Annotated in this window: 107 protein-coding genes, 1 tRNA gene, 1 pseudogene and 1 riboswitch (2 of these 110 cut by a window edge); of the genes and pseudogenes, 67 read left to right on the top strand and 42 right to left on the bottom strand. The window is 67.8% G+C overall.

The window, feature by feature from the left end; all coding sequences use genetic code 11:
- The 6 genes from ACJ4V0_RS12950 to ACJ4V0_RS12925 all read left to right on the top strand — a co-directional run.
- Positions 1 to 1,336, top strand: the 3' portion of a protein-coding gene (locus ACJ4V0_RS12950; protein ID WP_448299987.1) for a sensor histidine kinase. 458 nt of this gene lie to the left of the window's left edge; the window shows 1,336 of its 1,794 coding nt (coding positions 459-1,794); the start codon falls outside the window, past its left edge; its stop codon occupies positions 1,334 to 1,336.
- A gap of 11 nt (positions 1,337 to 1,347) precedes the next feature.
- Complete coding sequence (locus ACJ4V0_RS12945; protein ID WP_448299986.1) at positions 1,348 to 1,782, top strand: HPr kinase/phosphorylase; 435 nt, start codon at positions 1,348 to 1,350, stop codon at positions 1,780 to 1,782.
- A gap of 203 nt (positions 1,783 to 1,985) precedes the next feature.
- On the top strand, positions 1,986 to 2,387 hold the full coding sequence (locus tag ACJ4V0_RS12940) for a PTS sugar transporter subunit IIA (RefSeq protein WP_448299985.1): 402 nt from the start codon (positions 1,986 to 1,988) through the stop codon (positions 2,385 to 2,387).
- Between the two features lie 100 nt (positions 2,388 to 2,487).
- On the top strand, positions 2,488 to 2,808 hold the full coding sequence (locus ACJ4V0_RS12935; protein WP_448299984.1) for an HPr family phosphocarrier protein: 321 nt from the start codon (positions 2,488 to 2,490) through the stop codon (positions 2,806 to 2,808).
- A 112-nt stretch (positions 2,809 to 2,920) separates the two neighbouring features.
- A complete protein-coding gene (locus tag ACJ4V0_RS12930) occupies positions 2,921 to 3,631 on the top strand; it encodes a class I SAM-dependent methyltransferase (RefSeq protein ID WP_448299983.1) in 711 nt (236 codons plus the stop codon).
- Positions 3,632 to 3,701: 70 nt separating this feature from the next.
- A complete protein-coding gene (locus tag ACJ4V0_RS12925; protein ID WP_448299982.1) occupies positions 3,702 to 4,856 on the top strand; it encodes an aminotransferase in 1,155 nt (384 codons plus the stop codon).
- Between the two features lie 7 nt (positions 4,857 to 4,863).
- On the opposite strand, the gene ACJ4V0_RS12920 is transcribed toward ACJ4V0_RS12925, so the two are convergent.
- From ACJ4V0_RS12920 to pobA, 9 genes are all read right to left on the bottom strand, one after another.
- A complete protein-coding gene (locus ACJ4V0_RS12920) occupies positions 4,864 to 5,295 on the bottom strand; it encodes an RrF2 family transcriptional regulator (RefSeq protein ID WP_448299981.1) in 432 nt (143 codons plus the stop codon).
- A 122-nt stretch (positions 5,296 to 5,417) separates the two neighbouring features.
- Entirely contained in the window at positions 5,418 to 5,876 is a 459-nt protein-coding gene (dut, locus tag ACJ4V0_RS12915) for a dUTP diphosphatase (protein WP_448299980.1), read from the bottom strand.
- Entirely contained in the window at positions 5,873 to 7,084 is a 1,212-nt protein-coding gene (gene coaBC / locus ACJ4V0_RS12910) for a bifunctional phosphopantothenoylcysteine decarboxylase/phosphopantothenate--cysteine ligase CoaBC (RefSeq protein WP_448299979.1), read from the bottom strand. Before coaBC ends, dut begins: the two co-directional genes overlap by 4 nt.
- A 101-nt stretch (positions 7,085 to 7,185) precedes the next feature.
- Positions 7,186 to 8,262, bottom strand: a complete 1,077-nt coding sequence (locus ACJ4V0_RS12905; RefSeq protein WP_448299978.1) for an AI-2E family transporter — start codon at positions 8,260 to 8,262, stop codon at positions 7,186 to 7,188.
- Positions 8,263 to 8,356: 94 nt separating this feature from the next.
- Entirely contained in the window at positions 8,357 to 9,802 is a 1,446-nt protein-coding gene (locus tag ACJ4V0_RS12900; RefSeq protein WP_448299977.1) for an AMP nucleosidase, read from the bottom strand.
- Positions 9,803 to 9,844: 42 nt separating this feature from the next.
- On the bottom strand, positions 9,845 to 10,627 hold the full coding sequence (truA, locus tag ACJ4V0_RS12895) for a tRNA pseudouridine(38-40) synthase TruA (protein ID WP_448299976.1): 783 nt from the start codon (positions 10,625 to 10,627) through the stop codon (positions 9,845 to 9,847).
- On the bottom strand, positions 10,627 to 11,559 hold the full coding sequence (gene fmt, locus ACJ4V0_RS12890; RefSeq protein ID WP_448299975.1) for a methionyl-tRNA formyltransferase: 933 nt from the start codon (positions 11,557 to 11,559) through the stop codon (positions 10,627 to 10,629). The genes truA and fmt overlap by 1 nt, the downstream gene beginning before the upstream one ends.
- On the bottom strand, positions 11,556 to 12,074 hold the full coding sequence (gene def, locus ACJ4V0_RS12885; protein WP_448299974.1) for a peptide deformylase: 519 nt from the start codon (positions 12,072 to 12,074) through the stop codon (positions 11,556 to 11,558). Before def ends, fmt begins: the two co-directional genes overlap by 4 nt.
- A 93-nt stretch (positions 12,075 to 12,167) precedes the next feature.
- On the bottom strand, positions 12,168 to 13,343 hold the full coding sequence (gene pobA, locus ACJ4V0_RS12880) for a 4-hydroxybenzoate 3-monooxygenase (RefSeq protein WP_448299973.1): 1,176 nt from the start codon (positions 13,341 to 13,343) through the stop codon (positions 12,168 to 12,170).
- A gap of 212 nt (positions 13,344 to 13,555) precedes the next feature.
- Here pobA and ACJ4V0_RS12875 point away from each other — a divergent pair, with 212 nt between their 5' ends.
- The 3 genes from ACJ4V0_RS12875 (at position 13,556) to ACJ4V0_RS12865 (ending at position 17,361) form a co-directional block, all read left to right on the top strand.
- A complete protein-coding gene (locus ACJ4V0_RS12875) occupies positions 13,556 to 14,527 on the top strand; it encodes a TAXI family TRAP transporter solute-binding subunit (RefSeq protein ID WP_448300034.1) in 972 nt (323 codons plus the stop codon).
- A 99-nt stretch (positions 14,528 to 14,626) separates the two neighbouring features.
- Complete coding sequence (locus ACJ4V0_RS12870) at positions 14,627 to 16,801, top strand: TRAP transporter permease (RefSeq protein ID WP_448299972.1); 2,175 nt, start codon at positions 14,627 to 14,629, stop codon at positions 16,799 to 16,801.
- A gap of 65 nt (positions 16,802 to 16,866) precedes the next feature.
- Positions 16,867 to 17,361, top strand: coding sequence for an MgtC/SapB family protein (locus tag ACJ4V0_RS12865; protein ID WP_448299971.1), 495 nt, complete (start codon positions 16,867 to 16,869; stop codon positions 17,359 to 17,361).
- A 9-nt stretch (positions 17,362 to 17,370) separates the two neighbouring features.
- Here the strand turns inward: ACJ4V0_RS12865 and ACJ4V0_RS12860 are convergent.
- A tRNA-Gly gene (locus tag ACJ4V0_RS12860) sits at positions 17,371 to 17,444 on the bottom strand.
- Positions 17,445 to 17,812: 368 nt separating this feature from the next.
- Between ACJ4V0_RS12860 and hrpB the strand changes: the two genes are divergently transcribed.
- A complete protein-coding gene (hrpB, locus tag ACJ4V0_RS12855; protein ID WP_448299970.1) occupies positions 17,813 to 20,272 on the top strand; it encodes an ATP-dependent helicase HrpB in 2,460 nt (819 codons plus the stop codon).
- A gap of 252 nt (positions 20,273 to 20,524) precedes the next feature.
- Here hrpB and ACJ4V0_RS12850 read toward each other — a convergent pair whose 3' ends face one another.
- A complete protein-coding gene (locus tag ACJ4V0_RS12850) occupies positions 20,525 to 21,505 on the bottom strand; it encodes a quinone oxidoreductase family protein (RefSeq protein ID WP_448299969.1) in 981 nt (326 codons plus the stop codon).
- 62 nt (positions 21,506 to 21,567) lie between these two features.
- Between ACJ4V0_RS12850 and ACJ4V0_RS12845 the strand changes: the two genes are divergently transcribed.
- The 4 genes from ACJ4V0_RS12845 (at position 21,568) to secB (ending at position 24,783) form a co-directional block, all read left to right on the top strand.
- The gene (locus tag ACJ4V0_RS12845) at positions 21,568 to 22,563 is read left to right on the top strand and encodes a hydroxymethylglutaryl-CoA lyase (protein ID WP_448299968.1); all 996 of its coding nucleotides are present in this window, start codon (positions 21,568 to 21,570) and stop codon (positions 22,561 to 22,563) included.
- A 3-nt stretch (positions 22,564 to 22,566) separates the two neighbouring features.
- A complete protein-coding gene (locus ACJ4V0_RS12840; protein WP_448299967.1) occupies positions 22,567 to 23,544 on the top strand; it encodes a threonine dehydratase in 978 nt (325 codons plus the stop codon).
- Between the two features lie 180 nt (positions 23,545 to 23,724).
- The gene (locus ACJ4V0_RS12835; protein ID WP_448299966.1) at positions 23,725 to 24,189 is read left to right on the top strand and encodes an FxsA family protein; all 465 of its coding nucleotides are present in this window, start codon (positions 23,725 to 23,727) and stop codon (positions 24,187 to 24,189) included.
- Positions 24,190 to 24,297: 108 nt separating this feature from the next.
- A complete protein-coding gene (gene secB / locus ACJ4V0_RS12830; RefSeq protein WP_448299965.1) occupies positions 24,298 to 24,783 on the top strand; it encodes a protein-export chaperone SecB in 486 nt (161 codons plus the stop codon).
- A gap of 102 nt (positions 24,784 to 24,885) precedes the next feature.
- Here secB and dnaJ read toward each other — a convergent pair whose 3' ends face one another.
- Both dnaJ and dnaK read right to left on the bottom strand, forming a co-directional pair.
- Positions 24,886 to 26,019, bottom strand: a complete 1,134-nt coding sequence (gene dnaJ, locus ACJ4V0_RS12825) for a molecular chaperone DnaJ (RefSeq protein ID WP_448299964.1) — start codon at positions 26,017 to 26,019, stop codon at positions 24,886 to 24,888.
- Positions 26,020 to 26,098: 79 nt separating this feature from the next.
- Positions 26,099 to 27,997 (bottom strand): molecular chaperone DnaK, encoded by a 1,899-nt coding sequence (gene dnaK, locus ACJ4V0_RS12820; protein ID WP_448299963.1) that lies wholly within the window; start codon positions 27,995 to 27,997, stop codon positions 26,099 to 26,101.
- Positions 27,998 to 28,381: 384 nt separating this feature from the next.
- Here dnaK and ACJ4V0_RS12815 point away from each other — a divergent pair, with 384 nt between their 5' ends.
- Both ACJ4V0_RS12815 and ACJ4V0_RS12810 read left to right on the top strand, forming a co-directional pair.
- Entirely contained in the window at positions 28,382 to 29,278 is an 897-nt protein-coding gene (locus ACJ4V0_RS12815; RefSeq protein WP_448299962.1) for a hypothetical protein, read from the top strand.
- Positions 29,275 to 29,895 (top strand): alpha-ketoglutarate-dependent dioxygenase AlkB family protein, encoded by a 621-nt coding sequence (locus ACJ4V0_RS12810; protein ID WP_448299961.1) that lies wholly within the window; start codon positions 29,275 to 29,277, stop codon positions 29,893 to 29,895. Before ACJ4V0_RS12815 ends, ACJ4V0_RS12810 begins: the two co-directional genes overlap by 4 nt.
- A gap of 66 nt (positions 29,896 to 29,961) precedes the next feature.
- On the opposite strand, the gene ACJ4V0_RS12805 is transcribed toward ACJ4V0_RS12810, so the two are convergent.
- Entirely contained in the window at positions 29,962 to 30,342 is a 381-nt protein-coding gene (locus tag ACJ4V0_RS12805; RefSeq protein ID WP_448299960.1) for a VOC family protein, read from the bottom strand.
- 101 nt (positions 30,343 to 30,443) lie between these two features.
- Complete coding sequence (gene hrcA / locus ACJ4V0_RS12800; RefSeq protein WP_448299959.1) at positions 30,444 to 31,541, bottom strand: heat-inducible transcriptional repressor HrcA; 1,098 nt, start codon at positions 31,539 to 31,541, stop codon at positions 30,444 to 30,446.
- A gap of 163 nt (positions 31,542 to 31,704) precedes the next feature.
- Here hrcA and rph point away from each other — a divergent pair, with 163 nt between their 5' ends.
- From rph to ACJ4V0_RS12760, 8 genes are all read left to right on the top strand, one after another.
- A complete protein-coding gene (gene rph, locus ACJ4V0_RS12795; RefSeq protein WP_448299958.1) occupies positions 31,705 to 32,418 on the top strand; it encodes a ribonuclease PH in 714 nt (237 codons plus the stop codon).
- Positions 32,415 to 33,050 carry a non-canonical purine NTP pyrophosphatase gene (locus tag ACJ4V0_RS12790; RefSeq protein ID WP_448299957.1) on the top strand — a complete coding sequence of 212 codons (636 nt, stop codon included), beginning with the start codon at positions 32,415 to 32,417 and terminating at the stop codon, positions 33,048 to 33,050. The genes rph and ACJ4V0_RS12790 overlap by 4 nt, the downstream gene beginning before the upstream one ends.
- Positions 33,051 to 33,107: 57 nt before the next feature.
- Positions 33,108 to 33,232, top strand: a riboswitch (TPP riboswitch).
- Positions 33,224 to 33,625, top strand: a complete 402-nt coding sequence (locus ACJ4V0_RS12785; protein ID WP_448299956.1) for a hypothetical protein — start codon at positions 33,224 to 33,226, stop codon at positions 33,623 to 33,625. It overlaps the preceding riboswitch by 9 nt.
- A 19-nt stretch (positions 33,626 to 33,644) precedes the next feature.
- The gene (gene thiC / locus ACJ4V0_RS12780; protein WP_448299955.1) at positions 33,645 to 35,543 is read left to right on the top strand and encodes a phosphomethylpyrimidine synthase ThiC; all 1,899 of its coding nucleotides are present in this window, start codon (positions 33,645 to 33,647) and stop codon (positions 35,541 to 35,543) included.
- A gap of 10 nt (positions 35,544 to 35,553) precedes the next feature.
- Positions 35,554 to 36,171 carry a class I SAM-dependent methyltransferase gene (locus ACJ4V0_RS12775; RefSeq protein WP_448299954.1) on the top strand — a complete coding sequence of 206 codons (618 nt, stop codon included), beginning with the start codon at positions 35,554 to 35,556 and terminating at the stop codon, positions 36,169 to 36,171.
- Between the two features lie 251 nt (positions 36,172 to 36,422).
- Positions 36,423 to 37,274 carry a DUF2971 domain-containing protein gene (locus ACJ4V0_RS12770; protein WP_448299953.1) on the top strand — a complete coding sequence of 284 codons (852 nt, stop codon included), beginning with the start codon at positions 36,423 to 36,425 and terminating at the stop codon, positions 37,272 to 37,274.
- Between the two features lie 46 nt (positions 37,275 to 37,320).
- The gene (locus ACJ4V0_RS12765; protein WP_448299952.1) at positions 37,321 to 38,331 is read left to right on the top strand and encodes an NADP-dependent oxidoreductase; all 1,011 of its coding nucleotides are present in this window, start codon (positions 37,321 to 37,323) and stop codon (positions 38,329 to 38,331) included.
- A 9-nt stretch (positions 38,332 to 38,340) separates the two neighbouring features.
- Positions 38,341 to 39,513, top strand: coding sequence for a mannosyltransferase family protein (locus tag ACJ4V0_RS12760; protein ID WP_448299951.1), 1,173 nt, complete (start codon positions 38,341 to 38,343; stop codon positions 39,511 to 39,513).
- A gap of 7 nt (positions 39,514 to 39,520) precedes the next feature.
- Here ACJ4V0_RS12760 and ACJ4V0_RS12755 read toward each other — a convergent pair whose 3' ends face one another.
- Positions 39,521 to 40,066 carry a VOC family protein gene (locus ACJ4V0_RS12755; protein WP_448299950.1) on the bottom strand — a complete coding sequence of 182 codons (546 nt, stop codon included), beginning with the start codon at positions 40,064 to 40,066 and terminating at the stop codon, positions 39,521 to 39,523.
- A 122-nt stretch (positions 40,067 to 40,188) separates the two neighbouring features.
- Positions 40,189 to 41,466 carry a hemolysin family protein gene (locus tag ACJ4V0_RS12750; RefSeq protein WP_448299949.1) on the bottom strand — a complete coding sequence of 426 codons (1,278 nt, stop codon included), beginning with the start codon at positions 41,464 to 41,466 and terminating at the stop codon, positions 40,189 to 40,191.
- Between the two features lie 193 nt (positions 41,467 to 41,659).
- On the opposite strand from ACJ4V0_RS12750, the gene dapD reads away from it, so the two are divergent.
- From dapD to dapE, 4 genes are all read left to right on the top strand, one after another.
- Positions 41,660 to 42,502, top strand: coding sequence for a 2,3,4,5-tetrahydropyridine-2,6-dicarboxylate N-succinyltransferase (gene dapD, locus ACJ4V0_RS12745; RefSeq protein ID WP_448299948.1), 843 nt, complete (start codon positions 41,660 to 41,662; stop codon positions 42,500 to 42,502).
- Positions 42,503 to 42,523: 21 nt separating this feature from the next.
- Entirely contained in the window at positions 42,524 to 42,991 is a 468-nt protein-coding gene (locus ACJ4V0_RS12740; RefSeq protein ID WP_448299947.1) for a DUF805 domain-containing protein, read from the top strand.
- Between the two features lie 85 nt (positions 42,992 to 43,076).
- A complete protein-coding gene (locus tag ACJ4V0_RS12735) occupies positions 43,077 to 43,532 on the top strand; it encodes a DUF805 domain-containing protein (protein ID WP_448299946.1) in 456 nt (151 codons plus the stop codon).
- A 13-nt stretch (positions 43,533 to 43,545) separates the two neighbouring features.
- Positions 43,546 to 44,706, top strand: coding sequence for a succinyl-diaminopimelate desuccinylase (gene dapE / locus ACJ4V0_RS12730; RefSeq protein ID WP_448299945.1), 1,161 nt, complete (start codon positions 43,546 to 43,548; stop codon positions 44,704 to 44,706).
- Positions 44,707 to 44,948: 242 nt separating this feature from the next.
- Here dapE and ubiB read toward each other — a convergent pair whose 3' ends face one another.
- Positions 44,949 to 46,517 (bottom strand): 2-polyprenylphenol 6-hydroxylase, encoded by a 1,569-nt coding sequence (ubiB, locus tag ACJ4V0_RS12725; RefSeq protein WP_448299944.1) that lies wholly within the window; start codon positions 46,515 to 46,517, stop codon positions 44,949 to 44,951.
- 4 nt (positions 46,518 to 46,521) lie between these two features.
- Entirely contained in the window at positions 46,522 to 47,295 is a 774-nt protein-coding gene (ubiE, locus tag ACJ4V0_RS12720) for a bifunctional demethylmenaquinone methyltransferase/2-methoxy-6-polyprenyl-1,4-benzoquinol methylase UbiE (protein ID WP_527248926.1), read from the bottom strand.
- A gap of 76 nt (positions 47,296 to 47,371) precedes the next feature.
- Between ubiE and mutM the strand changes: the two genes are divergently transcribed.
- The 9 genes from mutM (at position 47,372) to ACJ4V0_RS12675 (ending at position 55,354) form a co-directional block, all read left to right on the top strand.
- Positions 47,372 to 48,256, top strand: a complete 885-nt coding sequence (gene mutM / locus ACJ4V0_RS12715; RefSeq protein ID WP_448299942.1) for a bifunctional DNA-formamidopyrimidine glycosylase/DNA-(apurinic or apyrimidinic site) lyase — start codon at positions 47,372 to 47,374, stop codon at positions 48,254 to 48,256.
- 4 nt (positions 48,257 to 48,260) lie between these two features.
- Positions 48,261 to 48,884: a glutathione S-transferase family protein gene (locus ACJ4V0_RS12710; RefSeq protein ID WP_448299941.1), complete on the top strand. Its 624-nt coding sequence runs from the start codon at positions 48,261 to 48,263 to the stop codon at positions 48,882 to 48,884.
- 186 nt (positions 48,885 to 49,070) lie between these two features.
- Positions 49,071 to 49,205: a 50S ribosomal protein L34 gene (gene rpmH, locus ACJ4V0_RS12705; protein ID WP_038305233.1), complete on the top strand. Its 135-nt coding sequence runs from the start codon at positions 49,071 to 49,073 to the stop codon at positions 49,203 to 49,205.
- A 48-nt stretch (positions 49,206 to 49,253) separates the two neighbouring features.
- Positions 49,254 to 49,631 (top strand): ribonuclease P protein component, encoded by a 378-nt coding sequence (gene rnpA / locus ACJ4V0_RS12700; protein ID WP_448299940.1) that lies wholly within the window; start codon positions 49,254 to 49,256, stop codon positions 49,629 to 49,631.
- 14 nt (positions 49,632 to 49,645) lie between these two features.
- The gene (yidC, locus tag ACJ4V0_RS12695; protein ID WP_448299939.1) at positions 49,646 to 51,517 is read left to right on the top strand and encodes a membrane protein insertase YidC; all 1,872 of its coding nucleotides are present in this window, start codon (positions 49,646 to 49,648) and stop codon (positions 51,515 to 51,517) included.
- A gap of 4 nt (positions 51,518 to 51,521) precedes the next feature.
- Complete coding sequence (yihA, locus tag ACJ4V0_RS12690) at positions 51,522 to 52,172, top strand: ribosome biogenesis GTP-binding protein YihA/YsxC (protein WP_448299938.1); 651 nt, start codon at positions 51,522 to 51,524, stop codon at positions 52,170 to 52,172.
- 484 nt (positions 52,173 to 52,656) lie between these two features.
- Positions 52,657 to 53,478 carry an ABC transporter ATP-binding protein gene (locus ACJ4V0_RS12685; RefSeq protein ID WP_448299937.1) on the top strand — a complete coding sequence of 274 codons (822 nt, stop codon included), beginning with the start codon at positions 52,657 to 52,659 and terminating at the stop codon, positions 53,476 to 53,478.
- A gap of 5 nt (positions 53,479 to 53,483) precedes the next feature.
- Positions 53,484 to 54,269 carry an ABC transporter permease gene (locus tag ACJ4V0_RS12680; RefSeq protein ID WP_448300033.1) on the top strand — a complete coding sequence of 262 codons (786 nt, stop codon included), beginning with the start codon at positions 53,484 to 53,486 and terminating at the stop codon, positions 54,267 to 54,269.
- A 53-nt stretch (positions 54,270 to 54,322) separates the two neighbouring features.
- Complete coding sequence (locus ACJ4V0_RS12675; protein ID WP_448300032.1) at positions 54,323 to 55,354, top strand: ABC transporter substrate-binding protein; 1,032 nt, start codon at positions 54,323 to 54,325, stop codon at positions 55,352 to 55,354.
- 64 nt (positions 55,355 to 55,418) lie between these two features.
- Here ACJ4V0_RS12675 and ACJ4V0_RS12670 read toward each other — a convergent pair whose 3' ends face one another.
- The 6 genes from ACJ4V0_RS12670 to ACJ4V0_RS12645 all read right to left on the bottom strand — a co-directional run bounded on the left by ACJ4V0_RS12670 (position 55,419) and on the right by ACJ4V0_RS12645 (position 63,423).
- Positions 55,419 to 55,886, bottom strand: a complete 468-nt coding sequence (locus ACJ4V0_RS12670) for a GIY-YIG nuclease family protein (protein ID WP_448299936.1) — start codon at positions 55,884 to 55,886, stop codon at positions 55,419 to 55,421.
- Position 55,887: 1 nt separating this feature from the next.
- Complete coding sequence (polA, locus tag ACJ4V0_RS12665) at positions 55,888 to 58,917, bottom strand: DNA polymerase I (RefSeq protein ID WP_448299935.1); 3,030 nt, start codon at positions 58,915 to 58,917, stop codon at positions 55,888 to 55,890.
- A 90-nt stretch (positions 58,918 to 59,007) separates the two neighbouring features.
- Complete coding sequence (locus ACJ4V0_RS12660) at positions 59,008 to 59,649, bottom strand: NrsF family protein (protein WP_448299934.1); 642 nt, start codon at positions 59,647 to 59,649, stop codon at positions 59,008 to 59,010.
- Positions 59,646 to 60,194 (bottom strand): sigma-70 family RNA polymerase sigma factor, encoded by a 549-nt coding sequence (locus tag ACJ4V0_RS12655; protein ID WP_448299933.1) that lies wholly within the window; start codon positions 60,192 to 60,194, stop codon positions 59,646 to 59,648. Before ACJ4V0_RS12655 ends, ACJ4V0_RS12660 begins: the two co-directional genes overlap by 4 nt.
- Before the next feature lie 131 nt (positions 60,195 to 60,325).
- A complete protein-coding gene (locus tag ACJ4V0_RS12650) occupies positions 60,326 to 62,254 on the bottom strand; it encodes a TRAP transporter permease (protein WP_448299932.1) in 1,929 nt (642 codons plus the stop codon).
- A 182-nt stretch (positions 62,255 to 62,436) separates the two neighbouring features.
- A complete protein-coding gene (locus tag ACJ4V0_RS12645; RefSeq protein WP_448299931.1) occupies positions 62,437 to 63,423 on the bottom strand; it encodes a TAXI family TRAP transporter solute-binding subunit in 987 nt (328 codons plus the stop codon).
- Positions 63,424 to 63,648: 225 nt separating this feature from the next.
- Here ACJ4V0_RS12645 and ACJ4V0_RS12640 point away from each other — a divergent pair, with 225 nt between their 5' ends.
- From ACJ4V0_RS12640 to ACJ4V0_RS12620, 5 genes are all read left to right on the top strand, one after another.
- Positions 63,649 to 64,128: a MerR family transcriptional regulator gene (locus tag ACJ4V0_RS12640; protein ID WP_448299930.1), complete on the top strand. Its 480-nt coding sequence runs from the start codon at positions 63,649 to 63,651 to the stop codon at positions 64,126 to 64,128.
- A gap of 73 nt (positions 64,129 to 64,201) precedes the next feature.
- Complete coding sequence (locus tag ACJ4V0_RS12635) at positions 64,202 to 65,989, top strand: acyl-CoA dehydrogenase C-terminal domain-containing protein (protein ID WP_448299929.1); 1,788 nt, start codon at positions 64,202 to 64,204, stop codon at positions 65,987 to 65,989.
- A gap of 124 nt (positions 65,990 to 66,113) precedes the next feature.
- Positions 66,114 to 67,271 (top strand): acyl-CoA dehydrogenase family protein, encoded by a 1,158-nt coding sequence (locus tag ACJ4V0_RS12630; protein WP_448299928.1) that lies wholly within the window; start codon positions 66,114 to 66,116, stop codon positions 67,269 to 67,271.
- Between the two features lie 41 nt (positions 67,272 to 67,312).
- A complete protein-coding gene (locus tag ACJ4V0_RS12625; protein ID WP_448299927.1) occupies positions 67,313 to 68,521 on the top strand; it encodes an acetyl-CoA C-acetyltransferase in 1,209 nt (402 codons plus the stop codon).
- 14 nt (positions 68,522 to 68,535) lie between these two features.
- Positions 68,536 to 70,743, top strand: coding sequence for an FAD-dependent oxidoreductase (locus ACJ4V0_RS12620; protein ID WP_448299926.1), 2,208 nt, complete (start codon positions 68,536 to 68,538; stop codon positions 70,741 to 70,743).
- A gap of 66 nt (positions 70,744 to 70,809) precedes the next feature.
- On the opposite strand, the gene ACJ4V0_RS12615 is transcribed toward ACJ4V0_RS12620, so the two are convergent.
- The gene (locus tag ACJ4V0_RS12615) at positions 70,810 to 71,202 is read right to left on the bottom strand and encodes a type II toxin-antitoxin system VapC family toxin (protein ID WP_448299925.1); all 393 of its coding nucleotides are present in this window, start codon (positions 71,200 to 71,202) and stop codon (positions 70,810 to 70,812) included.
- Positions 71,203 to 71,205: 3 nt separating this feature from the next.
- Positions 71,206 to 71,457 carry a type II toxin-antitoxin system VapB family antitoxin gene (locus tag ACJ4V0_RS12610; protein ID WP_448299924.1) on the bottom strand — a complete coding sequence of 84 codons (252 nt, stop codon included), beginning with the start codon at positions 71,455 to 71,457 and terminating at the stop codon, positions 71,206 to 71,208.
- A 422-nt stretch (positions 71,458 to 71,879) separates the two neighbouring features.
- Between ACJ4V0_RS12610 and ACJ4V0_RS12605 the strand changes: the two genes are divergently transcribed.
- The 6 genes and pseudogenes from ACJ4V0_RS12605 to ACJ4V0_RS12580 all read left to right on the top strand — a co-directional run bounded on the left by ACJ4V0_RS12605 (position 71,880) and on the right by ACJ4V0_RS12580 (position 77,222).
- On the top strand, positions 71,880 to 72,440 hold the full coding sequence (locus ACJ4V0_RS12605) for a F0F1 ATP synthase subunit delta (protein ID WP_448299923.1): 561 nt from the start codon (positions 71,880 to 71,882) through the stop codon (positions 72,438 to 72,440).
- On the top strand, positions 72,440 to 73,969 hold the full coding sequence (atpA, locus tag ACJ4V0_RS12600) for a F0F1 ATP synthase subunit alpha (protein WP_448299922.1): 1,530 nt from the start codon (positions 72,440 to 72,442) through the stop codon (positions 73,967 to 73,969). Before ACJ4V0_RS12605 ends, atpA begins: the two co-directional genes overlap by 1 nt.
- 11 nt (positions 73,970 to 73,980) lie before the next feature.
- Positions 73,981 to 74,433, top strand: a complete 453-nt coding sequence (locus ACJ4V0_RS12595; RefSeq protein ID WP_448299921.1) for a PH domain-containing protein — start codon at positions 73,981 to 73,983, stop codon at positions 74,431 to 74,433.
- Complete coding sequence (locus ACJ4V0_RS12590) at positions 74,433 to 75,308, top strand: F0F1 ATP synthase subunit gamma (protein ID WP_448299920.1); 876 nt, start codon at positions 74,433 to 74,435, stop codon at positions 75,306 to 75,308. The genes ACJ4V0_RS12595 and ACJ4V0_RS12590 overlap by 1 nt, the downstream gene beginning before the upstream one ends.
- Positions 75,309 to 75,372: 64 nt before the next feature.
- A pseudogene (atpD, locus tag ACJ4V0_RS12585) lies at positions 75,373 to 76,779 on the top strand (F0F1 ATP synthase subunit beta); the annotation flags it as partial.
- Between the two features lie 29 nt (positions 76,780 to 76,808).
- Positions 76,809 to 77,222, top strand: a complete 414-nt coding sequence (locus ACJ4V0_RS12580; protein ID WP_448299919.1) for a F0F1 ATP synthase subunit epsilon — start codon at positions 76,809 to 76,811, stop codon at positions 77,220 to 77,222.
- Positions 77,223 to 77,428: 206 nt separating this feature from the next.
- On the opposite strand, the gene pncA is transcribed toward ACJ4V0_RS12580, so the two are convergent.
- The 3 genes from pncA to ACJ4V0_RS12565 all read right to left on the bottom strand — a co-directional run bounded on the left by pncA (position 77,429) and on the right by ACJ4V0_RS12565 (position 79,934).
- On the bottom strand, positions 77,429 to 78,151 hold the full coding sequence (gene pncA / locus ACJ4V0_RS12575; RefSeq protein ID WP_448299918.1) for a bifunctional nicotinamidase/pyrazinamidase: 723 nt from the start codon (positions 78,149 to 78,151) through the stop codon (positions 77,429 to 77,431).
- Positions 78,152 to 78,232: 81 nt separating this feature from the next.
- Positions 78,233 to 78,742, bottom strand: a complete 510-nt coding sequence (locus ACJ4V0_RS12570) for an RNA pyrophosphohydrolase (RefSeq protein WP_448299917.1) — start codon at positions 78,740 to 78,742, stop codon at positions 78,233 to 78,235.
- A 25-nt stretch (positions 78,743 to 78,767) separates the two neighbouring features.
- Positions 78,768 to 79,934 (bottom strand): divergent polysaccharide deacetylase family protein, encoded by a 1,167-nt coding sequence (locus ACJ4V0_RS12565; protein WP_448299916.1) that lies wholly within the window; start codon positions 79,932 to 79,934, stop codon positions 78,768 to 78,770.
- A gap of 160 nt (positions 79,935 to 80,094) precedes the next feature.
- Between ACJ4V0_RS12565 and ACJ4V0_RS12560 the strand changes: the two genes are divergently transcribed.
- From ACJ4V0_RS12560 to recF, 5 genes are all read left to right on the top strand, one after another.
- The gene (locus ACJ4V0_RS12560) at positions 80,095 to 81,387 is read left to right on the top strand and encodes a glutamate-5-semialdehyde dehydrogenase (protein ID WP_448299915.1); all 1,293 of its coding nucleotides are present in this window, start codon (positions 80,095 to 80,097) and stop codon (positions 81,385 to 81,387) included.
- 56 nt (positions 81,388 to 81,443) lie between these two features.
- A complete protein-coding gene (locus ACJ4V0_RS12555; RefSeq protein ID WP_448300031.1) occupies positions 81,444 to 82,040 on the top strand; it encodes a nicotinate-nucleotide adenylyltransferase in 597 nt (198 codons plus the stop codon).
- A 75-nt stretch (positions 82,041 to 82,115) separates the two neighbouring features.
- Entirely contained in the window at positions 82,116 to 82,640 is a 525-nt protein-coding gene (locus ACJ4V0_RS12550) for a response regulator (RefSeq protein WP_448299914.1), read from the top strand.
- A 91-nt stretch (positions 82,641 to 82,731) separates the two neighbouring features.
- The gene (locus ACJ4V0_RS12545; RefSeq protein ID WP_448299913.1) at positions 82,732 to 83,241 is read left to right on the top strand and encodes an L-2-amino-thiazoline-4-carboxylic acid hydrolase; all 510 of its coding nucleotides are present in this window, start codon (positions 82,732 to 82,734) and stop codon (positions 83,239 to 83,241) included.
- Between the two features lie 65 nt (positions 83,242 to 83,306).
- Positions 83,307 to 84,494, top strand: a complete 1,188-nt coding sequence (gene recF / locus ACJ4V0_RS12540) for a DNA replication/repair protein RecF (RefSeq protein ID WP_448299912.1) — start codon at positions 83,307 to 83,309, stop codon at positions 84,492 to 84,494.
- A 77-nt stretch (positions 84,495 to 84,571) separates the two neighbouring features.
- On the opposite strand, the gene ACJ4V0_RS12535 is transcribed toward recF, so the two are convergent.
- The 4 genes from ACJ4V0_RS12535 to ACJ4V0_RS12520 form a co-directional block, all read right to left on the bottom strand.
- Positions 84,572 to 85,315: a TerC family protein gene (locus ACJ4V0_RS12535; protein WP_448299911.1), complete on the bottom strand. Its 744-nt coding sequence runs from the start codon at positions 85,313 to 85,315 to the stop codon at positions 84,572 to 84,574.
- Between the two features lie 104 nt (positions 85,316 to 85,419).
- Positions 85,420 to 86,103, bottom strand: a complete 684-nt coding sequence (locus ACJ4V0_RS12530; protein WP_448299910.1) for a TerC family protein — start codon at positions 86,101 to 86,103, stop codon at positions 85,420 to 85,422.
- A 143-nt stretch (positions 86,104 to 86,246) separates the two neighbouring features.
- Entirely contained in the window at positions 86,247 to 87,323 is a 1,077-nt protein-coding gene (locus tag ACJ4V0_RS12525; protein WP_448299909.1) for a tartrate dehydrogenase, read from the bottom strand.
- Positions 87,324 to 87,425: 102 nt separating this feature from the next.
- Positions 87,426 to 88,322 (bottom strand): alpha/beta fold hydrolase, encoded by an 897-nt coding sequence (locus ACJ4V0_RS12520; protein WP_448299908.1) that lies wholly within the window; start codon positions 88,320 to 88,322, stop codon positions 87,426 to 87,428.
- Between the two features lie 147 nt (positions 88,323 to 88,469).
- On the opposite strand from ACJ4V0_RS12520, the gene ACJ4V0_RS12515 reads away from it, so the two are divergent.
- Positions 88,470 to 89,453 carry a tripartite tricarboxylate transporter substrate-binding protein gene (locus tag ACJ4V0_RS12515; protein ID WP_448299907.1) on the top strand — a complete coding sequence of 328 codons (984 nt, stop codon included), beginning with the start codon at positions 88,470 to 88,472 and terminating at the stop codon, positions 89,451 to 89,453.
- Between the two features lie 131 nt (positions 89,454 to 89,584).
- Here ACJ4V0_RS12515 and ACJ4V0_RS12510 read toward each other — a convergent pair whose 3' ends face one another.
- Together ACJ4V0_RS12510 and ACJ4V0_RS12505 are read right to left on the bottom strand one after the other, a co-directional pair.
- Positions 89,585 to 90,628: a putative 2-aminoethylphosphonate ABC transporter substrate-binding protein gene (locus ACJ4V0_RS12510; RefSeq protein WP_448299906.1), complete on the bottom strand. Its 1,044-nt coding sequence runs from the start codon at positions 90,626 to 90,628 to the stop codon at positions 89,585 to 89,587.
- A gap of 63 nt (positions 90,629 to 90,691) precedes the next feature.
- Entirely contained in the window at positions 90,692 to 91,984 is a 1,293-nt protein-coding gene (locus tag ACJ4V0_RS12505; RefSeq protein WP_448299905.1) for a glycerate kinase type-2 family protein, read from the bottom strand.
- Positions 91,985 to 92,124: 140 nt separating this feature from the next.
- On the opposite strand from ACJ4V0_RS12505, the gene ACJ4V0_RS12500 reads away from it, so the two are divergent.
- Both ACJ4V0_RS12500 and ACJ4V0_RS12495 read left to right on the top strand, forming a co-directional pair.
- On the top strand, positions 92,125 to 93,276 hold the full coding sequence (locus ACJ4V0_RS12500) for an acyl-CoA dehydrogenase family protein (protein ID WP_448299904.1): 1,152 nt from the start codon (positions 92,125 to 92,127) through the stop codon (positions 93,274 to 93,276).
- Positions 93,277 to 93,391: 115 nt separating this feature from the next.
- Positions 93,392 to 94,009, top strand: a complete 618-nt coding sequence (locus tag ACJ4V0_RS12495; RefSeq protein ID WP_448299903.1) for a glutathione S-transferase family protein — start codon at positions 93,392 to 93,394, stop codon at positions 94,007 to 94,009.
- A gap of 301 nt (positions 94,010 to 94,310) precedes the next feature.
- On the opposite strand, the gene yghU is transcribed toward ACJ4V0_RS12495, so the two are convergent.
- A complete protein-coding gene (yghU, locus tag ACJ4V0_RS12490; protein ID WP_448299902.1) occupies positions 94,311 to 95,186 on the bottom strand; it encodes a glutathione-dependent disulfide-bond oxidoreductase in 876 nt (291 codons plus the stop codon).
- A 197-nt stretch (positions 95,187 to 95,383) separates the two neighbouring features.
- On the opposite strand from yghU, the gene ACJ4V0_RS12485 reads away from it, so the two are divergent.
- From ACJ4V0_RS12485 to ACJ4V0_RS12465, 5 genes are all read left to right on the top strand, one after another.
- Complete coding sequence (locus ACJ4V0_RS12485; RefSeq protein WP_448299901.1) at positions 95,384 to 96,520, top strand: TIR domain-containing protein; 1,137 nt, start codon at positions 95,384 to 95,386, stop codon at positions 96,518 to 96,520.
- Between the two features lie 154 nt (positions 96,521 to 96,674).
- On the top strand, positions 96,675 to 98,357 hold the full coding sequence (locus ACJ4V0_RS12480; protein ID WP_448299900.1) for a thiamine pyrophosphate-binding protein: 1,683 nt from the start codon (positions 96,675 to 96,677) through the stop codon (positions 98,355 to 98,357).
- Positions 98,358 to 98,360: 3 nt separating this feature from the next.
- The gene (argE, locus tag ACJ4V0_RS12475; protein WP_448299899.1) at positions 98,361 to 99,521 is read left to right on the top strand and encodes an acetylornithine deacetylase; all 1,161 of its coding nucleotides are present in this window, start codon (positions 98,361 to 98,363) and stop codon (positions 99,519 to 99,521) included.
- A gap of 222 nt (positions 99,522 to 99,743) precedes the next feature.
- On the top strand, positions 99,744 to 100,802 hold the full coding sequence (gene obgE, locus ACJ4V0_RS12470) for a GTPase ObgE (protein WP_448299898.1): 1,059 nt from the start codon (positions 99,744 to 99,746) through the stop codon (positions 100,800 to 100,802).
- A gap of 109 nt (positions 100,803 to 100,911) precedes the next feature.
- Entirely contained in the window at positions 100,912 to 101,982 is a 1,071-nt protein-coding gene (locus tag ACJ4V0_RS12465) for an NAD(P)H-dependent flavin oxidoreductase (RefSeq protein WP_448299897.1), read from the top strand.
- A gap of 11 nt (positions 101,983 to 101,993) precedes the next feature.
- On the opposite strand, the gene ACJ4V0_RS12460 is transcribed toward ACJ4V0_RS12465, so the two are convergent.
- The 4 genes from ACJ4V0_RS12460 to ACJ4V0_RS12445 all read right to left on the bottom strand — a co-directional run bounded on the left by ACJ4V0_RS12460 (position 101,994) and on the right by ACJ4V0_RS12445 (position 105,191).
- Positions 101,994 to 102,458, bottom strand: coding sequence for an arsenate-mycothiol transferase ArsC (locus tag ACJ4V0_RS12460; RefSeq protein ID WP_448299896.1), 465 nt, complete (start codon positions 102,456 to 102,458; stop codon positions 101,994 to 101,996).
- A 1-nt stretch (position 102,459) separates the two neighbouring features.
- A complete protein-coding gene (locus ACJ4V0_RS12455) occupies positions 102,460 to 102,999 on the bottom strand; it encodes a UPF0262 family protein (protein WP_448299895.1) in 540 nt (179 codons plus the stop codon).
- A 24-nt stretch (positions 103,000 to 103,023) separates the two neighbouring features.
- The gene (hisD, locus tag ACJ4V0_RS12450; protein WP_448299894.1) at positions 103,024 to 104,328 is read right to left on the bottom strand and encodes a histidinol dehydrogenase; all 1,305 of its coding nucleotides are present in this window, start codon (positions 104,326 to 104,328) and stop codon (positions 103,024 to 103,026) included.
- Positions 104,329 to 104,396: 68 nt separating this feature from the next.
- Entirely contained in the window at positions 104,397 to 105,191 is a 795-nt protein-coding gene (locus ACJ4V0_RS12445; RefSeq protein WP_448299893.1) for a GGDEF domain-containing protein, read from the bottom strand.
- A 148-nt stretch (positions 105,192 to 105,339) separates the two neighbouring features.
- Here ACJ4V0_RS12445 and ACJ4V0_RS12440 point away from each other — a divergent pair, with 148 nt between their 5' ends.
- Entirely contained in the window at positions 105,340 to 106,131 is a 792-nt protein-coding gene (locus ACJ4V0_RS12440; RefSeq protein ID WP_448299892.1) for a HugZ family pyridoxamine 5'-phosphate oxidase, read from the top strand.
- Between the two features lie 9 nt (positions 106,132 to 106,140).
- Here ACJ4V0_RS12440 and ACJ4V0_RS12435 read toward each other — a convergent pair whose 3' ends face one another.
- Entirely contained in the window at positions 106,141 to 106,770 is a 630-nt protein-coding gene (locus ACJ4V0_RS12435; RefSeq protein ID WP_448299891.1) for a TetR/AcrR family transcriptional regulator, read from the bottom strand.
- Between the two features lie 243 nt (positions 106,771 to 107,013).
- On the opposite strand from ACJ4V0_RS12435, the gene ACJ4V0_RS12430 reads away from it, so the two are divergent.
- The 5 genes in view from ACJ4V0_RS12430 to ACJ4V0_RS12410 are tightly spaced (at most 34 nt apart) and all read left to right on the top strand, a layout consistent with a single transcriptional unit that may run on beyond the window.
- The gene (locus ACJ4V0_RS12430) at positions 107,014 to 108,204 is read left to right on the top strand and encodes an acyl-CoA dehydrogenase family protein (RefSeq protein ID WP_448299890.1); all 1,191 of its coding nucleotides are present in this window, start codon (positions 107,014 to 107,016) and stop codon (positions 108,202 to 108,204) included.
- A gap of 7 nt (positions 108,205 to 108,211) precedes the next feature.
- Complete coding sequence (locus ACJ4V0_RS12425) at positions 108,212 to 109,348, top strand: acyl-CoA dehydrogenase family protein (RefSeq protein ID WP_448299889.1); 1,137 nt, start codon at positions 108,212 to 108,214, stop codon at positions 109,346 to 109,348.
- A 34-nt stretch (positions 109,349 to 109,382) separates the two neighbouring features.
- Positions 109,383 to 109,844 carry a MaoC family dehydratase gene (locus tag ACJ4V0_RS12420; RefSeq protein WP_448299888.1) on the top strand — a complete coding sequence of 154 codons (462 nt, stop codon included), beginning with the start codon at positions 109,383 to 109,385 and terminating at the stop codon, positions 109,842 to 109,844.
- A 10-nt stretch (positions 109,845 to 109,854) separates the two neighbouring features.
- Positions 109,855 to 110,784, top strand: coding sequence for an SDR family NAD(P)-dependent oxidoreductase (locus tag ACJ4V0_RS12415; protein ID WP_448299887.1), 930 nt, complete (start codon positions 109,855 to 109,857; stop codon positions 110,782 to 110,784).
- A gap of 34 nt (positions 110,785 to 110,818) precedes the next feature.
- On the top strand, positions 110,819 to 111,493 hold the 5' portion of the coding sequence (locus ACJ4V0_RS12410; protein WP_448299886.1) for an acetyl-CoA C-acyltransferase. Its footprint extends 516 nt past the window's final position; 675 of the gene's 1,191 nt are visible here — the first part of the coding sequence; the start codon lies at positions 110,819 to 110,821; the stop codon falls past the right edge of the window.

Genomic DNA, 111,493 nt, shown 5'->3' with positions numbered 1-111,493 from the left:
GACCGAGACGCAGGCGCGCATCTACGACCGCGAGGGCAACCTGATCCTCGACAGCCGCAACCTCTATGGTCGCGGCGACATCCAGGCGCTCGATCTGCCGCCGATCGGCACCAAGCCGCCCTTCTACGAGAAGTGGTGGAACGAGATCCGCCGGTTCCTGCGCGGCGGCGGCAATTTCCCTATTTACCGGGACTTCGGCATGCGCAACGGACGGAGCTATCCGGAAGTCGCCCAGGCGCTGAACGGGCAAAAGGTCAGCATGGTCCGGGTCAATGACCGTGGCGAGCTGATCGTCTCGGTCGCGATTCCGGTGCAGCGGTTCCGGGGCGTTCTCGGCGTGCTGCTGCTCAACACCCAGGGCGGCGAGATCGACGCCGTGCTCGATGCCGAGCGGTTCCAGGTCCTCAGGGTGTTCCTGGTGGCGGCCCTCGTCATGATCGTGCTGTCGATCCTGATGGCCCGCACCATCGCCGGCCCGGTCCGCAAGCTCGCCGAGGGCGCCGACCAGGTGCGCCGGCGCCATCGGTCCCGCGAGCAGATTCCCGACTTCAGTCAGCGCCGCGACGAGATCGGCCACCTGTCGCGCTCCCTGCGCGACATGACCGACGCGCTCTACGCCCGCATCGAGGCCATCGAGCGGTTCGCGGCCGACGTCGCCCACGAACTGAAGAACCCGCTGACCTCGCTCCGGTCGGCAGTGGAAACGCTGCCGCTCGCCAAGACGGATACCTCGCGGACGCGGCTTCTGGAGGTCATCCAGCATGACGTGAAACGCCTCGACCGCCTGATCACCGATATTTCCGATGCCAGCCGCCTCGATGCCGAACTGCAGCGGCAGGAATCGACCCGGGTCGATCTCTCCCGGCTGCTCGGGACCATCGCCACCATCGCCAATGAGGTCCGCAAGGATGGCGACGTGCCGGTGCGCCTCGCCTTCGAGGGCGGCAAGGCGGCCGACTTCGCCGTGCCGGGCCATGACAGCCGCATCAGCCAGGTGTTCACCAACCTCATCGACAACGCCCGCTCGTTCTCGCCGCCGACGGGCGAGGTGAGGGTGACCGCCCGCAAGCTCAAGGGGGCGATCGAGATCACGGTCGACGACGATGGCCCGGGCATTCGCGAGGACGCGCTGCAGCGGATCTTCGAGCGCTTCTACACCGACCGCCCGCACCAGGACTACGGTCAGAACTCCGGCCTCGGCCTGTCCATTTCCAAGCAGATCATCGAGGCGCATGGCGGCAGCATCTGGGCCGAGAACCGCGCCGGCCCGCCCGGTCCCGACGGCGAGCCGACCGTGCGCGGCGCGCGCTTCGTCGTTCGCCTGCCGGCCGCCTGAGCGGGGCGGCGGTGGCGAGCATCCATGCCTCTGCCGTGCTGGTCGGCCCTCGCGCCGTGCTTGTCCGGGGTCCCTCGGGGTCCGGCAAGAGCGCCCTCGTCCATGCCCTTCTCGACGCCGCCCACTCTGGGCTCATCCCCTTTGCGCGGCTCGTCGCCGACGACCGCGTGATCCTGTCGGTGCATCACGGACGGCTGCTGGCGCGTGCGCCCGATTCCATCGCCGGCCTTGTGGAGCGGCGCGGCGCCGGGGTCGTCAGGCTCCCCCATGAAGCGCAGGCGGTGGTCGGGTGGATCGTCGACCTCGACGCCCCCGACGCCGCCCGGATGCCGGAAGATGATGCCGCGCGGGTCGTCATCGACGGCGTCGTCCTGCCGCGCATTCCCGTCGCCCCGGGCGTGCCGCCGCTGCCCCTGGTTCTCGATGCGATCGGCAGGTCGGCGTGAGCCATATCGCGACGGTCTGAAGGGCCAGCGGGCGCGCGCCACCACTCTGTCGCCCTGCCGCTGGCAGGCTCTGGGCCTCAGGTTGCGCCGCAGCAGAATCGTTGCAGTTGCGTCACTGGGGGCCTTGCGCTCCCCGGTCACATGGTGATCATATCCGCCTCTTTGTCGATCTGGCGCGTCTCGTGGGACGCGCGGAGTGCCTGATGATCGGACTCGTCATCGTGACGCACGGCCAACTGGCCGTCGAATTCCGACACGCCATGGAGCATGTGGTTGGTCCCCAGAATCAGGTGGAGACCATCGCCATTGGTCCAAGCGACGACATGGACCAGCGCCGCCGCGATATCATCGCCGCTGTCGAGAAGGTCGATTCCGGCGATGGTGTCGCCGTGCTCACCGACATGTTCGGCGGCACGCCGTCCAACCTCGCGATCTCGGTGATGAGCGGCCGGCCCGTGGAGGTCATCGCCGGGATCAACCTGCCGATGCTGGTGAAGCTCGCAACCGTCAGGTCGGAAAAGCCGCTGGCCGAAGCCGTGCTGCACGCCCAGGAGGCGGGCCGCAAGTACATCAACATTGCCAGCCGCGTCCTCGCGGGTCATTGAGCTCGGGGAGATCCGGTGTCTAGAATGACGGCAATTCGCCCCCTTTCAGGGCATGTCCATCGCCGGTCGCCGCGGATGGGCAAGGGGAGAACGTTTCGCCATGTTGGATGATGAGGTCGGTTGTCCTCCGCCAGCGCCTGCCCGCGACGGCGAGATCGTCCGGGAACTTGCGATCGTCAACAAGCGCGGCCTGCACGCTAGAGCCTCCGCCAAGTTCGTGGCCTGCGCCGACCGGTTCAACGCCACCATCCAGGTCTCCCGCTGCGGCGAGACGGTCGATGCCAGCTCCATCATGGGCCTGATGATGCTGGCGGCGGGCATCGGGACGTCCATTACCCTCAGGGCCAGCGGCGCCGAGGCGGCGGCGGCGGTCGACGCCCTTTCCGCGCTGGTCGCCGACCAGTTCGGCGAGGGCGAATAGGCGGCACCATGACGGACCGTGAAATGATCTGGCTGGTGGCCATCCATGTCACTCTTGTCGTCTCCGGCGTCATGCTGGCGCTGACCGCCCGGCTGTCGGAGCATTCGCACGGATGAGCGACTGGCGGTCCTTCTGGGATGGCGAGCACGCCATCTATGTCAGCGACCGCCACAAGGCGGTGCATTATCAGGCGATCGCCGAAGGCATCCTGGCCCATGTCGCTGCAGCGGGGCTCGGCCATGAATCGGTCGTGCTCGACTATGCCTGCGGCGAGGCGCTGGAAACGCCTCGCGTCGCCAGCGCGGTGGGGCGGCTGGTGCTGTGCGACGGTGCGCCTTCGGTCGTCGCCAGGCTGCGCGAGCGCTTCGGGCAGCTCGCCAATGTCGGCTTCGCGCTGCCGGAGGACCTCGATACGGTACTGGCGGACGGGTCGACCGACTTGATCGTGGTCTCCTCGCTTATCCAGTATCTCTCCCGGGACGATCTCGGAGATCTGCTGGGCCGCTTCCGCGCCAAGCTGAAGCCGGTGGGCCGGCTGGTCATCGCCGACGTCATTCCACCGGACGCCGGCATGGTCGCCGACGTCACCTCGCTGCTGCGCAATGCCCTGAAGCATGGCTATCTGCCCGCCGCGCTGATGGGTCTCGTGGCGACCGCCGTCTCGCCCTACCGCAAGCTGCGGTCCCAAATCGGCCTTTCCACCTATAGCGAGGCGGAGATGATTGGCCTGATGGCCGATCACGGTTTCGCTGCCGAACGGCATCGCGCCAATCTCGGACTGACGCCGCACCGCATGACTTTCGTCGGCGTTCCGGTGGTTTGACTCAGTCCGTCGATTTCGGCATACCGATCACCTCGTTCTTTGAAGCGAACGCCAGTGTGATGGTGGCCTCATGAATCCGATCTTCGCCAACCTGCCCACCACCGTCTTCGAGGTCATGTCGCAGCTGGCGCGCGAGACCGGCGCGATCAATCTCGGCCAGGGCTTCCCCGACGATCCCGGCCCGCTCGACGTGCGCCAGAAGGCCGCCGAGGCGGTCGTGTCGGGGTGGAACCAGTATCCGCCCATGATGGGCCTGCCCGAACTGCGGCAGGCGGTGGCCGATCACTACCGCCACCATCAGGGGCTCGTGATGGATGCCAACCAGGAGGTGATGATCACCTCCGGCGCCACGGAGGCGCTGGCCGGGGCACTGTTCTCGCTGATCGAGCCGGGCGACGAGGTCGTGCTGTTCCAGCCGATGTACGACGCCTATCTGCCGCTGGTCCGTCGTGCCGGCGGCGTGCCGCGCTTCGTGACGCTGCGTCCGCCGCACTGGCGCTTCACCGAGGAGGATCTCGCGAAGGTCTTCACCGACAAGACTCGCGTCGTGCTTCTCAACAACCCGCTCAATCCTGCCGCCTCCATTTTCCCGACCGAGGACCTCGAACTCCTCGGCCGCTTCTGTGAGCGGTTCGGCGCCACCGTCATCTCCGACGAGGTCTGGGAGCATGTGATCTTCGACGGCCGGCGCCACGTCTCCGTGCTGGCTGTGGACACGCTGCGCGAGCGGTCGGTGAAGATCGGCTCGGCCGGAAAGATCTTCTCGCTGACCGGCTGGAAGGTGGGCTTCGTCGTCGCCGCCCCCGCGATCCTGAAGGTACTGTCCAAGGCGCACCAGTTCCTCACCTTCACCACGCCGCCGAACCTGCAGGCGGCGGTCGCCTATGGGCTCGCCAAGGACAATTCCTACTTCGAGGGCATGCGCGCCGACCTGCAGCGTTCGCGCGACCTGTTCCATGCCGGGCTCGACGGCTCTGGCTTCCAGGTCCTGCCAAGCGCGGCGACCTATTTCATCAATGTCGATCTCGCCGCTGCGGGAATCTCCGACGATGTTGCCTTCTGCAAGGCGCTGGTCAGCGACCACGGCGTCGCGGCCATTCCCGTCTCGGCCTTCTATGCCGAGACGCCAGTGACCTCGGTGGTCAGGTTCTGCTTCGCCAAGAAGGACGAGACGCTCAACGGTGCCCTCGACCGTCTCGTGCGGGTCTTTGCCAAGGCGGCGTGACGCAGCCTCAGGCCGTTTCGAGTTCGCCGGTAAGCGCCGGCTGGGCTGCGGCCCTCTCGCACAGATCGGCGATCGATATCTGCGCCAGCCGGTCGAAATAGTCGCGCTCGGCCTCTGCCATGGCCGGGACGATGACGCCCTCGACCAGGGGCGACAGTGATTCGAACTCGTCGCTCAACGTCCCGACCGCGGTGCGGACGATCTCGGCGCAGTTGATGCGGTGGCGTTCGCGGGCGACGTCGTAGCCCCCCCTGGGGCCACGAAGACCTTTCAGGATGCCGGCCCGGACGAGCGCCTGGAGCAGGGGTTCGAGATGGCGGGGCGGAAGATTGTGGCGCGCGGCCAGCGCCTTCGCCGACACGGGTGCGTCCACCGCGTGAACGGCGATATCGACAACGGCGGCAATCGCCAGCCGGCCACGACGAGACAGGATGGGCATGGGTCCCTCAATGCATGGGAAGACGTCGTTTCTTCCCACCTCAAACAAATCATGGATCAGAGCAAAAACAGAAGACCATTTCGTGCATGCGGCCAATGCCTGCAACGCAGAGAAGAATTTTCCTATGTGCCGGTCGAACCAAAACCCCCGATTCCACGAGTGGTTTCATCCAGCTTTTCGACGGTAATCAGGTCCGCAACCGTGACGGGTGCAATGACGAGCTGGGCAATGCGTTCACCGCGGGCGATTTTCACAGGTTCATCACCGAGATTGATCAGCAGAACCTTCACCTCGCCGCGATAGTCGCTGTCGATCGTGCCCGGCGCGTTGAGCACCGTCAGCCCGTGCCTGATCGCGAGACCGGAGCGCGGCCGGACCTGGCCTTCATATCCCGGCGGAATCGCAAGTTCGAGGCCGGTCGGCACCGCAGCGCGGGCGCGCGGCGCCAGCGTGATGGGCGCATCCTCGGGCGGGGCCGCGACCAGGTCCATGCCGGCTGCGCCGTCGGTCTGGGCGCGCGGCAGCGGCAGTCCCTCGCCATGGGGAAGCCGGCGGACGGCGATCTGCAATCTTCGGCTCATCGTGCGGCGACCCTGTCGGCGAGGCGGGCGACGAGAGCGCGCGCCACCGCATCCTTGGACTGGCGCTCCCAGGTCTCGACCCCGTCGGGCGTGACCAGGTGGACGGTGTTGGCGTCGCCGCCGAATGTGCCGGTGCCCGTGGCGACGTCGTTGGCGACGATCAGGTCGCAGCCCTTGCGGGCGAGCTTGGCCCGGGCGTTGTCGATGACGTTCTCCGTCTCTGCCGCAAAGCCCACGACGAGGCGCGGCCGGTTCGCGGCGAGCTTTGCCACAGTGGCGAGGATGTCGGGGTTCTCCACGAAGGCGAGGGCGGGCGGGCCTCCCTCCCCCTTCTTGATCTTGCCGCCGGCGACCTCCGCCACCCGCCAGTCGGCGACGGCGGCCGCGAAGACGGCGATGGTGGCGGGCAGGGCGGACTCCACGGCCGCCATCATGTCGCGGGCGCTCTCCACATGGACGGTCGTCACGCCGACCGGATCGGGCAGGGCGACCGGCCCGGTCACCAGCGTCACCGTGGCACCGGCCTCCGCCGCGGCGCGGGCGATGGCGTGGCCCTGTTTGCCGGAGGAGTGGTTGGAGATGTAGCGCACCGGGTCGATCGCCTCACGGGTCGGACCGGACGTCACCACCACATGGTGTCCGGTGAGCGGGCGGCCGACCGCGGGATCGGCCATCAGCTGCTCGATCGCGGCGATGATCTCCGGCACTTCCGCCATGCGGCCGGGCCCGAACTCCCCGCAGGCCATGCCACCCTCGTTGGGGCCGACCACCGCGACGCCGTCGCCGCGCAGGGTGGCGAGATTGCGCTGTGTGGCCGGGTGCAGCCACATGCGCACGTTCATGGCGGGGGCGATGAGCACCCTCTTGTCGGTGGCGAGCAGCGCCGTGGAGGCGAGGTCGTTGGCGAGGCCGTTCGCCATCTTGGCCATCAGATCGGCGGTTGCGGGGGCCACCGCGATCAGGTCGGCGTCGCGCGACAGCTCGATATGACCCATCTCGTTCTCGTCGGTGAGCGAGAACAACTCCTGGAAGACCTTGTCGCCGGTTAGCGAGCCGACCGAGAGCGGCGTGACGAACTCGGTTCCCGCCTTCGTCAGGATGGCGCGAACCCTCGCGCCGCGGTCCTGCAGGCGGCGGATCAGGTCGAGCGACTTGTAGGCGGCGATGCCGCCGCCGATGACGAGGAGAATGCGTTTGCCGTGAAGCATGGTTGTGCCTGCACCCGGAGAGGGCCGAGACCCTAACGGGTTGTGTGTTGCGCTGCAAAGTCTCCCGCCTGATCGGGACGGCCGCCTTTCGGCCGTCCCGATCAGGCGGGAGGAGCGGCGGGCTCCGATGCCGGGGGGCGAGGCGGTGTTTCCGCGAGAAGCTGCCAGACCGTCACGAACATGGCGGCAATCAGCGGGCCAACCACAAAGCCGTTGAGCCCGAAGATCTGGATGCCGCCGAGGGTCGAAATCAGGATCATATAGTCCGGGAGCTTGACATCCTTGCTGACCAGTCTCGGACGCAGGACGTTGTCGGCAAGGCCGATGACGATCATGCCGAAAGCTGAGAGCACGATCGCCTGCCACACGGCCCCCGTGGCGAAGAGATAGATCGCGACCGGTCCCCAGACGAGGCTCGCACCAACGGCGGGAACCAGCGAGAGGAAAGCCATCAGGGCGGCCCATAGCAGCGGAGAGGGGATGCCGAGCACCCAGAAGATTAAGCCGCCCAGCGCGCCCTGTAGCAGGGCGATGAGAAAGCCGCCCTTCACGGTTGCCCGCACGACGAGGGTGAACCTGTCGAGGAGGGCGCGGCGGCGGCGCGGCTGGAGCGGCAGCTTGTCGGCGATGCGTCCGATCAGGCCGCCGCCGTCGCGCAGCAGGAAGAACAGCAGATAGAGCATCACCGCGAGGTCGATGACGAAGCCGGCCGTGCCCTGGCCGATGCTCACGGCGCGCGAAGCAATCGACTGGCTGCTCGCGGTAGCCCAGGAGGCGAGACGTTCCTGCACATCGGCCGCGTTGTAGATACCGTAGCGGGCGGCGAAGTCGGTGACCCAGGCGGGCAGGCTGGCGATGATCCGCCGAATCAGGCCACCGAGATCGATTCGTCCATCCTGCATCGCCGCATAGGTTTCGGCGCCCTGCGCGACAAGGCTCGCGCCAATGGCCAGGAACGGCAGGATGACGATCAGGAGAACGGCCGCCAGTGTGATCAGCGCCGCCACGCCCGGCCTTTTCGGCATGGCCCGCGCCACCCGGGCGTTGACGGGGGCGAAGACGATGGCGGTGACGATGGCCCACAGGATGGCGCCGAAGAAGGGCCAGAGAATCCAGGCGAACAAGAGGCTGACGACGATCAGCAGTGCCACGAAACCCACATCGTCGAACTTGCGCATTGTCGCCCCCGGCGGCCGGCTCCCGCGGGAGCCCAGGCACTTGAAAACGCCTGAGAATGGAAAAGGAGCCGCTAAGCTGGCGCTTTTTCCGATCTCAGCGGAATGGCGGCTCGTCGAAGCTCCTGAGCTTGCGCGAGTGGATGGTGCCGCCGGTGCGCTTCAGCCGCTCCACCGCATCGAGCCCGACAAGCAGGTGTTGCGCCACGGCGCTGGCATAGAAGGCGTTGGCGGCGCCGGGCAGCTTGATCTCGCCGTGCAGCGGCTTGTCGGAGACGCAGAGCAACGTTCCGTAGGGCACGCGCAGCCGGTAGCCCTGCGCCGCGATGGTGCCGCTCTCCATGTCCACCGCAATGGCGCGCGACAGGTTGAACAGGCGCGATTCCTGCGTGTAGCGCAGTTCCCAGTTGCGGTCGTTGTTGGTGACGACAGTGCCGGTCCGCAGGCGGTGCTTCAGCGCCTCGCCGGTCATGCCGGTGACGGCGGCGCAGGATTCCTGCAGCGCCGTCTGAATTTCCGCCAGCGCAGGGATGGGGATCTCCGGCGGCACGAGCTGGTCGAGGATGCGGTCGCGCCTCAGATAGGCGTGTGCGAGCACATAGTCGCCGATCTCCTGCGCCTGCCTGAGGCCGCCGCAATGGCCGATCATCAGCCAGCAATGGGGCCTGAGCACCGCCAGGTGATCGGTGATGTTCTTCGCGTTCGACGGACCGACGCCGATATTGACCAGCGTCACGCCGGCCGTGCCGCTCCGCTCGAGATGATAGGCGGGCATCTGGAAGCGGTGCCAGGGTGAGGCGGCGATCCGCACCGCGCCGCCATCCAGCGTCTCGCGGGTGATGCTCTGGCCGCCGGGCGCCACCAGCCGCTCGGCGCGGCCGGCTGCGATCTCCTCCGCCGCCCAGACCACGAACTGGTCGACATAGCGGTGGTAGTTGGTCAGCAGGATCCAAGGCTGGGCCGCGCGCCAGTCGGTGCCGGTGTAGTGGATCAGCCGGCGCAGGGAATAGTCCACGCGCACCGCGTCGAACAGCGACAGGGGCAGGGCGCCATTCGGCAGCCCCTCGAAGATGCCGTCGGCCACCTCGTCGCCGACCAGCGACAGAAGCGGGACGGGGAAGTGGCGGGCAAGCTCGGACGGGGTGCGGCCGCCCGCCGCCAGTTCATCGACGCCGTCGAGCACATAGGGATAGGGGATCTCCTGCGTGGACGGGCGGACATCGAGGGTGGCGCCGTACTCCTCCGTCAGAGGCCGCAACTGGTCGAGCAGGTAGCGGCGGAAGAAGCCGGGCTGCGTTACCGTTGTCGTGTAGAGCCCGGGGCGTGAGAACTTGGCATAGGCGCGGCGGTTGCGCGGCGCTGCGCGCTCGGGCGCATAGGTGACGGCGAGTTCCGGATAGACGAAGCGCGCGCGCTCTTCAGGTGACGGCGGGGCGGCGCCGTCGAGATAGCGGGCGAGGGCGCTGCGCAGGGCAGCGGTCGCATCCTCGTAGAGGGCTTCGAGCCGGTCGATGGCAAGTTCGGGCGTCAGGCGGTCAGTCATGGCGCGACTATAGGCGCGCCGTCACTCCGGCAGAAGGCGGCTTCATGTCTCCGGCGTATCGGCCAGAGGCTGCCAGTGGGCGGGATAGTCGACCTGGGTCAGGTAGAGCGCATGCGCCGGTCCCACCATGCCACAGGCCTTGCGGTCGCGGGCGGCGAGCGCATCGCGCACGTCGTCGGCGGACCACAGCCCCTCGCCGGTGAGCTTCACCGTGCCGACCATGGAGCGCACCTGGTTGTGCAGGAAGGAGCGGGCATCCAGCCGGCATTCGATACCGGACGCCGTGCGGATGATGTCGAAGCGGTCGAGGTTCTTCACCGGCGACTTGGCCTGGCATTCGGTGGAGCGGAATGTGGTGAAGTCGTGCCGACCGATGAGGACGTTCGCCGCCTCCTGCATGAGCGCGACGTCGAGCGGCTTCGGCGACCACCAGGCGCGTTCGCGCTCCAGCGTCAGCGGCGGGCGGCGGTCGATGATGCGGTAGAGGTAGTGGCGGCGGACAGCGGAGAACCGGGCGTCGAACTCGTCCGGCATCTTCTCGGCGGCGACGACGGCGATGGCCTCGTCCTTGAGGTAGCGATTGGTGGCGTCGCGCACGACCCGATTCGGCCAGTCGCGCGCAAGATCCACATGGGCAACCTGCCCCGTCGCATGGACGCCGGCATCGGTGCGGCCGGCGCCCGCCACCGTCACCGTCTCGCCGCAGAACGCGGCGATGGCGCGGACAAGCTCGCCCTGCACCGACTTGCCGTAGCTTGCGGCCTGCATCTGCCATCCAAGATAGGGCCCGCCGTCATATTCGATGGTCAGCTTGTAGCGGGGCACTAGCCGAAAACCGCGCCGGGCCCGACCTTCGCGCCGTTGAGGAAATCGATGGCCTTCATGGCCTTCGCGCCGGCGCGCTGCACCTCGACGAGGCGCACGGCCCCCTCGCCACAGGCCACCGTCATGTCAGTGTCGAGCAGCGTGCCCGGCGCGCCGATGCCGGCGGCGAGCGTCGTGCGCAGCGCCTTCACCCGTTCCGGTCCCTTGCCGAGGTCGGCCTCGAACCAGGCACCGGGAAAGGGCGAGAGGCCGCGCACCTTGTTGTGGACTTCGCGCGCCGGGCGCGACCAGTCGATGCGCGCCTCCGCCTTGTCGATCTTGGCGGCGTAGGTGACGCCCTCAGCCGCCTGGGGCACGAAGGCGAGCGATCCGCGGTCGAGGGCGGCGAGCGCCCGCACCATCAGGTCGGCGCCGAGGGTCGCCATGCGGTCGTGCAGGTCTTGCGCCGTCATGTCGGGGCCGATGACGATCTTCTCGACCATGGCCACGGGGCCGGTATCGAGGCCCTCGTCCATCTGCATCACCATGACCCCGGTCTCGGCATCGCCCGCCATGATGGCGCGCTGGATGGGCGCCGCACCGCGCCAGCGGGGCAGCAGCGAGCCGTGCAGGTTGAGGCAGCCGAGGGCGGGGGCGTCCAGCACCGGCTTCGGCAGGATCAGGCCGTATGCGACGACCACGGCGACATCGGCGCCGAGCGAGGCAAAGTCGCGTTGCGCCTGTTCCTCGCGCAGGGTGCGCGGCGTGAAGACCGGGATGCCGAAGCGATCGGCCAGGCGATGTACCGGCGTCTTCTGCTCATCCATGCCGCGGCCGGCCGGCTTCGGCGCGCGCGTATAGACCGCGACGACCTCGTGGCCCTGGCCGATGATCTCGGAGAGGGTGGGCACGGCGAAATCCGGCGTGCCCATGAAGACGACGCGCAGGCTCACGCCAAGGCCTCGCGCTTCGCCGCCTTGGTGAACTTCTTCATCACGCGCTCGCGCTTCAGGCGCGACAGGTAATCGATGAAGAGAACGCCGTTGAGGTGATCCACCTCGTGCTGGACGCAGGTCGCCATCAGGCCCTCGCAGTCGAGCTCCTGCGGCTTGCCGTCGAGGTCGAGATAGCGGACGCGGCACGTGGCCGGGCGCTCCACCTCCTCGTAGTATTCGGGGATGGACAGGCAGCCTTCCTCATAGACGGAGACCTCGTCCGAGTGCCAGACGATCTCCGGGTTGATGAGGACGACCGGCTTCTTCGGCTCTTCCTTGCGCGCAAGGTCGATGGTGATCACGCGCCGCGGCTCGGCGATCTGGATGGCGGCAAGGCCGATGCCGGGCGCCTCGTACATGGTCTCCAGCATGTCGTCGGCGAGCCTGCGCACCCGGCTGTCGACGGCGGCGACCGGCTCGGAGATGAGCTTCAGCCGCGGATCGGGAATGACGATGATCTCGCGCAGGGCCATGGAATGGGTCTTGGATCGGTGAGCCGGATTTGCGCCTGAGTTAAGCGTCCCCGGCTGCGGGGTCAATGTTCCCGCCTGTCCGCAGGTGGCTGGTCAGTGCGGCAGGCCGACATAGTTCTCCGCCAGCGAGGTCATGGCCGCCTGCGAGGAGACGAGATAGGCGAGGTCCGCCTCCTGGATCCTTTGGTCGAAGGCCGTCGCGTCGGGAAACCGGTGCAGCATGGTGGTCATCCACCAGGAGAAGCGCACCGCCTTCCAGATGCGGGCGAGGGCGCGGGCGGAATAGCCTTCGAGGCCATGGGGCGACTTCTCCCGATAGTGCTCGATCAGCCCCTCGGAGAGATAGCGCACGTCGCTCATCGCGAGGTTGAGGCCCTTGGCGCCGGTCGGCGGCACGATGTGGGCGGCATCGCCGACGAGAAACATCCGGCCGAAGCGCAGCGGCTCGGCGACAAAGCTGCGCAGCGGCGCGACGGACTTCTCGAAGGACGGGCCGGTGACCATGGCTTCTGCGGTCGGCACGTCGACGCGGCGGCGGATCTCGTCCCAGAAGCGGTCGTCGGGCCAGTCTTCGACCCGGTCGTCGATCGGGCACTGGACGTAGTAGCGGCTGCGGGTCGCCGAACGCATGGTGCAGAGGGCGAAGCCGCGGGGGGAGTTGGCGTAGATGAGCTCGTGGTCGACGGGCGGCACCTCGGCGAGGATGCCGAGCCAGCCGAAGGGATAGACGCGCTCGTAGGTCGCGATGGAGCCCGCGGGGACGCTGGCGCGCGAGACGCCGTGATAGCCGTCGCAGCCGGCGATGAAGTCGCAGGCGATCTCGTGGGTGACGCCGTCCTTCGCATAGGTCACGCGCGGGTTCGGCCCGTCGAAATCGTACGGCGTGACGTCCTGCGCCTCATAGACGGTCGTGGCCCCCAGCGTGGCGCGGGCATCCATCAGGTCCTTGGTGACCTCCGTCTGGCCGTAGATGGTGACCAGCTTGCCGCCCGACAGGCCGGAGAGATCGATGCGGTGCCGCTCGCCGTCGAAGGCGAGCGCCATGCCGCGGTGGACGAGGCCCTCGCGGTCGAGCCGGCCCGACAGACCGTTCTCGCGCAGGAGGTCGACCGAGCCCTGCTCGAGAAGGCCGGCGCGGACGCGGGCCAGCACATAGTCCTGGCTGCGGTTTTCCAGGATCACGGCCTCGATGCCGGCGCGGTGGAGGATGTGCCCGAGCATGAGGCCGGACGGCCCCGAGCCGATGATGACGACCTGTACCCGCTTCATGCGTTCCTCCGCTCGCGCTCTCACCGACGCCTTGCGACCATGCCGCCATGGCCCGCGCCGCCGGGCAAGCACTTTTGTCAACGCATGGCCGGCTCGTCCCCAGAACGGGCGCCTGCCGCTGGCTTCCCTGCCGGCAATGTGATCACATGCGCGCTTTCCGGACGGCCCTCGCGCTGGCGGATACGCAGTTCAAGACGAGTGGAGACAACACCATGACCATCGACCGCAGGCAGTTCACGGCACTGGCGGGTGCTACCGGCCTCGCCTCCCTGCTGGCGCCCGGCGCGGCTCTCGCCCAGGCCAAGCAGTTCTTCCGCATCGGCACCGGTGGCACGGCGGGCACCTACTATCCGATCGGCGGCCTCATCGCGAACGCCATCTCGGGCGCGACGGTCGATGCCTCGGCGGTGGCCACCAACGGCTCGGTCGCCAACGTCAACGGCATCGTCGGCGGCGCCATGGAATCGGGCTTCAGCCAGTCAGACGTCGCCAGCTGGGCCTATTCCGGCACCGGCGTCTACCAGGGCCGCCCGAAGGTGGAGATCCTGCGCGCCATCGCCAATCTCTATCCGGAATCCCTGCATGTCGTGGTCAAGAAGGGCCTCAACATCCGCTCGATCGCCGACCTGAAGGGCAAGCGCATCTCGATCGACGAGCCGGGCTCGGGCTCGATCATCAACGCCAAGGCGATCCTCGCCGGCTACGGCATCCGCGACGGCGAGTATCGCGCCGAGAACCTGAAGCCCGGCCCCTCGGCCGAGAAGCTGAAGGACGGCGGTCTCGACGCCTTCTTCATGACGACCGGCTGGCCGACAGCGGCGCTGACGGAACTCGCCACCACGACGGGCATCGAGCTGCTGCCGATCGAGGGTGAGCCGGCGAAGAAGATCATGGCCGAGTTCAAGTTCTTCGCCGAGGACGCGATCCCGGACAACGCCTACAAGGACGTCAAGGGCGTCAAGACGCTCGCCGTCGGCGCCCAGTGGGTGACCTCGACCAAGATGAGCGCCGACCTCGTCTATGAAGTCACCAAGGCGCTGTGGAGCGACAAGACGCGCGCCCTGCTCGATGCCGGCCATGCCAAGGGCAAGGCGATCCGCAAGGAGACCGCGCTCCAGGGCCTCGGCATCCCGCTGCATGACGGCGCCGCCCGCTTCTACAAGGAAGCCGGCCTGCTGCGCTGACACCGATGGCCTCAAGGCCTTGACCACGATGGGCCGCGCGGTTACCGCGCGGCCTTCGCATTCCTGACGGCACGATCCCCCCGAAACCGCGAGACGGCTATGAAGACCGAGGCGATGGACCCGAACGCCCTCCAGAAGCTGGAGGAGGAGTTCGATTCGGAGGTGCGCTTCCGGCCGCTGCTGCCGATGACAGCCTGGATCGTGGCGGGTCTGCTCTTCACCCTCTCCGTCTTCCACTACTACACCGCCGGTTTCGGCCTGCTGCGCGAGGCGACCCATCGCGGCATCCACATGGCCTTCGTGCTGGGGCTTATCTTCCTCGTCTTCCCGCTGCTGAAGCGCGACCACAAGACCCCGCCGCAGGCCGGCGTGCTGGCTCCCGGCGGCATCGCCATCTACGACTGGCTGATGGCGGCCGGCGCGGTGGTGGCCAGCCTCTACATGCCGTGGATCTACGACGATCTCGCCTTCCGGGTCGGCAATCCCGAGCCCCTGGACGTTATTATGGCGTCGATCGCCATCATCGTGCTGCTGGAGGCGACGCGCCGCAGCGTCGGCTGGCCGCTGCCGATCATCGCCGTCACGCTGATGGTCTATGCGATGTACGGGCAGTCGCTCCCCGGCATCCTCGCCCACCCCGGCAACACGTGGAGTTCGGTGGTCAACCACCTTTACCTCACCAGCAACGGCATCTACGGCATCGCGCTCGGCGTCGTGGCGACCTACGTCTTCCACTACGTGCTCTTCGGCGTGCTGGCGACGCGCATCGGCCTCGGCCGGCTGTTCATCGACCTCGCCACCGCGCTCGCCGGCCGTTATGCCGGCGGCCCCGCCAAGGTCTCGATCTTCGGCTCGGCCATGTTCGGCATGATCTCGGGGTCGTCGATCGCCAACACCGTCACCGTCGGCTCGCTCACCATTCCGGCCATGATGCGCCTCGGCTATCCGCGCCACATGGCCGCCGCGATCGAATCCACCGCCTCCACCGGTGGCCAGATCACGCCGCCGATCATGGGGGCGGCCGCCTTCCTGATGATCGAGTTCCTCAACCTGCCCTACCAGTCCATCGTGCTGGCGGCGCTCATCCCGGCCTCCATGCACTTCTTCGGCGTGTTCTGGCAGGTGCATTTCGAGGCGAAGAAGAACGGCCTGAAGGGCCTGCCCGTCGCCGACCTGCCGAAGGCGGGCGAGGTCATCGCCCGCGACTGGCCGGCGGCCATTCCGCTCGTCGTCCTGCTCATGGTGCTGTTCTCCGGCTTCACACCCTATCTCGCCGCCTTCTGGGGCATCACCGCCTGCGTGCTGGTCGGCTTCACCAGGCGCAACCCCGTCGTCGCCGTCGGCTTTCTTGCGGTGATGATCGCGGCGGTCTCGGCAAGCCTGCTCTCGGAGGGCTGGGCGACGGTCGCCATCGTGATCGGCGTCGCCGCCGTCTGCGCCGCCTTCGCCCTGCGCGATCCCGAGGGCAAGTTCCTCACCGCCGACATGACCGACGCCTTCGTGGTCGGCGCCAAATACGCCATCGCGGTGGGCGCCGCGGCGGCCACCGTCGGCATCATCGTCGGCGTCGTGACGCTGACCGGTGTCGGCTTCAAGATCTCCAACATCGTGACGAGCTTCGCGGCCCAACTCGCTGGCATCGTCGGCTCGGTCCTGCCGGCCTGGGCTTTCGACGCCAAGGGCATGACGCTGTTCTTCACGCTGGTGATGACGGCGATCGTCTGCATCCTGCTCGGCACCGGCGTGCCGACGACGGCGAACTACATCATCATGGTGACGGTGGCCGCGCCCTCGCTGGCCCTGCTCGGCGTCGAGCCCATCGTCGCGCACTTCTTCGTCTTCTATTACGGCGTGCTCGCCGACATCACGCCACCGGTGGCGCTTGCCGCCTATGCGGCGGCCAGCATGGCGGGGGCCGATCCGTTCAAGACCGGCAACACGGCCTTCCGCCTCGGTCTCGCCAAGGCGCTGGTGCCCTTCGTCTTCGTCTATGGGCCAGCGCTGCTCATCGTCACCAAGGGCTTTACCTGGTGGGATTTCGCCACGACGGCGGCCACCTGCGCGCTCGGCGTCTTCATCCTGGCGGCGGCGCTCACCGGCTATGCGCTCGCCCCGATGGCGCGCTGGCAGCGCCTGTCGCTGGGGCTCTCGGGTCTGCTGCTGATGGCGCCGAACCTCACGGCCAGCCTCGTGGGCATCGCCATCGCACTGCCCGCAGCGGTCGCGCAGGTGGCGGCGGGACGCGCGGAGAAGGCTGCAGAGGCGGGCGGCTGAGACCCGCAAGGGGGGAACTGTGTCCGAGCGTGCCGCGTTACCGGCGGGATTCCCGGAGACCCTCCATGCTCGACCTGCTGATGGCCACGCTGCGGGCCGATCTGCTGCCGCATCTGACGGCGCTGACGATCGCCTATGTGCTGGTCCTGCCCATCGGCTGGGATCGTGAGAAGGAAGATCGCAGCGCCGGTCTGAGGACCTTTCCGCTTGTCGCTATTGCCTGCTGCGGCTTCGTGCAGGCGGCGGAGGCGAAATACGGCGCGCATCCAGACGCCATGGGCAAAATCGTCGAGGGCCTCATCACCGGCATCGGCTTCATCGGCGGCGGCGCCATCCTCAAGCAGGGCGCCTCGGTGAAGGGCACGGCAACAGCCGCCAGCCTCTGGGCGACGGGCGCCATCGGCACGGCCGTCGGCCTCGGCGCCTACGGCGTCGCGGCGATGATCGCGGTGTTCACGGTGGTCACGCTGAAATGGTTGACGCCGCTGAAGCCGGAGGTGAGGAACGATGGCGAGGCTGCGCTACCCGACAGGAACGACGCGACGACCGTTCAACGATGAAGGGAGAGCTGGAGCGGGTGAAGGGAATCGAACCCTCGTATGCAGCTTGGGAAGCTGCCGTTCTACCATTGAACTACACCCGCTGAGGGTCGGGACCATAGCCAAAGCACCCCGGGTTCTGCAAGCCGCATCGGCTGCGCGGCACCTCCCCTGAACATGAGAACGGCCCGCGGCGGCGCCCGCGGGCCGTTCCATGGGGGCGGCCATGAGGAGCATTGGGGACTGGCCGCCCCGCCGCCCGGCGGCGCCGCTCTTGGATGGCGGCAGCCGTGATCCGGACGGGTCCTGTGCCAGGATGCGTCCACATCCCGGCGGGCGCGCCGCCGTCCCATTCCGGAACATCCGTCGGCCCTTGCCGGAGACATCGCAAGGCGGAGGCCCGGACGCGGGTTTCGTGCCATTCCAACCTGTCCCGCTTGCGGACGCGGTGAAGGAACCGTAAACGCCCGGCGTGTCCCTTTCCGCCCTCCCCATCGACGAGGCCCTGCCGGCCCTGAAAGCCGCTCTCGCGGCCTCGCCGCGCGCTGTGCTGGTGGCGCCTCCCGGCGCCGGCAAGTCGACGCGCGTACCGCTGGTGCTGATGGACGAGTCCTGGAGCGGGACGGGCAAGATCCTCGTCCTCGAGCCGCGCCGCATCGCCGCCCGCGCCGTCGCCGACCGCATGGCGAGGACGCTGGGCGAGGACGTGGGTGGGCGTGTCGGCCTGCGCGTCCGTTTCGGCTCGAAGGTGTCGGCCCGCACCCGCGTCGAGGTCGTCACCGAAGGCATCTTTACGCGCATGATCCTTGATGATCCCGCGCTGACCGGCGTTGCGGCCGTGCTCTTCGACGAGTTCCACGAGCGAAGCCTCGACGCCGATCTCGGCCTCGCCCTCGCGCTGGACACTCAGGGCGCCTTGCGGGAGGACCTGCGCATCCTCGTCATGTCGGCGACGCTCGACGGCGCGCGTGTCGCGAAGCTCCTTGCCGACGCGCCGGTCGTCGAGAGCGCAGGCCGGGCATTTCCGGTGACAACGCGCCATGTCGGCCGCGATCCGAGCGCGCGGCTTGAGGACGAGGTGGCGCGGGTGGTGCGGCGGGCACTTGCCGAGGAGACCGGCTCGGCGCTCGTCTTCCTCCCCGGCGCGGCCGAGATCCGCCGCACCGCCGACCTTCTCGCCGCCACGGTGAAGGACCCGGCCGTCGATATCGTCCAGCTCTTCGGCGCACTCGACCGGGCCGAGCAGGACCGCGCCATCGAACCGGCGCCGCCGGGCCGCCGCAAGGTGGTTCTGGCGACCGCCATCGCCGAGACCTCGCTGACCATCGAGGGGGTGCGCGTCGTGGTCGATTCCGGGCTCGCCCGCGTCCCGCGCTTCGAGCCCGATCTCGGCCTGACGCGCCTCGAGACCGTGCGCGTCTCCCGCGCCGCCGCCGACCAGCGCCGCGGCCGCGCCGGACGAACCGAGCCCGGCATCTGCTACCGGCTGTGGGACGAGGCGCAGGAGGGCGCCTTCCCGGCCTATGCGACGCCGGAAATTCTTGCGGCCGATCTCTCGTCGCTCATGCTCGACTGCGCCGCCTGGGGGGTCACCGATCCGGCGAGCCTCGCCTTCCTCGACCCGCCGCCGAAGCCGGCGCTCACCGAGGCGCGCGCCATGCTCGAAAGCCTCGGTGCGCTCGATGCCGACGGCCGCATCACCGGCGAGGGCAAGCTGCTGCGCGGCCTGCCGCTCAGTCCGCGCCTTGCGCGCATGGTGGTGGACGCCGCCCGCCGCGGCGAGGGGCGGCTCGCCGCCGACCTCGCGCTGCTGGTGTCAGAAAGAGGCCTTGGCGGCGACGACATCCATCTCGGCCACCGGCTCGACCGCTTCCGGTCGGATCGCTCGCGCCGGGCCGAGGATGCGCGGCGTATGGCAGGCGGCTGGCTGCGCGAGGTGAAGTCGGCGGCCGACATCGGCTCGGGGCCGGAGCGGGCGGGAGCCGTGCTGGCGCTGGCCTTCCCCGACCGCATCGCCCGCGCCCGCGGCAAGGATGGCGATTTTGTTCTCGCCAATGGCCGTGGCGGCTCCGTCGATCCGGCCTCGCCGCTGGCGCGCGAGACCTTCCTCGCCGTGGCAGAGATCGGCGGCGTTGCGGCGCGGGCGCGCATCCTGTCCGCTGCGCCCATCAGCCTCGCCGAGATCGAGGAGGGGTTTGCAACCCGAATCGAGACGCGCGAGGAGGTGACCTTCGACAGGACGGCGGCGGCGCTGAGGGCGCGGCGCTCGCGCCGCATCGGCTTGGTGAGCCTTGGCGAGCAGACGCTGGCCGTTCCCGCGGATGAGGCCAGCGCGAAGGCGCTTGCCGAGGGCATTGCGCAGCTTGGTATCCACCGCCTGCCGTGGACGAAGGCGCAACTCGCGCTTCGCCACCGAGTCTCCTTCCTGCGGCGGGTGGACGAGAGCTTTCCGGACCTCTCCGATCAGGCCCTCGCCGCGACGGCCGTCGACTGGCTGGCGCCCCACATCGTGGGACGGACGGCGCTGTCGCAGGTCGGCGGCGATGATCTCGGCAATGCTCTCGACCAACTGGTGCCGTGGGACGTGAAGCGGCGGATCGAGGCGGACCTGCCGAGCCATTTCGACGCCCCGTCAGGCCAGCGCCACCCCATCACTTATGAGGGCGAGGAGCCGGTCCTGTCGATCCGCGTGCAGGAGCTGTTCGGCCTCGCTGTGCATCCGAGCGTGGCGCGGGGCAAGATCCCGCTGGTGGTGGAACTGCTGTCGCCGGCGCACCGGCCGGTGCAGGTGACGCGCGACCTCCCCGGGTTCTGGAAGGGGTCTTACCAGGCGGTGAAGTCGGAGATGAAGGGTCGCTATCCCCGCCACCCCTGGCCCGACGATCCCGCCGCCGCCTCGGCGACGCATCGCGCCAAGCCGCGGGGGACGTGAGTTGCATCGGCGAATTGCGTCCTTCTAGGCTCGCTTCGCTCGCACCTCAGGATGAGGATGGGTGTGCGTTGCATCCGCGTCGGCTGAAACAGCACGATCGCGCTTCCAAAGCCCATGTGCCAGTCACAATCCCCCTCATCCTGAGGTGCGAGCGAAGCGAGAGGCGAACGCATCTCGCGTCCGCTCGATGCTATGGCGAGCCTCGAAGGACGCACTTCGATCGGTGCAGGGCTTCGCTTCTGACCCCCGCCGTCAGGGCGTGATGAGGATCGCTCCTGTCGTCGCCCGCGCCTCCGCCACCCGATGGGCCTCCGCGATTGCTTCCAGCCGGAACCGCGCGCCGATGTCGACGGCCACGTGGCCCGCCGCGATGGCGGCGAAGAGCTCGGCGGCGTTCTCGCGAAACACGCCCGGGTCGGCATTGTGCGGAAAGACCGAGGGGCGCGTCAGGAAGAGACAGCCCTTCTTGATGAGCAGCTCCGGATTGATGTCAGGGGCCGGACCCGATGCCGCGCCGTAGCAGACCATGAGGCCGAAGGGCTGGATGCAGTCGAGCGACTTCAGGAAGGTATCCTTGCCCACCGCGTCATAGACGACACGCGCCTTGCGGCCGCCGGTCGCGGCGAGAACGGCGTCCGGCCAGTCGGGCTGGCGGTAGTCGATGGCGTGATCGGCGCCGATGCGCTTCGCCAGGGCGCATTTCTCCGGGCCGCCTGCCGTGGCGATCACCTCGGCGCCGAGCGCCTTGCCCCAGCGCACGAGGATCTGGCCGACGCCCCCCGCGGCCGAATGGACGAGGATGAGGTCGCCGGGGGCGACGCGGTGCGTCTTGCGCAGCAGATACTGCGCCGTCAGGCCCTTGAAGATGAGGGTGGCCGCCGCCTCGTCGCTGACGCTGTCCGGAAGTCGCACCAGCCTCTCGGCAAGCACGTTGCGGCGGTCGGCATAGGCGCCGATGCCGGCATTGATATAGGCGACGCGGTCGCCGGGCCTCAAGGCGCCGACGCCCGGCCCGACGGCCTCCACCACGCCCGCCGCCTCGTGGCCGAGACCGGTCGGGGTCGGCAGAGGATAGGTGCCGCGGCGCTGGTAGACGTCGATGAAGTTGAAGCCGACGGCGGTCTGGCGCATCTGCACCTCGCCGGGACCGGGCGGCGGCAGTTCGAGGGTCTCGATCCCCATCACCTCCGGCTCGCCGAAGGCATGAAGCTGGACTGCGCGTGCCGTGGCCATGGATGCGGTTATCCTCGTGTCGTTCCGTTCTTGCCGCCGGTGGCGGAGTGCGAAGCTATGCCATGGCGCGGGACCTGCCGCCATCCGGCCGTCTTGCCATGGTTCCCGTCATTGCCGACAACTGCCGGCCGGAGGATGCCATGACCGACACGCCGCGTTCCGTTGAGATCATCGAGGTTGCCCCGCGCGACGGGCTGCAGAACGAGAAGGTCATGGTCTCGACCGAGGACAAGATCTCGCTCGTCGAGCGCTCCTTCGCCGCCGGCTTCCGCCATGTCGAGGCGGTGTCCTTCGCCAATCCGAAGCGCGTGCCGCAGATGGCCGACGCCGAAGCCGTCATGGCCGGCCTCGCCCCGCGCTATGCCGATCGCAACCTGATCGGCCTTGCGCTCAACGCCCGCGGCGCCGACCGCGCCGTGGCGGCGAAGTGCACGCAGATCAACTATGTCGTCGTCGCCTCCGAGACCTTCGCCAACCGCAACCAGAACGCCTCGGTGGCCGATCTGGTGAACGGCACGCGGGAGGTCGCGGCCATCGCACGCGCCGCCGGACTGCCCATGTCCATCTCGCTCGCCACCTCCTTCGGCTGCCCCTTCGACGGCGAGGTTCCGGTCGAACGGGTCATGGCCATCGTCGAGGAACTCCTGAAGAGCGACCCCTTCGACATCGGCTTCGCCGACACGATCGGCTGTGCCGTGCCGCCGCAGGTCACCGAGATGCTGCGGCGGGCGAGGGCGCTGTCCTCTACCGTCAAGTGGCGCTGCCATTTCCACGACACCCGCAACACCGGCATCGCCAACTCCATCGCGGCGGTGGAGGCGGGCGTCGACTTCCTCGACGCCTCCACCGGCGGCGTCGGCGGCTGTCCCTTCGCACCCGCCGCCACCGGCAATGTCGCGACCGAGGACCTCGTCTATGTCTTCAACCGCATGGGCATCCGGACCGGGCTCGACATCGACACGCTGCTCGACACCTCGCGCTGGCTGTCCGGCGTGCTCGGCAAGCCGCTGCCCTCGGCTCTCGGCCGGGCCGGCGTCTTCCCGGCGCGGGCGGCCTGACCCATGACCCCTTTCACCCTCGACGACCTCCACGCCGCCCACGCCGTCGTGCTTGCGGCCATGCCGCCGACGCCGGCCTTCGCCTGGCCGCTCTTGGCGGAACGCTTCGGCCTCCCCGTCGTCGTCAAGCACGAGAACCACACGCCCATCGGCGCCTTCAAGGTGCGTGGAGGGCTCGTCTATGTCGATCGCCTGAAGCGCGAGCGCCCTGAAGTGAAGGGCATCGTCTCGGCAACGCGCGGCAATCATGGCCAGAGCCTCGCCTTCGCCGCCCGTCGCGCCGGGCTGCCGGTTGTCATCGTCGTGCCGCACGGCAATTCGGTCGAGAAAAACGCCGCCATGCGGGCCTTCGACGCGGAGATCATCGAGCATGGCCGCGACTTCGACGAGGCGCGCCAGAGGGCCGCGGAGATCGCCGCCGAGCGCGGCTACGAATTCGCCGCCTCGTTCCAGCGCGATCTCGTCATGGGCGTCGGCACCTATGCGCTTGAGCTCTTCACCGCCCATCCCGACCTCGATGTGGTCTATGTGCCGATCGGCCTTGGCTCGGGCATCTGCGGCGTCATCTCGGCGCGCGATCTCCTTGGCCTGAAGACCGAGGTGGTCGCCGTGGTGGCCGAGAACGCGCCGGCCTATGCGCGCTCGCTGGCGGTCGGTCATGTGGTGGAGACCAACACGGCTGCGAGCTTCGCCGACGGCATGGCGGTGCGCATTCCCAATGCCGAAGCTCTGGCGATGATCGCGAAGGGAGTGGCGCGCTGCGTCGAGGTCTCCGAGGACGAGATCGCGGAGGCCATCCGCATCTACTGGACCGACACCCACAATGCGGCGGAGGGCGCGGGCGCCGCTGCCCTTGCGGCGTTGGCGAAGGACGCGGCCTCGCTCACCGGGCGCACGGCCGGCGTCATCCTCTCCGGCCACAACCTCGACATGGGGGTGATGGGCGAGGTGCTGGCGGGCCGCACGCCTCCGGCGAGCTGAGGCTTTGCCAGGGATGTCCCACCCTTACCCTCTCCCCGCGCAGCGAGGGGAGGGTAAGGGTGGGGCATTCCAGCCGTTCCGCTGCCGAACGCCTACTGGGCGCCCCAAGAAGTTCTGCGACGGGTCGGCATCTTGCGGCCGGCGGCGGGAAGGGCCAGCTATGGCGGCGGAGGATTTGAGATGATCCAATTGCGCTGGCTCGTGCTCGGCCTGATCGCGCTGCCGTTCCTAGAATTCGCGACGTTCTTCTTCGTCGCGGGCAAGATCGGCTTCTTCGGCGCACTGTTCGGTGTCGTCGCCACATCCTTCCTCGGCATCATGCTGCTCAAGGGTGGGGCGAGCCTCCTGTTCTCGCAGGTGATGCGCTCCGGCGGCGTCGTTCTGGTGAGCGGTGACGCGGCGCGCAGCGGCCTGCTGACGGCCTTCGCCGGCCTGCTCCTCGCCATTCCCGGCTTCGTCACGGACGTCATCGCGCTGGTGCTGCTCGTGCCGGCCCTCATGGGGCTGTTCGCCGGCGGCGGCGTCACGACGACGGGGCAGCGGCCAACGCCCCCCGGCGTCGTCGACCTCGAGCCCGAGGACTGGCGCGAGGAGCGTCGTCCCCCGCCCGCCGATCCGCGGCTCCGGCCCCCTGGCCAGGGCTGATCCGGCACCCCTCCGCCTTGCCCCTCCGCGCCGTGCGTGCTAGCGAGCGCGCCACGCCATGACTGCCACCCGAAGCCGCCCCGTCTGCGGCGCCACCGGAGACTTTCGATGAACCCGAACGGCGATACCGCCCTCGAAGCGGCCCCGCAGCTGAACGTGCTGGCGCAGTATGTGCGCGACTTCTCCTTCGAGAACCGCAACGCGCCCCGCTCGCTGATGCCGCAGAGCGACCAGCCGGCGATCAATATCCAGATCAACGTCAACGCCAATCCGATGAGCGAGCAGGAGTTCCAGATCGAGCTCACCATCGAGGGCGACGCCAAGACCAAGGAGATGACGCTCTTCAAGTTCGAACTCGTCTATGGCGGCATCTTCCGCATCGCCAACGTGCCGCAGGAGGCCGTGCATCCGATCGTGCTGATCGAGTGCCCGCGCCTGATCTTCCCCTTCGCCCGCCAGATCATCGCCAACGCGACCCGCGACGGCGGCTTCCCGCCGCTCTATCTGGACCCGGTCGACTTCGCCGCGCTCTATCGCCAGCGCATGGCCGAGACCGGCGGAACGCTTCCGGGCGGCGCGGGCCTGACGCAGTAAGCGGCAGCCGCCGAGACACACGAAAGCCGGGCACTGGGCCCGGCTTTTTTGTTGGCAACGGTTGATGGCGGTGGCGAGGGATGCGCCGACCCGCGGCCGGGATCAGCCTTCCTTCGCCAGCCCGTCCCAAAAGGCCTTGGCCTTGGCGAAGAAGCCGGCCGTCTCCGGCTGGGTGTCCTTCGAGCTCTCCTTCTCGAACTCGGCAAGCAGCTCCTTCTGGCGCCTGGTCAGCGCGCGGGGCGTTTCCACGTCGACCTGCACGTAGAGATCGCCGACCGCCTTGGAGCGCAGAACGGGCATGCCCTTGCCGGAGAGGCGGAAGCGCTTGCCGGACTGGGTGCCCTCGGGAACCTTCACCTGCGCCCGGCCACCGTCGATGGTCGGCACCTCGAAGGCGCCGCCCAGCGCCGCCGTGACCATGGAGACCGGGGCGCGGCAGTAGAGGTCCTGACCGTCGCGCTGGAAGAAGGCGTGCGGCTGGATCGAGAGGAAGATGTAGAGGTCGCCGGAGGGGCCGCCACGGAAGCCGGCTTCGCCCTCGTTGGCAAGCCGGATGCGGGTGCCGTCCTCGACGCCGGCGGGGATGTTCACCGAGAGCACGCGCTCCTTGGTGATGCGGCCGGAGCCCGTGCAGTTGGCGCAGGGGTCCTCGATGACCTGGCCGCGGCCCTGGCAGGTGGGGCAGGTGCGCTCCACCGAGAAGAAGCCCTGCGAGGCGCGCACGCGGCCGTGGCCGCCGCAGGTGCCGCAGGTCTTTGGCTTGGAGCCCGGCTTGGCGCCGGTGCCGGAACAGGCCTCGCAGGAGACCGTGGTTGGAATCCGCAACTGGGCGGCCTTGCCGGTGAAGGCCTCCTCCAGCGTGATGTCCATGTTGTAGCGCAGGTCCGCGCCGCGCTCGCGGCCGCCGGCCCCGCGCCGCCGGCCGCCCATGCCGAACAGCTCCTCGAAGATGTCCGACATGGAGGAGGCGAAGTCGCCGCCGAAGCCGGGATGGCCGCCTCCGCCGCCATTCTCGAAGGCCTGGTGGCCGAAGCGGTCGTAGGCGGCGCGCTTCTGCCCGTCGGACAGCACCTGATAGGCCTCGTTCAGCTCCTTGAACTGGGCCTCGGCCTCGGCGTTGTCGGGGTTGCGGTCGGGGTGATACTGCATCGCCTTCTTGCGGAAGGCGGATTTCAGCGCCGCATCGTCGGCGTCGCGGCCGACGCCCAGTGTCTCGTAATAGTCGCGCTTGGACATCGACAGTCGCTTTAGCCCCTCGTCAAGCGAAGGCCCCCGGATCGGTGTCCGGGGGCTCGATGAAAAGGCCGGTCAGGCCTTACGCGCTCTTCTTCTTGTCGTCCTTCACTTCCGTGAAGTCGGCATCGACGACGTCGTCCTTCTTCGGCTCGGCGCCTTCGGCGCCGGCCTCGTCCTGCTGGGCCGCATACATGGCCTCGCCGAGCTTCATGGAGGCCTGCGCCAGGGCGTTGGTCTTCTCCTTGAGGCTCTCGACGTCCTCGGCCTTCACCGCTTCCTTCACGGCCGCCAGCGCGTCCTCGATGGCCTTGCGGTCACCTTCGGCGACCTTGGAGCCATGTTCGGCGAGAGCCTTCTCGGTCGAGTGAACGAGGCCGTCGGCCTGGTTCTTCGCCTCGGCGAGTTCCTTGCGCTGCTTGTCCTCGGCAGCGTGGGCCTCGGCGTCCTTCACCATCTTCTCGATGTCGGCGTCGGAGAGGCCACCGGAGGCCTGGATGCGGATCTGCTGCTCCTTGCCGGTGCCCTTGTCCTTGGCCTGGACGTTGACGATGCCGTTGGCGTCGATGTCGAAGGTGACCTCGATCTGCGGCACGCCGCGGGGAGCCGGCGGGATGCCCATCAGGTCGAACTGACCGAGCATCTTGTTGTCGGCCGCCATCTCGCGCTCGCCCTGGAAGACCCGGATCGTCACCGCGTTCTGGTTGTCGTCGGCGGTGGAGAAGACCTGGCTCTTCTTGGTCGGGATCGTGGTGTTGCGGTCGATGAGGCGCGTGAACACGCCGCCCAGCGTCTCGATCCCGAGCGACAGCGGGGTCACGTCAAGGAGGAGAACGTCCTTCACGTCGCCCTGCAGAACGCCGGCCTGGATGGCGGCGCCGATGGCGACGACCTCGTCCGGGTTGACGCCCTTGTGCGGCTCCTTGCCGAAGAACTGCTTCACGACCTCCTGCACCTTCGGCATGCGGGTCATGCCGCCGACGAGAACGACCTCGTCGATCTGGCCCGCCGAGATGCCGGCATCCTTCAGAGCCTTCTTGCAGGGCTCCATGGTGCGCTGGATGAGATCATCGACCAGCGCCTCGAACTTGGCGCGGGTGAGCTTCAACTGCAGGTGCTTCGGACCGGAGGCGTCGGCCGTGATGAAGGGCAGGTTGATCTCGGTCTGCGTCGAGGACGACAGCTCGATCTTGGCCTTCTCGGCGGCTTCCTTCAGGCGCTGCAGGGCGAGCTTGTCCTTGCGCAGGTCGATGCCCTGTTCCTTCTGGAACTCGGCCGCCAGGTAGTCGACGAGGCGCATGTCGAAGTCCTCGCCGCCGAGGAACGTGTCGCCGTTGGTCGACTTCACCTCGAAGACGCCGTCGCCGATCTCGAGGATCGACACGTCGAACGTGCCGCCGCCGAGGTCATAGACCGCGATCGTGCCGGTGGTCTTCTTGTCGAGGCCATAGGCGAGAGCGGCCGCCGTCGGCTCGTTGATGATGCGAAGCACCTCGAGGCCGGCGATCTTGCCGGCGTCCTTGGTGGCCTGACGCTGGGCGTCGTTGAAATAGGCGGGAACCGTGATGACGGCCTGATCGACGGTCTGGCCGAGATAGGCCTCCGCCGTCTCCTTCATCTTCATCAGCGTGAAGGCGGAAATCTGCGAGGGCGAATAGGTCTTGCCCTCCACCTCGACCCAGGCGTCGCCGTTGCCGGCGCGGGCGATCTTGTAGGGGACGAGCTTCTGGTCCTTGGTGACCGTCGGATCGTCGAAGCGGCGGCCGATGAGGCGCTTCACCGCGAAGATGGTGCGCTCGGGGTTCGTCACAGCCTGGCGCTTGGCCGGCTGGCCGACGAGGCGCTCCTCGTCGGTGAAGGCGACGATGGACGGCGTCGTGTTGGCGCCTTCCGAATTGATGATGACTTTCGGCGTGGTGCCTTCCATGACCGCCACGCAGGAATTCGTCGTTCCGAGGTCGATACCGATGACCTTGCCCATGGTCTTCTCCTTCTCAAGCGGGTCGGCCGGGCCCGAAGCACCCGTGACGCTGACAGTCCATGGACGGAGAGGGATTTCCGCCCGGACCACCTGCGCCGACCCCTTCGTCAAGCTGGGGTTTGCAAGCTGGTGTTGGCATGGCGGGAAACCGCAAGAGCTTGCCGCTTTCCGCCGGTTGCGCCGGATATAGGGGGGGCGTCATGGCGCCGCAAGCGCCACCGTCACATCGGTGTGAAGGAATCGCGCCTCCAGAGCCCGGCCGACGCGTCGCGTCAGGTGCGTCCCTGGCGCAACATGAGACGGCGAAGCGCAGAAGATGATCACGGACGGGTGACCGTCACTCCCGGCCGGGTTATGTGTCGCATTCACATTCCTGGATGATTCATGCCGCGTCGCGCCGCCCTGCTCTTGTCCCTCGTCCTTGCCGCCTCCGGTGGCGGGCAGGCGCTCGCGCAGTTGCAGCTTCCCGGCGCGGTAGCCCCGACCCCGCAGGGAGCGACGGCCCCGGGTCGTTCGACCGCACCGCGCGGGCCGGGCGACGCGTCCAATCCGCTGGTGCCGCGCACTGTTACGGGCCCGCCGCTCCGGCGCTGGGAAGAGGGGCTGCCGGGCCGGACGTTGCGCTTCCTCGGCCAGCATGGCTCGCTCGTCATCTCGCGCGCGGGGCCGCCGGCCCAGCCGACCTACACGATCGTCGCCCAGGGCGTGATCGGGCGGCGGGGCAACGATATCCGCAACATCTGCACGCCGAACCTCAATGGCGGCCAGCCGATCCCGCTCAAGCCGCTGGGACGGCCCGACGGCCTCGCCCGCTACGAGGCGACCTTTCCGGGCTGCACCATCACCCTCGACCTGATGGCCGATGCCGCCTTCGTCGCCGCGCCCGGCGGGGCCTGCACCTTCGACGACTGCGTCGTCGACCCGACCGGGCTGTGGGGTCCCAACGACCGCGAGATCACCTCGGACCGCGAGATCGAGCGGGCGCGCGGCGTCGCCGAGCGCAAGCTCAACGACGCCCGCCGCATTCTCCAGGCGCGGCTGCGCACCACCCCCGAGGGCCGCCAGTTCCTGCAGGAGCAGGCGGGCTTTCCGGCCAATCGCGAGCGGCTGTGCCGCAACTACGGCACCTCCGACATCGGCCCGGCCTTCTGCGCGCTGAAGTTCACCGAGGCGCGGGCCGAGAACCTCGCGGCACGGGTCGGGGGTCCGCCGTCCGATGCGCCGCCGGCACGCCGGCCGGCACGGCCGCGGCCGCAACCGGCGCCCGCGCCGCAGCAATGACGGCGGTGGCGGTGGTTCCAGGATGCACCTGGCATCCCGGCTATCTCGATCCCGCCGGCCAGCGCGATCTGGTCGAAACCCTGCGGAGCCTGATCGCCCGCGCGCCGCTGTTCCAGCCGGTCATGCCGCGTTCGGGCCGCCCGTTCTCTGTCCGCATGACCAATCTCGGCGCACTCGGCTGGGTGTCCGACAGGGCGGGCTATCGCTACCAGCCGCTGCATCCGGAGACCGGCGAGCCCTGGCCGGCCATTCCGGCCTCGATCTTGGCGATCTGGGAAGTGGTGGCAGGCTATCCGCACCTGCCCGAGGCCTGCCTCGTCAACTGGTATGGACCCGGCGCCCGCATGGGCCTGCACCAGGATCGCGACGAGGAGGATCTGGCTGCGCCGGTCGTCTCCATCTCGCTGGGCGAGACCGGGCTCTTCCGCATCGGCGGCACGGAGCGCGGCGGCAAGACCGCCTCGGTGAAGCTTGCTTCCGGGGACGTGCTGGTCTTTGGCGGCGCGGCGCGCCTGGCCCATCACGGCGTCGACCGGATCCTGCCGGGCACGAGCACGCTTCTGAAGGATGGCGGGCGCATCAACCTGACGCTGCGCCGGGTGACGACGCCGGAGTGAGCGCGCCTGACACAACAATGCCCGGCGCGAGGCCGGGCATTGCGTATCCATCGTTCGAGCGAAAGCTCAGCTCGTCGGCGCGCCGACCGGCTTCATCAGGCCGATCACGGCTCCGGCCGGATCCTCGATCACGGCGATGCGGCCGACATTGGGGATGTCCATCGCCGGCTGCAGGATCTGGCCGCCGGCGCTGGTCACCGCCATGACGGCGCGGTCGAGGTCGTCGACCTGCACATAGGCGAGCCAGCCCGGCTGCGATTCGGTGTCCTGCGGGTCCATCGGCATGATGCCGGCAGCCGGCGTGCCGTCCGGAGCCTTGGCGATCCAGTATTCACCGTCCGGCATCGGGAACGGATCGAAGGTCCACCCCAGGGTCTGGCCATAAAAGGCCTTCGTCCTGGCGATGTCGTTGGTCATCAGCTCGTTCCAGGTGAACCTGCCGCTCATGCGGGCTTCCTCCATCACTGCGCGCGGAGGGAGACTTCCCCACCGTCAACGGCACTCAAGCATGGTCCGATTGCAGCCCGGCGACAATGAGGCAGATCGGGTCAGGTAATGAGGCGGGAGAGAACCTTGGCCGTGTAGTCCACCATCGGCACGATGCGCGCATAGTTCAGGCGGGTCGGCCCGATGACGCCGAGGACGCCGACGATGCGGCGCTCGGCGTCGCGATAGGGCGCCACCACCATGGACGAGCCCGACAGCGAGAACAGCTTGTTCTCCGAGCCGATGAAGATGCGCACGCCTTCAGCGGTTTCGGCGCGGCCGAGCAGGTCGACGAGTTCGCGCTTCGATTCCAGATCATCGAACAGGAGGCGGATACGCTCCAGGTCCTCCATGGCCCTCAGATCGCCGAGCAGGTTCGCCTGGCCGCGCACGATGAGCTTGCGGTCGGACGGCTCGCCTCCCGACCACGAGGCGAACCCGGCCTCGACCAGCTTCTGGGTCAGGCCGTCCAGTTCGTTGTGGGCCTGCTCGAGGCTCTTCTGCATCTCGGTGCGCGCCTCGGCGAGCGTCCGGCCGCGGATGTGGGCGTTGAGGAAGTTGGAGGCCTCGACCAGCGCGGAGGGCGGCAGGCCCGCCGGGATGGGCACGAGACGGTTCTCGACCTGGCCGTCCTCGGAGACCAGCACGACGAGGGCGCGCTCCGGTTCGATGCGGACGAACTCGATGTGCTTGAGGCGGACGTTGCTCTTGGAGGTGAGAACGACGCCGGCGCCGCGCGACATGCCGGACAGAAGCTGGGTTGCGTCCGCCAGCACGGATTCGAACGAATGGTCGCGGGCGGAGGCGGCGACCTGCGCCTCGATGGCGTTGCGCTCGTCGGCGGCGAGATCGCCGAACTGCATCAGGGCGTCGACGAAGAAGCGCAGTCCCGTCTCGGTCGGCAGGCGTCCCGCCGAGGTGTGCGGCGCAAAGATGAGGCCGGCCTCCTCGAGATCCTGCATGACGTTGCGCACCGAGGCCGGCGACAGGGTCATCGGCAGGATCTTCGACAGGTTGCGCGACCCCACGGGCTCGCCGGTCGCCAGATAGCTCTCCACGATCTGGCGGAAGATCTCCCGCGAGCGCTCGTCGAGCTTGGCCAGCGCGGAGTTCGCGGCGGCGGACAGATGCGGGCTGGAACGCGGAACTTCGGCGGACAAGGGGCGACCTCCACGCCAAATCTGGTCGCTGGCGCGGCATTGTTCAAGCGCCATCTGCCGCATTGCAAAATGGAATGCGGCCGCTGGCGCCCGACGCCGTCCTTGCCGCGCCGGGCTTTGCGCCCTAAGACCCCCCGACCCCGAGACAAGAACGGAACCCGCCATGCGTCCCTCCAAGCGCGAACCCGATGCGCTCCGCCCCGTCTCGCTGGAGCGCGCCGTCGCCCGCTACGCGGAAGGCTCCTGCTTCGTGAAATTCGGCAACACCCACGTGCTCTGCACGGCCTCGCTCGAGGAAAAGCCGCCGCCGTGGCTGCGCGGCCAGGGCCGCGGCTGGGTGACGGCGGAATATTCCATGCTGCCGCGCGCCACGCTGGAGCGCACCCGGCGCGAATCGACCTCCGGCAAGCCGTCGGGCCGGACGCAGGAGATCCAGCGCCTGATCGGCCGGTCGCTGCGCACGGTCGTCGACCTGCAGGCGCTGGGCGAGCGGCAGATCACCCTCGACTGCGACGTGATCCAGGCCGACGGCGGCACCCGCACCGCCGCCATCACCGGCGCCTGGGTGGCGCTGCACGACTGCATCGCCTGGATGACGGCGCGGTCCATGCTGAAGACCAATCCGATCCGCGACCATGTCGCGGCGGTCTCCTGCGGCATCTATCAGGGCACGCCGGTGCTCGACCTCGACTATGCCGAGGATTCGGAAGCCGATACCGACGCCAATTTCGTCATGACCGGCGCCGGTGGGATCGTCGAGATCCAGGGCACGGCGGAGAAGACGCCCTTCACCGAGGCCGAGCTCCTCAACCTCCTGTCGCTCGCCCGCGCCGGCTGCGTCCGTCTCGTCGACCTTCAGAAGACGGCGGTGGCATGAGCGCGCGGATCGGCCCCGGCACCCGCCTCGTCGTCGCTACCCACAACAAGGGCAAGCTCGCCGAGTTTCGCGACCTGCTGGCTCCGCACGGTATCGACCTCGTTTCCGCCGGGGAGCTCGGGCTGCCGGAGCCGGCCGAGACCGGCACACTCTATGCCGAGAACGCCGCGCTCAAGGCGCGGGCGGCGACCGAAGCCACAGGGCTTGCCGCCATTGCCGACGATTCCGGCCTCGCCATCGATGCGCTCGATGGCGCGCCGGGCCTCTTCACCGCCGACTGGGCCGGCAATCCGCGCGACTTCGCCGCCGCAATGGCCCGCGTCGACCGCGAACTGACCCTGCGCGGCGTCGTCACCACCGGCGCGAAGGCCCGTTTCGTCTCGGCGTTGGCCCTGACCTTTCCTGATGGGCCCGAGCAGATCTTCGAGGGCCGCGTCTTCGGCACGCTGGTCTGGCCGCCGCGCGGCGACAGGGGTTTCGGCTACGACCCGATGTTCCTGCCTGATGGTCACAGCCTCACCTTCGGCGAGATGAGTGCGGAGGAAAAGCACGGCCTGCCGCCGAAGGGGCAGGGCCTCTCGCACCGCGCCCGCGCCTTCATGGCGCTGGAGAAGGCCGTGCTGGCAGGCTGACGTCGGGCCTGCCCCGCGCCGCCCCGCTTGACTTCGCCGGCCAAGGGTCCAATTTGAGGCTTGTCCAAGGGGGGCCCCGACGAAGGGGCTGAGAGGCTGCACCGTTCCTGCCCGGAACTCCGCAGCGACCCTTGAACCTGATCCGGGTCATGCCGGCGGAGGGATGGGACACCATGTTGACTTCAGTCTATCTCGCAAGGCTCATCGGCCCCATCATGCTGGCGGTGGGAATCGGCCTGCTGGTCAGTCCGGGCGCCTACCGGGCGCTGGCGGCCGAGTTCCTCAAGAGCACCGCGCTGGTCTTCCTGTCCGGGCTCCTGATCCTGACCGCAGGCGTCGCCATCCTGCTGGCGCACCGTGTCGTCGCCCCCGACTGGCGGACGCTCATCACCCTCATCGGCCTTGCCATGCTGGTGGGCGGCGGCATCCGCGTCATCGCTCCCGACCGCGCCGCCGCCATCGGCCGCGACCTCATCGCCCGCGACGGCGCGATGAAGATCGCCGCCGCCGTCTGGCTGATCCTCGGCGCCATCCTCACCATTGCCGGCTACTGGCCGCAGTCCCCCACACCATAAGACCATTCGAGGAAGCCCCATGAACGCCCCCGTCAAGGACATCAAGGCGGCCGTTACCACCGGTCCGCTGCCCGCCTCCACCAAGATATTCGCAATCCCCGAGGCGGCCCCGGACCTGCGCGTGCCGCTGCGCGAGATCCAGCTCCAGGCCGGCGCCGGCGAGCCGAACGTCGTCCTTTATGACACCTCCGGCCCCTACACCGATCCGAATGTCGTCATCGACGTGGAGAAGGGCCTCTCCCGCGCCCGCGCCTCCTGGGTTCTGGAGCGCGGCGGCGTCGAGGCCTATGCGGGCCGCGAGGTGAAGCCCGAGGACAACGGCAACGCCGGCAAGCACCTCGCCCGCGCCTTCCCGCTCGCCAATCCGCCGCTGCGCGGTGTCGGCGACGCGCCGATCACCCAGTACGAGTTTGCGCGAGCCGGCATCATCACCAAGGAAATGATCTACGTCGCGGAGCGCGAGAACCTCGGCCGCAAGGCGATGCTGGAAGGGGCGGAAGCGAAGATCGCCGACGGCGAGAGCTTCGGCGCGGAGATCCCGGCCTTCATCACCCCGGAGTTCGTCCGCTCGGAGATCGCCCGCGGCCGCGCCATTATCCCCTGCAATATCAACCACCCGGAACTCGAGCCGATGATCATCGGCCGCAACTTCCTGGTGAAGATCAACGCCAATATCGGCAATTCCGCCGTCTCCTCCTCCATCGAGGAGGAGGTGGACAAGCTGGTCTGGTCGATCCGCTGGGGCGCCGACACGGTCATGGACCTGTCGACGGGGCGCAACATCCACAACACCCGCGAATGGATCATCCGCAACTCGCCGGTGCCGATCGGTACGGTGCCGATCTACCAGGCGCTGGAGAAGTGCGGCGGCGATCCCGTCAAGCTCACATGGGAGCTCTATCGCGACACGCTGATCGAGCAGGCCGAGCAGGGCGTCGACTACTTCACCATCCACGCCGGCGTGCGCCTCGCCTATGTGCCGCTCACCGCCAACCGCGTGACGGGAATCGTCTCCCGCGGCGGCTCGATCATGGCCAAGTGGTGCCTCGCCCATCACCGCGAGAGCTTCCTCTACGAGCATTTCGACGAGATCTGCGACATCATGCGGCGCTACGACGTGTCGTTTTCGCTCGGCGACGGCCTCAGGCCCGGCTCCATCGCGGATGCCAACGACGCCGCCCAGTTCGCGGAACTCGAGACGCTGGGCGAGCTCACCCAGATCGCCTGGAAGAAGGGCTGCCAGGTGATGATCGAGGGGCCCGGCCACGTGCCGATCCACAAGATCAAGATCAACATGGACAAGCAGTTGAAGGAGTGCGGCGAGGCGCCCTTCTACACGCTCGGACCGCTGACCACCGACATCGCGCCGGGCTACGACCACATCACCTCCGGCATCGGCGCCGCCATGATCGGCTGGTTCGGCTGCGCCATGCTCTGCTACGTCACCCCGAAGGAGCACCTCGGCCTGCCGAACCGCGACGACGTGAAGGTCGGCGTCATCACCTACAAGATCGCCGCCCACGCGGCCGATCTCGGCAAGGGCCACCCGGCAGCGCAGCTGCGCGACGACGCGCTCTCCCGCGCCCGTTTCGACTTCCGCTGGGAGGACCAGTTCAACCTCGGCCTCGACCCCGACACGGCCCGCGCCTACCATGACGAGACGCTGCCGAAGGAGGCGCACAAGGTCGCCCACTTCTGCTCCATGTGCGGGCCGAAGTTCTGCTCGATGAAGATCACGCAGGATGTGCGCGACTACGCCGCGACGCTGAACGATCCCGACAAGCGGGCGGTGGCCGGCGCCGACGCACTCACCGCCGAGCAGGGCATGGCGCAGATGAGCGAGAAGTTCCTCGCCATGGGCGGCAAGGTCTATGTCGAGACGGCGGAAGCGGTGAAGGCGAGCAACAAGGTGCTTTGAGGCTCCTGCCATGACCAGACCACCCGGCTTCGACCAGTGGGAGGAACGCTTCGCCGGAGCGGAGTTCCGCTTCGGCCGCGAGCCGAACCCCTTCCTCGCCCGATGCAAGCCGCTCCTGCCGGCGTCCGGAAAGGCGCTGGCGGTGGCGGACGGGGAGGGGCGCAACGGCGTCTGGCTCGCCCGCCAGGGCCTCGACGTCGTCTCCACCGACTTCTCGCCAACGGCTCAGGCGAAGGCACGGCGGCTTGCCGCCGAGCACGGCGTCGCCGTCACCTTCGTCGAGGCGGACGCCCATTCCTGGGACTACCCCGAGGCCGCCTTCGACGTTGTGGCGGAGATCTTCACCCAGTTCTCACCGCCCGATGGCCGGGCGCTGAAATGGGCCGGCATGCGGCGGGCGCTGAAGCCCGGCGGGCTGCTCATCATCGTCGGCTATACGCCGAAGCAGCTCGCCTACGGCACCGGCGGGCCGAAGCAGATCGAGAACCTCTACACCCGCGCCATGCTGGAGGAGGCCTTTGGCGACTTCGCCGATCTGTCCCTCACCGAGGAGGAGACGGAACTGCAGGAAGGCTCCGGCCATTCCGGGATGTCCGCGGTCATCGGGCTGACGGGGAGGAGGAGGTAGGGGGCGTGGGACGAAGAGAGTCCGACTGCCCCTCGCTGTCGCAAGCGCGGAAGTCGCGTTGCAAGCAGCTTGGAAGCTTCCCTGCTGTCAAATCACTCATGCGGAACACCTATATACCGCGTCAGTGAAGACACAACTATCCGTCATTTTGGAATTGTATCGCCCGCATCCCCAATTGAACGCATGTGCTACTACTCACCAGCGATTTGGCCGCCATTGTCAGCATTCGCAATTTCGGTATATGGTGCAGAATGCTGCTCTATCACTATTGTTCCAACGAAACCTTCGCATCGATATTGGCGAGTGGGGAGGTCTGGGTTTCGGATTTGTCTTTGTCCAATGACAGCGAGGAGGGGCTTTGGATCAAGCGAATTATTCGCGCTGGTCTTGCTATCAATCAGATCAGTCCTGATCAGATAGATTATGTTGAGCGAACACTGGACATAGGGATACGTCAGATAGGAGCTGCTGCATTTTGTATGTCTGAGAAGCCCGATTTGTTGACGCAATGGCGTTCATATGCATCGGATGGGTGCGGTTTTTCTGTTGGTTTCTACGCAGACTACTTTCGAAAACTTGGAGAGCTAAAGCGCGACCGCGGTGACATATTCAATGCATCACTTAGTCAGATAATCTACGAAAAAGAGAAGCAAGACGAGAAAGTTGCGCAAGCGGTCCAATGGTTCGCGGATATTTGCAGGAACGGCGGGGCACGAGTGCCAGTAAAAGGCATTCTCGAAAGCGAAGAATCGTTCGAGGCGCGAAGGAGGCAGTGGGGACGAATTCTGCCAGTTTCGTTGATTGTATATCTTGATGCGTTTACAATGAAAAATCCATCATTTTGCGATGAGCGCGAATGGCGCCTTATTTCGCACAATATGAGTGGCGACGAAGAGACTAGGAGTGGCTTTGATTTTCGGCCTCTCCGCGACCGCATTGTACCGTTTCGGCGGATAAAACTGGAGAAAGTGGACGTGCCTTCTATCGGCACGGTATATCTTGGGCCAAAAAACAAGACTTCGGAAGATACCGTTCGGCTCATGCTGAAGCGCAATGGGTACGAGAATGTTGAGGTAATGCGATCAGATTCAACGTATCGATAGGTCATCTTTTTGTTTGAATTCGATGGTTGTTCGCGAGCCCCAGCCCATGCCCACCTCCCGCCGTGTCGTCCTCGCCGCCCGTCCCGACGGCATCCCGCAGAGCGAGCACTTCCGCATCGAGGCCTATGAGCCGCCGGCGCTGAAACCCGGCGAGATTCTCGTGCGCAACCAGTTCCTCTCGGTGGAGCCGGCCATGCGCGGCTGGGTCTCGGCGGTGGCGAACTATGCCCAGCCCGTCGCCATCGGCGAGGTCATGCGCTCCTTTGCCTCGGGCGAGGTCGTTGCCTCCGAGCATCCGGGCTTTGCGCCCGGCGACAAGGTGACGGGGATGTTCGGCTGGCAGGAGCTTGCCGCCGTGCCGGCCTCCGCCGTCACCCGCAAGGTGACCGAGGCCGACCTGCCGCTCTCCACCTCGCTCGGCGTCATGGGCATCAATGGCCTCACCGCCTATTTCGGCCTCATCGACGTCGGCCTGCCGAAACCCGGCGACACGGTGGTGGTCTCGACCGCATCGGGCTCGGTCGGCTCGGCGGTCGGGCAGATCGCGAAGATCATGGGCTGCCGCACGGTCGGCATCGCCGGCGGGCCGGACAAGGTCGCCCAGTGCCTTGAGGACTTCGGCTACGACGCGGCGATCGACTACAAGGCGACGAACGACATCGCCGCGGCGGTGGCCGAGGCTTGCCCGGCCGGCGTCGACGTCTATTTCGACAACACCTCGGGCGCCATCTCGGACGCGGTGCTGCAGAACCTCTCCATGGGCGCGCGCGTCGTCATCTGCGGCACGGCCTCGGTGTCGTCCTGGGACCCCTGGCCGTCGGGGCCGCGCCCGGAGCGGCACATCCTCGTCAAGCGCGCCCGCATGCAGGGCGTGCTGGCCTTCGACTATGCCCACCGCTACGGCGAGGCGCTGGCGCGGCTGGCGGGGTGGATCCGTTCCGGCCGGCTCCGCTATGCCGAGGACATCCTCAAGGGGATCGAGGCGGCGCCCGACGCCATCGCCTCGCTCTATCGCGGCGAGAACCGCGGCAAGCGCCTCATCCGCCTGCACGGCTGAGCCATGACCATGACGCAGACAGCACCGGCCGCCGGCTGGCGCGCGGCGACGGTGGACCTCGCGTTGCGCCATCCGGTGCTGGCGGCGCTGGCGATCTTCCTCGTCTCGCGGTTCGTCGTCTTCCTCGGCGTGGAATTCGCCGAACTCGTCATCTCCCGGCGGCCCGGCGGGCCCCGCCTGTGGGACCTCGGCGAGCTCTGGTTCCACCGGCTGCTGCGTTGGGACACCGGCTGGTATCTCGGGATCGCCAACAAGGGCTACTCCGTCAATCCCGACCGCTCGGTGGAGACCTCCATCGTCTTCTTCCCGCTGCTGCCGCTCATGGCGAAGGGCCTATCTGCATCGACGGGGCTGCGCGTCTTCGACGCCATGCTGCTAGTGGGGGTGACCGGGGGCTTCGTGGCCATTGGCCTGCTGGCGGCGCTGGTGCGGCCTCTTCTTGGCGCCGCCGTTGCCATCCGTGCAGCGGTGCTGATGGCCTTCCTGCCGACCTCTGTCTTTCTCTCGGCCGCCTATACCGAGCCGGTGGCCCTCGCCCTGGTCCTCGCCTCTTTCCACGCGCTGGCTCAGCGGCGGTTCTGGCTCGCGGCGCTCGCCTGCGGCGTTGCTGCGGCGGCGCGCTCGGCCAGCGTGGCGCTGGTGCCGGTGATCATGGCGGCCGTGGCGCTCACCTCGCCCCTGCCCTGGCTGCGGCGGGTGCCGATGGTCCTCCTGCTCGGCGCGGTGGCGACGGGCGGGCTCCTTCTCTTCATCGCCTGGCAGGGCTGGGTCTTCGGCGACCCCTTCGCCTTCGCCAAGGGTCAGCAGGCCTGGTCGGGCGACATGGGCATCGGCCGCCGCATCCTGAATGCGGCCATGCTGCGTCCGCTCCGGCCTCTCACCTATGGGACCTACTGGTTCCTCGCCGTCGCCGCGCTGGTGGCGCTGGGAGCTTTCCGCCTGCCCTGGACCTGGACCTCCTATGCGGTGCTGGCGCTCGCCATTCCCTATGTCTCGCTGGCGCCGGGCATCGCCGGATTCTCCTCCATGCCGCGCTATGCGCTGATGGTCTTCCCCGCCGTGGTGACGCTGGCGCTGCTGCTGGAAGGCCGGCCCCGGCTGACGCTTCTTCTGATCGCGGCCGGGGCCGGCGGGCTCTTCGTCACCACCGCCCATTTCAGCCAGTGGCACTGGGCGGGGTGAGGGCGCCTCAGGCGTCGCGGGCCGGGGCCTCGGCCAGCAACGCCTGCAGGTCGAGCCGCTTCGTCACCATGGCGAGCGTGCCGTCGGCGTTGCGCGGCCAGTCGGCCGGCTCGCGATCCCGGTAGAGCTCGACGCCGTTGCCGTCGGGGTCGGTGAGGTAGAGAGCCTCGGAGACGCCGTGGTCGCTGGCGCCGTCGAGGCGGATGCCGGCCTCGACGAGGCGGCGCAGCGCATCGCCGAGGGCAGCGCGGTCGGGATAGAGTATCGCGGTGTGGAACAGGCCGGTGGTACCGGGAGCCGGCGGGCGGCCGCCCTTGCTCTCCCAGGTGTTGAGGCCGAGGTGGTGGTGATAGCCGCCGGCGGAGAGGAACACCGCCTGGTCGCCGTAGCGCTGGGTGACCTGGAAGCCGAGCACGTCGCGGTAGAAGGCGAGCGACCGGTCGAGGTCGGCGACCTTGAGATGGACGTGGCCGATGCGCGTGCCGGGGTGGATCGGGGCCGGCGTGGTCTCGGCGGGGACGAGCGGCGCGGCTGCTGCATGGATGGCGGACATCGGGGGCTCCTTCGATCTCAAGGGGGCGGTCTCTCCGCCGTCCCCCGCAAGATGTGCCCGGCTGGCCCGCCGCGCGAGGGCGGCAAGCCGATTCTTGCAGCGGTGCAAGACAGGCTTGCGGGTCAGAGGATGCGCGTCGCCAGGATCTTGTCGATGCGCCGGCCGTCGAGGTCGATCACCTCGAAGCGCCAGCCGGCCTTGTCGAAGCTCTCGCCGACCGCCGGCAGGCGCTGCATCTCGTGCAGCACGAAGCCGGCCACCGTCTGGAAGTCGGCGTCGCGGTCCACCGGCACGCCGAGCTGGGCGGCGAACTCGTCGGCGGCCATCCAGCCGCCGATGAGCAGCGAGCCGTCGGCGCGGGTGACAATGGCCGGCTCCTCGTCGGGCTCGTCGGGCAGGGCGCCGACGATGGCTTCCAGCACGTCGTTGGCGGTGATGATGCCTTCGAAATGGCCGTATTCGTCGAAGACGAGGGTCATGTGGGCGCTGGAGGCTCTCAACGCCCGGAGCACGTCGAGGGCCGGCGTGCGGTCGAGGACGATCGGGGCGTCGTGGACGAGGCTGGCGATGTCGGGCCGCGAGCGAGCGCCCAGCGCCTCGATCAGGTCCTTGGTCAGTGCGACGCCGACGATCGAATCGGCATCGCCGTCCTGCACGGGCAGGCGCGAGCGGCGCGTCGCGCGCACGCGCTGGCGGAGGGTGTCGAGCGGCTCAGCGAGATTGATCACCTCCACCTCGCGACGGGGCGTCATCAGCGCATTGGCGGTGCGGTCGGCGAGGCGCATGACGCCGGCGATCATCGCCCCCTCGTCGCGCGCGAGAACGCCGGCCGTCTCGGCCTCGGCGATGATGGTCTTCACCTCTTCCTCGGTGACCCTGTCGTCGCCATCGGCCCTCTGGCCGAGCAGCGTGAGGACGAGCTTGCCGGAGCCGTCCAGCAGCCAGACGAGCGGCGCGGCGATCCGCGACAGCATCGCCATCGCGGGGGCGACCATGGCCGCGATGCGCTCGGGGTTGCGCAGGGCGATCTGCTTCGGGACCAGTTCGCCGATGATCAGCGACAGATAGGTGATGAGGACGACGACCGAGCCGACGCCGAGCCATTCGGCCGCAAAGGGCGACAGGCCGAGGCCCTGCAGTCCATTGGAGACGCGCACGCCGAGGGTCGCGCCGGAGAAGGCGCCGGAGAACACGCCCACCAGCGTGATGCCGATCTGCACGGTGGACAGGAACCGGCCGGGATGGTCCGCGAGCTGCAGGGCTATCCCAGCGCCCCTGCTGCCCTGGTCGCTCAGCACCCTGAGCCGGGCGGGCCGCGACGAGACGACCGCCAGTTCCGACATGGCCAGAACGCCGTTGACGACGGTCAGGACCAGGATGATCGCGATCTCAAGGTACAACGACACCTCACGCCATACGGCAACCGCGCTCAACATCGGCCCGCTTCGCGCGACTGCATACAGGAAAGGGCAGGGCGAAGACCATGGCTCTGGTACAGGGCGCGCATCGGGGCTGCGACCGGAGCGTCGCTTGACAGGACCGGGTGGCGCGGGGACAAGGCGCGACCAGCCCTGACGTCACGCGGAAATCGCCATGTCCCACGCCCATTTGCAGTCCGTCATCGAGACCGCCTTCGACAACCGCGCCGATGTCAACGCCGCCACCAAAGGCGAGGTGCGCGACGCCGTCGAGACCGCGCTGAACCTGCTCGATTCGGGCACGCTGCGCGTCGCCTCGAAGGAGACCGGCGACTGGGTGGTGCACCAGTGGCTGAAGAAGGCGGTGCTGCTGTCCTTCCGCCTCAACGACATGACGACGATCTCCGGCGGCCCCGGCGGATCGTCCTGGTGGGACAAAGTGCCCTCGAAGTTCGATGGCTGGGGCGCGGCCGAGTTCGGCAAGGCCGGTTTCCGCGCCGTGCCGAACTGCGTTGTGCGGCGCTCGGCCTTCATCGCGAAGAACGTCGTGCTGATGCCCTCCTTCGTGAACCTCGGCGCCTATGTCGACGAGGGCACGATGGTCGACACCTGGGCGACGGTCGGCTCCTGCGCGCAGATCGGCAAGAACGTCCACCTGTCCGGCGGCGTCGGTATCGGCGGCGTGCTGGAGCCCCTCCAGGCCAACCCCACCATCATCGAAGACAACTGCTTCATCGGCGCCCGTTCCGAGGTGGTCGAGGGCGTCGTCGTCGGCGAGGGCTCGGTGATCTCGATGGGCGTGTTCCTGTCCTCCTCCACCAAGATCGTCGACCGCCAGACCGGCGAGATCCATGTCGGCCGCGTGCCGCCCTATTCGGTGGTGGTCTCCGGCTCGCTGCCGGGCAAGGCGCTGCCGGGCGAGAACTGGGGTCCGTCGACCTATTGCGCGGTCATCATGAAGACGGTCGACGAGAAGACCCGCTCGAAGACCGGCATCAACGAGCTGCTGCGCGACTGACGGCAACCGAGGGCTCCCGCCATGGCCAGGATCGACTGGACCGACCGGCAGGTCTGGCTGGAGCCCGCAGCCTGGTCCTATCTGTTCCTCGATTTCGAGGGTCGCATTCCGCGGCTGCCGTTCTGGGTGGCGGCCGTCGTGCTCAATGTCTTCGCCTTCATCGGCGACCGCCTGGCCATGGATTTCGGCGGTCATCCCGCGGCGGCGGTGGTGGGGCTCGTCTTCCTCTATCCCTCGCTGGCGCTCTCCATCAAGCGGGCGCACGACCGCGGCCATTCCGACCTCTACCTTTTGTTCCTGTTCCTGCCGGCCTTCCTGGTCAGCCTGCTGCAGGTGATGGGACACGTGAACGCGCAGAGCCCGCTGGCACCTCTCCTGATGGTCCTCGGCATCTGGGTGCTGGTCGCCCTGATCGTCCTCGTCATCGATCTCGGCGTCATGCGCGGCGAAGAAGGCCCCAATCATTACGGGCCCGACCCCCTCGCATGACACCACGCTGAAACCTTGCACGTTGACGTTGCGCCCTTCGCCCGCCAGTCTCGGAACGGGCGCCCCATCAACAGAGACAAGACCCATGGATTTGCAGAAGCTCTTTCTGAACGGTGACGGCCGCATCGCACGCCAGGAATTCTGGATCGGCATCGTCATCCTGATCGTTGCCAACATCGTTCTCGGCTTCGTCGCCGGCCTCATAGGCTGGGCGGTCGCCGGCATCTGGGGGGCGGCCATCCTCGCCGGCCTCGTCGGCCTCGCCATGACGCTGCCGGCCTACTTCCTCATGGTGAAGCGGTCGAATGACCGCGACTATCCGCAGACCTATGTGCAGGCGCTGATGGCGCTCAACATCGCCTTCCAGATCAAGAACATGATCATGCCGATCGAGGTCGGCGGCCCGAGCTTCATCTCGCTCATCTTCTCGCTGGCGATTGCGGTGGCCGGCCTGTGGGCGCTGGTCGACCTCGGCTTCTTCCAGGGAACCCGCGGCCCGAACCGCTACGGCCCCGACCCGCTCGAAACTGCCCAGGCGTAAGACCGACGCCGACATGAGTGCAGATCCGGTCGCGCTGACGCGCGCACTCGTCCGGTGCCCGTCGGTGACCCCCGAGGAGGGCGGCGCTCTCGCCGCCCTCGAGGCCGTGCTGAAGCCGGCGGGGTTCACCGTCGCGCGCATGACCTTCTCCGAGCCCGGCACGCCGGACGTGGAGAACCTCTACGCCCGGATCGGCACCGGCGCCCCCTATCTCCTGTTCGCCGGGCACACCGACGTGGTGCCGCCCGGCGATGCCGGCCAGTGGCGGCATGGCCCCTTCGCCGGCGAGGTGGACAACGGCGAGCTCCACGGCCGTGGCGCGGTGGACATGAAGGGCGGGATCGCCTGCTTCCTCGCCGCCGCCCTCGACCATCTCGCCGCGCATGGCGGCCAGCCCAGGGGCTCCATCGGCTTCCTCATCACCGGCGACGAGGAAGGCCCCTCGGTGAACGGCACGGTGAAGGTGCTGGAATGGGCCCATGCGCGTGGCGAGCGCTTCGACCACTGCATCGTCGGCGAGCCGAGCAATCCGCAGGCCCTCGGCGACATGATCAAGATCGGCCGGCGCGGGTCGCTGTCCGCCGTCATCACGGTGGAGGGCCGGCAAGGGCACGTCGCCTATCCGCAGCGCGCCGCCAATCCGATTCCTGTCCTGATCGACATCCTGAGCCGGCTGACGGCAAAGCCGCTCGATGCCGGCAATGCGCATTTCCAGCCGTCGAACCTGGAGATCACCTCGGTCGATGTCGGCAATGCCGCGACCAACGTCATCCCGCAGAAGGCGGTGGCGCGCCTCAACATCCGCTTCAACGACGAGCAGACGCTCGATGGCCTGAAGACCTGGATCGAGGGCATCGCGGCGGCGGCGGCGAAGCCCGGCATCGTGGCGTCGGTCGCCTATGCCCGCGGCAATTCGCAGAGCTTCATCACCAAACCGGGACCCTTCGTGGAGATGATCTCGGACACGATCGCGGAAGTGACCGGGCGGCGGCCGGAGCTCTCCACCTCCGGCGGAACCTCGGATGCGCGCTTCATCAAGGACTATTGCCCGGTGATCGAGTTCGGCCTCGTCGGCCAGACCATGCATGCGGTGGACGAGCGCGTGCCGGTCGCCGATCTCGTGGCGCTGACGGCCATCTACCGGCGCATCATCGACCGGTATTTCGGGGGGTAGACGAAAGAGCAGACGCCTTGCACCTGTGAAGTGCGTCCTTCGAGGCTCGCTGCCGCTCGCACCTCAGGATGAGGAGGTATTCTTCTGCATGGAAGGCGCTGGCCCACAATCGCCGCGCCTCAATCATCCCTGATGCAGATCACCACCATCCTCATCCTGAGGTGCGAGCGGCAGCGAGCCTCGAAGGACGCAATCCCGTCGTGCAGGGCATGGGGAGGCCCGGAAAGTGACCAACTGCGGGACTACCCCCAGATGAGATGCGCCGCCAGCAGCGCGGCGATGACCCACAGGGCCACGGTGGAGGAGCGGTTGCGGCGGGCCTCGGCCTCGCCGATGCCCTTCAGCGACTCCGGGGCCAGCACGAAGCCGTCCTTCGTCATCTCGTCGATGCGCTCCGACAGCATGGCCGCGCGCGTCAGCAGGGCCGGGGCCTCGCCGATGACGCGGCCGACGAGACGGACGCCGGAGCCGACCTCCTCGATGCGGCCGACGGGACCGAGGTTGCGGGTGATCCACTCCCGCACCACCGGCTCGGAACTGGTCCAGATGTCGAGCCGCGGGTCGAGCGAGCGGGCGACGCCCTCCACCACCACCATGGTCTTCTGCAGCAGGAGAAGCTCGGTGCGCGTCTTCATGTCGAAGATGGCCGTCACCTCGAAGAGCAGCGACAGGAGCTTCGCCATCGAAATCTGGTCGGCCGTGCGCGAATGGATCGGCTCGCCGATGGCGCGGATCGCCTGGGCGAACTCGTCGATTGAGTGATGCGCCGGCACATAGCCGGCCTCGAAATGCACCTCGGCGACTCGCCTGTACTGCTTGGTGATGAAGCCGAGCAGGATCTCGGCGAGGAACCGCCGCTCCTTCGGGCCGATGCGGCCCATGATGCCGAAATCGACGGCGACGAGATTGCCGGCGCGGTCGGCGAAGAGGTTCCCCTGGTGCATGTCGGCATGGAAGAAGCCGTCGCGCAGGGCGTGGCGCAGGAAGCTCTGGATGACGATCTGGCCGAGGGCGCGCGGATCGACTCCGGCGGCGGCCAGCCCCTCGCGGTCGCCGAGCTTGATGCCGTCGATCCATTCGGTGGTGAGCACCGAGCGCCCGGTGCGGTTCCAGTCGACGGTAGGCACGCGGAAGCCGGGATCGGCCGCTGTCCGCTCGGCCATCTCCGACGCGGCGGCCGCTTCCAGCCGGAGGTCGAGCTCGATCGCCATGGACCGGGCGAGCGTGTCGACGATGCCGACCGGCTTGAGGCGACGCGAGTCCGGGACGAGCTTTTCGGCGAGCCGCGCGGCGAAATAGTAGTCGGCGAGATCGGCGCGGAAGCGGTCGGCGACGCGCGGGCGCAGCACCTTCACAGCCACGTCGCGGATCGTGTCGCCGTCGCGGACGGTGGCCTTGTGGACCTGCGCGATGGAGGCGGCGGCGATCGGCGGACCGAAGCTCGCATAGGCCTCGGCGACCGGCTGGCCGAGCGTATCGGCGACGATTTTCTCGGCCAGCGCCTGGTCGAAGGGCGGCACCTTGTCCTGCAGGCTCTCGAGATCCCGCGCGATCAGGGCGCCGACCACGTCCGGCCGGGTCGACAGGAACTGGCCGAGCTTCACATAGGTGGGGCCGAGGCGGGTGAGGGCGGCGGTCAGCCGGTCGGAGCGCGTGCCGGCGCTCGGGCGCTCGACGATGCGCGCCAGCCGCAGGGCGAGGCGCGCCGGCGGCGGCAGGGCCTGCGGGTCGACGAGGCCGAGAACCCCCTCGCGGGCGAAGACGAAGCCGGCCCGCGCGAGGCGGAGGAGATGGATGGCGCCTGCAATCACGGCGTCAGATCTTCCAGCCGCCGGACAGGCAGGCGATGCCGCCGGTCATCGGCGTCACCTCGACACGCGAGAAGCCCGCCTTGGTGATCATGCCGGCAAAGACGTCGTTGCGCGGGAACTTGCGGATGGATTCGACCAGATACTGGTAGGGCTTGGCATCGCCCGTCACCATCTTCCCCATCGGCGGGATCACGGCGAAGGAATAGGCGTCATAGACGCGGTCGAGGCCGGGCACGACGTCGGGCGAGAACTCCAGCACCAGCAGCCGGCCGCCGGGGCGAAGGACGCGGTACGCCTCGTCGAGCGCCGTCTGGATGCGCGGCACGTTGCGGATGCCGAAGGCGATCGTGTAGCCGTCAAAGGTGGAGGACGGGAAGGGCAGCGCCTCGGCATTGCCCTGCACGAACTCGACGCGCTCCGACAGGCTGCGCTTGTCGGCGCGGGAGCGGCCCACTTTCAGCATCTCGGCGTTGATGTCGCAGACGGTGGCTTGCGCTCCGGAACCGGCGCCGACCACCTTGAAGGCGACGTCCCCGGTGCCGCCGGCGACATCGAGATGGCGGAAGGGGCGGGCCTTCGGCACGCCGAGGCGCGTCACCATGACGTCCTTCCAGATGCGGTGGAGGCCGGCCGACATCAGGTCGTTCATCAGGTCGTAGCGACCGGCGACCTTGTGGAACACATCGTCCACGAGATCCTGCTTGGCGTCGAGGTCGACGCGGCGGAAGCCGAAATCGGTCTGGTCGGTGGCTGCTGACATGGCCGGGTCCTGCGAAATCGGCGGGACCATAGCGGAACGATCCGGCTGGCGCTATGTGGGGTCGGGTCACACGTTCCCAAGGCTTCCGGTCGCCATGCCCGAACTCCCCGAGGTCGAAACCGTCCGCCGCGGCCTGGCGCCGGTGATGGAAGGGGCGACCATCCTCGCCGCCGAGGTCCGGCGCGCCGACCTGCGCTTTCCCTTCCCCGAACGTTTCGCCGAGCGGCTGGCGGGCCGCCGCGTCACCGGCCTCGGCCGCCGCGCCAAATACCTCCTCGCCGATCTCGACGGCGACGAGGTCGTCATCATGCATCTCGGCATGTCCGGATCGTTCCGCATCGCCCGGCCGGCCCTGTCCGGCGAGGTGGTCGGCGAGTTCCACCACGAGCGCTCGCGTGACGCCGCCCATGACCATGTGGTCCTGACGCTCTCGTCGGGCGCGACGGTCACCTACAACGACCCGCGCCGCTTCGGCTTCATGCTGATGACGGAGCGGCGGGCGCTGGCCGAGCACCCGCTGATGGCCAGGCTCGGTGTCGAGCCGACCGGCAACGACCTCTCTGCCGCACATCTGGCGCGGGTGTTCCGCGGCAAGGCGGCGCCGCTGAAGGCGGCCCTGCTCGACCAGTCCATCATCGCCGGCCTCGGCAATATCTATGTCTGCGAGGCACTGCACCGCGCCGGCCTGTCGCCGCAGCGGGCGGCCGGGACGCTGGTGACGAAGGGCGGCGAGCCCACCGTCCGGCTGGAGCGGCTGGTGCCTGTCATCCGGGAGGTCATCTCCGAGGCGATCGAGGCGGGCGGATCGTCCCTGCGCGACCATGCCCAGCCCTCCGGCGAGCTCGGCTATTTCCAGCACAGCTTCCATGTCTACGATCGCGAAGGCGAGACTTGCAGGCGGTGCGGTGATCGTCACATTGTGCGGCGGATCGTGCAGTCGGGCCGCTCAACCTTCTATTGTCCGGCGTGCCAACGCTAAGGGAATGACGATGCTGAAGGTCTGGGGCCGCAGGAACTCCTCCAACTTGCAGAAGGTGATGTGGTGCGTCGCCGAGATCGGCATCCCGCACCAGCGTATCGATGCGGGCCGCGAGTTCGGCATCGTCGGCGAGCCGGCCTACAAGGCGCTGAACCCGAACTCCAAGATCCCGACCATCGAGGACGAGGGTCTCGTCCTGTGGGAATCCAACGCCATCTGCCGCTACCTCGCCCGCAAGCACGGCCGCCTGATGCCGCCGGCGCTCGCCGACCAGGCGCGCGTCGACATGTGGATGGACTGGCAGCAGACCGAGCTCGGCCAGGGTGTCGGTCCGGTCTTCATCGGGCTTGTGCGCACGCCTGCGGACAAGCGCGACAATGCCGCCATCGAGAAGGCCAAGCAGGCCTCCATCGCCTCCATGGCGATCCTCGATGCCGAACTGGGCCAGCATCTCTTCGTCGTCGGCAACACCTTCACCGTCGCCGACATCCCCTTCGGCATCATGGTGATGCGCTACAAGGCGCTGATTCCCGAGAGCCCGGCCTATGCCAATGTCGACCGCTGGTACGCCGCGATCTCGGCGCGTCCGGCCTTCCAGGAGCACGTCGCCAGCATTCCGCTGACCTGACGGCGCAACGGTTTCCAGGCGCGAAACCCTGCCGCGTTGACTTTTCCGGACGGGGCGGCCTATAACCCGCGCCGACTTGGGAGCGGCTCGCGCCCGAGTGCGTGGTCCGTTCGCCGGATCATCGCCCGCGAGCCCGTTCGCACCCTCATTCGATCGTTTTGAACCCGACCCGCGCGGAGACGTCCCGTGAAACGCACCTACCAGCCCTCCAAGCTCGTCCGCAAGCGCCGCCACGGCTTCCGTGCCCGCATGGCCACCAAGGGTGGCCAGCGGGTTCTCGCCGCCCGCCGCGCCCGCGGCCGCAAGCGCCTGTCCGCCTGATCTGCCACGGCCGGGATTTCGGCTGAGCCGAACGACGGGAGGGCGCGAATGACGAGTTCGACAACGCCCATCCGCCTCGTTCGGCGGGCCGACTTCATCGCCTGCTCCAAGGGCCGCCGTGTCACAACGGCGGCTTTCGTGTTGCAGGAACGCACGCGCGGCGACGACAAGCCGCCGCGTTTCGGCTTCACCGTGACGAACAAGACCGGCGGCGCCGTCGAGCGCAACCGTATGCGCCGACGCCTGCGCGAGGTGGTGCGGCTCGGTGCCCAGACCGGGGCGAGGCCCGGGTCCGACTACGTGCTGGTGCTGAACCGCAACGCGCTCGACCGCCCCTTCGACGTTCTTAAGACCGACCTCACCGAGGCGCTCGTCCGCGCCGCCGCTCCCCGCTCCGCCCGCCCCACGGGTCGCTCCAATCCCTGATCACCGACGGACCGATGGCCGATAACCGCAACTACATCCTCGCGATCGCTCTCTCGATCCTCGTCCTGGTCGGCTGGCAGTATTTCGTCGGCATGCCGCAGGTGGAGCGCCAGCGCGAGGCGCAGCGCCAGCAGCAGCTCCAGCAACAGCAGCAGGCGGCCGGCCAGGCTCCCGCCGCGACCTCGCCGGTACCCGGCGCCCCGCCCCAGCCGGGCGCTGCCCCCGCTCCCGGTTCCGTCGCCCCTGCCGCCCCCGGCGCGCTCACCCCGGTGCCGGTTCAGGGCCTGTCCCGCGAGGCGGTCCTCGCGGCCAGCCCGCGCGTCGGCATCGAGACGCCGCGCCTGAAGGGCTCCATCAATCTCCTCGGCGGCCGCGTCGACGATCTGGTGATGACCTCCTATCGCGAGACCATCCAGCGCAACAGCCCGAACGTCGTGCTGTTCGCGCCGGCCGGCTCGCCCATCGATCCGATCAACCACCGCCACCCCTTCTATGCCGAGTTCGGCTACGTTCCGGCGCAGGGCGTGACCGCCGCCGTGCCCAACGCCCAGACCGTGTGGACCCAGGAGGGGTCGGGCACGCTCACCCCGGCGAGCCCGGTCGCCATCACCTGGGACAACGGCCAGGGCCTGACCTTCCGCCGAACGTTCCAGATCGACGCCAACTACATGATCACCGTGCGGGACGGCGTCACCAATGCCGGCGCCGCGCCCGTGTCGCTGCATCCCTTCGGCCTCATCTCGCGCCACGGCCTGCCGCAGACCTCGGGCTACTACATCCTGCACGAGGGCCTGATCGGCGTGTTCGGTGACAAGGGCCTGCAGGAAGTGGGCTATTCCGCCATCGAGACCGCCCGCGCGCAGACCTTCAAGGCGCGCGGCGCCTGGCTCGGCATCACCGACAAGTACTGGGCTGCAGCGCTGATTCCCGACCAGAACGCGGAGACGGATTCGAGCTTCAAGTTCTTCCAGTCCGGCACGACCAAGTCGTTCCAGACCGACTTCCTCTCGCCCGCCGTGACCATCGCGCCAGGCGCGACGTCGGAGACCACGACGCGGCTCTTCGCCGGCGCCAAGGAAGTGCGCGTCGTCGACGGCTATTCCGACGCGCTGAAGATCGACCGCTTCGACCGTCTGATCGACTGGGGCTGGTTCTACTTCATCACCAAGCCGCTGTTCGTCGTGATGGACTGGATCTTCATCCAGACGGGCAACTTCGGCATCGCCATCCTGCTGGTGACGCTGCTGATCAAGGCCCTGTTCTTCCCGCTCGCCAACAAGAGCTACGCCTCCATCACCATGATGAAGAAGGTGCAGCCGGAAATGATGGCGCTGCGCGAGCGTTACGCCGAAGACAAGATGAAGCAGCAGCAGGAACTGATGGCGCTCTACAAGCGGGAGAAGATCAATCCGCTGGCGGGCTGCTGGCCGATCCTCATCCAGATCCCGGTGTTCTTCGCGCTCTACAAGGTGCTGTTCATCACCATCGAGATGCGGCATGCGCCGTTCTTCGGCTGGGTCCAGGACCTTTCCGCGCCGGACCCGACATCGATCTTCAACCTGTTCGGCCTCCTGCCATTCACCGTGCCGGCCTTCCTGCTCATCGGCGTCTGGCCGATCATCATGGGCATCACGATGTGGGTGCAGATGCAGATGAACCCGGCCCCGACGGACCCGATCCAGGCCGCGTTCTTCAAGTGGATGCCGATCCTCTTCACCTTCATGCTGGCCTCGTTCCCCGCCGGCCTCGTCATCTACTGGGCCTGGAACAACCTCCTGTCGGTGCTGCAGCAGGGCCTGATCATGCGCAAGTACGGCGTGAAGATCGAGTTGTGGGACAACATGCGGTCGATGTTCGGAGGCGGGCCGACCAAGCCCGCCGGCTGACGGTATGGCGGGCGACCTGATCGAGACCGGGCGCAAGCTCTTCGCGCGGCCCTGGACCTTCTGGCGCGGCACGCCCGACATGAAGCACCTGCCCCCGATGACGGGGGTGGAGATCGCCTTCGCCGGACGTTCCAATGTCGGCAAGTCGAGCCTGATCAACGCGCTCGTCGGGCAGAACAGCCTGGCGCGCACGTCGAACACGCCGGGCCGCACGCAGGAACTGAACTTCTTCCATGTTCCCTCGGAGGAAGGGCCGGGCCTCGGGCTCGTCGTCGTCGACATGCCGGGCTACGGCTTTGCCGCGGCGCCGGAAGCCAAGGTGAAGGCGTGGACCAAGGTCATCCACGACTACCTGCGCGGCCGGCAGAATCTCGCCCGCGTCTATGTCCTCATCGACGCCCGCCACGGCATCAAGCCGGTCGATGTCGACGTGCTGGACGAACTCGGCAAGGCGGCGGTCTCCTACCAGGTCGTCCTGACCAAGGCCGACCAGATCACAGAGCCGGCGCTGGAGAAGCTCGCCGCCGCGACGCTCGACGTTCTCAAGAAGCGGGCCGCAGCCTTCCCTGAGGTGATCGCCACCTCCAGCCGCAAGGGCGAGGGCATCCCGGAGTTGCGCGCCGCCATCGCCCGGGTCGCGGCGGAGAGGGCGTAGAGGCCCGCTCGGTCCGGTCGATCGCGCACATCAAGTGCGTCCTTCGAGGCTCGCTGCCGCTCGCGCCTCTGGATGAGGCGGGGTGGTGCCTGGCATCAGCGTCTGGAAAAGCTTGACCATCGCGCCTTGAGCGACCGCTGTGCAATTGACCACCTGCTCATCCTGAGGCGCGAGCGGCAGCGAGCCTCGAAGGACGCAGTTGCGACGTGCAGGGCGTACCCGCGCCCTGCAACTCGAGGATCCCCTTCCCCTGGCTCGCTGCCGCTCGGTCGGTCGAGGGCGACGTTCGGAGTGGATGATCCCTGCCTTTCGTCGACCGCGGTCGGCGCCCGGAGCGGCTGTTCCGGCCTCGCGGAGGACCTCTGCCGATGGTGGTGCGACAGGTCTTCCCTTCTCAAGCCGGCCAGCGGTCGGTATTGTGACGTCAACAGGGAGACAATCCCGATCCTGCGTTCGCCCGAGGGCGCGCACTCCATCCAGCGCCATGGGAGGCGACGTGACCATTGCCGTGCACCTCGAGGGTGTTTCGGTCGCATACGCTTTGGCGGGCGGCGGGAAATATGAAGCGGTCCAGCCGGTCGACCTGTCGGTCAAGGACGGCGAGTTCGTGGCGCTGCTCGGCCCCACCGGCTGCGGCAAGTCGACCCTCCTGAACATCGCCGCAGGGTTGATGGCGCCCTCGTCCGGTACCTGCGACATCTTCGGGGAGCGGCTCACCGGGCTCTGCGGCAAGGCCGGCTATCTCTTCCAGCAGGATGCGCTGATGCCGTGGAAGACGGCGGAGGACAATGTCGCCATCGGCCTCGAAGTCGGCGGCATCAGGCGTTCCGAGGCGCTCGAGCGCGCGCGGGCGATGATGGCCAAGGTCGGTCTCGCCGCCTTCGGCGACCGCTATCCGCACCAGCTCTCCGGCGGCCAGAAGAAGCGCGTGGCGCTCGCCCAGGTGCTGGTGCGCGAGCCGAAGATCCTGCTGATGGACGAGCCCTTCGGGCCGCTCGACGCCCAGACGCGGCTCATCATGAGCGAGCTGCTGCTCGATCTCTGGCAGCAGGACCGCAAGGCGGTGATGTTCGTCACCCACGACCTCGACGAGGCGATCGCGCTATCCGACAGGGTGGTGGTCATGTCCGCCGGCCCCAGCTCCCGCTTCATCGGCGAGTTCGCCGTCGACCTGCCGCGCCCCCGCGACATCGCCGAGGTGCGGTCCGAGCCGGCCTTCCACCGCCTTCACGCCGAGATCTGGTCCTGCCTGCGCGACGAGGTGCGCAAGACCTACGGCCTCATCGACAAGGGGGCCGCAGCATGACGCCGATTTCCCGTCCGAAGCTCCTTGCGCTGCAGATCCTGGTTGCCGTCGCCGTGTTCCTGTTCTGGCACGTGGTCACGACGTGGTCGATCGTCGCCGACGTCAAGACCATGCGCTTCTTCTTCTCGACGCCGATCGACGTGTTCGGCCGCGTCTTCTCCATGTTCCTGGAGGGCTCGGTCTACCGGCACCTGTGGATCACGCTGGTGGAGACGGTTCTCGCCTTCGTCATCGGCGCGACCCTCGGCATCGTCATCGGCTTCTGGTTCGCGCGCAAACCCATCGTCGCCGCCGTCTTCGACCCCTATGTGAAGATGATGAACGCGCTGCCGCGCGTCGTGCTGGCGCCGATCTTCGCGCTGTGGTTCGGGCTCGGTATCTGGTCGAAGGTCTGGCTCGGCGTGACGCTGGTCTTCTTCATCGTCTTCTTCAACGTTTATCAGGGCGTGCGCGAGGTGCCGCAGGTGGTGCTGGCGAACGCCCGCATGCTCGGCATGAACGAGCGCCAGTTGCTGCGCCACGTGTACTGGCCGGCGGCTCTGGCCTGGGTCTTCTCCTCGCTGCACACCTCGGTGGGCTTCGCCGTGGTCGGAGCCGTCGTGGGCGAATATCTCGGCTCGGCGGCCGGTCTCGGCTATCTCATCCACCAGGCGGAGGGCGTCTTCGACGTCACCGGCGTCTTCGCCGGCATGGTGATCCTGATGGGCTTCGTCATGCTGATCGACGGCGTCGTGACGCTGGTCGAGAAGCCGCTGCTCGTGTGGAAGCCGGGCGAGACAAAGACCGTGTGATGGAAGGGCGCATCGAAGCGCCGAGAACGACAAGGGAGGAAATGATGACCACCATGGACCGCAGGACGATGCTGTCGCTGATGGGCGCGGGCGCAAGCCTCACGCTGCCGCTGCCCGCCTTCGCGCAAGGCGCGCCGGAAAAGCCGAAGGTGACGCTCGGCGTCGGCGGCAAGTCGCTGCTCTACTACCTGCCGCTGACGATCGCCGAGCGCCGCGGCTTCTTCAAGGATTTCGGCCTCGACATGGAGATCAACGATTTTGCCGGCGGCGCGCGCTCGCTGCAGGCGCTGGTCGGCGGCTCGGTCGACATGGTGACCGGCGCCTATGAGCACACGCTGCGCATGCAGGCCAAGGGGCAGGACATCCGCTCCACCATCGAGCTCCTGCGCTTCCCCACCATCGTCATCGCCGTGCGCAAGGCGATCGCCGACAAGGTGAAGTCGGCGGCCGATTTCAAAGGCCTGAAGATCGGCGTCACGGCGCCGGGCTCCTCGACCTTCATCACCGTGGTCCACGCCATGTCCAAGGTCGGCCTGAAGGCGAGCGATGCGAGCTTCATCGGGGTCGGCGGCGGCGCCAGCGCGGTGGCCGCCATGAAGCGCGGCGAGATCGACCTGATCTCGCACCTCGATCCCGTCATCGCCAAGCTCGAGGCCGACGGCGACGTGGTGACGCTGATCGACACCCGCACCGAGGCCGGGACCCGCGCCCTGTTCGGCGCGACCAATCCGGCGGCCTGCCTGTATCTGCGCCAGGACTTCATCGAGAAGAACCCGAACACGACGCAGGCGGCGGTGAACGGCCTCTACAAGGCGCTGCGCTGGATCGACAAGGCCTCGCCCGCCGAGGTCGCGGACGCCGTGCCGGAGCAGTATCACCTCGGCGACAAGGCGCTCTACATCAGGGCCGTGCAGGCCTCCAAGGACGCCTATTCGAAGACCGGCGTGATGGCGCAGGACGGCATGAATGCGGTCTTCGCCATGCTCAAGGCGCTCGACAAGGAGATGGAGAGCGTGTCGCCCGACGTGGTCGGCAAGTCCTTCGAACCGCGCTTCGCCCAGAAGGCCGCGACGACGGTGACCTGAGCTAGAACATCAAGTCGATCCGTCGCGTCGGTTCTCACGGCGCGGCGGATTAGCTTGCACTTGGTCAATGGGTGTCGAACTCGTCCAGTGGTAGGCCATATTCCATATGGGCATACAGCTCCAGCAGGTACTGATCAATAGAGTTTGCAATCTCGATAAATTTGAATTTCATTCTCAGCAATAATTCGATGTTTCCATGGAAGCATTTAATGAATTCTTGATTCATCATTAGATATTTCCTGGACCCTTCTTTCTTGTACGTTGCCTTAAATCCAAGAGTGCGTCTCGCGCTTTTGAACGCGAAGGATGCTTTGTTATGGTCTTTCGTCACGTGATCCTGCAGGCGGCGGCGAAGATCTCTGGTCCGTCCTATGTGGACCGGCTTGCCGTCGTCGAACAGAACATAGACGGCGGGTGCGTTTGGAGCGGATCGACGACGTAACTGCATAAGAAATGGCTCAGCGCTATCCAAAGCGGAGAAGAGGGACGGGATCCGGGAGGTATGACTTTCGAAAGTTGCATTGACCTGCATTTCAATGCGCCTCTTCCCAGTTCACCGCCGCGCGGGCGTCAACGGCGAGCGGCACCTTGAGCTGCAGCGCCGGGTGGGTAGCGTCCTCCATGACGCGCTTGATGACGGGCAGCGTGCGGTCGACCTGATCGTCCGGCACCTCGAAGACAAGTTCGTCATGCACCTGCAGCAGCATCAGCGCGTCGAGGCCGGCGGCCTCCAGCGCCGCATCCATGCGCACCATGGCGCGGCGGATGATGTCGGCCGCCGACCCCTGGATCGGCGCGTTGATCGACTGCCGCTCGACGAAGGCGCGCTCCGACGGGTTGCCTGACCGGATCGCCGGGAAGTGGCAGCGCCGGCCGAAGATGGTCTCGACATAGCCGTGCTCGCGCACGAAGGCCTTGGTCGCGTCCATGTAGTCGCGGATGCCGGGGAAGCGCTCGAAATACTTCCTGATGTAGGCGCCGGCCTCCTCCCGCGGGATCGAGAGCTGGTTGGCGAGGCCGAAGGCCGAGATGCCATAGATGATGCCGAAATTGATCGCCTTGGCCCGCCGGCGCACCAGCGGGTCCATGCCGGCAACCGGCACGCCGAACATCTCCGACGCCGTCATGGCGTGGATGTCGATGCCGTCGGCGAAGGCCTGGCGGAGCTGCGGGATATCGGCGATGTGGGCGAGGATCCTGAGCTCGATCTGCGAATAGTCGGCGGAGACCAGCTTGCGGCCGGGCGGCGCGATGAAGGCGGTGCGGATCTTGCGGCCCTCCTCGGTGCGCACCGGAATGTTCTGAATGTTGGGGTCGGAGGAGGAGAGCCGTCCCGTCGTCGTCGCGGCGAGGGCGAAGGACGTATGCACGCGGCCCGTCTCGGCATTGATGTAGGTCGGCAGCGCGTCGGTATAGGTCGACTTCAGCTTCGTCACCGTGCGCCAGTCGATGATCTTGCGGGGGAGCGCATGGCCCTCCTCGGCGAGGTCCTCTAGCACGCCGGCGGCTGTCGACCAGGCGCCGGTCTTGGTCTTCGAGCCGCCCGGCAGTCCCATCTTGCCGAACAGGATGTCGCCGAGCTGCTTCGGCGAGCCGGGGTTGAGCGGCTCGCCGGCGAGTTCCTGGATCTCCGCCTCGACGCGGGCCGCGACCTGCGCGAAATCGCCCGACAGCCTTGAGAGCACCTGCCGGTCGATGAGAATGCCGCGCCGCTCCATGCGGGCGAGGACATCGACCAGCGGGCGCTCCAGCGTCTCATAGACGGTGGTCTTGGCCTCGGCCGGCAGGCGGGGCTTCAGCACCTGCCAGAGGCGCAGCGTCACGTCGGCATCCTCGGCGGCATAGGCGGTCGCCTGGTCGAGCGGCACCCGGTCGAAGGTGATGCGCGCCTTGCCCGTGCCGGTGACGGCATCGAAGCTGATCGGCACATGGCCGAGATGGCGCTCCGACAGCGCGTCCATGCCGTTCGAGCCGCGGCCGGCGTCGAGCGCATAGGACATCAGCATGGTGTCGTCATAGGGCGCGATGGTCATGCCGTGGCGCGACAGCACCAGCAGGTCGTATTTGAGATTCTGGCCGACCTTCAGCACACCGGGGTCCTCGGCGAGGGCCTTCAGGCGGGCGAGCGCCTCGCGGATCGGAATCTGACCTTCCACGAGACCGGAATCGAACAGGCCGGCCTCGCCGGAGCGATGGGCGAGTGGCACGTAGCAGGCCTTGTCGGGGGCATAGGCCAGCGAGAAGCCGACGAGGTCTGCGGCCATGGCGTCGAGCGAATTGGTCTCGGTGTCCAGCGCCACGACGCCGGCCTCCCGCGCACCGGCGATGAAGGCATCGAGCGCCTCGAGCGTCGTGATGCACTGGTAGAGCGAGCGGTCGATGGCGGAGGCGCGCAGCTTTTCCGCGGTGCGGGCGGCGAGGGTCTGCGGGGTCGGCGCGCCGGGATCGGCGGCGGCTGGGGAGGGGTCGCCGTCCCCATCTGCCGCGGCCGTTGCAGCCGGGGCCGCGACCGGCGCCTTCGGGCCGGCGGCCAGCGCCGGGTCGGGATCGACCTTGGCGGGATCGACGCCGTAGAGCTCGCCGACCTTCTTGGTGATGGTCGTGAACTCCAGCGCCTTGAAGAAGGCGATCAGCTTCCGGCCGTCGGGCTTCACGAGGCCGGTCTCGTCCAGCGGCACCTCGACCTTCACGTCGCGCACCAGCTGCACGAGCTGTTTCGAGATGCGGACCTTCTCGATCACCTCCGGGTCGGTCAGCGTCTCGCGGCGCCTCGGCTGCCTGATCTCGTGGGCGCGGGCGAGAAGCGTGTCGAGGTCGCCATATTCGGAGATGAGCTGGGCGGCCGTCTTGCGGCCGATGCCGGGGGCGCCGGGCACGTTGTCGGAGGTGTCGCCCTCCAGCGACTGGATGTCGACGATCTTCTCCGGCGGCAGGCCTTCCCAGTATTCGGTGACATCGCCGATCTTCTCGGGCGGCACGTTCCAGCGCTCGAAGCGGTCGCCGTGGGTAAGCAGGCGCTCCGGCCGGTAGCCGGGCTTGCCCTTGATGCCGCTCTCCGGGTCGTAGAAGGCGACGCAGGGGCGCACGAGCTGCATCAGGTCCTTGTCGGCCGAGATGATCAGCACGTCGGCGCCGCGGCCGCAGGCCTCGTCGGCATAGGTGGCGATGAGGTCGTCGGCCTCGTAGCGATCCTGCTCGATGGCGTGCAGGCCGAAGGCGCGGATGGCGGCGCGCATCAGCGGGAACTGCGGCACGAGGTCCTCGGGCGGCGGCGGCCGCTGCGCCTTGTAGAGCGGGTAGAGCTCCTTGCGGAACGAATTCTCGCTCTTGTCGAGGATCATCGCGAGGTGGGTCGGCTTCACGCCGAGCGCGCCTTCCTCGACGAACTGCAGCACCTTGGTCGAGAAGAGCCTGACGGCGCCGGTCGGCAGGCCGTCCGAGCGCGCATTGTACTTCCGGTCCTGGTTCATGGACTGGAAATAGGCGCGGAAGACGAAGGAGGACGCGTCGACGAGGAAGACGCGGTCGCCCTTGCCGACAGGGCGGTGGTGCTCGGTGTGCATGGAATGCGGGCCTCTCGGTGGGCCGCCATTATGGACGCCCGGGCCGCTCACGTCATGTCAGCAGTCGCCATACTCGCAATCCTGGCAACGTCACCAGGCGAGAAGGCGCCGGCCGACGGCCGCGCCGGCCAGGGTCAGCATGCCGATGGCCAGCGAGTACCAGGTGGCAACGAAGAGCGGCGAATCGTCGGTGCAGTGCAGGCCATAGAAGACGGCGGCGATGGCGCCGGCGGCAAAGCCCGAGAGCGCGCCGGCCAGTGTCGCGTTGCGCGGGGCGGCGGCGGTCATGGCGGTGAGGATGGCGGCCAGCGGCAAAAGGCCGAGCAGGGGGATCGCGACGAGGCAGACGCGCCAGTTCCGTCCCACCAGCCTTGCAGGGAGGTTGGCGGGAAGCTGTGTCGCGATCTCATGGCCGATGCCGAAGACAATGAGAAGGACGGGCACGAGGAGCACGATCTTCGGCAGTTCCGCCTCGGGCCGGGCAGAGGCCCGCACCAGCGCGAAGGCCGCCACCGCCAGGGTCGCGACCAGCAGCATCTTCAGGGTGAACAGCATCGTCGTGCTGGCCGCCGCGAGGTCGGGCCTGACGCCGAGGCTCGCCATCATCAGGGCGAAGGCCGTCACCGCGGCGATCGCCAGCGCGATGGCGATGCGGCGGTGGACGGCCGGGCCGGTCTGGCGGGCGTCGCGGGCGAGGGTTGCGATCAGGTCGTCGGTCTTCATAGGGCTCATATGCTCCCTCGGAGCATCCTTGCGAGGCCGGCAAGGCCCCGGTGAAGGGCGACGCGCACGGCGCCCTCGCTCATCTGCAGCGCCGAGGCCGTCTCCTGCGTGTTGTGGCCGTCGACGAACATCGCATGGATCACCGCCTTCTGGCCGGACGGCAGGCTCTCGGCGAGCTTCACCACGTCGCGGGTGGCGATGCCCGGCTCGTTGGACGGCGAGGCGATGACCTCGGCGAATTCGTCGATGTCGACATGGCCGCTCAGGCCCTTGCGGCGCAGGAAGTCGATCAGCTTGTGCTTCAGGATGGCGCGCATCCACGGCACCAGCGGTTCGGTGGGAATCCAGCTGGTGCGCCGGGTGTGGATCGCGATAAGGACGTCCTGCACGATATCCTCCGCCTCGGCCGTCGAGCGTCCGGCCCTTGCCAGGCCGGAACGGGCGAGAGCGCGCAGGAAGGGAGTCAGCTCGCGGAGAAGGCGCCCATAGGCTCCCTCATCCCCTGCAAGCCCCGCCCGCATCCAGGCACTCCAGTCGTCGTTCCGGTCTTTCAACGTCGGACCTATGGGCTTGATACGGGGCGCATGAGGGAACTGTTACAGCCCGCCGTCCGACAGGCAGGCGAGTCATCGCGAACGAGAATGCCGCGAAGCCCGCGCGTGCGCCAGCCGGTTGCCCGCCCCGGTCAGGCCGGGGCGGCGTTCCGCATCATGCGTGCAACGAGGAAGACCCCGCCCGCGATGGCGATTCCGACCATGTCGGTAAAGCCTTCCGGCGCGATCAGCATGAGGGCTGCCAGCAGCAGCGGCGCGCGCAGCACCCAGCCGATCTTGCCGCCGAACCATCCTTCCGTCGCGCAGGCGAGCAGCAGCACGCCGATCAGCGCGGTCGCGAGCACGGGCAGGATCTGCCAGATCGTGCCCTGGCCGAGCAGCAGTGGCGAATAGAAGAACATGAAGGGCACGATGAACACGGCGAGCCCCATCTTCACCGAGATGAAGGCGGTCTTCCACGGATCGGCCCTGGCGATGGCGGCGGCGGCGAAGGAGGCCAGCGCAATGGGCGGCGTGATGGCCGAGACGACGGCGTAGTAGAAGATGAACATGTGGGCGACCAGCGGGGGGACGCCGAGCCTCTGCAGGCCCGGCGCCAGCACCGCCGCGCCGATGGCGTAAGCGGCGGTCGTCGGCATGCCCATGCCGAGGATGAGCGCCACGATCATGGTGAAGATCATGGCGAACAGCACGTTCTCGCCGGCGAGTTGCAGGAGGAGCTGGGCGAAGCGGCCGCCGATCCCGGTCAGGGCGATGACGCCGACGATGATGCCGGCGGCGGCGCAGACGGAGATCAACTGCAGGGAATCGCGCGCCGCCATGTTGAGCGCCTCGAGCGAGCGCTTCGGACCCATGGCGTTCTGCCGGTCGAGCCAGCTCACCACGATGGCCGCGACGATGGCGAGCGAGCCGGACCGGAAGGCCGAATAACCGGAGACCAGCAGCCAGACCATGATGACCAGCGGGGCGAAGAGATAGGCCTTCTTCAACAGGCCGAAGAGCGGCGGCAGTTCACTGCGCGGCAGGCCGTGAAGGCCGTGCAGCCGCGCATGCAGCTCCACATGCGCGTAGCAGGCGACGTAGAAGAGGATGCAGGGGATGATGGCGGCAAACGCGATCTCGGCATAGGCGATGCCGGTGATCTCGGCCATCAGGAAGGCGCCCGCGCCGAGGATCGGCGGGGTGATCTGCCCGCCGGTGGAGGAGGTCGCCTCCACGGCGCCCGCTGTGGCGCGGTCGTAGCCGACCCGCCGCATCATCGGGATGGTGATGGCGCCGGAGGCGGCGACATTGGCGACCGACGAGCCCGAGATCGAGCCGAACAGCACGCCGGAAGCGATCGTCGCCTTGGCCGGACCGCCGCGCAGGTGGCCGAATGCCGACAGCGCGAGATCGTTGAAGTAGTCGCCGACCTTCGAGACCTGCAGGAAGGCGCCGAAGGCGACGAAGAGCACGATGAAGTTGGACGAGGCTTCCGTCGTCGTGCCGAAAATGCCGAGGTCGGAGTAGATATAGGCGAAGAAGCGGCCCCATTCGAAGCCGCGATGGTTGAGCACGCCCGGCAGCCAGGGACCGATGAAGACGTAGAGGATGAAGATGCCGGCGATGATCGGCAGGGCGAGGCCCGCCGTGCGCCGGGCGAACTCCAGCACGATGAGCGTGCCGACGAGCCCGACCCAGATGTCCATGGGATCGGGCAGGGCGCCGGCCCGGAACAGCAGGCCGTCGAGCTCCCAGTAGATGTAGGCGCAGCAGGCGATCGAGAGGGCGATCAGCACCCAGTCATACCAGGGAATGCGATGGATCGTGGAGCCCGCGAACGGCCGGTAGATCGCAAAGCCGAGCACCGATGCCCAGGCCACGTGGGTGGCGCGGAAGAGCATGGCTTCCTGCGGAAACAGGTTCAGAACCACGATGTGATAGAGGGTGAAGCCGGCGGCGCCGATGACGAAGAGGTGCTGCTCCAGGCCCGAGAGGGTGCGCTTCAGGCCGGCGAACTCCTCCTCCGACACCACGACGGGCTTGTCATCGACGTCGATGTCCGCGTCCTGCTTCGCCATGCCTTCCCCCCAGACCAGTCCCTGTCCATTCGTGTGCAGGAATGGGCTTGTTACGGCAAGCGCCCGGTTGCCGGCGGCTCCCGCCGGGGCCGGACGTCCTGCATCACGCATGCGCCCCCGCCGCGCCCCAAGGGGGAGCAGCGGGGGCGGCGCGGTTCACACCACTCCGTTGCCGGACAACCTCAGCCGACGAGATTCGCGGCGATGGTGATGCCCTTCTCGCGGTAATATTTCGCGGCGCCCGGATGGAAGGGCAGGAAGGTGTTCTTGGCGACGTTCTGCGGGATGGTCTCCACCGCCGCAGCATGGCCCTTCACCATGGCCTCGTGGTTCTCGTGCACCGCCTTGACGATGGCGTAGGCGAGCGAGTCCGGCACCGACTTGTTGGTGATGGCGAAGTTGAACAGGCCGACGGTCTTCTGGTCCTCGGCCATCTGCTTGTAGGTGCCCTTCGGGATCACCGAGGGCGAGAGCTCCGGCAGCGCCGCCTGCATCTTGGCGAGGTCGGCGTCGGAGAAGCCGAAGAACACGACGTCCTGGGTGTTGGAGAGCTCCGAATAGGCGGCGATCGGCAGGCCGGCGGCGAAGGCGAAGCAGTCGATCAGGCCGTCACCGAGCTGCGAGCCCATGTCGGAGGCCTGGCCGTTGCGGATCGTCACGTTCTGCACGCCGAGGGCCTGGAACATCAGCGGGAAATAGGTGCCCGGCGTGCCGGCGCGCGGGCCGACGCCGACGCGCTTGCCGGCAAGCTGCTGGACGCTGGTGATGCCCGAACGCTTCAGCACCGCGAAGTGGAACGGCGTGTCGTACATGGGGAACAGCGCGCGCACGTCCTGCATCTTGCGGCCGCGGGTCCATTCGCCGGTGCCGTTCCAGGCCTGCAGCGCGACGCCCATGGTGGTCATGCCGAGGTCGATCTGCTTGTCCTGCACGAGCAGGATGTTCTGGTTCGGACCCTGGGTCTGCTGGGTGTTGATCTGCAGGCCGATCTTCTCGCCGACGAGGCTCGCCCAGGCCTGGCCATAGACGAAATAGGTGCCGCCGACGGAGGCGGTGCCGAGCGTCACGTTGGCCGGCCAGCTCGGGTCACGGGTCTGCGCGAAGGCGAGCGAGGGGATGACGGGCAGGGCCGCAGCCCCGGCCAGAAGGTGGCGACGGGAAATGGACATGGACAGAACTCCTCTGGAAGCGTTTCCGGATGCGATGCGGCCGTTTCCGGCTCTTGTGGCTTTCACTACAGGGTTTGTCGTGCCGCCGTCCAGACGCAGGGTTGGCCGCGCCGGGCCGCGGGTGCGGCGACAATGTCGCACGGCCGCATTCGGTGTTGACGTTTACGTAAACGTGAGTTAGACGAAAGGTGAATGCGAACGGCCGGCCTGGAGGGCGCCATCGGGATGACGAGCACTGTCGAACACGACATCGTCCCGCACAGCGGCGCGACGCTTGCCGAACTGCTGGCCCGCACGGCCGTGCCGGCCGACAAGGACGTCTTCACCATCCGCGAGATGACGCGTGAATTCGGTGTCACCGCCCGCGCCCTGCGCTTCTACGAGGAAAAGGGCCTGCTGTCGCCGCAGCGCCAGGGCCAGGACCGCCTCTACTCCCGCCGCGACCGCTCGCGCCTGCGCCTCGTCCTCATGGGCAAGTGCGTCGGCTTCTCGCTGGAGGAGGTCAAGGCCATGCTCGACCTCTACGACCTCGGCGACGGCGGCGTCACACAGATGAAGGTGGCGCGCGGCAAGTATCGCGAGCAGATCGGCCGACTGGTGGCCCAGCGGCAGGACATCGACACCGCCATCAACGAACTCGAGCGGGCGATCACCGTCATCGACGGCCGCCTCGCCGGCATCGGCGCTACGGCGTCGAGGGACTGAAGCCGCCGCCGCCCCGACGGCGGCCCACGAAACCGGCGCCGGAACCGGCGCAGCCTCCCGGAGGAGAAGACCCATGCCGACCTACAAGGCGCCCATCGAAGACACGATGTTCGTGCTCTACGACGTCCTGAAGATGGACAATTACGGCAATCTGCCGGGCTTTGCGGACGCGCCGCGCGATCTCGTCGAGGCCATCGTCAGCGAGGGCGCCAAGTTCTGCGAGGAGGTGGTGCAGCCCCTCAACGTCGTCGGCGACAAGGAGGGCTGCCACCGCAACGAGGACGGCTCGGTGACGACGCCGAAGGGCTTCAAGGAGGCCTACCGGCAGTATTGCGAGGGCGGCTGGATGGGCCTTGCCTTCGACCCGGCCTATGGCGGCCAGGGCCTGCCGGCGACCGTCAACGCCGTCATCGGCGAGTTCCTGTCATCGGCCAATCTCGCCTGGGGCATGTATCCGGGCCTGACCATGGGCGCCATGGCCGCCCTCAACGTCCACGCCAACGACGAGATCAAACAGACCTACCTGCCGAAGATGACCTCCGGCGAGTGGACCGGCACGATGAACCTCACCGAGCCGCATTGCGGCACGGACCTCGGCATGCTGCGCACCAAGGCCGTGCCGAACGGCGACGGTTCCTACCGCATCACCGGCCAGAAGATCTTCATCTCGGCCGGCGAGCACGACATGTCCGAGAACATCATCCACCTCGTTCTCGCCCGCATCGAGGGCGCGCCGGGCGGCACCAAGGGCATCTCGCTCTTCGTCGTGCCGAAGTTCCTGCCCGATGCCGATAACAAGCCCGGTGCGCGCAACGGCGTCTCCTGCGGCAAGATCGAGGAGAAGATGGGCATCCACGGCAACGCCACCTGCGTCATGAACTACGACGAGGCCACCGGCTGGCTCGTCGGCCAGGAGAACAAGGGCCTCAACGCCATGTTCGTCATGATGAACGAGGCGCGCCTGTCGGTCGGCGTCCAGGGCCTGTCGCAGTCGGAGGTCGCCTACCAGAACGCGGTCGCCTATGCGAAGGACCGCATCCAGGGCCGCTCGCTCTCCGGCCCCAAGGCGCCGGAGAAGCCGGCCGATCCGATCATCGTCCATCCGGACGTGCGCCGCACGCTGATGACGCTGCGCGCCGTCAACGAGGCGGGACGTGCGCTGGTGCTGTGGACTGCGCTGGCGGCGGACGTGTCGCATCGCTCCGAGGACGCCGCCGAGCGGCAGAAGGCGGAGGATCACCTCGGCCTGATGACGCCGATCATCAAGGGCGTGCTGACTGATCTCGGCTTCGACAATGCCGTGAAGGCCCAGCAACTCTATGGCGGCCATGGCTATATCGACGAGTGGGGCATGAGCCAGTTCGTCCGCGACGCCCGCATCACCATGATCTACGAGGGCGCCAACGGCATCCAGGCGCTCGACCTCGTCGGCCGCAAGCTCGGCGCCAATGGCGGCCGCGCGGTGATGGCCTTCTTCAACGAGGTCGGCACCTTCTGTGCCCTGCACAAGGACGACGCCGCCGTCGGCGCCTTCGTCCAGTCGCTCGAGAAGGGTGCCAAGGACCTGCAGGCCGCGACCATGTGGTTCATGCAGAACGCCATGGCCAAGCCCGACAATGCCGGCGCCGGCTCGACGCCCTACATGCACATGTTCGGCCTCGTCGCCATGGGCCTCATGTGGGCGAAGATGGCCAAGGTCGCGGCCGAGAAGCTGGAGGCCGGCGCCGACGAGCGGATGAGCGCCAAGCTCGCCGTGGCGCGCTTTTTCTTCGAGCAGATGATGCCGGAGACCGGCGCCCATCTCGCCCGCGTCCAGGCTGGCGCCGACTCGATGATGGCGCTCGCCGCCGACGCCTTCTGACGAATTCCGGGAGCCGGCGCCCGCGCCGGCTCCCCCGTAAGGCCGTCTTTAGAGCCGCGACGCCCGGTGGTGTAACTGCACACCGGGCCCAAAAGCGGCCGAATGGAATATCCGGGAGAACGAGATGAGCGCCCTCAACCTGCCGAAGCCGGCCTGGCGGACCGAAGAGCACGACATGCTCGCCGAGAGCGCCCGCGCCTTCCTCGCCAAGGAATTCGTGCCGCACCTCGACCGCTGGTCGGAGGCAGGTGTCATGGACCGTGACGCCTGGATCAAGGCGGCCGATGCCGGCCTGCTCTCGGCCTCGATCCCGGAGGAATATGGCGGGGCCGGCGGCGACTACAGCCACGAGGCCGTCATCGCCCACGAGATCGCCATGGCCGGCGCGGATTCCTGGGGCTGGGCGATCCACGGACCCATCGTCGCCCCCTACATCCTCCACTACGGCACCGAGGAGCAGAAGAAGAACTGGCTGCCGAAGATGGCGACCGGCGAGTTGATCGCGGCGCTCGCCATGACCGAGCCCGGCGCCGGTTCCGATGTGCAGGGTATCCGCACCAAGGCCGAACGCTCCGGCAACGGCTGGGTGCTGAACGGCTCGAAGACCTTCATCACCAACGGCCAGCACGCCAACATGGTGGTGGTCGCCGCCAAGACCGACCCGTCTGCCGGGGCGAAGGGCACCTCGCTCTTCGTCGTCGAGACCGAGAACGCGCCGGGCTTCCGCCGCGGCCGCAAGCTGAAGAAGCTCGGCCTCGACTGGGCCGATACGTCGGAACTCTTCTTCGACGACATGAAGCTGCCGGCCGAGGCGCTGCTCGGCCCGGAGCCGAACCAGGGCTTCTACCAGATGATGCGCGCCCTGCCGCAGGAGCGGCTGACGATCGCCGGGGCCGCCGTCGGCATGATGGAGCGGGCGCTGACGCTCACCATCGACTACGTCAAGGAGCGCGGCGCCTTCGGCAAGAAGGTCATCGACTTCCAGAACACCCAGTTCGAGCTCGCCGACATGAAGACCGAGGCGACCATGGCCAAGGTCTTCTACGAGACCTGCGTCGGCCTCCACATCGAGGGCAAGTGCGATACCGTCATGGCCTCCATGGCGAAGTACAAGCTCTCCGACCTGCAGAACACCATCGTCGACCGCTGCCTCCAGCTCTTCGGCGGCTACGGGTTCATGGACGAATATCCGATCTCGCGGATGTACCGGGACGCGCGCATCCAGCGCATCTACGGCGGCACCAACGAGATCATGAAGATTCTCATCGCGCGCTCGCTCTGAACGGGCGACGCCAAGCCATCAACCGGGGAGAGGAACCCGCCATGACCGACGTCTTCGTCTATGACCATGTCCGCACGCCGCGCGGCAAGGGCAAGTCCGACGGCTCCCTGCACGAGGTGACGGCGCTGGAGCTGTCGGCCACGACGCTCAGGGCGCTGAAGGCCCGCAACGGCCTCGACACCAGCCTCGTCGACGACGTCATTCTCGGCTGCGTCGATCCGGTCGGCGAGGCGGGCAGCGACATCGCCCGCGTCGCCGCCCTCAAGGCCGATTATGGCGATGTCGTCCCCGGCATCCAGATCAACCGCTTCTGCGCCTCCGGCCTCGATGCGGTGAACTTCGCCGCGGCGCAGATCATGGCCGGCCAGCACGACCTCGTCGTCGGCGGCGGTGTGGAGAGCATGTCGCGCGTCGGCATGGGCGCCTCGGGCGGCGCCTGGCCGGTGGACCCGTCCATCGCGGTGAAGACCTACTTCATGCCGCAGGGCATCTCCGCCGACCTCATCGCCACCAAATACGGCTTCTCCCGCGACGACGTGGACGCCTATTCGGTGGAGAGCCAGAAGCGCGCCGCGAAATCGTGGGAGGAGGGCCGGTTCAAGAACTCGGTCATCCCGGTGAAGGACATGAACGGCCTCACCATCCTCGACCGCGACGAGCACATGCGCCCGTCGACGACGATGCAGTCGCTGGCGAGCCTCAACCCCTCCTTCGTCATGATGGGCGAGGCCGGCGGCTTCGACGCCGTGGCGATCCAGGCCCATCCGGAGATCGAGAGCGTCAATCACGTCCACCACGCCGGCAATTCCTCCGGCATCGTCGACGGCGCGGCGGCCGTGCTGCTTGGCAATGCCGAGGCCGGCAAGGCGATCGGCGTGAAGCCGCGCGCCCGCATCCGCGCCTTCGCCAATATCGGCTCGGAGCCGGCGCTGATGCTCACCGGTCCGGTGGATGTGACGCGGAAGCTTCTCAAGAAGGCCGGCATGTCGATCGCCGACATCGACCTCTTCGAGCTCAACGAGGCCTTCGCCTCCGTCGTGCTGCGCTACATGCAGGCCTTCGACATCCCGCACGACAAGATCAACGTCTGCGGCGGCGCCATCGCGCTCGGCCATCCGCTCGGCGCCACCGGCGCCATGATCCTCGGCACGGTGCTCGACGAACTGGAGCGCACCGGCAAATCCACCGCCCTCGTGACGCTGTGCATCGGCGCCGGCATGGGCACCGCGACGATCATCGAGCGCGTGTAAGGGGAGCGACCACCATGAACCTCAAGAACTTCACCTGGTCCGTCGACGCGGACGGCATCGCCCTCCTGACCTGGGACATGCAGGGCAAATCGATGAACGTCATCGACGAGTCCGTCGGCCATGACCTCAACACCGCCGTCGACGCCGCCGTCGCCGATGCCGCCGTCAAGGGCGTGGTCATCACCTCCGGCAAGGACACCTTCTCCGGCGGCGCCGACCTCACCATGCTCGAGCGCCTCGGCCAGACCTTCAAGGACGCCATCAAGGCCAAGGGCCCCGAGGCGGCCATGGCCGACTTCTTCGAGCAGAGCCGCGCCTATTCGCTGGTGCTGCGCAAGCTCGAGACCTGCGGCAAGCCCTTCGTCTGCGCCATCAACGGCATGTGCCTCGGCGGCGCCTTCGAGATCGCGCTCGCCTGCCACGCCCGCATCGCCTCGGACAATCCCAAGCTGCGCGTCGGCCTTCCCGAGGTGAAGGTCGGGCTCTTCCCCGGCGCCGGCGGCACCCAGCGCGTGCCGCGCATGGCGGACATCCAGTCGTCGCTGCAGATGCTCCTGAAGGGCGACCAGTTGAAGGCCGACCGCGCCAAGGCGATGAACCTGATCGACGAGATCGTTCCCGCCGACACGCTGATCGAGGCCGCCAAGGCGAAGCTCAAGGCCGGCGTCGACCCGGTGAAGCCCTGGGACAAGCCGAAGTTCAAGCTGCCCTCCGGTCCGGTCTATTCGGCCGGCGGCATGATGGTCTGGCCCCCGGCCAACGCCATCTACCGCAAGGAGACCTACGACAACTATCCCGGCGCCCGCGCCATCATGAGTGCGGTCTATGAGGGTCTTCTGGTGCCGATGGACACGGCGCTGCGCATCGAGTCGCGCTACTTCGCCTCCGTCCTGCGCACCCCGCAGGCGCAGGCGATGATCCGCTCGCTCTTCGTCTCCATGGGGGCGCTCGGCAAGGGCCTGCGTCGCCCGGCCGGCGTGCCGGCCAGCAACCTCAAGACCGTCGGCGTCATCGGCGCCGGCTTCATGGGGGCCGGAATCGCCTATGTCACGGCGCAGGCCGGCATGGACGTGATCCTGATCGACCGCGACGTGGAGGCCGCCGAGAAGGGCAAGGCCTATTCGCACAAGCTGATGACCGATCAGGTCAACAAGGGCCGCGCCTCCTCGGCCCAGCGCGAGGCGCTGCTCGCCAAAATCAGGACCAGCGCCGACTATGCCGACCTGAAGGATGTCGACCTCGTCATCGAGGCGGTGTTCGAGGACCCGGCGGTGAAGGCCGACGTGATCAAGCGGGCTGAGGCGGCGATCCGTCCGGACGTGGTGTTCGCCTCGAACACCTCGACCCTGCCGATCACCGGCCTCGCGCAGAACTCGGTCCGCCCGGACCAGTTCATCGGCATCCACTTCTTCTCGCCGGTCGACAAGATGATGCTGGTCGAGACGATCATGGCGGAGAAGACAGGCGACAAGGCGCTGGCGGTTGCCCTCGACTACGTCAAGGCGATCAAGAAGACGCCGATCGTCGTCAACGACACCCGCGGCTTCTATGTGAACCGCTGCGTCGGCAACTACATCAAGGAAGCCCACCTGATGGTGATGGAGGGCGTGCCCCCCGTCATGATCGACAATCTCGCCAAGCAGGCGGGCATGCCGGTCGGACCGCTGACCCTCAACGACGAGGTCGCCATCGACCTGGGCCTCAAGATCCTGAAGGCCACCAAGGCGCAGGTCGGCGCGCAAGCCGTCGACCCGCAGCAGGAGAAGCTGCTGACCTTCCTGGTCGAGCAGGAGGGCCGCGTCGGCAAGAAGGCCAAGAAGGGCTTCTACGACTATCCCGACACCGGCAAGAAGACGGTGTGGCCGGGCCTCAAGGCCTTCGTCGGCATGCAGCAGGACCCCGACACGATCGACCGGCAGGAGATTATCGACCGTCTCCTGGTGACGACGGCGCTGGAAGCCTCACGTTGCGTCGAGGAAGGCGTGGTCACCGATCCGCGCGAGGCGGATGTCGGCTCCATTCTCGGCTTCGGCTTCGCGCCCTGGTCGGGCGGCACGCTCAGCTACATCGACATGATCGGCACGAAGGCCTTCGTGAAGAAATGCGACGCGCTGGCGGCGAAGTATGGCGACCGCTTCTCGCCCAACAAGCTGCTGCGCGAGATGGCCGAGAAGGGCGAGACCTTCTACGGCCGCATGGCGGGGCAGAAGGCCGCGGCCTGAGCCGCAGCCACAGCCGGAACAGAATGCGCGGGCGGCCCCAAAGGCCGCCCGTCGACGTTTCCGGCCCTACCAGGGCGCGGCGGGGATATCCGTCTGCGCGAAGTCGCCGCCCTTGAACAGCAAGGGCTCGCCGGTTTCCCGGGCCAGCGCATAGGCGATGCAATCGCCATAGTTCAGGCCGGCCTTTGCCTGTCCCTTGCCGAACAGGCGGAAAGCGCGGCGTGCCAGATCAGCGTGATGCGGCGTCATCGCCACGACGTCGATCCCGAGCTTGACGATCATAAGGTCGAGGGCGTGGCCACCGGCGTCGCCCTTTCGGGCCTGAGCGATGATGCCCGCCTCCAGCACGTTTCCCGCAGACATGAGGCGCGTCCCATCCCTGGCGATGGCGCGGATGAGGTCCGGGGCCTCGGGCTCCGAGAGAAGAATGGCGAGCAGCGCCGATGTGTCGATGACCACGGGTCAGGGAACCATATCGTCGAAGCCGAGAATCGCCTCGTCGCTGCGATGGTCGAGGGTTGGGGCGGCCGTGACGTTGCGGGCTATGCCGAGGACGTCGTCGACGAGCATGTCGACATCCCCCTGGCGGCGCTCCTCACGCTTCAGCTTCTCCCGCAAGGCGATGACCACCGCCTGCGTGATGGTCTCGCCGGTCATTTCGGCGACCTGACGGGCGAGCCGATCAGCCTCGGGATCCTTGATGTTGAGAGCCATCTTCCTTGCAACCTTTTTGTCTTCCTCGGAAGATAGCATCTGGGTGTTTTGCTGAGAAGGGCGCCGCCGACCGGCTGATCCGAAGTCGGGCGTAGCTTCCCGTCCTCAAAGGACGGCCCCTTGCCGCTGATCCGCCTGATCGCCGACATTGCCGCGTCGTTGGGGCCGGCAGCGCCACCCGTCGCGCAAAACGGTGGAAAGCCGTCCATCCGCGACCTTTGGCGCACAGGCCGTCGGCTTTCATGGCGTTGCACCATGAGAATACGTGTGCTACCGGACAGCCGACTTCGGGGGGAAGTCACCCTGGTGGTATCCTCCCGGTCACGAATTTCCCAGTCGAGACAACGGTTTGCGACTGCCGGGCGAAAGCGGGGCAGCCAGTGGAACCGGAAGGGCTCGACGCCTGAAACGCGAGAGACGCGGTGGCTGGCGAAGACAAGACCGTTTCCGGCATGGCGGGGCGTTACGCCCTGGCCCTTTTCGAGCTGGCGAACGAGGCGGGGCAGCTGGACCAGGTCCAGTCCGACCTCGCCCGCTTCACCGCGATGCTCGATGGTTCCGATGATCTGAAGCGGTTGGTGAAGAGCCCCGTCTTCTCGTCGGAAGACCAGGCCAAGGCCATCGCCGCCATCCTCGACAAGGCCGGCGTGTCCGGCATTGCCGCCAATCTCATCAAGGTGGTGGCGACCAATCGCCGCCTTTTCGCGGTGGAGAGCATCATCCGCGGCTTCAACGCCCTTGTGGCGAAGTCGCGCGGCGAGATCACCGCCGAGGTGACCGTCGCCGAGGCGTTGTCGCCCGCCCAGTCCTCCTCGCTGTCGGCCGCCCTCAAGGACGTGCTCGGCCAGGAACCGAAGATCGACGTGAAGGTGGACCCGGCCATTGTCGGCGGGCTGATCGTGAAGGTCGGCTCGCGCATGGTCGACACGTCCCTTCGCACCAAGCTCAACTCGATTAGAACCGCCATGAAAGAGGTCGGCTGATGGACATCCGCGCCGCTGAAATCTCTGCGATCCTCAAGGACCAGATCAAGAACTTCGGCCAGGAGGCGGCAGTCTCCGAGGTCGGTCAGGTGCTCTCCGTCGGCGACGGCATCGCCCGCGTCTATGGCCTCGACAACGTCCAGGCGGGCGAGATGGTCGAGTTCGACAACGGCATCCGCGGCATGGCCCTGAACCTCGAGACCGACAATGTCGGCATCGTGCTGTTCGGCGCCGACCGCGACATCAAGGAAGGCGACACCGTCAAGCGCACCGGCGCCATCGTCGACGTTCCCGTCGGCAAGGGCCTGCTCGGCCGCGTCGTCGACGCCCTCGGCAACCCGATCGACGGCAAGGGCCCGATCGAGTCCACCGAGCGCCGCCGCGTCGACGTGAAGGCCCCCGGCATCATCCCGCGCAAGTCGGTGCACGAGCCGATGGCCACGGGCCTCAAGTCAATCGACGCGCTGATCCCGATCGGCCGCGGCCAGCGCGAGCTGATCATCGGCGATCGCCAGACCGGCAAGACCGCCATCGCCCTCGACACGATTCTCAACCAGAAGCCGCTGAACGCCGAGGGCGCCGACGAGCAGCAGAAGCTCTACTGCGTCTATGTCGCCATCGGCCAGAAGCGCTCCACGGTCGCCCAGTTCGTGAAGGCGCTCGAGGAGAACGGCGCGCTCGAGTACTCGATCGTCGTCGCCGCCACCGCCTCGGACCCGGCGCCGATGCAGTTCCTGGCGCCCTTCTCGGGCTGCGCCATGGGCGAGTTCTTCCGCGACAACGGCATGCACGCCGTCATCATCTACGACGACCTTTCCAAGCAGGCCGTCGCCTATCGCCAGATGTCGCTGCTGCTGCGCCGCCCGCCGGGCCGCGAGGCCTATCCGGGCGACGTGTTCTATCTCCACTCCCGCCTGCTCGAGCGCGCGGCGAAGATGGGCGACGACGCCGGCAAGGGCTCGCTGACGGCGCTTCCCGTCATCGAGACGCAGGCCAACGACGTGTCGGCCTATATCCCGACCAACGTCATCTCGATCACCGACGGCCAGATCTTCCTCGAGACCGACCTGTTCTTCCAGGGCATCCGCCCGGCGGTGAACGTCGGCCTCTCCGTGTCGCGCGTCGGCTCCTCGGCGCAGACCAAGGCGATGAAGAAGGTCGCCGGCAAGATCAAGGGCGAGCTCGCCCAGTACCGCGAGATGGCCGCCTTCGCGCAGTTCGGCTCGGACCTCGACGCGACGACGCAGCGCCTGCTCAACCGCGGCGCGCGCCTGACGGAACTCTTGAAGCAGGACCAGTACTCGCCGCTGAAGATGGAAGAGCAGGTGGCGGTGATCTGGGCCGGCACCAACGGCTATCTCGACAAGTTGCCGCTGAACCGCGTCAAGGCTTTCGAAGAGGGTCTGCTCGGCAAGCTGCGCTCGGACGGCACGATCCTCGAGGCCATCCGCTCGTCGAAGGACCTGTCCGACGACACCGCGGCGAAGCTGAAGGCCACCGTCGAGAGCTTCGCGTCGGCGTTCGGCTGAGGCGGCGGGCGGTGAGCTACGTCGGCGACAGCCTGGGCCCGGGCGAGACCATCGTCCATGAGGCGACGATCCACTGGGTCGTCTATCTCTGGCCCATCGTCGCCGTCGTGGCGGGTTTCGCCGCCGCGGTCCTCGTCTGGCCCTACGGGGCGGCGGCGCTGGCCGTCGCGAGCCTCTGGCTCCTGGTCGCCTGGTTCATGAGCCGGACGACGGAGCTGGCGGTGACATCCCGCAAGGTGGTGGCGAAGTGGGGCTTCATCGCCCGCTCCACCATCGAGCAGCGGCTGGAGAAGGTCGATTCGGTTTCGGTCGACCAGACGTTTTTCGGGCGCGTTCTCAACTTCGGGAACGTGACCGTGCATGGGACGGGCATCAACGCCACGCCCATCAAGATGATTGCGGATCCGCTGGCCTTCCGCCGCAAGGTGGAACAGGCCATCGAAGCCAGAAGGGACGTCGGCTGATGCCGAGCTTGAAGGATCTGAGGAACCGCATCGCCTCCGTGAAGGCGACGCAGAAGATCACCAAGGCCATGCAGATGGTGGCCGCGGCGAAGCTGAAGCGCGCCCAGTCGGCGGCCGAGGCGGCGCGCCCCTATGCCGAGAAGATGGAAGCGGTGCTGGCCAACCTGACCGGCGCGGTGACCGGCTCGGATGCCCCCGTGCTGCTCGCCGGAACCGGCAACGACCAGACGCATCTCCTGATCGTCGCCACCGCCGAGCGCGGCCTTTGCGGCGCCTTCAACAGCTCGATCGTGCGGCTTGCCCGCGAGCGGGCCCTCGCCCTGCAGGCCGAGGGCAAGACGGTCAAGTTCTTCTGCGTCGGACGCAAGGGCTACGAGCTCATCCGCCGCCAGTTCGAGAAGCAGATCGTCGGCTACATCGAGTTCCGCGCGGTGAAGAACCTCTCCTACGCCCAGGCCGAGGAGGTCGGTGCGCAGGTGCTGAAGCTCTTCGCCGAGGGCCAGTTCGACATCGCCACCCTTTTCTTCTCGCGGTTCAAGTCGGTGATCTCGCAGATCCCGACGGGCCAGCAGATCATCCCGGCGCAGGTCGCCGGCGAGGCGTCCACCGGCGCCGAGAACGCCCCTTACGAGTTCGAGCCCGGCGAGGCCGAGATCCTCGCCGACCTGCTCCCCCGCAACGTGACCATCCAGATCTTCAAGGCGATCCTCGAGAACGCCGCGTCGGAACAGGGCGCCCGCATGTCCTCCATGGACAGCGCGACGCGCAATGCCGGCGAGATGATCAAGAAGCAGACGCTCAAGTACAACCGCGCGCGTCAGGCGATGATCACCAAGGAACTCATCGAAATCATCTCGGGCGCCGAGGCGCTCTGAGCTTACGACATCATCAGAGGATCGTATCATGGCAAAGAATGCGACGAATGCGCCGGCAGGATCCGGCCGGATCAGCCAGGTCATCGGCGCCGTGGTCGACGTGCAGTTCGACGGCCACCTGCCGCAGATCCTGAACGCGCTCGAGACCAGCAACAACGGCAACCGCATGGTTCTCGAGGTCGCCCAGCACCTCGGCGAGAACACCGTGCGCTGCATCGCCATGGACACCTCCGAGGGCCTGGTCCGCGGCCAGCCGGTGACGGACACCGGCCAGCCGATCGCCGTTCCGGTCGGTGACGAGACGCTCGGCCGCATCCTCAACGTCGTCGGCGAGCCGATCGACGAGGCCGGCCCGATGAAGACGACGATGACCCGCGCCATCCACCAGCCGGCTCCGACCTTCGCCGAGCAGTCGACGGAAGCGGAGATCCTCGTCACCGGCATCAAGGTCGTCGACCTCCTCGCCCCCTACGCCAAGGGCGGCAAGATCGGCCTGTTCGGCGGCGCCGGCGTCGGCAAGACCGTGCTCATCCAGGAGCTCATCAACAACGTCGCCAAGGCCCACGGCGGCTATTCGGTGTTCGCCGGCGTCGGCGAGCGCACCCGCGAGGGCAACGACCTCTATCACGAGTTCATCGAATCGGGCGTCAACAAGAAGGGCGGCGGCGAAGGCTCCAAGTGCGCCCTCGTGTTCGGCCAGATGAACGAGCCCCCCGGGGCGCGTGCCCGCGTCGCCCTCTCCGGCCTGACCATCGCCGAGCACTTCCGCGACCAGGGCCAGGACGTGCTGTTCTTCGTCGACAACATCTTCCGCTTCACCCAGGCGGGCTCCGAGGTGTCGGCGCTTCTCGGCCGCATCCCCTCGGCGGTGGGCTACCAGCCGACGCTGGCCACCGACATGGGCGCCCTTCAGGAGCGCATCACCACCACGCAGAAGGGCTCGATCACCTCGGTGCAGGCGATCTACGTGCCGGCGGACGACCTCACCGACCCGGCGCCGGCCACCTCCTTCGCCCACCTCGACGCGACGACCGTGCTCAACCGCTCGATCGCCGAGAAGGGCATCTATCCGGCCGTCGACCCGCTCGACTCGACCTCGCGCATGCTCGACCCCCGTGTCATCGGCGACGAGCACTACGCCGTGGCCCGCAAGGTCCAGCAGACCCTGCAGCGCTACAAGTCGCTGCAGGACATCATCGCCATTCTCGGCATGGACGAGCTGTCGGAAGAGGACAAGCTGACGGTGGCCCGCGCCCGCAAGGTCGAGCGCTTCCTGTCGCAGCCCTTCTTCGTCGCCGAGGTCTTCACCGGCGCCCCCGGCAAGTTCGTCGACCTGAAGGATACCGTGAAGGGCTTCAGCGACCTCGTCGATGGCAAGTATGACCACCTCCCGGAGGCCGCCTTCTACATGGTCGGCACCATCGAGGAAGCCGTCGACAAGGGCCGCAAGCTCGCTGCCGAAGCGGCCTGATCGGCCTCAGCCAGAAAGGATCGCACGACATGGCGACCTTCCATTTCGAACTGGTCTCGCCCGAGCGGCAGCTCTTTTCCGGAGCTGTCGAGCAGGTCATGGTGCCGGGCTCGGAGGGTGATTTCGGCATTCTCGCCGGTCACGCGCCCTTCGTCTCGACGCTGCGCCCGGGAATCCTGACCATCCATGCCGACGGCCAGCCGAAGCGCCTCTATGTGCGCGGCGGCTTCGCCGAGGTGTCTGCCGGCGGGCTCACCATCCTCGCCGAGCGCGCGACCGCGGTCGAGGATCTCGATCCCGGCCAGATCGACAAGGAGATCAGGAACGCGGAAGAGGACCTGGCCGACGCCCGGGACGACGCCGGCCGCTCCAAGGCCTCCGAGCGCCTCGACCAGCTCAAGGGCGTCAAGGCGGCGCTGACCACCGCCGGCTCGACGCACTGAGGCGCATCCGCTTCCCGATGATCAAAAGGCCGCCTCCGGGCGGCCTTTTTGCATTGTGGTCTCGCGGGAGGCTGTAGGCCGCGCCGGGCTCCGATTCTCCGGGCCATAAGGCGCAGAACCCGAACATGCCATATGACCTACCACGCAGCGCAACGCTGGTCAAGGAAAATAATCCGAGAATAGGACAGTATCAGCGATCCCGTCACCTAGCCCAGATCGCTCACCTTGATCCGCTTGACCCCCAGTGCCGCCATGTCGGCCCAGGCCTTGTCGAGCGAGCCGCCGAGATCGATGGCGCGGCAGGCCTCCTCCACCACGAAGGTCTGCAGGCCGTTCTTCGCCGCGTCCTGCGCCGTCCAGTTGACGCAGAAGTCGGTGGCGAGGCCCACCACCACGGCCCGGGTTACGCCGCGCTCCTTCAGGTAGCCGCCGAGCCCGGTCGCGGTCTTGCGATCGGCCTCCAGGAAGCCTGAATAGCTGTCGACCTCCTTGCGGTAGCCCTTGCGGACGATGGTCTGGGCATGGGGAATGTCGAGGCCCTCATGGAACTCGGCGCCGGCGGAATCCCAGGTGCAGTGGTCCGGCCACAGAACCTGCGGCCCATAGGGCATCTGCACCACCTCGAAGGGCTTCTTGCCGGGGTGGCTCGTGGCGAAGGAGGAGTGGCCCTCCGGGTGCCAGTCCTGGGTGAAGACGACGTTCTGGAAGCGCCGGCCGATAGCGTTGCACACGGCGACCACATCGTCGCCCCTCGGCACGGCGAGGCGTCCGCCCGGGCAGAAGTCGTTCTGAACGTCGACGACGATGAGGGCGGTCTGCGGGTCGATCACCGGCTTGTCCTGGGCCATTGCGCCGCGGGTCGCGGCGGCGGTGAGGAGGGTGGCGCCGGCGATGACGGCCCGGCGGTCGAGGGAGAAGCGGTCGTTCATGGCGGCCTCCGCAGCAGGGGGAGGCCCAAGGCTACGCCTCGCTGCGGATTGTGCGATGCGGAAAACCCCGTATCCGCGCGGTCACACCGGATGGGCGAAGGGCAGGAAGGTCTCCACCACCCGCTGGTAGACGCCGCGCTTGAACGGGATGATGAGCGAGGGCGTGGAGACAAGCGGCTCCCAGCGCCAGGCCTCGAACTCCGGCTTGTGGCCGCCACCGGGATGGGCGACGTCGATCTCGCTGTCGTCGCCGTCGAAGCGGAAGGCGAACCACTTCTGCGTCTGGCCGCGATACCGGCCCTTCCAGGCCTGGCCGGCGACCTCCTGCGGCAGGTCGTAGGCGAACCATTCGGGCGCCTCGGCCAGCAACGAGGCCGAGCGCACGTTGGTCTCCTCGAACAGCTCCCGCCGGGCGCTGAGGAGCGGCTGCTCGCCCTCGTCGATGCCTCCCTGCGGCATCTGCCAGGCATGGCCAGCATCGACATGCTCGGGGGCGGGGCCCTTGCGCTTGCCGACGAAGACGAGGCCCTGCCGGTTGAACAGGGCGACGCCGACGCAGGGGCGGTAGGGCAGGTCTTCGAAGCGCGTCATGGGTCTGGTCCGCGAATGGGGCATGCTAGCCTGCCGGAGGGCGACGGGCGACCCCGGCCGAAACCGGCACGAGGACGAAGCCGCGGCTCTCCAGGGTGCGGGCCCAGCGCGCCACCCGGTCGATCGTCACCGGCAGGGCGGAGCCGATGCCGAGGGCGAAGCCGCGCTCCCGGGCCCTCGCCTCGAGACGCGCCAGCTGCGCGTCGAGCTCCACCGGCGTCGGCACGCGGTCGAGGTGGACGTCGCCGCGCAGGTTCGGCTGCTGCAGGGCGGTGGCGATCTGCGGCACGAGGCTGCGGGCGCTGGTGCCGTCGTCGATCACCATCAGCCCGCGCTGGTGCGCCTCCCGCAGGATGGGCGTCGCCGCCGCCTCGGAGGCCATGAACTTGCCGCCCATGTAGTTGACGATGCCCGCATAGCCCTGGAAGCGGCCCATCGCCCAGTGAAGGTGCTCGGTGTTCTGGCGGCTGGAAAGCGTCGTCAGCAGGGTCTTCGGGCCGGGATCGTTCTCCGGATAGTCGAAGGGCTCCATCGGCACCTGCAGGAAGGCCTCGTGGCCCTCGGCGCGGGCCCTGGCCACGATCCGCTCCAGATCGCTGCCATAGGGGGCGAAGGCCAGCGAGATGGCGCCTGGCAGCTTGGCGAGGGCTTCGGCGGTGCCCTGCTGGCTGATGCCGAGGCCGCCGATGAGCACCGCGATGCGCGGCGCGGAGGGCGCCGATCCCGTCGGCACCCGGAAGGTGCGGGCATAGACGTCGCGCGGCTTGCTGCCGTCGGGGGCGACGCGCGGCAGCATGCCGTGGGGCGTGCGCTCGATCAGCCGCGGATCGAGCCCGGAAGCCTGCTCGGGCGGCGGGGTGGCGATGCGCACGGCCCGCGATGTGCCGGACATGCCGTCGATGATGTTGATGGTCGAGCCGCCTTCGCCGCCGGCCGGGGACGGCTGGGGGGCTGCGGGCGGTGGCGCCTGGACCACCGGCTCGGTGGTGCGCGGCGCCGGCATGGCGATGGCTGCGATGGCGCGGGGCTCGCCGCCAAGAGGATTGTGGATGAGGGCGACGGCGCCGGCGAGACCGACGATGAGCGTTCCGACCACGCCGGCAGCGATCGGCAGGAGCGGCAAGGCGGGGAACCGCCGCTTCCTGTCCTGCTGGGTTTCGACCCCGAGCGGGGCGTTGAGGTCGTCGGTCATGGCGCCTGCGCTGCCGCGGTTCGGATACCGCCCTCCTAGATCACGGGCGAACCCTTAATCCGCAGTTAACCAAACCGGTCCGAGCATCGGAGAACCGCGCAATTGTCGCGAATTTACCTCATCCGGCCGGCGTGCTAGGCACAAGCCCTTGGAGGTCTCGATGTCCGCGCAACCCAGCCTCGCCGACGATGCGGCCGGCACCGAAGCTGCGATGCTCGACATAGGGCGGCGGGCGAGGGCGGCGGCGCGTCGCCTGGCACTGGCCTCCACCGCCCAGAAGAACGCCGCGCTGACCGCGATGGCGCAGGCCATCCGGACCCGGTCCCGCGCTATCTGCGAGGCCAATGCCGAGGACATCGCCGAGGCCCGCCGCGAGGGCATGACCCCGGCCTTCATCGACCGCCTGGCGCTCGATCCCGCCCGCGTCGAGGCGATCGCCGCCGGCATCGAACTGGTGCGCGACCTCGACGACCCCGTCGGCAAGGTCATGGACGCCTGGGATCGCCCCAACGGCCTGCGCATCGAGCGGGTCCGCGTGCCACTCGGCGTCATCGGCGTCATCTACGAGAGCCGCCCCAACGTGACCGCCGATGCGGCCGCCCTGTGCCTCAAGTCGGGCAATGCGGCGATCCTGCGCGGCGGCTCGGACAGCTTCCGCTCGTCGCGGGCAATCCACCAGGCGATTTCCTCGGGACTCGATGCCGCCGGCCTGCCGTCCGCCGCGATCTCGCTGGTGCCGACCCGCGACCGCGCCGCCGTCGGCCTCATGCTGCAGGGCCTCGAGGGCGCCATCGACGTCATCATCCCGCGCGGCGGCAAGAGCCTCGTGGCGCGCGTCCAGGCGGAGGCGCGGGTGCCGGTCTTCGCGCATCTCGACGGCAACTGCCACGTCTATGTCCACGGCGCGGCGAGCCTCGCCATGGCGCGGGACATCGTGCTCAACGCCAAGATGCGGCGGACCAGCGTCTGCGGCGCGGCGGAGACGCTGCTGGTGGACGAGGCCTGCGCCGGCACGCATCTGCGGCCTCTCGTGGCGGCGCTGCTGGACGCCGGCTGCGAGGTGCGCGGCGACAGCCTCGCCCGCATCGTCGACCCGCGCGTCAGGCCGGTGAGCGAAGAGGACTGGAGCACCGAGTTCGGCGACGCGATCATCGCCGTGAAGGTGGTCAGCGGCCTCGGCGACGCCATCGCCCATGTCGAACGTTACGGCTCGCACCACACCGACGCCATCGTCACCAACGACCAGGCGGCGGCCGACCGCTTCATGGCCGAGGTCGACAGCGCCATCGTCCTGCACAATGCCTCGACCCAGTTCGCCGACGGCGGCGAGTTCGGCTTCGGCGCCGAGATCGGCATCGCCACCGGGCGGATGCATGCCCGCGGCCCCGTCGGCGTCGAGCAGCTCACCTCCTTCAAGTACCGCGTGCGCGGCACGGGGCAGACCCGTCCGTGAGGCCCTATGGCAGTCGCATCGCCTCGCGCCGACCGCGCGCCGGCGTCCGCCTCGTCATGCCGCCGCACGCGCCGGGCATGCGCATCGGCCTGTTCGGCGGCTCGTTCAATCCGCCGCACGATGCCCATCGGCTCGTCGCGCTGACGGCGCTGAAGCGGCTCGGCCTCGATGCTGTCTGGTGGCTCGTCAGCCCGGGCAATCCCCTGAAGACCGGCCGCGGCCTCGCGCCGCTGGATGAGCGCATCGCCGCGGCACGGCGGCTCGCCCGCCACCCGGCGATCCATGTCACCGGCGTCGAGGCGGCGCTCGGCACCCGCTACACCTTCGACACGATCGCCAAGCTCCGGGCGCGGTGCCGCGGCGTGCGCTTCGTCTGGATCATGGGCGCCGACAACCTCGCCCAGTTCCATCTCTGGCAGAACTGGCGGGGCATCGCGGCCATGGTGCCGCTGGCCGTGGTGGATCGCCCCGGCGCCAGCCTGAGGGCGGGCGCGGGCGTCGCGGCCCAGGCGCTCGCCCGCTACCGCATGGCCGAGAGCGACGGACGGCTGCTGGCAGGAGCCCATCCGCCCGCCTGGATTTTCCTGCACGGCCGGAAGTCGCCGCTGTCCTCGACGGCGCTGCGCGAGAAAATGCAAATTCACTCAAATTGAGTCGATTGGCTTAGCCGCGGTTCAAGACGGCCCGCCTAGTGTCCCCCCAACAGCAGCAGGGGCGGCGGAAAAGTCATGAACGGCCTGATCTCGAAGAAGGCGGAGCAGTTGCTCTCCAGCGTCGACGTGCTGATCGTCGACGACAACCAGTTCATGCGCAAGGTCGTGCGCAACATCCTGACCAATATCGGCATCAAGACCGTTCATGAGGCCGCCGACGGCCTCGCCGGTCTCGAGCACATCCGCGTCCATGCCCCGGACATCGTCATCCTCGACTGGGAGATGCCGATGCTGAACGGGGCGGAGATGCTGCGCATCGTCCGCAATCCCTCCTCCTTCCCGGTGCCGGACGTGCCGATCATCATGCTCACCTCGCATCTGGAGCGCTGGCGCGTGATGGAGGCGACGCGCCTCGGCGTGCACGAGTTCGTCGCCAAGCCGATCTCCGGCAAGGCGCTGCTTGAGCGCATCATCTCCATCATCGTCCGGCCGCGCCCCATGGTGCATCTCGACGGCTACTACGGCCCCGAGCCGCGCAAGCTGATGGTCGAGCCGCGGCTGCGCGCCCGCGCCCTGCAGGCGCCCGCCAACGTCGCCTGACGCCCGCTGGGGTGATCCGCGCTCGCGGGCCTTGCACGGCCCGGCGTTCCGCGCTTCCCTCCTCCTTCGAACCGTTCGAAGGAGCCTGCCGATGACCACCGCCCCGACCCCGCCGGCCCACCCCCAGGGCCTGTCGATGATCGAGAAGCGGCGCATCGAGGCGGAAATCCTCAAGCACGTCTATGACCAGCTGAAGGACAGTCACGGCATCGAGGTGGCGCGCTCGACCATCGGCGAGGCGGTGCGCCGCTCGGCGCTGGAACAGGCCTCCCGCTTCGCCGCCCAGTCGCCCAATGGCACCTCGCTGCAGGGCTTCATCGACATGCAGCCGCTGTGGACGGCCGAGGGCGCGCTGACCGTCGAGGAGGTCGGCCGCAGCGAGACCAGCTACGCCTTCAACGTCGTGCGCTGCCGCTATTCGGAAATGTACAAGGCCATGGGCCTCGGCGAGATCGGCGCGCTGCTCTCCTGCCAGCGCGACGGCACCTTCTGCGAGGGCTACGACCCGAAGCTGAAGCTGGAGCGCACCCAGACCATCATGCAGGGCGCCTCGCACTGCGATTTCCGCTTCACCTACGAGGACGACAAGCCCGCGGCTTGATCCTGCTGCCGCGGGCCGTCGCTTTTGCTGTGGCGCGGGCCTCTCCGCATGGGCGATAAGGGCCCATGGGTGCAGCGATTCACGCTCTGGAGCAGGACGATCGGCAGGCGGCGGTCCAGCCGCTGCGCGGCCGCGTCACCCGCATCGCCCTGTCGCGCTTCCGCAGCTACCGCTCCGTGACGGTGGAGCCGCAGGCGGGCCTCGTGGCGCTGGTCGGACCCAACGGCGCCGGCAAGACCAATGTGCTGGAGGCGCTGTCGTTCCTGACGCCCGGCCGCGGCCTCCGGCGCGCCACCCTGGCCGAAGCCGCCTTCGACCAGGGGGACGGCGGCTGGGCGGTGAGCGCCACCGTGGAGGGTCCCTATGAGGAGACGGTGCTCGGCACCGGCATCGACGGCGGCGACCCCGAGGTCCGCTCGCGGCAATGCCGGGTGGATCGCGTGCCGGTCGGTTCGGCGGCGGCCTTCGCCGACCACATCCGGGTCATCTGGCTGACGCCCGCTATGGACGGGCTCTTCCTCGGTTCGGCGGGCGAGCGCCGGCGCTTTCTCGATCGACTGGTGCTGGCCGTCGATATCGAGCACGCCACGCGGGTCAATGCGCTGGAACGCTCGCTGCGCTCGCGCAACCGGCTGCTCGAGGAGATGTCCCCCGATCCGACCTGGCTCGACGCTGTCGAGCACGAGACGGCCGAACTGGCGGTCGCCGTCGCGGCGGCGCGGGCCGAGACGGTGCGCCGGCTCGCCGGGCTGATCGAGGCGACGAAGGACCCGGCCTCGCCCTTTCCGTGGACCCAGCTTGCGCTCGACGGCGCCATCGAGGCGGCGGTGCTCGAAAGGCCTGCCGTCACGGTGGAAGACGACTACCGGGCCGTGCTGCGCGAGAACCGCCCCCGTGACCGGGCGGCCGGCCGCACCACCCACGGTCCGCATCTGACCGATCTCCTGGCCGTTCACGGTCCGACGGGCGCGCCGGCCGAACGCTGCTCCACCGGACAGCAGAAGGCGCTGCTGATCGGCCTCGTCCTCGCCCATGCGCGGCTCGTCGCCGGGATGGCCGGTTTCACGCCGATCGTGCTGCTGGACGAGGTGGCTGCCCATCTCGATCCGGAGCGCCGCGCCGCCCTTTACGATGCGCTGGAGATGCTGGGATCGCAGGTCTGGATGACCGGCGCCGATCCCCATGCCTTCGAGGCCCTCGGCCGGCGGGCCGACATCCTGCACGTCGCGCCGGGCTCCATCGTCCGGGGCTGAGGCGTCGCGGACCTGCTCCCCTCAACGAAAATGCCCGCCACCAGGGCGGGCATCGTCGCGTGTCCGTGCCGGACGGCTCAATGGGCGGCGGAGGCCTCTTCGCGGCGCTTGCGCAGGACGTAACCCGCCCCGAGCACGATCAGGGCGCCGACGACCGCCGATCCATAGTGGGCGAGGCCGATGGGCTTCAATCCGACCGGGTAGGTCTGGGTGACCTCGACCTGCGTCACGAGGCCCGTTCCCCAGGCCACCAACTGGCGCAGCACGACCGGGTCGCTCAGCAGCATCTCGCCGGCGATCCAGCCGAGGAGGGCAGCGCCCGCCCAGACGAAGATCGGGTAGCGCTCGATGATGCCGAGGATCAGCGTCGAGCCGAAGATGATCAGCGGGATGGTCAGCGCGAGGCCGAAGATGAAGAGCCAGACATTGCCGTGCGAGGCGGCGGCGATGGCGATGACGTTGTCGAGGCTCATCACCGCATCGGCGATGGCGACGGTGCGCACCGCTTTCCAGAGGCTGTCGCTCTGCTGGATGTTGCCGTGATCGCCACCTTCCTCGCCGACAATCAGCTTGATGGCGATCCAGAACAGCAGGATGCCGCCGACGAGCTTCAGGAAGGGAACGGCCAGCAGGTAGGTGATGGCGAGGGCGAAGATGATGCGCAGGCCGACGGCTGCGCCGGCGCCGAGCAGGATGCCCCACTTGCGCTGCTTCTCGGGCAGGCCGCGGCAGGCGAGGGCGATGACGACGGCGTTGTCGCCCGACAGCAGGAGGTCGATCCAGATGATCTGGAGGAGCCCGATCCAGAATTGACTTTCCATGCCGCATCCATCCCGTGAGACCGCCGGGGCGGCCGAGTGAAGGCGACATAATACGTAATACTGCCGATGTCAGCAGGGGGCCGGCGTTTTTCCACCTGACATCGTCAGATTGCGGCCTCGCTCCGCCCCCTGCGGATCAGGTAGGCAGTGGCGATGACGAAGGCCGCGCCGACGAATTCGGCCGGCAATTCGAAGCGGTGGACAGCATCGATGCCGATGGCGTTCCGGATGATCGGGTCGTTCAGCATCATGTCGCCGGCGAGCCATCCCAGCAGACCCGCCCCGGCCCAGATGAGGATGGGAAAGCGCTCCAGCATCTTCATGATCAGCGAGGCGCCGGCGACGATCAGCGGGATCGAGATGATCAGGCCGATGACCAGCATGGCCTTGCTGTCGCGCGCGACCGCGGCAATGGCCAGCACGTTGTCGAGGCTCATCACCGCATCGGCGATGGCGACCGTGCGCACGGCGTACCAGAGCTTGTCGGAGGCCTCGACGTGGTCTCCATCGCCGCCCTCATCGGTGACGAGCTTCACCGCGATCCAGAACAGCAGCAGGCCGCCGGCGAGGCGGAGGAAGGGCAGGTCGCGGAGGGTCGCCACGAAGAGCGTGAAGACGACGCGCAGCAGGATGGCGACGCCGGCGCCGAGGACCATGCCGATGAGGCGCTGCCGTTCAGGCAGCCCCCGGCACGCCAGGGCGATGACGACGGCGTTGTCCCCGGACAGGATGATGTTGATCCAGATGACCTGGAACAACCCGACCAGACTCAATGTCGACCAGTCCATCTTCGCCAGCTCCCCGCCAAACCGGCGGGAAACTAAGCGGAGAGGGCGTGGCGATACATACGCACTTGTTCCTAGACTCCGCACTTTCACGCAGGAGTCTGATAGTAAAAAATACCTATTCTAGTCGATACTACTTATGCAATTCAGGAAATGGCGTCGGCGATCGCCTTGCCGCAGGCCACCGTGTCGGCCGTGCCGCCGAGGTCGCGGGTGCGGTAGTCCGCCTGCGCCAGCACCTCCTCGATGGCGCGGACGATGGCCGCTGCAGCCTCCGGCTCGCCGAGATGGTCGAGCATCATCGCCGCCGACCAGATCTGGCCGACCGGATTGGCGATGCCCTTGCCGGCAATGTCCGGCGCCGAACCGTGGACCGGCTCGAACAGCGAGGGGAACTTGCGGTCCGGGTTGATGTTGCCCGACGGCGCGATGCCGATGGTGCCGGTGCAGGCGGGGCCGAGGTCGGAGAGGATGTCGCCGAACAGGTTGGAGGCGACGACGACGTCGAAGCGATCCGGGTTGAGCACGAAATGGGCGGTGAGGATGTCGATGTGGTACTGGTCCACCGCGATGTCCGGATAGGACGTCTTCATCTCGGCGACGCGCTCGTCCCAATAGGGCATCGAGATCGAGATGCCGTTGGACTTGGTGGCGCTGGTCAGCTTCCGGCGCGGCCGCTTCATGGCCAGTTCGAAGGCGTACTTCAGGATGCGGTCGACGCCGATGCGCGTCATCACCGTCTCCTGCAGCACGAACTCGCGCTCGGTGCCGTTGAACATGCGGCCGCCGACGGAGGAATACTCGCCCTCGGTGTTCTCGCGCACCACGAAGAAGTCGATGTCACCGGGCTTGCGGTTCGCCAGCGGCGAGGGCACGCCCGGCATCAGCTTCACCGGGCGCAGGTTGACGTACTGGTCGAACTCGCGGCGCATCAGCAGGAGCGAGCCCCAGAGCGAGACGTGGTCGGCGATCTTGTCGGGCATGCCGACGGCGCCGAAGAAGATGGCGTCCGAGCCGCCGATCTTCGTCTTCCAGTCCTCCGGCATCATGCGGCCGTGCTTCTCGTAGTAGTCCCAGGACGAGAAGTCGTGATGGTCGAGGTCGACGGAGAAGCGGTACTTGGCCGCCACGCGCTCAAGGACGCGCAGGCCCTCGGGCATGACTTCCTTGCCGATGCCGTCGCCGGGAATGACGGCGAGCTTGTAGGTGTTGGAACGGGCCATCGATCTCTCCCTGGGCGGTCGTTGCGAGAGCCATTAGCGGGCGCGGGGGCCAATCACAACAGCGCGGGGCGGCATGATCGCCATGCCGGACTTCGCGCCCGCTCAGACGAGGAACCGCTCCAGTTCCGCCGCCACCAGGTCGGGGTATTCCTCGGCGAGATAGTGCCCTCCCGGCAGCGCGTGGCCGCGGACGTCGGTAGCGCGCTGCCGCCACAGGGCGAGGGCGTCGAAACACCTCTCGATGACACCATTCTGCCCCCACAGCACGAGCAGCGGACATTCCAGCTTGCGGTCACCGTCCGCATCGTCATGGGCGATGTCGAGGGTGGCGGCGGCGCGGTAGTCCTCGCAACTCGCATGGATCGCCGCCGGATCGCGGAAGCAGCGCAGGTACTCGGCCAGCGCCTCCGCCGCGAAGACGGAGAGCCCGGCCGATCCCGAGCCGCATTTCTTCAGCCAGTAGGCGTCCGGGTCCGCTCCGATCATGCGCTCGGGGAAGGGGGCCGGCGTGATCAGGAAGAACCAGTGCCAGTAGAGCCGGGCGAAGAGATCGGTAGTGCCGCGATACATCTCCCGCGTCGGCGCGATGTCGAGTACGGCCAGTTTCCGGACCCTCGCGGCGTGATCGAGGGCGAGCCGATGGGCGACGCGGGCGCCGCGGTCATGCCCGGCGAGGAAGAACGTCTCGTGGCCGAGGGCGGTCATCACCTCGGCCATGTCCTGCGCCATGGCGCGCTTGGAATAGGGGGCGTGGTCGGCGGTGGTTTCCGGCTTGCCGCTGTCGCCATAGCCGCGCAGGTCGGCGGCGACGACGGTGAAGCGCTCGGCGAGGCGCGGCGCGACCTTGTGCCAGAGGACGTGGGTCTGCGGGTAGCCATGCAGGAGCAGGAGCGGCGGGCCGGAGCCGCCGGTGCGCAGACGGATCGTCGTGCCTGACGTCGTCACGTCGCGCATTTCGAAACCGGGAAAGAGATGGTCGGTGATGCTGCGCTCGATCATCCGCGTTTCCATGGGCCGACCACCTTGTCTGCTGCCGTCTTCACACTAGGTCCTTCTATCCAAGCTGGATGGAATTGGATATGCGAGGGGCCAAGAAGGCTCGTCGACAGGCCTCGAGCATCCGGTTTCGCTCCCAGGAGGACACGCATGAACAGACGCCATCTCATTGCCGCCATGGCGGCGGCCTCGGTCGCAGGTCTCGCCCCCGCTGCCGCGCAGACCTTCCCGTCCCGCCCCGTCACGATGATCATCCCCTTCGCGGCCGGCGGCCCGACCGACGTCGTCGGGCGCATCGTCGCCGAGGCCATGTCGCGCTCGCTCGGCCAGACCGTGGTGATCGAGAACGTCGCCGGCGCCGGCGGCACCACCGGATCGACCCGCCTCACCGGGGCCGCGCCCGACGGCCACACGATCATGATCGGCCACACCGGCACCCATGCCGCGTCCGTCGCGCTCTATCCGAACCTGCGCTACAACCCGATCAACGACTTCTCGCCGATCGGCCTCGTCAACACCAACGCCATCCTGATCACGGCGAAGAAGACGCTGCCGGCGAACACGCTCGCCGAGTTCGTCACCTGGCTGAAGGCCAACGAGCGGACCGCCAACAACGCCCATGCCGGCATCGGCTCGGTCAGCCACACGACCTGCCTCCTGCTGCACGCGACCCTCGGCGTGAAGCCGCAGTCCGTGCCCTATCGCGGCACCGGCCCCGCCATGAACGACCTCGTCGCCGGCCAGGTCGACTATCTCTGCGACCAGGTGGTGAACGTCGCCCCGCAGGTCCGCGCCGGCACGATCAAGGCCTTTGCCGTGGCCCAGGCGTCGCGCAACGGCGCCCTGCCGGACGTCCCGACGACGACCGAGGCCGGCCTGCCCGGCTACCAGGTGGTGGTGTGGAACGCCATGCTCGCGCCGAAGGGCACGCCCGAGCCGGTGATCGCCAAGCTGAACGAGGCCCTGCGCGCGGCGCTCGCCGATTCTGCCGTGAAGGCGCGCCTCGCCGAGCTTGGCGCCGACCTGCCGGCCGACAGCCTGACGACCCCGGCCGGCCTCAGGACGTTCATGGAGGCGGAGATCGCCAAGTGGACCCCGGTGATCCGCGCCGCCGGTGTCACCGCCGGCAACTGACGCGAAGCGCGCCGGGCGGCCCCTCCGGCCGTCCGGGAGCGTGTGACGAAAACCCTGTCCGGCCCTGCCTCTCGGCGAGAGAGGCGGGGCCGTTTCGCTTTCGGGGCTCCGGCGCTCCGCGCAAGGGACCTTCAGCGCGAACCGGGCATGCGGCCGTCGAAGCGGCGGGACCATTCGGTGAGAATGCGGTCGCGGTTCTGCGCCATCCAGGAGAAGTCGCTGCGCAGCATCCGTTCCTCGGCATGGGGCGGATAGTGTTCCGGCCGGTTCGTGACGTCGCGATGGGCGACGACCGCATAGAACTGGGCATAGAGCTCATTGGCGCGGCGGCTCGCCGCCCAGTCGGCGATGCGGCGCGCGGCCTCGGCCTGGTCCTTGGGGCGGTCGCGCACGAGGGCGAAGGCCTCCATCTCCCAGCCGGCGCCGTCCTCGGGCACGATCACGTCGATGGGAGCGCCCTGGCTCTTTTCGCGCGCGCCGCGCATGTCGAAGGACAGGCCGACCACGCGCTCGCCGCGCGCCGCCTGGACGCAGGGCGCGCTGCCCGAATGGGTGTAGAGCGCGACGTTCTCGTGCAGGCTTTCCATGAAGGTCCAGGCGGCTTCCTCGCCCATCATCTGGATCCAGCCGGCCACCATCAGGAAGCCCGTGCCGGACGAGGCGGGATGCGGCATGACGATGCGCTGGCGCAGCGAGGGATGCAGCAGGTCGCGCCACCGCGCCGGCTGCGGCGCACCGACCGCCCGCGCCATGTCATGGTTGAAGCAGATGGCCGCGACATAGGCATCCATGCCGGTCCAGCGATGGGATCCGCTGTCGTCGCGGAACGCCGGCTTGATCTCGTCAGCGCCCTTCGGCCGGTAGGGCTCCAGCATGTCGGTGCGCGCAAACAGCAGGAGGCTGGTTGCGGCGAGCCCGAAGATCATGTCGGCGCGCGGGCTGGCGCGCTCGGCGAGCACGCGGGCGGTGATGACGCCGGTCGAGTCGCGCACCCATTTCACCTCGATGTCGGGCAGGTCCTTTTCGATCGCCGCCTTGAAGGCCGCGAGCTGGTCGGTCTCGACGGAGGTGTAGAGCGTGACCGGGGTGCGGACCTGCGAGGCAGCCGAAGAGGCTCCCGCCGCGCACAGCGCGAGGATGAGGCAGAACCGCATCGCCGGCAGGATCCTCGTCATCGGCTTAAGCTCCCCGGCTGGTCTCCGTGGCACGCCCGGCACATCCCGTGCCATTCGCCGGTATTATTGCACGAGAACCGCACGGAAATCATTGACGTTGGTATGTGACGGTCCGGTGACGATCAGGCCGTCCGTCGCCGCGAAGAAACCGAATCCGTCGTGCCGGTCGAGAAAGGCGCGCGGCGACAGGCCCTGCGCCTCGGCCGCCGCCAGGACGGCAGGCGTGACAAGCGCGCCGGCGTTCTGCTCGATGCCGTCGATGCCGTCGGTGTCGAGTGCGATGGCGCTGATCCGGGCGCGCTGCCTGACCGGCAGGGACTGGATTGCGACGGCGAAGGCCAGCGCGAACTCGGAGTTGCGGCCCCCCCGCCCGATGGCCCGGTCCTTCGGCAGGGTTACCGTCGTCTCGCCGCCGGAGAGGATCAGAAGCGGCGGCGCGAAGGGAAGGCCATGCTCCAGCACCGAGCGGGCGAGGGCGGCATGGACCTGCGCGACGTCGCGCGCCTCGCCCTCGATGGTGTCGCCAAGCACGAGCGTCCTGAGACCTGCGGCTTCCGCAATGGCCGCCGCGGCCCTCAGACTCTCCACCGGCCGGGCGATGAGGCGCACGTCGATGCCGCATTTGAAGGCGGGATGATCCGGCTTGACGCTTTCGCAGGCATCGGTTGCGAGGTGCCGCATCACAGCGGCCGGCAGTTCCATGCGGTAGCGGGCGATGATGGCCAGCGCGTCTTGCCGTGTCGTCGGGTCGGGCACCGTCGGGCCGGAGGCGATCACCGCCGGATCGTCGCCGGGGACGTCGGAGATGGCGATGGTGACGAGCCTGGCCGGATGGGCGGCGGCGGCGAGGCGGCCGCCGGCGATGGCCGAGACATGCTTCCTGACGCAGTTCATCTGGGTGATGTCGGCGCCGGAGGCGAGCAGGGTGGCATTGACAGCCATCAGGTCGTCGAGCGTCAGGTCGCCGCCGGGAAGCGCCAGCAGGGCCGAGCCGCCGCCGGAGATCAGCGCCACGACGAGGTCCTTCTCCGCCAGCCCGTCGAGGCGGGCGAGGATGCGGCGCGTCGCCGCGAGGCCAGCTGCATCCGGCACCGGATGGGAGGCCTCCAGCACCTCGATCCGCGCGCAGGGCACGGCATGGCCGTAGCGCGTAACGACGGTGCCTTCGAGCGGCGCCGGCCAGAGCCTTTCGAAGGCCGATGCCATGCTGGCGGCGGCCTTGCCAGCGCCCACCACGATGGTGCGGCCCTCGGGGACCTGCGGCAGGTGTTCGGAGATGCGGTCGGGCAGGGCGGCCCTGATGGCCGCCTGGCCGAGGGAGAGCAGGAAGGCGCGCGGATCGGAAAGGTCGGTCATGGTGACTGATTAGCGGCTGGCGTGGCGCGCGTCATGGAGAAATGGCCCTGCGCAGCCATCCGGCCGGGCGCACCCCCGTTCCGCCGGATTGCCGCTTTGCGCCACCTCCCCTAAGACCCGTCCAGAGACCGGAGGCCGCCATGCTGTTCGAGTTCACCGAAGAGGAAGTCCTCATCCGCGATACGGCGCGAAGGATGGCGGCCGAGATCGTCGCGCCGCTGGCCCCCGCGCTCGACCGCGGCGAGGGGCGCGAGGCCTTCCTGAGAAACCTCAAGGCGCTGGCGGAGGCAGGCTTCATGGCCGTCAACGTGCGCGCCGAATTCGGCGGAACGGAAGCAGGGACCGTCGCTTTTGCGCAGGTCATCGAAGAACTCGGTTATGCCTGCGCCTCCACCGGCGTCACCGCCTCCGTCACCAACATGGTCGCCGAGGTCATCCAGGCCGTTGGATCGCCGGAGCAGCGGCAGGCCTACATCCCCCGTATCGCCGATGGGACCTATCCCGCCGCCGGCTTCTGCCTGACGGAATCGGGAGCGGGTTCGGACCCGGCCGGCATGAAGACCCGCGCCCGCCGCGACGGCGACGGTTTCGTGCTGGACGGCGAGAAGATCTACATCACCTCGGCGGAATATGCCGGGCTTTTCGTCGTCTGGGCGGTGACCGACCCTGAGGCGCCGAAGGGCAAGGGCATCTCCTGCTTCCTCGTCGAGGCGGGCACGCCGGGGCTTTCCATCGGCAAGGCGGAGAAGAAGCTCGGCCAGCACGGCTCGGCCACCAACACGGTGCATTTCGACGGCTGCCGCGTGCCGGCCTCGGCGCTGATGGGGCGGCTCAACGACGGCTTCCGCGTTGCGGTCGGTGAACTCGCCGGCGGGCGCATCGGCGTCGCCTCGCTCTCCCTCGGCATCGCCCGCGCCGCCATGGATGCGGCCAAGGCCTATGTCAGGGAGCGCCGGCAGTTCGGCCAGGCCATCGCCGACTTCCAGGGCATCCAGTGGATGGTCGCGGACCGCGAGACGGAACTGGAGGCCGCCCGCCTGCTCATCCTCTCGGCGGCGGCGAAGAAGGACCGCGGCGAGCCCTTCGGCCGCGAAGCCTCCATGGCCAAGCTGTTCGCGTCCGAGGCCGCAGGGCGCGCCACCGACACCGCCCTGCAACTTCACGGCGGCGCCGGCTACTGCGCCGACTATCCCGTCGAGCGGCATCTGCGCGACGCGCGGATCACCCGCATCTACGAGGGCACGAGCGAGGTGCAGCGGCTGATCATCGCGCGCGAGACCTTCCGGCAGTAGCCGCCCCGCGCCGGCATGCGAGGATTGCGTGGATAGCGCCCCTGGCCGCGGGACGCGCCGCGCCGGCCGGCCTACTGTCCCCCGCGAGAATCTTCTCCTCTTTCGGAGCGCATCCATGAAGGTCACCATCTACGGCATCGCCAAGTCGCGCGCGATCCGCAACCTCTGGGCCTGCGAGGAGCTTGGCCTCGCCTACTCCCACGTGCCGGTGGTCTATGGCCCCGAGGGCTCGCGCAAGCCCGACTTCCTCGCCATCAACCCCAACGGCCGCGTGCCGGCCGCCGACATCGACGGCGTGGTGATGTGGGAATCGCTCGCCATCAACCTGCATCTCGCCAAGAAGGCGGGCGGGTCGCTGGCGCCGGAATCGCTGGACGAGGACGGCCTCATGACCATGTGGTCCATGTGGGCGCTGACCGAGGTCGAGGGTGCCGCGCTCGCCGTGCTGATGAACCAGACCGTGAAGCCCGAGGCCGAGCGCGACGCCGCCGTGCTGGCGAAGAGCATCGAGACGCTGAAGGCGCCTCTCGCCGTGCTGGAGGGACACCTCGCCAGCCATGGCGGCTATCTCGTCGGCAACCGCTTCACCATCGCCGACCTCAACGTCTCCGCCTGCGTCTATTACCTGCGCTATTCCTCGCTCCTCGACGACAAGCCGGCGGTGAAGGCCTGGTACCAGGCCGCCACCTCCCGCCCGGCGGCGAAGAAGGCCTTCGCGCTGCGCGGCGACTGACGGGTTGCGTTTCGAACCGGATGCCGGGCGCCGCGATGCCCGGCATCAGGGACGTGCGTCCTTCGAGGCTCGCCCCCAGACGATGCTGACGCATCGCCGGCGGCTCGCGCCTCAGGATGAGGGTGGTGGTGTCTGGCATCGGCGTCGAAACTTGCCCGGCGCGACCGCTTCATCAACCCATGTGCCAATCACTTCCCACCTCATCCTGAGGTGCGAGCGACAGCGAGCCTCGAAGGACGCAGTTGCCCGATGCAGGTCTGCATCCATCGCGGCCGGGATGACGGTGACCGGTTGAGCCGGCTCAGCTCGCTGGCGCGATCTTGTCCTGCGTCTTGGTGTCGAAGTCCGAGGCGTCGTGCCGCTCGTGAAGCTGGCTCGACGGCTCGCCCTGCACGCGGTTGACCATGCGGCCGCGCTTCGCCGCAGGACGCGCAGCGATCTGGTCGGTCCAGCGCTGGACATTCTTGTAATCCTGCACCGACAGGAACTCGCCGGCCTCATAGGCCAGGCCCTTGGCGAGATTGCCGTACCAGGGCCAGATCGCCATGTCGGCGATGGTGTAGTCGGGGCCGGCGATATACTCGCTCTCGGCGAGGCGGCGGTCGAGCACGTCCATCTGGCGCTTCACCTCCATGGCGTAGCGGTCGATGGCATATTCGATCTTCATCGGCGCATAGGCGTAGAAGTGTCCGAAGCCGCCGCCGAGGAAGGGCGCCGAGCCCATCTGCCAGAACAGCCAGGACAGGGTTTCCGCCCGCGCGGCCGGCTCCGTCGGCAGGAAGGCGCCGAATTTCTCGGCGAGATAGACGAGGATCGCCCCGGATTCGAAGACGCGGATTGGCTTCGGCCCGCTGCGGTCGACGAGCGCCGGGATCTTGGAATTGGGGTTCACTTCGACGAAGCCGGAGGAGAACTGCTCGCCCTCCGAGATGCGGATGAGCCAGGCGTCATACTCCGCGCCGGCATGGCCGAGGGCGAGAAGCTCCTCCAGCATCACCGTCACCTTCACGCCGTTGGGAGTGCCCAGCGAATAGAGCTGCAGCGGGTGGCGGCCGACAGGCAGTTCCTTCTCGTGGGTGGGACCGGCGATGGGGCGGTTGATGTTGGCGAAGCGCCCGCCGCTGGCCTTGTTCCAGGTCCAGACCTTCGGCGGCGTGTAGTCGGGGGGCGTGGTCATGAGGCGGGTTCCGGGGTGGGGAGCGAGGCGATCAGCAGATCATATAGGAGCCCTGTGACAAAGCGCGACGGGGCACGGTCGCCGCCGCTTGGCTGTGTCATGAGCCAGATACGACCTGCTGACGGTATTGACGGACTTGCATTCTCTCTGAACAACGATTGAATTCAGAGTCGTCATCTTTGAGAAGAGAGTGAGTCGTGCAGATTTTTCTAGGCTATACGCGTGAAGATATTGCGCACGCTCGGGAAGTCGCTGAGTGCTTGCGCAACGCAGGGCATAAGGTTTGGCGAGATGGCGATTTTCTTGTTGGCGGAGACGACTGGGATCATGAGCGCCTGGAGGGGCAGCGCAGAGCGGATTTCATTATTCATCTGATATCACCAATAATCAAGAATCGCCGAAGCGTTGCAATGAGGGAAATCAAAACATCACTTAGATTGATAGAAGATGAGCCATTTGGTAGCAATCTCGCAATGTTCATGCGGGTGCAAGATTTTCCTGTACCAATTCAATTAACATCTTGGCATTACGTCGATAAATTTCAAGAGAGATGGCAATCTGACCTTCTTCGCGCGGTCGAGAAGAGGGCTTCTCAAATCGCGGGCCGCGTCATTTCAACTACCAACCGAGTTGAGGCCGAGGCGCCAAGCACCAGTTCTGACGTTCGGCAGATTGATATTGAAGAGTCAGACGGCAGGGACGGATATGATTCTCTGGCTCGTTATTTTAAATATACAGGAGAAACACCGTTTTTGAGGCTCGTCAACAACAGTATTGCATCTCGAACACTATGGGAACATGTTGGATGGAGATCGGAGGCGGATTTTCTTCTGGAAGATTTATTTTCAGAGGGTCGAGATATAGGTTTATGGAGGGAAACTATTGCAACTGAATTCTTCAGAAGTGAAGAATTTTTGTCAGTTCGTATTTATCATCATTATTACAGTGGCGGAGTGCATCCGAATCATGATGTCGATTCGTTGAATTTTTTCGGTGACATCGGGGGCGGTGTTAATATTCGGCAGCTTTTAAATTACGATCAAGGAAATGCGGAAAAACTGGCAGCACGCTGCTTTGATATTATTGCAGCAAATGAGGGCACGGCTGAAGACGGCACGACTTTTGCGCTCACCACCAGGGACGAAATGGCTGCTAACGCTTGGATCGGATTGTCGAGGTTCACCTTTGATCGCCGAGGTTTGACATTCACTTTTCCACCCTACGAAGTTCTTGCGTATGCATCGGGTATGCCCGAGGCCTTCATTCCTTGGGACGATCTCGAAGACGTCATTAATGACAGATATCGAAAGATCATCGAAAAATTTCGTTCCTAATGCTAGCGGCCAACCCGCACAAATGTGACTGACACCTCCGCCACCCCCTCCCGCATTTCCGGCGCTTCCTCCCCGCCGCGCCTGCCGCTAAGGTCCGGGCCGAACGAGGCCGCGCGCTGAACGCGGCCGGAACCGACCCGAGGACCTTGACTTCATGCGCGCTGACACCGTGACTCGCACCGGCGGCCAGATTCTCGTCGACCAGCTCGTGGCGCAGGGCTGCGATCACGTCTTCTGCGTGCCGGGCGAGAGCTATCTCGCCGTGCTCGACGCGCTGCACGACGCGAAGTCCGCCGTCACCATCTGCCGGCAGGAGGGTGGCGCCGCCATGATGGCGGAGGCCTATGGCAAGCTCACGGGACGCCCCGGGATCTGCATGGTCACCCGCGGCCCCGGCGCCACCAATGCCTCGCCCGGCCTGCACATCGCCCAGCAGGATTCCTCGCCGATGATCCTCTTCGTCGGCCAGATCGAGCGCGGCATGCGTGGTCGCGACGCCTTCCAGGAGGTGGACTACACCCAGCTCTTCGGCGGCATGTGCAAGTGGGTCGCCGAGATCGACGATTGCGCCCGCATCCCGGAGATGGTCGCCCGCGCCTATGCCACCGCCATGCAGGGCCGCCCGGGCCCGGTCGTGCTGGTGCTGCCCGAGGACATGCTGACCGAGAGCGCCGACGTGCCGGATGCGCCCTATGTCGAGGCGGCCGAGACCTGGCCGGGCCTCACCGACATGGCGAAGCTGCAGAAGCTGCTCTGGGCCGCGAAGCAGCCGGTGTTGATCCTCGGCGGCTCGCGCTGGTCGGAGAAGGCGGTCGCCTCGGTGACGCGTTTCGCCGAGCGCTTCGACCTGCCGGTCATCTGCCAGTTCCGCCGGCAGATGCTGTTCGACCACACCCATCCGAACTATGCCGGCGACCTCGGCCTCGGCGGCAATCCGGACATGCTGAAGCTCATCAGGCAAGCCGACCTCGTCATCGCCCTCGGCGGCCGGCTCTCCGAGATCGCCTCGCAGAGCTACACGCTGCTCGACATTCCGCAGCCGCAGATGACCTTCGTCCACGTCCATCCGGGCGCTGAGGAGATCGGCCGCGTCTATCAGGCCCATCTCGCCATCCAGGCAAGCCCGACCGCCTTCTGCGCGTCGCTCGAGGGCCTGCAGCCGCCGCAGTCCATCGCCTGGGCCGGCCGCGCCGCCGCCGCCCACGAGAGTTATCTCGGCTGGACCGGCAATCCGGCGCGCCTGCCGGGCGAGTTCCAGTACGGCGAGGTCATGGCCTGGCTGCGCGACAGGCTTCCCGACGATGCGATCATCTGCAACGGCGCCGGCAACTACGCCACCTGGGTGCATCGCTTCCTGCGTTTCCGGAAGTATGGCTCGCAGCTCGCCCCGACCTCCGGCTCCATGGGCTATGGCACGCCGGCGGCGGTGGGCGCCAAGCGCATGTATCCGGAGAAGACGGTGGTCGCCTTCGCCGGCGACGGCTGCTTCATGATGAACGGGCAGGAGTTCGCTACCGCCTGCCAGTATGACCTCCCCATCATCGTCGTGGTCGTCGACAACGGCATGTACGGCACCATCCGCATGCATCAGGAGCGCGACTATCCGACCCGCGTTTCGGCGACGACGCTGAAGAACCCGGACTTCGCGGCGCTGGCGCGCGCCTATGGCGGCCACGGCGAGACGGTGCGCACGACGGCCGAGTTCGCCCCCGCCTTCGAGCGGGCCATGGCGTCCGGCAAACCGGCGATCATCCACTGCTTCCTCGACCAGCAGGCCATCACCCCGACGACGACGATCGATGCGATCCGCGCCAAGGCGCTGGCCGGGAAGGCCTGAGCCATGACGCAGCTCTCCACCGTCGAGATTCTCGGCAAGCTCATTTCCTTCGACACGACCAGCCGCAACTCCAACCTGCCGCTCATCGACTGGGTCGAGGCGTATCTCGCCGGCTTCGGGATCACCGGCGAGCGCGTCTATGACGAGACGGGCCAGAAGGCGAATCTGTGGGTCACCATCGGCCCGAAGGACGTCGCCGGCTACGTTCTCTCCGGCCATGTCGACGTGGTGCCGGTGGACGGGCAGGACTGGTCGACCGACCCCTTCGCGCTGGTCGAGAAGGACGGGCGTTATTTCGGCCGCGGCACCTGCGACATGAAGGGCTTCGTCGCCTCGTCGCTGGCGGCTGTGCCGGAGATGCTGGCGGCGCCGCTGAAGAAGCCCATCCACCTCGCCATCTCCTATGACGAGGAGGTCGGCTGCCGCGGCGTGCGCACCCTGCTCGCCGTGCTGAAGGAGCGGCCCTTGAAGCCCGAGGCCTGTTTCGTCGGCGAGCCCACCAACATGCAGGTGGTGATCGCCCACAAGACCGGCCGGCCGATGCGCGTCACCGTGCGCGGCCACGAGGCCCATTCCTCGCTGCGCCCCTATGGCGTCAGCGCCATCGAGGAGGCGGCGAAGCTGATCGTGAAGATCAACGAGATCGGCCAGCGGCTGGCGAGGCGCACCGACCTCGACCCGCTCTACTCGGTGCCGTTCTCGACGACCTCGGTCGGCGTCATCCGCGGCGGCACCGTGCGCAACATCGTCGCCGGCGAGTGTGTGGTCGATTTCGACCTGCGCTGCGTGGCGGGCGACGACCCCCACGCGATCGTCGCCGAGATCGAGGCCTATGCGCGTGACGTGCTGGAGCCGCCGATGAAGGCGATCGCCCCCGAGGCGGGCTTCACCTTCGTCGAACTGGCGCTGGTGCCGGGGCTGGACACGGCGGCGGACGCTCCGGTGACCGTGCTCGCCAAGCGTCTCGCCGGCCGCAACGACCACGCCAAGGTCGCCTATGGCACGGAAGCCGGCCTGTTCCAGGAAATCGGCATCCCGACGGCCATCGTCGGACCCGGCTCCATCGAGCAGGCCCACAAGCCGGACGAATATGTCGAGGCGGTCGAACTCACCAAGGCCGACGCCTTCATGGGCCGGCTGATCCAGCACGCTTCCGCAGGCTGATTGATCTTCATCAAAGCGCGCCGTTCCCGACTTCAGCAATGTGAGCCCAACACCTATCGGGCTCCATCCATTCGGGGGAACGGTGGCGCCTGAGAAACCGGGCGGTCGCAGCGATGCGGCCGCCCGGCGCTTTTCGGGGTGCGCAGATGCCCTTTTTCCTGTTCTCCGACGCCATTCTGGGGTAGAGACCCGTCCCGCCCTTCCGGCGGCGAGCGGAAGCTGATGAAGTTCCTCGATCAGGCCAAGGTCTATGTGAAGGCGGGTGCCGGCGGTGCCGGTTCCGTGTCGTTCCATCGCGCCAAGTTCATCGAGTTCGGCGGCCCGGACGGCGGCGACGGCGGCCGCGGCGGCGACGTGGTCGTCGAATGCGTCGACGGGCTGAACACGCTCATCGACTATCGCTACCAGCAGCACTTCAAGGCCAAGACCGGCATGCACGGCATGGGGCGCGACCGGGCGGGCGCGCGTGGCGCCGACGTCGTGCTGAAGGTGCCCGCCGGCACGCAGATCTTCGAGGAGGACGGCGAGACGCTGATCGCCGACATCACGACGGTCGGCCAGCGCTTCGTGCTGCTGCAAGGCGGCAATGGCGGCTTCGGCAACGCCCATTTCAAGAGCGCGACCAACCAGGCGCCGCGCTACGCCAATCCCGGCCAGCCGGCCAAGGAAGCCACCATCATCCTCCGGCTGAAGCTGATCGCCGACGCCGGGCTCATCGGCATGCCCAATGCCGGCAAGTCGACCTTCCTCGCGGCGACCACCGCCGCCAAGCCGAAGATCGCCGACTATCCCTTCACGACGCTGCATCCCGGCCTCGGCGTGGTGCGCGCCCGCGGCCGCGAATTCGTCCTCGCCGACATTCCCGGCCTGATCGAAGGGGCCCATGACGGCGTCGGCCTCGGTGATCGCTTCCTTGGCCATGTCGAGCGCTGCCGGGTGCTGTTGCATCTGGTCGACGGCACCGGCGAGCACGCCGGCAAGGCCTACAAGCTGGTCCGCAAGGAGATCGAGGCCTATGGCCATGGCCTCGGCGACAAGCCGGAGATCGTGGCGCTGGCCAAGGTCGACGCGCTCGACCCGGAAACCCGCAAGGAGCAGATGGCGCGGCTGAAGCGCGCGGCGAAGAAGACCCCGCTCGCGCTCTCCGCCGCCTCCGGCGAGGGCGTCGAGCAGGCGCTCGTCGCGCTTCTCGCGGTGATCGACGAATCGCGCGCGATGGATCCCAAGCCGGTCTCCGAGACCAGGGACGCCGAGCCGGTGGAGACCGGCTGGCGGCCCTGACATCGCCGGCCGCCCATACGCGGCCTGCGGTCACATTCCCCCGCCAGACCCCCTTCCGTCCCGCCACGACAGGTCTAATGTCTGCGGCCCGACCGAACGGAGGGCCGCCATGCCTCTCGACCGCCGCATCCAGAGCCTTTTCGGCATCGACCTGCCGATCATCCAGGCGCCCATGGCCGGAGCCCAGGGCTCGGCCATGGCGGTCGCCGTCTCCGAGGCCGGGGGCCTCGGCTCGTTGCCGGCGGCGCTGCTGACGGTCGATGCCTTACGGTCCGAACTTGGCGTCATCCGCCAGCGCTCGTCGAAGCCGGTCAATGTCAACTTCTTCTGCCATCGTCCGCCGGAGCCCGACGCGGCCCGGGAGGCCGGCTGGCGGCAGCGTCTCGCCGGCTACTACGCCGAACTTGGCATCGATCCCGCCGCGCCGATCCCCGCCTCCAACCGCGCACCCTTCGATGACGCCTTCTGCGCGGTGGCGGAGGAATTCCGACCGGAGGTGGTCAGCTTCCACTTCGGCCTGCCGGCGGCCGACCTCCTCGACCGGGTGAAGGCGACGGGGGCCAGGGTCGTCTCCTCGGCCACCACCGCCGACGAGGCGCGCTGGCTCGAGGATCACGGTGCCGACGCGATCATTGCGCAAGGCTACGAGGCCGGCGGCCACCGCGGCATCTTCCTCACCGACGACATCGCCAACCAGCCCGGCCTCTTCGCCCTGCTGCCGCAGGTGGTCGACGCGGTCGAGGTGCCGGTCATCGCCGCCGGAGGCATCGCCGATGCGCGCGGCATCGTCGCCGCCTTCGCGCTCGGCGCCTCGGCGGTGCAACTCGGCACCGCCTATCTGTTCACGCCGGAGGCGACCATCACGCCGATGCACCGCGAGGCGCTGAAGACCGCCAAGGACGACGGCACGGCGCTGACCAATCTCTTTACCGGCCGGCCGGCGCGCGGCCTCATGAACCGCATCATGCGCGAGACGGGTCCCCTGTCCGCCGAAGCGCCGGCCTTCCCGACGGCGGGCGGCGCGCTCGCCCCCCTCAAGGCGAAGGCCGAGGCTTCGGGCAGCGCCGACTTCTCTTCGCTCTGGTCGGGTCAGGCGGCGGCTCTCGGCCGCGAGATGGGCGCGGGGGACCTGACGCGCGCGCTCTGGGCCGAGACCATGGAGCGACTCAGGCACGGGTGAGGCCAGACGCCTTATTCGTTGCCCATGCCGGCGCTCGTGAAGCGCTGGCGGATGCGCTTCATCAGCATGTCGCGCACCTGCCGGTAGGCGTCGAGCCGCTGCTCGCGCGAACCCTGGGCGAGGGTCGGGTCCGGCGTCGGCCAGTATTCCACCTCCATGTCGTTCGTGCGGGTAAGATCGAGCGCCGTATGGTGCGCATCGGGCGCGAGCGTCACCACGAGGTCGAAGTTCAGCCCCTCCCACTCCTCCAGTTCCTCGATGGTCTTTGGCTTCGTCTTCTGCGTGTCGATGCCGATCTCGTCCATGACCGCGTCGACGAAGGGATCGTGGTCGCCCTTGTGGACGCCAGCGCTCTCGATGAAGATCCTGTTGCCGAAGAAGTGCTGCATGATGGCCGCGGCCATCGGCGAGCGCACCTGGTTCATGCCGCAAGCGAACAGCACGGCCTGGGGGTTCTTGCGCCGGTCGGAGACCACCTCAGCCCTTCCAGTGCAGGACCGAGATGAGGGTGAAGAGGCGCCGCGCCGTGTCGAAGTCGAAGTCCAGCTTCTCCTTCAACCTCTCGCGCAGTGTCTCGGACCCCTCGTTGTGGAGACCGCGGCGCGCCATGTCGATGGTCTCGATCTGGGCGGGCGTCGCGTGCCGGATCGCATCGTAGTAGCTGTCGCAGATCATGAAATAGTCCTTCACGATCCGCCGGAACGGGGTCAGCGACAGGATGTGCGTCACCACCTGCCGGCCGTCCTCGTGCTTGACGTCGAGCACGAGCTTGCCCTCTGCCAGCGAGATGTGGAGCGTGAAGGGCCCGCTGTCGACGCCGATCGGGCAGAAGCTGTTTTCCTCGATCAGGTCGTAGATCGCAATCGCCCGCTCATGCTCGATGTCGGGGGACGAGCGGCCGATGGACGTCTCGTCGATGGTCACGGCCACCAGACGACGCCCGACGGTCGCAGCCGCGTCCGCCGACTTGGCGACGAGCGCCGGCTCCGCGGACTTGTGACCCTTCCGATCGGTCATGGTCGTCCTTTCGTGCACGAGAGGTCAGTCGGGACTGCCGGGGTTCATGCGGATGGCGACGGATCGCGCATGGGCCTGAAGTCCCTCGGCCTCGCCCAGGGCGATGGCGGCGGGGCCGAGCGCGCGCAGTTGTTCGGGGCCGCAGCGCAGCAGCGACGTCCGCTTCATGAAATCGAGGACGCCGAGGCCCGACGAGAAGCGTGCGGAGCGGGCGGTGGGCAGCACATGGTTCGATCCGCCGACATAGTCGCCGATGGCCTCGGGCGTATGGCCGCCGAGAAAGATAGCGCCGGCATTGCGGATGCGGCCGGCAAGGGCCTCCGGATCGGCGGTGATGATCTCGAGGTGCTCGGCGGCGATGCGGTCGGCCAGCGGCACGGTCTCGGCCATGTCGGCGACCTCGATCACCGCGCCGAAGTCGCGCCAGCTCGCGGCGGCGATTGCAGCGCGCGGGAGGGTTGTGAGCTGGCGTTCGACGGCCGCCTCCACCGCATCGGCGAGCCCGGCGTCGTCGGTGATGAGGAGGGACTGGGCCGCCGCGTCGTGCTCGGCCTGGGCGAGCAGGTCGGCGGCGATCCAGTCGGGATTAGCCGTGCCGTCGGCGATGATCAGCACCTCCGAGGGTCCGGCGATCATGTCGATGCCGACCGTGCCGAAGACCTGCCGCTTGGCGGCGGCGACATAGGCATTGCCCGGACCCATGATCTTGGCGACCGGGTGGATCGTCTGCGTGCCGTAGGCGAGGGCGAAGACCGCCTGGGCGCCGCCGATGCGGTAGATCTCGTCGACGCCGGCGAGGCGCGCCGCGGCCAGCACCAGCGGGTTCAAGGTGCCGCCGGGGGCCGGCACGACCATGACCACGCGCGGGCAGCCGGCGACCTTGGCGGGGATGGCGTTCATCAGCACGGAGGACGGATAGGCGGCGGTGCCGCCCGGCACGTAGAGGCCGACCGCCTCGATGGCGGTCCAGCGGTAGCCGAGCTCGACGCCGAGGGCATCGACGAAGCGGTCGTCCTTCGGCTTCTGCCGCTCATGATAGGCGCGGATTCGGTCGGCGGCGAGGGTGAGGGCGTCGAGCGTGCGGGCGTCGCAGGCGGCAACGGCCGCCTCGACCTGCCCTTCGGTGACGCGCAGCGTTGAGGGCGTCAGCGCGAGCTTGTCGAACTTGGCGGTGTATTCGATGACGGCGGCATCGCCGCGGGCAGCGACGTCCTGGCCGATGGCGCGGACGACGTCGTTCACCTCTTCCGAAACCTCGCGTTTCATCGCCAGCAGGCTGGCGAAGCGCTGTTCGAAGTCAGTGGCGCGTGTCGAGAGGCGCAGGGGCATGGCGGGCCTTTCCGGTCGCAGGAGGCATGGGCGAGCCTCCCTGTCACGTCAAGTCCCGCATGGCGGCATCAGGCGACCCGGGAGGAGGCCTCGTCGACAAGGGTGCGGTTGCGGCCCTGTCGCTTGGCCTCATAGAGGCGCTGATCGGCCTGCTTCAGGAGGCCGGCGAGCGCCTGGCCGGGGCCGCCGGTCGCGCCGCCGATGCTCACCGTCATGCCAATGCTCTCGCCGTTGTCCACATCGACCCGGATGGCGGCGACCTTCTCGCGAATGCGCTCCGCGACTGCGGCGGCCTCCTCCGCGCTCGCGCCGCCGAGGAAGACGGCGAACTCCTCGCCGCCGATCCGGCCGACGAAATCGCCGCCGCGCGTGCAGGAGGAAATGGCCTCTCCGGCCAGTTTCAGCGCCCTGTCGCCGGCCGGGTGGCCGAAGCGGTCGTTGATCGACTTGAAGTGATCGACGTCGATGATGAGCAGCACGCCGGCCGGATGATCCGGATCGGCGCCCTGAAGGGACTGGAAGAAGCCCTCGCGGTTCAGAACGCCGGTCATGCCGTCGCGCCGCGCCCGCTCCGCCAGGGCGGCATGGGCGTCGGCGAGAGAACGATGGGCCTGCTCGAGGTCGCGGTTCATCTGCTCGATCGCGGCGCGGGCCTGGCTCAGCCTCTCGCTCTGCCGGTACTGGTGGGTGCTGAGCGGGAAGGCGATGAGCAGGGGGCAGACTACCGACAGGAGGAGGGATACATGGTCCGGACCACCCCTGAGAAGGGTCGTGAGGACGACCACGAGCACCATGGACGCAAGCACCGACAAAGCGGTGGCGATGGCGGCTTTCCGCAGGACTCGTCTGTTGAATAAGGACATGTCGCGAGCTTGTCGTAAAATTCTCAACACCGCCTTTCCCCGATCGCAGACTCGTGCGGTCAATTGCGAAAAAGACCCGCGCGCCGCTCGCCGCGGGGGCCTTGCGAACAGCCTCCGCTTCGGCTCATCTGCCGGCCGGGAGTGACTGATGAACACACAGACGCAGCCTGGCGCGATGCCCGGCAACATTCCGGAAAATGCGCCGCAGCCGGCCGATTTCAAGCCGCTGGAATGGGCGCGCACGCTGTTGCGCACCATCCGGGTCGCCTCGCTCGGCACGATCGACCGCAACACCGGCCATCCCGTAACGACCCTGACCACGGTGGCGACCGATAGCGACGGCGCACCGCTGATCCTGATCTCCGCCCTGTCGAGCCACACCGCCAACCTGACGGCGGACAGCCGCGCCTCGCTGCTGCTCGCGCGCCACGGCAAGGGCGACCCGCTCGCGCACCCGCGCCTGACGGTGCTCGGCGCGTTCCGGCGGATCGAGGCCGAGCCCGAGGTGGCCCGGCTGAAGGCGCGGTTTCTCGCCCGCAATCCGAAGGCGCAGATCTATATTGACTTCCCCGATTTCAGCATCTGGCGGCTGGATGTCGCGGCCGGTCATCTCAATGGCGGCTTCGCGCGCGCGGCGGACATCGCCGGCGCCGACCTCCTGACCGACATCAGCGATGCCGCAGGCCTGATCGCCGCCGAGCCCGGCGCCATCGCCCACATGAACGCGGATCACGCCGACGCCGTCTCGGTCTACGCGACCGTGCTGGCCGGCGAGGAACCGGGTCCGTGGAAGATGTCCGGAGCCGATCCGGAAGGCTTCGACCTGATCGCCGGCGATCGCACGGCGCGCGTCCCATTCCCGCATCGCGTGACGAGCGGCGAGGACCTTCACAAGGTGCTGGTGCAGATGGTGCGCGAGGCGCGAACGCGGGCGGCGTGACGCCCGGTTTCAGGCGAGATAGCCGCCGAGCACCTGGGCGACGATCTCGTCAGCGAGTTTCTCGCGGTGCGGTCGCGTCTCGCCATGGCGGGGCGAATACCAGACCGCCACCCAGTTGATGGCGCCGAGCAGGGTGCGCATGGCGAGCGAGGGATCGAGCGGCTTCATCGAGCCGTCGGCGGAACCTGCCGCAAACGTGCGCCGGAAGGCGTCCTCGTAGCCGCGGCGCAGGTTCATCAGTTCCTCCAGCGTCGCCTTGTGCTCGGCGCCGGTCTCGCCAAAGCGGTAGAGGTCGACGCCGAGGGTGAGGTTCCGCTGGAAGGCCTGCGTTTCCATCATGCAGAGGATGTGGGCGCGCGCCATGCGCCGCAGGCGCTCGGCGGCCGTTCCCGGACCCGTCTCGTGTACCGCCGCCTCGCGCATGAGGATGAAGATCGCCCGCCGGAAGACCTCGAAGAAGAGCTCCGGCTTGGAGCGGAAGTGGTGATAGACGCGCCCCTTGGTTGCGCCGAGCATGTCGGCGACGTCATCCATGGAGGTCGCCTCGTAGCCGCGCCGCATGAAGCACTCGGCCGCGGCGGCGAGAACCTCCTCGCGCCGGTCTGGTGAGACGAGATCACTGGCAGCCGTGCCCTGCATGTCAGCCGGCATCCTCCCCCCAAGCGGCACCTTTGCGGTGTCCTGCATTCTCCGTGGCGTGTTACCGCCTCTCGCCCTCTGCCGGAAGGGGGACGTCCCGCATGGCGCCTCCGCCGACCAGGGGGCTCGACAACAGCGGATCACCTGAACATACTCACCAGTATGTCCCCGCGGGAGCGGGGCCGTCAACGAAGGAATGATCGGCGGCCGGCTCATCGGCAAGGCCACCGCGGGAGGATGTTCATGGATGCCCTCGACGCCTTCAGGCGCGAGACACGCGCGTGGCTCGACGCCCATTGTCCCCCCGAAATGCGCACGCCGGTCACCGGCGACGACGACATCTGCTGGGGCGGCCGCAACTGGGTTTTCAAATCCGAGGCGCAGAAGGTCTGGCTCGATCGCATGGCGGCGCGCGGCTGGACTGTGCCCGGCTGGCCGAAGGCCTATGGCGGCGGCGGCCTTTCGCACGAGGAGGTCAAGGTCCTGAAGGACGAGATGCGGGCCATAGGCGCGCGTTCGCCGCTGGAGAGCTTCGGCATCTGGATGCTCGGGCCCGCGCTGCTCGCCTTCGGCTCCGAGGAGCAGAAGAGGGAGCACCTACCGCGCATCGCCCGCGGCGAGATCCGCTGGTGCCAGGGCTATTCGGAGCCCAATGCCGGCTCCGACCTCGCATCGTTGCAGACCCGCGCCGACGACGGCGGAGATCATTTTGTCGTCACCGGCTCGAAGATCTGGACGAGCTATGCTGACAAGGCGGACATGATCTTCTGCCTGGTTCGGACCGACTTCTCGGCGCCGAAGCATCTCGGAATCTCCTTCATCCTCTTCGACATGACCTGGCCGGGCGTTTCGACCAAACCGATCCAGCTGATCTCCGGCAAGTCGCCCTTCTGCGAGACCTTCTTCGACGGGGTGAAGGTGCCGAAGGCCAACCTCGTGGGCACTCTGAACCGCGGCTGGGACATCGCCAAATATCTGCTCACCCACGAGCGCGAGATGATCGGCGGTGGAGGAGGCGGGCTTCTCGGCGGGCGTTCGCCCGGCCAGGTCGCGGCCTCCGAGATCGGCACGGATACGAGCGGCAGGCTGGCCGATCCCTTCCTGCGCGCCGATGCGGCCCGTGCCGAGGTCGACGCGCTCGCCTTCGCTGCCACCATGGCGCGCTACAAGGACGAGGCGGCCTCCGGCGGCAAGGGCGTCGGCGACAAGTCCTCGGTGCTGAAGTACTACGGCACGGAACTCAACAAGCGCCGCTATGAGCTGATGATGCGGGCCGCCGGCACGTCCGGCCTCGAATGGGAGGGCGCCCGCACCAATGACGGCGTGCGGCCGCGCGCGTGGCTCAGAACCAAGGCCAATTCGATCGAGGGCGGCACATCGGAGGTCATGCTTGACATCGTCGCCAAGCGCCTCCTGCAACTGCCGTCCGCGTGAGGTCGCCATGCTGGTTCTGAACGACGATCAGGTGATGCTGCAGGATGCCGCCCGCGGCTTCGTCTCGGAGAAGGCGCCCGTGGCGGCGCTTCGTAAGATCCGCGACGAGAAGATCGCCGACGGGTTCGACCGCGGCCTCTGGCGTGACATGGCGGAGATGGGCTGGACCGGCGTCCTGGTGCCCGAGGACCAGGGAGGCCTTGGTTTCGGCTTTGTCGGCGCCGGCGTCATCTGCGAGGAGATGGGGCGAACGCTGACGGCCTCGCCCTTCCTCTCCACCGCCATGATGGCGGCGACCGCCCTGGCCCGCGCCGGCTCGCCGGCACACAGGCAGCGCTGGCTGCCGGCCATTGTCGCGGGTGACGCGGTGATCGCTACGGCCGTCGACGAGGGTCGCCGGCACGATCCGGCCGGCACGGCCATGCGGGCCGAGCGCCACGGCAATGGTTTCCGCCTCACCGGCACCAAGACCTATGTGGTGGACGGCCAGGCCGCCGATGCGGTGATCGTGGCTGCCCGCACGGGTGGTGGCGCGGGCGAGACCGAAGGCCTCAGCCTGTTTCTGGTCGAGGCCAGGGCGAAGGGGCTGGCTTCCGAGAGGCTGTCGACGCTGGATTCGCGCGGTGCGGCGGAGCTGACCTTCGATGGCGTCGAGGTGACGGCGGACGACGTCCTCGGCGAGGTCGACGACGGGCACGGGCTTCTCGAGATCGTGCTCGGAGCAGGCCGGGCGGGTCTCGCCGCCGAGCTTTCGGGCAATGCCCAGGAAAGCTTCACGCGCACCATGGCCTACCTCCGCGAGCGCAAGCAGTTCGGCCGCACCATCGGCGCCTTCCAGGCGCTGCAGCACCGGGCGGCGCATCTCTTCTGCGAGGTCGAGATCGCGAAATCAGCCGTGCTTTCGGCGCTTCAGGCGCTCGACGCCGATCCTGCCGGCGCGGCGCTGGCTGTCTCCGTCGCCAAGGCCAAGGCGTCATCGGTGGCGCGCCTCGCGGCCCAGGAGGCGGTGCAGATGCATGGCGGCATCGGCATGACGGACGCCATCGACATCGGCCTCTTCATGAAGAGGATGCAGGTGGCATCGACGCTCTACGGCGACGCCGACTTCCACGCCGACCGTGTCGCCCTGGCGCGCGGCTTCTGAACAGGATGGCCACGGGGCCGACACGAGGACAGGCATGGCAGAGAAACTGACGATCGAGGATTTGCGCGGCCGCATCGGCCAGGAGGTCGGGGTGTCGAAATGGATCGACATTCCGCAGTCAGCGATCGACGCCTTCGCCGACCTGACGCACGACCACCAGTTCATCCACATCGATGTGGAGAAGGCGAGAGAGACGCCGTTCGGCGGCACCATCGCCCACGGTTTCCTCACCGTATCCATGCTCTCGGCCATGGCCTATGACGCGCTGCCGGAGATCGCCGGGCGCAGCATGGGCGTCAACTACGGCTTCGACCGCCTGCGCATGATGAGCCCGGTGAAGGCCGGGGCGCGTATCCGCGGCCGTTTCGTGCTGAAGGGGCTCGATTCCAAGTCGCCGCAGCAGCACCAGCTGACCCATTCCGTGACCGTCGAGATCGAGGGCGCCGACAAGCCGGCGCTCGCCGCCGACTGGGTCACGCTCGCCTACACGAACTGAGGACATCCGCATGACCATTCGCTTCGACGGACGCGTCGCCATCGTTACCGGCGCCGGCAACGGCCTCGGCCGTTCCCATGCCCTGGGGCTCGCCGCGCGCGGCGCCAAGGTGGTCATCGTCGATTTCGGCGGCGCCCGCGACGGCACCGGCGGTTCGACGGAGGCTGCCGAGAAGGTCGTCGCCGAGATCAAGGCGGCAGGCGGCGAGGCCATCGCCCATGGCGCCAATGTCGCCGATTTCGCCCAGGTCCAGGACATGGTGACGAAGACCATGGACGCCTTCGGCCGCATCGATATCCTCATCAACAATGCCGGCATCCTGCGCGACAAGACCTTCACCAAGATGGATCTCGCCGACTTTGAGGCGGTGGTGGACGTGCATCTGATGGGCACGGTGAACTGCACCAAGGCGGTGTGGGACATCATGCGGGCGCAGAACTACGGCCGCATCGTCTTCACCTCGTCGTCCTCGGGCCTCTACGGCAATTTCGGCCAGGCGAACTACGGGGCCGCCAAGGCGGCGATGGTCGGCCTGATGAACGTGCTGCACCAGGAGGGCGCCAAGAACGACATCCGCGTCAACACGCTGGCGCCGACCGCCGCCACCCGCATGACCGAGGAGCTGATGTCGCCGGAGACCCTGGCGCTGCTGACGCCCGAGTCGATCACCCCCGGCGTACTCTTCCTCGTCAGCGAGAAGGGGCCGTCGCGCACCATCCTCTGCGCCGGCGCAGGGGCCTTCGCCCGCACCCTCATCTACGAGACCGATGGCATCTGGCTCGACGAGGCCGAGCGTACGCCGGAGGCCATCGCCGCCCGCTTCGACGACATCTCGAATCCGGCGGGACAGAAGGCGCTGCAGGGCGCCTTCGAGCAGACCGCCAAGTTCGCCATGAAGGCCGCGGCGGGGAAGGGCATCACCCTTCCGCCCCGCGGCTGACCCTTGCATTTCAGGACCCCGTCAGGAGAGACCCATGCGTGAAGCTGTCATCGTATCCACCGCCCGCACGGGCCTGGCGAAGTCCTGGAAGGGCGCGCTCAACAACACCCACGGCGCGGCCATGGGGGGCCATGCGGCCAAGCACGCCATCCAGCGCGCCGGCATCGATCCCGGCGAGGTCGAGGACGTCATCGTCGGCTGCGCCACGCCCGAAGGCGCGACGGGCGGCAACATCGCCCGCCAGATCGCGCTCTCGGCCGGCTGCCCGATCACCACCTCGGGCATGACCATCAACCGCTTCTGCTCCTCCGGCCTGCAGACCATCGCGACCGCGGCGCAGAACATCATCGCGGGCGAGGCCGACATCTATGTCGCCGGCGGCGTGGAATCGATCTCGCTGGTGCAGAACCAGGCCAACAGGTCGAACTTCCAGGACCCGGGGCTGAAGGCGAAGAAGCCGGAGATCTACTGGTCGATGCTGCAGACGGCCGAGACGGTCGCCAAGCGTTACGGCATCTCGCGCGAGCGGCAGGACCAGTATGGCGTCGAGAGCCAGCTGCGCGCTGCCGCCGCCCGGCAGGGCCGCAAGTTCGACCAGGAGATCGTCCCCTTCACGACGACGATGCTGAAGTCAGAGCTGAATGAGAAGAAGGAGGTGGTGCGCACCTGGGAGGAGGAGGTGACCCTCACCGACGACGAGGGCATCCGC

The sequence above is a fragment of the Phreatobacter aquiterrae genome (assembly GCF_053471285.1).
The sequence above is the reverse complement of the archived record's forward strand: the minus strand, read 5'-3'. Positions and strand labels throughout refer to the sequence as shown.

Bases quoted from the DNA above. Each gene is read 5' to 3' on its own strand.
- ACJ4V0_RS12940 (WP_448299985.1), top strand. From the start codon at position 1,986: ATGATCGGACTCGTCATCGTGACGCACGGCCAACTGGCCGTCGAATTC.
- ACJ4V0_RS12935 (WP_448299984.1), top strand. From the start codon at position 2,488: ATGTTGGATGATGAGGTCGGTTGTCCTCCGCCAGCGCCTGCCCGCGAC.
- ACJ4V0_RS12930 (WP_448299983.1), top strand. From the start codon at position 2,921: ATGAGCGACTGGCGGTCCTTCTGGGATGGCGAGCACGCCATCTATGTC.
- ACJ4V0_RS12925 (WP_448299982.1), top strand. From the start codon at position 3,702: ATGAATCCGATCTTCGCCAACCTGCCCACCACCGTCTTCGAGGTCATG.
- ACJ4V0_RS12920 (WP_448299981.1), bottom strand. From the start codon at position 5,295: ATGCCCATCCTGTCTCGTCGTGGCCGGCTGGCGATTGCCGCCGTTGTC.
- dut (WP_448299980.1), bottom strand. From the start codon at position 5,876: ATGAGCCGAAGATTGCAGATCGCCGTCCGCCGGCTTCCCCATGGCGAG.
- coaBC (WP_448299979.1), bottom strand. From the start codon at position 7,084: ATGCTTCACGGCAAACGCATTCTCCTCGTCATCGGCGGCGGCATCGCC.
- ACJ4V0_RS12905 (WP_448299978.1), bottom strand. From the start codon at position 8,262: ATGCGCAAGTTCGACGATGTGGGTTTCGTGGCACTGCTGATCGTCGTC.
- ACJ4V0_RS12900 (WP_448299977.1), bottom strand. From the start codon at position 9,802: ATGACTGACCGCCTGACGCCCGAACTTGCCATCGACCGGCTCGAAGCC.
- def (WP_448299974.1), bottom strand. From the start codon at position 12,074: ATGGCCCTGCGCGAGATCATCGTCATTCCCGATCCGCGGCTGAAGCTC.
- pobA (WP_448299973.1), bottom strand. From the start codon at position 13,343: ATGAAGCGGGTACAGGTCGTCATCATCGGCTCGGGGCCGTCCGGCCTC.
- ACJ4V0_RS12875 (WP_448300034.1), top strand. From the start codon at position 13,556: ATGACCATCGACCGCAGGCAGTTCACGGCACTGGCGGGTGCTACCGGC.
- ACJ4V0_RS12870 (WP_448299972.1), top strand. From the start codon at position 14,627: ATGAAGACCGAGGCGATGGACCCGAACGCCCTCCAGAAGCTGGAGGAG.
- ACJ4V0_RS12865 (WP_448299971.1), top strand. From the start codon at position 16,867: ATGCTCGACCTGCTGATGGCCACGCTGCGGGCCGATCTGCTGCCGCAT.
- ACJ4V0_RS12850 (WP_448299969.1), bottom strand. From the start codon at position 21,505: ATGGCCACGGCACGCGCAGTCCAGCTTCATGCCTTCGGCGAGCCGGAG.
- ACJ4V0_RS12845 (WP_448299968.1), top strand. From the start codon at position 21,568: ATGGCGCGGGACCTGCCGCCATCCGGCCGTCTTGCCATGGTTCCCGTC.
- ACJ4V0_RS12840 (WP_448299967.1), top strand. From the start codon at position 22,567: ATGACCCCTTTCACCCTCGACGACCTCCACGCCGCCCACGCCGTCGTG.
- ACJ4V0_RS12835 (WP_448299966.1), top strand. From the start codon at position 23,725: ATGATCCAATTGCGCTGGCTCGTGCTCGGCCTGATCGCGCTGCCGTTC.
- secB (WP_448299965.1), top strand. From the start codon at position 24,298: ATGAACCCGAACGGCGATACCGCCCTCGAAGCGGCCCCGCAGCTGAAC.
- dnaJ (WP_448299964.1), bottom strand. From the start codon at position 26,019: ATGTCCAAGCGCGACTATTACGAGACACTGGGCGTCGGCCGCGACGCC.
- dnaK (WP_448299963.1), bottom strand. From the start codon at position 27,997: ATGGGCAAGGTCATCGGTATCGACCTCGGAACGACGAATTCCTGCGTG.
- ACJ4V0_RS12815 (WP_448299962.1), top strand. From the start codon at position 28,382: ATGCCGCGTCGCGCCGCCCTGCTCTTGTCCCTCGTCCTTGCCGCCTCC.
- ACJ4V0_RS12810 (WP_448299961.1), top strand. From the start codon at position 29,275: ATGACGGCGGTGGCGGTGGTTCCAGGATGCACCTGGCATCCCGGCTAT.
- ACJ4V0_RS12805 (WP_448299960.1), bottom strand. From the start codon at position 30,342: ATGAGCGGCAGGTTCACCTGGAACGAGCTGATGACCAACGACATCGCC.
- rph (WP_448299958.1), top strand. From the start codon at position 31,705: ATGCGTCCCTCCAAGCGCGAACCCGATGCGCTCCGCCCCGTCTCGCTG.
- ACJ4V0_RS12790 (WP_448299957.1), top strand. From the start codon at position 32,415: ATGAGCGCGCGGATCGGCCCCGGCACCCGCCTCGTCGTCGCTACCCAC.
- ACJ4V0_RS12785 (WP_448299956.1), top strand. From the start codon at position 33,224: ATGTTGACTTCAGTCTATCTCGCAAGGCTCATCGGCCCCATCATGCTG.
- thiC (WP_448299955.1), top strand. From the start codon at position 33,645: ATGAACGCCCCCGTCAAGGACATCAAGGCGGCCGTTACCACCGGTCCG.
- ACJ4V0_RS12775 (WP_448299954.1), top strand. From the start codon at position 35,554: ATGACCAGACCACCCGGCTTCGACCAGTGGGAGGAACGCTTCGCCGGA.
- ACJ4V0_RS12770 (WP_448299953.1), top strand. From the start codon at position 36,423: ATGCTGCTCTATCACTATTGTTCCAACGAAACCTTCGCATCGATATTG.
- ACJ4V0_RS12765 (WP_448299952.1), top strand. From the start codon at position 37,321: ATGCCCACCTCCCGCCGTGTCGTCCTCGCCGCCCGTCCCGACGGCATC.
- ACJ4V0_RS12760 (WP_448299951.1), top strand. From the start codon at position 38,341: ATGACGCAGACAGCACCGGCCGCCGGCTGGCGCGCGGCGACGGTGGAC.
- ACJ4V0_RS12755 (WP_448299950.1), bottom strand. From the start codon at position 40,066: ATGTCCGCCATCCATGCAGCAGCCGCGCCGCTCGTCCCCGCCGAGACC.
- dapD (WP_448299948.1), top strand. From the start codon at position 41,660: ATGTCCCACGCCCATTTGCAGTCCGTCATCGAGACCGCCTTCGACAAC.
- ACJ4V0_RS12740 (WP_448299947.1), top strand. From the start codon at position 42,524: ATGGCCAGGATCGACTGGACCGACCGGCAGGTCTGGCTGGAGCCCGCA.
- ACJ4V0_RS12735 (WP_448299946.1), top strand. From the start codon at position 43,077: ATGGATTTGCAGAAGCTCTTTCTGAACGGTGACGGCCGCATCGCACGC.
- dapE (WP_448299945.1), top strand. From the start codon at position 43,546: ATGAGTGCAGATCCGGTCGCGCTGACGCGCGCACTCGTCCGGTGCCCG.
- mutM (WP_448299942.1), top strand. From the start codon at position 47,372: ATGCCCGAACTCCCCGAGGTCGAAACCGTCCGCCGCGGCCTGGCGCCG.
- ACJ4V0_RS12710 (WP_448299941.1), top strand. From the start codon at position 48,261: ATGACGATGCTGAAGGTCTGGGGCCGCAGGAACTCCTCCAACTTGCAG.
- rnpA (WP_448299940.1), top strand. From the start codon at position 49,254: ATGACGAGTTCGACAACGCCCATCCGCCTCGTTCGGCGGGCCGACTTC.
- yidC (WP_448299939.1), top strand. From the start codon at position 49,646: ATGGCCGATAACCGCAACTACATCCTCGCGATCGCTCTCTCGATCCTC.
- yihA (WP_448299938.1), top strand. From the start codon at position 51,522: ATGGCGGGCGACCTGATCGAGACCGGGCGCAAGCTCTTCGCGCGGCCC.
- ACJ4V0_RS12685 (WP_448299937.1), top strand. From the start codon at position 52,657: ATGGGAGGCGACGTGACCATTGCCGTGCACCTCGAGGGTGTTTCGGTC.
- ACJ4V0_RS12675 (WP_448300032.1), top strand. From the start codon at position 54,323: ATGGACCGCAGGACGATGCTGTCGCTGATGGGCGCGGGCGCAAGCCTC.
- ACJ4V0_RS12670 (WP_448299936.1), bottom strand. From the start codon at position 55,886: ATGCAGGTCAATGCAACTTTCGAAAGTCATACCTCCCGGATCCCGTCC.
- polA (WP_448299935.1), bottom strand. From the start codon at position 58,917: ATGCACACCGAGCACCACCGCCCTGTCGGCAAGGGCGACCGCGTCTTC.
- ACJ4V0_RS12660 (WP_448299934.1), bottom strand. From the start codon at position 59,649: ATGAGCCCTATGAAGACCGACGACCTGATCGCAACCCTCGCCCGCGAC.
- ACJ4V0_RS12650 (WP_448299932.1), bottom strand. From the start codon at position 62,254: ATGGCGAAGCAGGACGCGGACATCGACGTCGATGACAAGCCCGTCGTG.
- ACJ4V0_RS12645 (WP_448299931.1), bottom strand. From the start codon at position 63,423: ATGTCCATTTCCCGTCGCCACCTTCTGGCCGGGGCTGCGGCCCTGCCC.
- ACJ4V0_RS12640 (WP_448299930.1), top strand. From the start codon at position 63,649: ATGACGAGCACTGTCGAACACGACATCGTCCCGCACAGCGGCGCGACG.
- ACJ4V0_RS12635 (WP_448299929.1), top strand. From the start codon at position 64,202: ATGCCGACCTACAAGGCGCCCATCGAAGACACGATGTTCGTGCTCTAC.
- ACJ4V0_RS12630 (WP_448299928.1), top strand. From the start codon at position 66,114: ATGAGCGCCCTCAACCTGCCGAAGCCGGCCTGGCGGACCGAAGAGCAC.
- ACJ4V0_RS12625 (WP_448299927.1), top strand. From the start codon at position 67,313: ATGACCGACGTCTTCGTCTATGACCATGTCCGCACGCCGCGCGGCAAG.
- ACJ4V0_RS12620 (WP_448299926.1), top strand. From the start codon at position 68,536: ATGAACCTCAAGAACTTCACCTGGTCCGTCGACGCGGACGGCATCGCC.
- ACJ4V0_RS12610 (WP_448299924.1), bottom strand. From the start codon at position 71,457: ATGGCTCTCAACATCAAGGATCCCGAGGCTGATCGGCTCGCCCGTCAG.
- atpA (WP_448299922.1), top strand. From the start codon at position 72,440: ATGGACATCCGCGCCGCTGAAATCTCTGCGATCCTCAAGGACCAGATC.
- ACJ4V0_RS12590 (WP_448299920.1), top strand. From the start codon at position 74,433: ATGCCGAGCTTGAAGGATCTGAGGAACCGCATCGCCTCCGTGAAGGCG.
- ACJ4V0_RS12580 (WP_448299919.1), top strand. From the start codon at position 76,809: ATGGCGACCTTCCATTTCGAACTGGTCTCGCCCGAGCGGCAGCTCTTT.
- pncA (WP_448299918.1), bottom strand. From the start codon at position 78,151: ATGAACGACCGCTTCTCCCTCGACCGCCGGGCCGTCATCGCCGGCGCC.
- ACJ4V0_RS12570 (WP_448299917.1), bottom strand. From the start codon at position 78,742: ATGACGCGCTTCGAAGACCTGCCCTACCGCCCCTGCGTCGGCGTCGCC.
- ACJ4V0_RS12565 (WP_448299916.1), bottom strand. From the start codon at position 79,934: ATGACCGACGACCTCAACGCCCCGCTCGGGGTCGAAACCCAGCAGGAC.
- ACJ4V0_RS12560 (WP_448299915.1), top strand. From the start codon at position 80,095: ATGTCCGCGCAACCCAGCCTCGCCGACGATGCGGCCGGCACCGAAGCT.
- ACJ4V0_RS12555 (WP_448300031.1), top strand. From the start codon at position 81,444: ATGCCGCCGCACGCGCCGGGCATGCGCATCGGCCTGTTCGGCGGCTCG.
- ACJ4V0_RS12550 (WP_448299914.1), top strand. From the start codon at position 82,116: ATGAACGGCCTGATCTCGAAGAAGGCGGAGCAGTTGCTCTCCAGCGTC.
- ACJ4V0_RS12545 (WP_448299913.1), top strand. From the start codon at position 82,732: ATGACCACCGCCCCGACCCCGCCGGCCCACCCCCAGGGCCTGTCGATG.
- recF (WP_448299912.1), top strand. From the start codon at position 83,307: ATGGGTGCAGCGATTCACGCTCTGGAGCAGGACGATCGGCAGGCGGCG.
- ACJ4V0_RS12535 (WP_448299911.1), bottom strand. From the start codon at position 85,315: ATGGAAAGTCAATTCTGGATCGGGCTCCTCCAGATCATCTGGATCGAC.
- ACJ4V0_RS12530 (WP_448299910.1), bottom strand. From the start codon at position 86,103: ATGGACTGGTCGACATTGAGTCTGGTCGGGTTGTTCCAGGTCATCTGG.
- ACJ4V0_RS12525 (WP_448299909.1), bottom strand. From the start codon at position 87,323: ATGGCCCGTTCCAACACCTACAAGCTCGCCGTCATTCCCGGCGACGGC.
- ACJ4V0_RS12520 (WP_448299908.1), bottom strand. From the start codon at position 88,322: ATGATCGAGCGCAGCATCACCGACCATCTCTTTCCCGGTTTCGAAATG.
- ACJ4V0_RS12515 (WP_448299907.1), top strand. From the start codon at position 88,470: ATGAACAGACGCCATCTCATTGCCGCCATGGCGGCGGCCTCGGTCGCA.
- ACJ4V0_RS12510 (WP_448299906.1), bottom strand. From the start codon at position 90,628: ATGACGAGGATCCTGCCGGCGATGCGGTTCTGCCTCATCCTCGCGCTG.
- ACJ4V0_RS12505 (WP_448299905.1), bottom strand. From the start codon at position 91,984: ATGACCGACCTTTCCGATCCGCGCGCCTTCCTGCTCTCCCTCGGCCAG.
- ACJ4V0_RS12500 (WP_448299904.1), top strand. From the start codon at position 92,125: ATGCTGTTCGAGTTCACCGAAGAGGAAGTCCTCATCCGCGATACGGCG.
- ACJ4V0_RS12495 (WP_448299903.1), top strand. From the start codon at position 93,392: ATGAAGGTCACCATCTACGGCATCGCCAAGTCGCGCGCGATCCGCAAC.
- yghU (WP_448299902.1), bottom strand. From the start codon at position 95,186: ATGACCACGCCCCCCGACTACACGCCGCCGAAGGTCTGGACCTGGAAC.
- ACJ4V0_RS12480 (WP_448299900.1), top strand. From the start codon at position 96,675: ATGCGCGCTGACACCGTGACTCGCACCGGCGGCCAGATTCTCGTCGAC.
- argE (WP_448299899.1), top strand. From the start codon at position 98,361: ATGACGCAGCTCTCCACCGTCGAGATTCTCGGCAAGCTCATTTCCTTC.
- obgE (WP_448299898.1), top strand. From the start codon at position 99,744: ATGAAGTTCCTCGATCAGGCCAAGGTCTATGTGAAGGCGGGTGCCGGC.
- ACJ4V0_RS12465 (WP_448299897.1), top strand. From the start codon at position 100,912: ATGCCTCTCGACCGCCGCATCCAGAGCCTTTTCGGCATCGACCTGCCG.
- ACJ4V0_RS12455 (WP_448299895.1), bottom strand. From the start codon at position 102,999: ATGACCGATCGGAAGGGTCACAAGTCCGCGGAGCCGGCGCTCGTCGCC.
- hisD (WP_448299894.1), bottom strand. From the start codon at position 104,328: ATGCCCCTGCGCCTCTCGACACGCGCCACTGACTTCGAACAGCGCTTC.
- ACJ4V0_RS12445 (WP_448299893.1), bottom strand. From the start codon at position 105,191: ATGTCCTTATTCAACAGACGAGTCCTGCGGAAAGCCGCCATCGCCACC.
- ACJ4V0_RS12440 (WP_448299892.1), top strand. From the start codon at position 105,340: ATGAACACACAGACGCAGCCTGGCGCGATGCCCGGCAACATTCCGGAA.
- ACJ4V0_RS12435 (WP_448299891.1), bottom strand. From the start codon at position 106,770: ATGCAGGGCACGGCTGCCAGTGATCTCGTCTCACCAGACCGGCGCGAG.
- ACJ4V0_RS12430 (WP_448299890.1), top strand. From the start codon at position 107,014: ATGGATGCCCTCGACGCCTTCAGGCGCGAGACACGCGCGTGGCTCGAC.
- ACJ4V0_RS12425 (WP_448299889.1), top strand. From the start codon at position 108,212: ATGCTGGTTCTGAACGACGATCAGGTGATGCTGCAGGATGCCGCCCGC.
- ACJ4V0_RS12420 (WP_448299888.1), top strand. From the start codon at position 109,383: ATGGCAGAGAAACTGACGATCGAGGATTTGCGCGGCCGCATCGGCCAG.
- ACJ4V0_RS12415 (WP_448299887.1), top strand. From the start codon at position 109,855: ATGACCATTCGCTTCGACGGACGCGTCGCCATCGTTACCGGCGCCGGC.